This window comes from Bradyrhizobium sp. PSBB068 (assembly GCA_016839165.1).
Classification (GTDB): domain Bacteria; phylum Pseudomonadota; class Alphaproteobacteria; order Rhizobiales; family Xanthobacteraceae; genus Bradyrhizobium.
In genome coordinates, this window is sequence record CP069300.1 from 7,186,364 (window position 1) to 7,300,816 (window position 114,453).

Genomic DNA, 114,453 nt, shown 5'->3' on the forward strand with positions numbered 1-114,453 from the left:
GAGTCGCAGAAGGCCGGCGTCGCGCCGCAGGATGCGGATACCTTCATCGCGGCGTGCCGCGAAAAGTATGATTTGCCGATCTCGGGACTGATGTGCATTCCGCCGGTCGACCAGGCGCCGGCTCCGCATTTCGCGCTCTGCGCCAAGATCGCTGCGCGCAATGGCTTGAAGAATCTCTCGATGGGCATGAGCGCGGATTTCCCCGTGGCAATCGCGATGGGCGCCACCCACGTGCGGGTGGGTTCGGCGATCTTCGGCACGCGGACGAAGCCGCATAACTAATTGTCGTCCCGGCGAAGGCCGGGACCCATAACCACCGAAGTCAGTTGCAGGCTCCATATCTAGCCGCATGCCTCTTCCTGAGGCCGCGGCGTATGGTCCTGGCTTTCGCCAGGACGACGATGCGGATTGTCTGTACGCCGTCAGTAAACCCGTCATCCTGACAGCTTGTGAAGCTTTCGGGTTTTGCCTTTTACGTCTGTAGGTCGGGTGGGTTTGGTTTTTTGCGCAGCTGCGGCCGGGTGGCCGATGTGGTGTTTAAGCGCTGTAGAGCCGATGCCCTTGTAAGACGTTGTTGGTGAGGGCGAACCAGAGCGCGACGGCACGGACCTTTTCAAGGCCGCGTACGGTGAGTTGCCGCAGGCCCCAGTTGCGCCATCGAGCGTGGATGCACTCGCAGATCGATCGGAGCTTGTACTGGGCCTTGCCCGGCTCGCTTGCCATCCGTGCCCGCCAAGCCAACACGCCCGGGCCGTCGCCGCGCCGCGGCAGGTAGGGATCGGTACCGTGCTTGGATTGCGTGGGCGGACAATAGACCTCAACCCCTTGATCATGCGCCCACTCGATGTCCTCGGCACTGCCAAAGCCGCCATCAACGAGATGGCGGCCCGGAAGGCGGCCGGTCCGCGCGCGCAAGCGATCTAGCATTGGCTGCATGAGGCCGCGATCGGAACCAATATTGGTCACGTCGAGCCCGGCCACGATCTGCTCGCCGGCCGCGCTCGCCACCTGCACATTGTATCCTGGCCGGAAGCCGCCGTCGGCCATCTTCATGACGCGGGCGTCGGGGTCCGTCGTAGAGGCGCGCGGCTCCTTCGGCGTCTTGCCGTTGTTGCGCTTGTCTTCGCGCGCCTGGCGCTGCCGCTTGATCTCGGCGAGCGCGGCCTGCGCTGCCTTCAGGCGTTCGGTGCGCTCACGCGCCGCTCGCTCCTTGGCCGCCTTGATGCGCTGGTTGCTGGCATCGGAGCGCGCCTCGACCTCGCGTTTGAGCTCCGCCACGATCGTCTGCGCGGTCTCCAAATGGTGATCGAGTGTCTGTTCTCGCCGGAACGAGGCGGCCCCGGCGCTCGCCCGGATCCGCACGCCGTCCTGCGCCAGCTTGCTGAGGTCGACCAGGCCCACCTCCGCCAAGGCCGCAAGATGTTCGGCGAGCAGCCGATCGAGCAGATCGGCGCATCCGACCCGGAAGTCCGCCAGCGTATGGTAGTTCACCGAGACCCCGCCACACAGCCAGCGATAGACATCGTGGCTCTCGCACAGCCGCTCCAGGGCGCGAGCGCTTCCTACCCCGTCGCTGGTCGCATAGAGCCACAGTGCCAGCAAAAGCCGTGGCGACGTCGCCGGATGACCCGGCCTCTCGCCCCGCGCCTTGATCCGATCTTCAAGCTCGCGCAGCTCGAGCCCGTCGACATAGCACCAGATCACCCGCGCCGGATGATCTTCCCCGATCAGGCTATCGATATCCACCGCCCGCAGTTCAATCTGATCGCGCTGCGGCTCGCGCAGACGCGGCAAACCCGCTGGCGCCGCATCAGTTTGCGGCTTCGGCTGCTCCGGCAGTTCTCCAAACAGCTGGTCTTCAGCCATCTCCCGCTCTCCCGCAATTCAGCGATTGCAGGGAATCACATCCCCCATCCCTCCCGCTACATCTTTCGCCCAAGCCACAAAAATTCACACGCTCTGAGGAGCGCGTCTCGAAGGGGCGACGGCCCTGCTGATGGCCGTGCATCCTTCGAGACGCCGCTTCGCGGCTCCTCAAGATGACGGGTTAGACACGCCGCGCCGCTTCGCTCGACGGCACAGGTGAATTCCATTCATCTCCGTTGAAGACAAACCTTTTGTCGCCGCACCTGCCTCCCGGCACTCTCCGTCCAAAGCGGAGAGCACGCGATGCGGCAATTGACTTATGTCGGCGGCAACAAGGTCGAATGGTGGGACGTTCCCGAGCCCCATCTGCAAGATGATCGCGACGCGCTGGTGCAGCCGCTCGCGGTGACGCGCTGCGATCTCGATCTTGCGATCGTCCACGGCCGATCGCGGCTGCCCGGTCCGTTTGCGCTCGGGCACGAGACCGCCGGCCGCATCACCGCCGTCGGCGATCAGGTGAAGAATTTCGCGCCCGGCGATCTCGTCATCGTTCCGTTCCAGATCAGTTGCGGCGCCTGCGACCGCTGCCGGCGCGGCCACACCAATGCCTGCGCGGCGGTGCCGTTCCGGTCGTCTTACGGATTGAAGCCGGTCTGCGGCGTCGAATATGGCGGCGGACTGTCCGACCTGATCCGCGTTCCGTTCGCCGATCACATGCTGGTCCGCCAGCCCGAAGGCCATCCCCTCTCGCAAACCGCCGGGTTGGCCGACGGCGCGACCGACGGCTTCAGCGCGGTGACACGCTGGCTCGAGCAGCGGCCCGGCGCGGATGTGCTGGTGATCGGCGGCTTCGCGCAATCGCTCGCGATGTTCGCGGTGCAGGCGGCGGTGGCGCATGGCGCGGGCCGCGTCGTCTATCTCGACGATCATGCGCCGCGCCTCGCAAAGGCGAAGTCGCTCGGCGCCGACGTCGTCGAAGCGCCGGCCGGCCTCATGATGGAGCCGCCCGGCCTGTTTCCGATCGTGATCGATGCGGCTGCGACCGACGCCAGCATCCTGCTGGCATTCCGCGCGACGGAACCGAACGGCGTCTGCCAGCGCATGTATGGCGACTTCGCCGAGACCACGCCGGTGCCGCTCCGGCACATGTACGGCGTCGGCATCACCTTGAGGGTCTCGCGTGTCAATGTCCGCGCCGATTTGCCCGATTGCGTCGCCCATGTTGCGGCAGGTCATTACCATCCCGAGCATGTGATCACGCGCCGCGTCCGTTTCGACGACGCGCATGAGGCGATCGGCGACCCGACCATTCGCGTCGCCTTCGTTCGCGATGGCATTGCCTGAGAGGGACCGTTAGGCTCGCTCCAACCAACAAGCCAGGGAGCGACCCATGTCCGATGCAGATACCGTGCTCGTCGAGCGCGATGGTCCCGTCACCATCATCTCAATCAACCGCCCGCACAACCGCAACGCGGTCGACGGCGCGACAGCACGCAAGCTGTATGACGCATTCCTCGCCTTCGACGCCGACGCCAGCGCATCGGTCGCGGTGTTCACCGGCACCGGCGGCTATTTCTGCGCCGGCGCCGATTTGAAAGCGGTGGCGGCGGGCGATCCCGAGAAGAAGCGCGAGGTCGGCGGCCACAACACGATCGCGCCGATGGGGCCGAGCCGGCTGCGGCTCTCGAAGCCAGTCATTGCCGCGATCGAGGGCTTTGCGGTCGCCGGCGGCATGGAGCTTGCGCTGTGGGCCGACATGCGCGTGGTCGCGGAGGACGCGACCTTCGGCGTGTTCTGCCGCCGCTTCGGCGTGCCGCTGATCGATCTCGGCACCATCCGCCTGCCGCGATTGATCGGCCATTCGCAGGCGATCGATCTGATCCTCACCGGACGCCCGGTCGGTGGCCCCGAGGCGCATCGCATGGGACTTGCCAACCGGCTGGTGCCGAAGGGCGAGACGCGCGCGCACGCCGTCGCGCTTGCCAAGGACATCGCGAAATTCCCGCAGACCTGCATGCGGGCCGACCGGCTGTCGGCACTGCGGCAATGGGACCTCGACGAGGAAGAGGCGATCAGGAACGAAATGCGCGGCGGGCTCGACGTGATCGCCTCAGGCGAGACGCTGTCGGGGGCGACGCGCTTTGCCTCGGGCATCGGCCGTCACGGCGCGTTCGGCACCGAGGACGGGAACGGGTAGCCCGGCTCGACCAACCCGGCGCGCATCGAGCCGCGGACGGGAAGGCACTGCAGGCCATGCTTCCCTGCCATCACCGTCGGCGACATCGTCGCGACCCAGCGTGCGCTGCTCGACGAGCCCGGCATCGAGCAGCGCGTTGCGATCGTCGGCCCACAAGCAGGGCGACGCTGAAAATGCGCGCATTGAGAAGCGGTTGTCACAAAAATCCTGTTGTCGTCCTGCGCCGGGCTCGTCTACCACTGGCGTCGGAAGTTCAGGACATTTTTCAACGTGATTGGTCGATCGCTTTATTTCGGTTCGCGAGCGCGGCGGGCCATGCATGACATTCTCGGCGGCAGCGCGGCCAGTGTGCTCGGCATCACCTTCGGCCTGTCCTACGCGTTGCTGATCTTCGCCGGACCGTTGGCGCCCTATCTGTCATACGGCATCGCGGCGACATTCATCTCGTCGGCGGTGCTTGCGACCTTGATCGCGCTCGGCAGCTCGCTGCCGTTCGCAGTCGCCGGCCCTGACAGCTCCACCGCGGCGGTGACCGGCATCCTGATGGCCTCGCTGGTCGAGCGCATCGGCGCCGCCAACCCGACTGCGCCGCTGCTCACACCAGTGCTGATCACGCTGGGGCTCTCGACCATCGTCACCGGCATCGTGTTGTGCTGCCTCGGGCTGACGCGGTTCGGCCGCGCCATCCGCTACGTGCCTTACCCCGTGGTCGGCGGATTCCTCGGCGCGACCGGCCTGTTGATCGTGCTCGGCGCAATCAGGGTGATCACCGGTTACCCCGTGCAGCTCGGCACCCTCATCCACTTCACCAATATCATCACGATCTCCGAGCTCAGCGCCGCCTGCGCGATGGCGCTGGTGCTGTATCTGACCTGGCATCGATCGCGCACCCCGTTTGGGCTGCCGATCATCCTGGTCGGCGGGGTGATCGTGGCGCATCTGGTGTTCTGGATCATCGGCATCACGCCAGAGGAAGCTCACCTGACCGGCTGGACCTTCGAGCCGCCGCCGGCATCGACCTTCATGCTGCCGTGGCACGCGGCGGAGATTGCGCATTATCCGTGGTCGGCGGTGCCGGATCTGCTCGGCAACCTGATCGCCGTGGTCTTCGTCACGGCGGCGAGCACGCTGTTCAACACCACCGGCATCGAGGTCGCGGTGCATCGCGAGGCCAATCTCGAGCGCGAGCTCAACATCACCGGCTTCGCCAATATCCTGACCGGCGCGCTGGCCGGCTATGCCGGCTGCATCTCGGTCAGCCGCTCGATCCTCAATTTCTCCAGCGGCGGGCGTGGCCCGCTGTCGGGACTGACGGTCGCCGCGATCTCGCTGCTGATGCTGGCGGTGGCGCCGCAGCTGCCCGGCTACATGCCGAAATTCGTGCTCGGCGGGCTGCTGATCTATCTCGGCGCCGACCAGCTGCACAAATGGATGATCGAATCGCGCAAGCGGCTGTCGAAGACCGAGTATGTCTCGCTGCTCGCGATCATCGTCATCATCGTGGCCTGGGGCTTCGTGCCCGGCATCCTGATCGGCGTCATCATCGGCTGCGCCACCTTTGCGCTCAGCGCAGCGCGGGTCGAGGCGATCAAATACGGTTTCGACGGCTCGGAGTACCGCAGCTCGCTGGATCGCTCGCGCGACGACCGGAACGTGCTGCAGGCGCACGGCGGCAAGATCCAGGGGCTGACCTTGCAGAGCTACCTGTTCTTCGGCTCCGCCAACCGGCTGTACCAGCACGTCAAGGCGCTGCTGCGCGAGCGGGCGGAGTGCCGCTACCTGCTGTTCGACTTCAAGCTCGTCACCGGCGTCGATTCATCGGCGGCCTACAGCTTTGCGCAGATCAAGCGCAGCGCGCATGAGGTCGGCGTCGAGCTGGTGCTGGTGCATCTGTCGGCCAAGGCCGAACAGGTGCTGCGCGCCAGCGATTTCATTACCGAGGGCGTCTCCGTGATCGACGAGCTCGATCATGCGCTGGAATGGTGCGAGAACCAGATCATCGCACAGCACCAGGACCTCGCGCAGGAAGAGGCCGATCTGCGCGGCTGGTTCACCGGGCTGCTCGACAATGAAGGCGATGCCGATACGTTGATCCGGCGCTGCCAGCGGATCGAGGTCGACGCCGGCGAGGTCATCGTGCACGCCGGCGACGCCGCCGATTCCATGCACTTCATCCTCGACGGCCGCGTCGGCATCATGGTGCCCGCCGACGACGGCCGCACCACGCGCGTGCGCAGCCTCGGCCGCTACACCACGATCGGCGAGATGGGCCTCGTCGCGAACACTCCACGCAGCGCCACAATCCAGGCCGAGATGCCGAGCGTGCTCTATGTGCTGAACACCCGCCAGTTCGCGGCGATCCGCGACGAGGACCCCGAGCTCAGCCACAAGCTGCTGACCTATTTCGTGTCGGTCATGGCGGAGCGGCTGACTTTCGCGAACCGCACCATCGCGGTGCTGCGGCGCTAAAGTAGTCCCCGGCTTTCGCTCGCCGCGAGCTGATCCATCAGCGCCTTGTCGTCATAGCGCGCGAGCGAGAGGCTGCGGGCGAAGGCGGGCACCGGCGCGCCGACCACGGCACAGGCGCAGAGATCGCCTGTAGCGCAGGCGCCCATTGTGCCGTAGCCGGACAGCGCAGTGGCGAGGAACACGCCTGGCGTCTTCGCGGCGCCGATCAGCGGCCAGTTTTCCTTCGTCATCGGATAGTAGCCGCCGTAGTGCACCCGGTCGCGCGGCAACGCAGCGAGATACTGCGCAAGGCGCGGCTGCAGCCGGCTCGCCGCCCGCAGCACGACTTCGGGGAAATAGGAATTCAGCTCCGGCTCGCGGACCGGCGCGGTGATCTGCTCTTCGTTGAAGGCCCAGCCGAGCTTGATCCACTCGCCGTGATCGCCGCCGTCGGGCCGACAATGGATGCTGCCCGGCATCGGCGCCAGCAGGCGCGCGAATTCCGGCGCCGCCGCGAGCTCCGCGCGCTCGTCGTCGGACCATGCCAACGTCTGGCCGTCGAGATCGATCGCAAACGGCATCTTGCGATCGACCGCGCGGTTACGGTCGGCGAACGCGATCTTCTGCTGCAGCACATTGACGATCGGAAGCCGCTCGCCATGCATTGCCGCGACCTGCGCGGCGAACGGGCCCGCGGCATTGACGATGATATCGGCCCTGATGGTCTGTCGCACGCCATCGGCCAGCACCTCGACGGCGAAGCGATCGGCCTTCGCAAGGCCGACCACTTTGGCCTGCTGGAATTGCGCGCCCAACGGCCGCATGGTTTCCAGCATGTACTGGCCAAGCTGCTGACCGCTGATGTCACCCGCCCTGCGGATATGCAGCGCGGTCGAGACCTCCTTGTCGAAGGTCGGGTAGTGCGGCTGAATCAGGTCGCGGCCGAGCAGCACGTCGACGCCGTCAGGCGCGGTCTGCCAGTCCGCCGAATGCGGCGGCACATAGCCGCGGCTTGCGCCTTCATGCAGGCGGATCAGCTTGGCGGCCTGTGCGCCATAGCCGGCGTAGAGCTGCTGCAACAGCTCGTCGGACTTCGTCTCACGCGTGACCAGGAGATAGCCGCGCCGCGTCATGTGGATGCGGTTGTCGCTGCGGCGCGCGATCTCCTCCATCAGATCGGTGGAGTGATTGGTAAAGTCCGCCATCGTCGGATGCGGCCACCAATTGCGGTAGTTCTCGCCCGACTGCGCCGAGGTCAGCGCCATCGGCTGTCCCTCATCGACGATCAACAGGCGCGAACGCTTGTGCTGGACGGCGAGGTAGTAGGCCGTGGCGATGCCGACAATGCCCGCACCGATCACCAGGATTTCGACGTCATTGGTCTTCACACGCATTCTCCGATCGGCCCGCGGCGGCGCCGGCAATAGTTCATTGGGTCCTGATGTCGATCAGACCGGAGCAGCATCGCGCAACGCCTGGCGCTGCGCCGAGCGCAACGTCTTCTGCGTCTCCTCGATATGATCGCGCAGCAGCCGGACGGCCTTCTTGACCTCGCCGTCGCGGCAGAATTCAAGCAGCCTGTAGTGCTCGCGCTGCGGACGCTCCTTGCCGGTCGCCTGCGACACCAGTGCCCGGGTAAAGCGGCCGACATGACCGTAATTCGCCTCGATCATGGAGAGCAGGCGCGGACGATTGCACGGCGCATAGAGCGTGGCGTGGAATTTCCAGTTGAAGGCGCCCCATTGCGCGGGATCGGGCTCGGCGTCGTAGGCACGAAGTATCTTCGTTGCCTCCTCGAGATCGATCACGCCCATCGCGGGGATCGCCAAGCGCAAGGCATGGCACTCGAGCGCGATACGGATCTCAAGCAGCTCGATCACCTCGTCGATCGACAGGTCAGAAACGACAGCGCCGCGATTCGGCAGGAAGGTGACAAAACCTTCGGCCTCGAGCTGGCGCAACGCCTCGCGCACCGGGATGCGGCTGGTTCCGAACCGCGCGGCGAGCTCGTCCTGGCGCAGCTGCAATCCGGGCGCCAGCTCGCCGGAGCTGATCGCAACCCGCAGCGCCTCGCGCACGGTGTCCGGCGCGGAACCGTGGGGCCCGGCTCCTCGATGGCTTGCGGCGGTTACAGGTTCCATGCGGCGTCTCGCTGGTGAGCTCGGACTGAGATATCCGACTGAGCCAGGATTGTATAAAATCTGTTTGGTGATTATGCAATGCTGTGTATAAAATCTTGACCGATCGTATCCAGAACTATCGAGATCTGCGAGCGCCTGATGAATCGACCCGTCAAGACATTGATTTATACAGCATTTCTTTCAGCGGCGGTCTCCGCTCCGGCGCAGGCGCAGTCCCCCAACGGCACGCTGGCCAAGATCCGCGACACCGGAGAAATCCGGCTCGGGCACCGCGACGTCTCGGTACCGTTCTCCTATCTCGACGACAACCAGAAGCCGGTTGGCTTCGCGATGGACCTCTGCGCGCGGATCGTCGATGCGGTGAAGGGCGAGCTGAAGCTGCCCGCGCTGCAGACCAGGCTGCAGCCGATCCAGCTCTCCACCCAGATACCGCTGATCGAGAACGGGACCATCGATATCGTCTGCGGACCCGCGACCAACACGCTGGAGCGGCAGAAGGTCGTCGCCTTCAGTGACACGATCTTCGTGTCGAGCATCCGCGCTGTCGTGCGGAAGGACGCGCCGATCAGGGCCTTCGAGGACCTCGGCGGCCGGCCGGTCTCGCTGACCTCGGGCTCGACCTCGATCGGGCTGTTGAGTGCGCGCGCCCAAGCGAACAACTTTCAGACCAAGAACATCCTGACGCCGGACCATGCCGCGTCGTTCCTCGCGCTGACCACCGGGCGCAGCGAGGCCTTCGTGATGGACGACATTTTGCTGGCGAGCCTGATCGCCGGCAGCCCCACCCCGTCGGACTGGCGCATCATCGACGACAGCCTGCGCACCGAGCCCTACGGACTGATCCTTCGCAAGGGCGATCCGGAGTTCAAGGCGCTGGTCGACAAGACGCTGGCCGCGATGATGAAGAGCGGCGAATTCCAGGAGCTCTACGCCAAATGGTTCACGCGGCCGATTCCGCCGAAGAACGTGAACCTGAATTTCCCGATGACGGCGCCGCTGAAGGACGCGGTGGCCAACCCGAACGACAAGGGCGTGTGACCGGCCATCGCACGGTCGCGTGCGATGGTCACAGGCATTTCTCCTAGAAATCGACCGTCATCGACAGCCACAACGTGCGCGGCATGCCGCTGATCACATAGCCGGTCGGATTGCCGATCCAGTAATGCTTGTCGAACAGGTTGGTCAGCTGCGCCCTGAACGTGGTCGGACGCCCCGCGAGCGTCGTCGCATAGCGCGCACCGATGTCGAAGGTCGCCCAGTCGGGGACGCTCTGGGTGTTGTCGGCGCTGACATAGGCCCGTCTGGTGTAGATCGCGCGCGCCGTCGCGGTGAGGCCGGGCACGAAGGGCGTATCCCATTCGACGCCGAGATTGCCCTGCAGGCCGGGCGCGCCGATCGCATGATTGCCGTCGTAGAGATGGCCTTGGGTCTGGGTCAGCCGGGCATCGAGCCAGGTCACGCCGCCGAGGACGCGCACGCCCGGCGCGACCTCGCCAAAGGTATTGAGCTCGATGCCGCGATTTCTCTGCTGACCGTCGAGGCTGTAGATCTTGGTGAGCGGGTCGATCACGCCGCTCGGTTGGCTGATCTGGAACGCCGCAAGGCTCGCACCGAAGCCGCCGAAATCGAGCTTGGTGCCGACCTCGACCTGCCGAGTCTTGAAGGGCGCAAACACCGCGCTGGTGTTGACCGCGCCGGAGGGCGGCGTCGGCCCGGGCGACAGGCCTTCGATGTAGTTCGCATAAAGCGACAGCTGCTTGACAGGCCTGACCACGAGGGCGATCGACGGTGACGTCGCGCTCTGGTCGTAATGCGTTGTCTCCAGCCCGCTGACCGGCGCGTAGCTGTTTGCGATCACCTGCTGCTGGCGTGCGCCGACGATCAGTTGCAGCATCCCGCCCATCGTCGTGAGCGTATCGGCGACGCCGACGCTGCGCAGCCCGAGGAAGCCGGACTTGCCCTCGGGGAATGTCGATACCGGCGTGCCCGCGGTCGCCAGCAGGGTCGGACTGTAGATGTTGGTGAGATAGGTCCCGTAGTTGGTCTGGCCAAGCCAATCGGTCCGGTTCTGCGCGCTGCCGCTGACCACCACCTCATGGCCGATCGGGCCGGTATCGAAACGCGCGCGCACGCCGGCCTCACCGGAGATCGACTCGGACTTGCCGGTCTGGAAGCGGGATGTGCCCAACGCATCGCCCGCTGTGTTGAGGATCGTCGCGCCCGGATCTTCCCGCTTGTCGTAGCGGAATTCGTTGCCGCCGATCGCACCGAACACGGTGACATTGTTGCTCAGATCGTATTCCGCACGGGTCAGTCCGGTCAGGCTGCGCGACCGCGCGTAGTCGAATGGCTGCGCCAGATTGATGCGCGGATCGGGTGCGTTCGGAAGGGCTATGCCGGACACCGGCGTATAGCCGCGCTGCGCCGCCTTCATCCAGTCGTCCTGGGAGATGATGTCCGCGGACCAGCGGAATCGCTCTCCGTGATAGTCTACGCCAAGCGAGCCGAAGCCGTTGCGCGCGGATTGCCGGTCGATGGTGGTGTTGCCGCCGTCGATTCCTCCGTTGAAGCGAACGCCCCACTCCTTCTGTTCGCCGTAGCGGCGCGCGAGGTCGAGCTCCGTTCCGAATCGTCCATCCGAGATGTAGCCGGCGGTCAGGCGCGTGAGGTCTTCCGCTGCCCGCTTGGTCACGACATTGACCGTGCCGCCGATGCTCCCCTGCGGGGCCATGCCGTTGAGGAAGGCAGCCGGTCCCTTGAGCAGCTCGATACGCTCGAGCGGCGCCGGGTTGACGCGATAGGCCGGCACCAGACCGTAGAGCCCGTTCAAGGCGATTTCGCTGTTCTCGATCCGGAAACCGCGGATGGTCAACGCATCGTAGCGGTTGCTGCTGCCGATCGCTGCGCGCACCGACGGATCGGAATTCGTCAGCACTTCCGCGACGCTGGTCGCCTGCTGATCGCGGATCGTCTTCTCCGTGTAGCTCGTCTGGCTGTACGGCGTGTCCATATAGTCCTTGTTGCCGAGCAGGCCGAGTTGCCCGCCGCGCGCGACCTGGCCGCCGATATAGGGCACCGGCAACGCCGCCTGCTGCGCACCGGCGGTCGGTGTGGCCGCTGGTGTCGGCGCGTGCTCACGCCTGCTCGCCTGATGCGATGCCGACGAGCGCGCCGACCGCGACGATGACGGCCTGCGAACCGGCGTGCTTCGATGCTGTGGCGCGGCCACGACGACCGGCGGAAGGGACGTGGCACCGCTTGCGGGTGGCTGCTCCAGCGTCTGCGCGAGCGAAGGAATTGCAGTCAGCAGCAGAGATGCGCATGCCAGTCGGAATGCGCATGGAACGTTTGAGGTGACGAGCATGAAGTCCCCAGAGTCTTCTTCTTGGTTTCGCGTCGAACATCGTCAGAGTTCGAGCGCGACCCACCGGGGCATAAACAGCATGCGCTGTGACGCCAACTAGAACGCATCTAAGAGAGGGGACGAAGCTTGGCCGCACGCTGCGACATCGATGTGGAAGATTCCACGCTTGGATCATTGTTTCGTTGAAGGCTGCGCGCTTATGCGGCCTTCAGACAACCATTTCGAGATTAGAGAGATTCTCGATGCGATCGCCGTCGCGGTCGAACGCGGTGAATTGTCGCAGCCTCTGAATGTCGGCAAACGATCGACAAGAGCGTGTGATCAAACAAAAGCCCGGCCCTGATTCAATCAGAGCCGGGCTTGAGCGAGCACACGATGACGGCGATCAGACGCCGGCCATCATCACGTATTTGATCTCGACATATTCATCCATGCCGTGGCGCGAGCCTTCGCGGCCGAGGCCACTTTCCTTGACGCCGCCGAACGGGGCGACCTCGGTCGTGATCAGGCCGGAGTTGACGCCGACCATGCCCGATTCCAGCGCTTCCGCGACGCGCCAGACCCGGCCGATGTCGCGCGAATAGAAGTAGGAGGCGAGACCGAACGGCGAGGCGTTGCACATCGCGATCACGTCGGCCTCGTCCTTGAAGCGGATCACAGGCGCGAGCGGGCCGAAGGTCTCCTCCTGCGCCACCAGCGCGTCGGGCCGCACGTCCGACAGCACCGTCGGCTCGAAGAAACTGCGGCCGAGCGCGGAGCGCTTGCCGCCGGTCACGATCTTGGCGCCGCCCTTCACGGCGTCGGCAATGTGACGCTCGACCTTCTCGATCGCCTTCATGTTGATCAGCGGCCCCTGGGTCACGCCGGCCTCCGTGCCGTCGCCGATCTTCATCTCGGCGACCTTCTTCGACAGCTTCGAGACGAACTGGTCGTAGATCTTGTCCTGGGCATAGAGACGGTTGGCGCAGACGCAGGTCTGGCCCATGTTGCGGTACTTCGAGACGATGGCGCCTTCGACCGCGGCGTCGATGTCGGCATCGTCGAACACCACGAACGGCGCGTTGCCGCCGAGCTCGAGGCCGAGCTTCTTCACGCCGACCGCGGCCTGCCGATACAGGATCTTGCCGACATTGGTCGAGCCGGTGAAGCCGACGAAGCGCACCGCCGGATGCTCACACAGCACCTGCCCGATCGGAGGCGCATCGCCGGTGATGATGTTGAGCACGCCCTTCGGCACGCCGGCCTTCTCGGCCAGCACCGCGAGCGCGAGCGCCGACAGCGGCGTCTCGTTGGCGGGCTTCAGCACCACCGTGCAGCCGGCCGCCAGCGCCGGCGACACCTTGCGGGTGATCATCGAGTTCGGAAAGTTCCACGGCGTGATGGCGCCGCAGACACCGATCGGCTGCCGGATCGCAAGCAGGCGCGCGTCGGCACGCTGGGTCGGAATGGTCTCGCCATAGACGCGGCGCGCCTCCTCGGCGAAGAATTCGACATAGGCGGCGCCGATGTCGACCTCGCCGAGCGCTTCCGCGAGCGGCTTGCCCTGCTCGGAAGTCAGGATCAGCGCGAGATCCTCGCGGTTGGCGATGATCAGGTCGAACCATTTACGCAGGATGTTGGACCGCTGCTTGGCGGTCAGCTTGGCCCAGGCCGGAAACGCGCGCTGCGCAGCCTCGACGGCCTTGGTTGCATCGTCGGCGCCCAGCTGCGCGATCTTGATCAGTTCGACGCCGGTGGCCGGATTGTTGACGGCGAATTCGGGGGTGCCGACCCAGGCGCCGTCGATATAGCAGCGGTCGCGCAGCAGTGACGGATCCTTCAGGCGGTCGTGCAGGGAAGCGGCGGATTGCGTGGCGCGTACGGCAGCGGGCGGGGTCATGGCGTTACTCCTGGAATGTCTTTGGAGGGTATTGGCCGCCTATATAGGCGGAAAGCCGCTGCGATGCACTGGCCGCCGGCGCGACCCTGCTTGGACTCAAACGCGACACCGTTGCGAGCTGTTGTTCCCCGGCGATGCAGGGCATCCAACCGCAGCTGCGCAATTTGCGCACTGGGGAATGTCGTCAGATCGCGCCGCCGGACATGTAGGTTTCACGACGGCCGATCATGCGCTCGGCCGCAGCCTTGGCATCCGCCTTGGTCGAGGTCGCGCAGGTCCGATACTCGAGATCGGCCTCGGCCCGCGCATCGCGACGGCCGAACCACGACCTGGTTCCGGTCTGCAGCAGCGCCAGCGCCTGTGCGACATTGTCGACTGCCTCGAACGAGTGCAGCGCGCCGGTACCTGCGTAGCGCACCTCATAGAGGCCCGGGCTGATCGGCGCCTCGATGTTCTCGCCGCGGCCCGGCCGCGGATAGCGCTTCCATTCACTCCATGTCGAAATCATTGCTGCGTCCCCGCAAGGGCCGAAAATGACGAGCCTTTTCGTCAAATCAGGCCCAATCCGCCGCGCCGTTTGTGCAGCGATCTGAATGCGTTAATGCAAAAAATCAGGTCCGAAAATCAGTCTGCCGATCACGTTACCGTGGCCACCCCTGCGGGTCACCGGGACTTGCGCGGAGTCCACCGCAAAATCTGCGCTCGTGGTGAACGTCTTCGTTCCCGCGACCCGGGCTTTCACGACATCGCGACACAATCGCATCGCTTGCCCGCCTTGCGAGACCCGACGAGCGGGAGGATGATCCGCCCACTTCAAAACAAATAAACCCACCGGAGGAAGCCCAATGCAGAGCAAGGCTCAGATCGATCAGGTTTTGCGTCAGAAGAGCGAGGCAAAGGAGATTCCCGGCGTGGTCGCGGTCGCGGCCACCGGCAAGGACGTGATCTACGAGGGCGCTTTCGGCAAGCGCGACCTCTCCAAGAGCGATCCGATGACCGCCGACAGCGTGTTCTGGATCGCATCGATGACCAAGGCGGTGACCTCAGCTGGCGCGATGCAGCTGGTCGAGCAGGGCAAGCTGTCGCTCGATGAGCCGATCGGCAAGCTGCTGCCCGATCTCGCCGCACCGCAGGTGCTCGAGGGCTTCGACGCCAAGGGCGAGCCGAAGCTGCGGCCGGCGAAGGCGCCGATCACGCTGCGCAAGCTCATGACCCACACCGCCGGCTTCTGCTACGACCTGTGGAACGCCGACATGGGGAAATACATGGAGAAGACCGGCACGCCCGGGATCATCTCCTGCCTGAATGCCGCACTGAAGACGCCGCTCGCGAGCGATCCGGGCACCCGCTGGGAATACGGCATCAATATCGACTTCGTCGGCAAGGCCGTCGAAGCCGCATCCGGCAAGAAGCTCGATGCCTATCTGCGTGACAACATGTTCGCGCCGCTCGGCATGAGCGACACGGGCTTCAAGATCTCCGACGACATGCGCAAGCGGCTGGTCGGCATGCACGCGCGGGGCGAGGACGGAGCGCTGGCGGCGATGCCGTTCGAGCTCGAGCAGAATCCGGAATTCCACATGGGCGGCGGCGGGCTGTATTCGACCGCGGCCGACTACATCAAGTTCTGCCGGATGATCCTCAACAAGGGCAAAGGCAACGGCAACCAGCTGCTGAGGCCCGAGACCGTCGCGGCGATGGGGCAGAACCAGATGGGCGATCTCAGCGTCAGCAAGATGACGACGGCGGCGCCGCCTTACACCAACGATGTCGACCTCTATCCGGACCAGGTGAAGAAGTGGGGGCTGAGCTTCCTTATCAACACCGCCAAGACGCCGGAAGGCCGCAGCCCCGGCAGCCTCGCCTGGGCTGGCCTTGCCAACACCTATTACTGGATCGATCCGTCGCGCGATGTCTGCGGCGTGATCCTGACCCAGCTGCTGCCGTTCGCCGACAAGCACAGCCTGGAAGCCTTCGCAGGCTTCGAGAAGGGCATCTATGCCGGGCTCGATGCCGGCAGCGAGCAGCGAGCGGCGTAAGGTTCCAGCCAAGCAACGCGAAATCCCTCCTCTCGCGGGGAGGGATTTTTCATACCCGCCATAGGTCGGGCCTGTCCCGTCGGCGCCAAACGACTAAGATCGCGCAAAAAGTGCGACGACACGAACATGACCGTGAGGAGGACGAATTTGGCACCCACCCCCAAGGGAGACAGCAAGGCAGACAGCTATGTTTGCGGCATTTCCGATACGCCGCTGCTCGGCGAAACCATCGGCCGCAGCCTCGACCGCGCCCGCGCGCGCTGGGGCGATCGGGAGGCGCTGGTCTCGCCCAGCCACAATGTCCGCTGGACCTGGAACGAATTCGCCGAACGGGTCGAGGCGGTCGCCGCAGGTTTCCTCGCGCTCGGACTGCAACGCGGCGAGCGGATCGGCATCTGGTCGCTGAACCGGCCGGAATGGACGCTGACGCAATTCGCCGCCGCGAAGGCCGGGCTGATCCTCGTCACCATCAATCCGGCGTATCGCTTGAGCGAGCTCGAATTCGCCCTCGGCAAGGTCGGCTGCGCCGCGATCGTGACGGCGACCGCGTTCAAGACCTCGGCCTATATGGAGATGCTGAACACGCTGCTGCCCGAGCTTGCGAGCGCGGAGCCCGGCCAGCTGCGCTCGGCGCGGCTGCCGCAATTGCGCGCCGTGATCCAGATCGGCGGACCGGCGGCGCCGGGCACGATTCCGTTCGAGCAGGTCGCGCAGATGGGCGGGGAACGCCACCGCGAGCAGCTTGTCGCGCTCGGCGCGAGCCTGCAATTCGACGACCCCGTCAACATCCAGTTCACCAGCGGCACCACCGGCTCGCCCAAGGGCGTGACGCTGACCCACCACAACATCCTCAACAACGGCTACTTCACCGGCCGCGCCATGCGCCTGACCGAGCAGGATCGCATCTGCATCCCGGTGCCGCTCTATCATTGCTTCGGCATGGTGATGGGCAATCTCGCCTCGGTCACGCTCGGCACCACCATGGTCTATCCCGGCGAGGGCTTCGATCCGCTCGCGACATTGACGACGATCGCGCAGGAGAAATGCACCACGCTCTACGGCGTGCCGACCATGTTCATCGCCGAGCTCGACCATCCGGAGTTCTCTCGCTTCGATCTGTCCTCGCTGCGCACCGGCATCATGGCCGGCGCGCCCTGCCCGATCGAGGTGATGAAGCGCGTCAACACCGAGATGAACATGCGCGAGGTGACGATCGCCTACGGCATGACCGAGACCAGCCCGGTGAGCTTCCAGAGCGCGACCGACGATCCCTTGGAGCGCCGCGTCTCTACGGTCGGCCGCATCCATCCGCATGTCGAGGTCAAGGTGGTCGATCTCGACGGCAAGGTGGTGCCGCGCGGCGAACGCGGCGAACTGTGCACCCGCGGCTACAGCGTCATGCTCGGCTATTGGGACGAGAAGGAGAAGACCGGCGATGTGCTCGACGCCAATGGCTGGATGCACACCGGCGATCTCGCGGTGATCGACGACGAGGGCTATTGCAACATCGTCGGCCGCATCAAGGACCTGGTGATCCGTGGCGGCGAGAATCTCTATCCCCGAGAGATCGAGGAGTTCCTCTACCGCCATCCGAAGATCCAGGACGTGCAGATCTTCGGCGTCGCCGATCAGCGCTATGGCGAGGAGCTGTGCGCCTGGGTTCGCGTGCGGTCAGGCGAAACGCTCACGGCAGACGAGGTGCGCGCCTTCTGCCAGGGCCAGATCGCCCACAACAAGATCCCGCGCTATGTCGAGTTCGTCGAGGAATTCCCGATGACGGTGACCGGCAAGATCCAGAAATTCGTGATGCGCGACGCCGTGGAGCAGCGGCTGGGATTGAAGGCCGCGAAGACGGCTTGATGCTCGCTTCTCCCTCTCTCGCTTGCCGCGCCGTCATTCCGGGGCTCGCGAAGCGAGAACCCGGAATCCATTGCTCCACGCGTGATGCGGCCCGATGGATTCCGGGCTCTCGCCTTCGGCGAGCCCCGGAATGACGAGGGTGGAGCGACGTTTCTATCGCTATCCCTCCACCGCAGGGGAGGTTGAAGGACAGGGCCGCCTAAACCAGCAGCCCCTTCGCCTTCGCCAGCTCCTTCAGCGACACCAGCGGCCGGGCGCCGATGTGCTGGATCACTTCGGCGGCGGCGAGCGCGCCGAGACGGCCGGCGTTCTCATGACCGACATTGCGGACGAGACCGACCAGGAAGCCGGCGGCGAACAGGTCGCCGGCGCCGGTGGTGTCGACGAGCTTGTCGATCGGATAGGCCGGCGCCGAGACGACGCCGTCGCCTGAGATCACGACGCAGCCCTTCTCGCTGCGGGTGACGACGCCGAGCTTGGTGTCCTTGCCGAACTGCTTCAGCGCGGTGTCGAAATCGGCGGTCTGGTACAGCGAGTGCAGCTCGGACTCGTTTGAGAACACCAGATCCACGATGCCCTTGCGCATCAGGTCGAGGAATTCGTCGCGGTAGCGGTCGACGCAGAACGAATCCGACAGCGTGAGCGCGACCTGGCGACCGGCGCCATGCGCAATCGTCGCGGCCTTCACGAAGGCGTCCTTGGCGTTCTTCGGATCCCAGAGATAGCCTTCGAGATAGATGATGCCGGCGGCGGCGATCTGAGCCGGATCGATGTCGTCGGGCGTCAGGTCCTGCGCGGCGCCGAGATAGGTGTTCATGGTGCGCTCGCCGTCCGGCGTCACCAGGATGTAGGAGCAGCCGGTGGCCGGGCCGGTCTTGGCCGGCGCGGTGTCGAAGGTGACGCCGGCGGCGCGGATGTCGTGGGTGTAGAGCTTGCCGATCTGGTCGTCCTTGACCTTGCCGACATAGGCGGCGCGAGCGCCGAGATTGCCGACGCCGACGATCGTGTTGGCGGCAGAGCCGCCCGACATCTCGGTGGCGACCCCCATGTCAGTGTAGATCGCGGTGGCGCGCGCCTCGTCGATCAGCTGCATCGAGCCCTTGGTCATGCCGTGACGGGCAAGGAATGCCTCATCCGTTTGCACCAGCACGTCGAAGATCGCATTGCCTATCCCGAGAACGTCATATTTTGCGTCAGCCATCAACTTGCCCTGTGTGAACGCCACCAACAAGAGCGCGGCCTATCACGTTACGGCTAGCGCCAGCAAGGGAAGCGGCTGCTATACAGGCCCGATGTTCCGCTCCTTCCTCACCGTCTCCTCGGGAACGCTGGCTTCACGACTGCTCGGTTTCGTGCGCGATTCCGTGATCGCGGCGCTGCTGGGCGCGGGGCCGGTGGCGGATGCGTTCCTGGCGGCGTTTCAGCTCGTGAACGTTGTGCGGCGGCTGCTGGCCGAGGGCGGTTTGAACGCCGCTTTGGTGCCCGCATGGCTGAAGGCGCGCGATGCGCACGGCATGGACGCGGCAACAGCGTTTGCCGGCCGCGTGCTCGGCACCGTCAGCGCCGCCGTGATCGCAGCCGCACTCGTGATCGGCGTCGTGATGCCGCTGGTGATCACGGCGATCGCGCCCGGCTTCGTCGGCCGCTACACGCTGCAATTCGCCGTCGACGATGCACGGCTGATGCTGCCCTATCTCGCCTTCGCCGGCCCGGTCACCGTGATGATGGCGCTGCTCAACGCGCAGGGCCGCTTTGTCCTGACGGCGTTCTCACCGCTGCTGTTCAACATCGCGCTGATCGCGGTCATGGCGGTGCTGCTGGTGCGGCAGCAGGACCCGGTGCAGGCCGCGCTCGTCATGGCCGCGACGATCGGCGTCGCCGGCTTCCTGCAACTGTCGATGCTGGCGCTGCGCGGGGCAAAGCTCGCCGCACCGCTGCGCGTCTCCTTCGATCCCGAGATGCGCGGCTTTCTCGGCCGCGCGGTCCCCGGCATGGTCGCGAGCGGCGCGCCGCAATGGCTCATGGTGGCGGGCGCGGTGATCGCCTCCACCTCGCCATCGGCGGTGTCCTGGCTCTATTTCGCCAACCGGCTGCTCGAGCTGCCGCTCGGCATCGTCGGCGTCGCCATGGGCACCGTGCTGATCCCGGAGATGACCCGCGCCGTGCGTGGCGGCGAGCAGTCGGCCATCGCGCATGCGGAATCACGCGCCCTGGAGCTCGCGGCCGGGCTGGCGCTGCCGGCGACGCTCGGCCTGATGGTGCTGAGCGGACCGATCGTGCGGATGTTGTTCGAGCACGGCGCTTTCACCGCCGAGGATAGCGCGGCCACCGCACAGGCGCTGACCTGGCTGACGCTGGCGCTGCCGGCGCACGTGCTGGTGAAGGCGCTGTCGCCGGCGTTCTTTGCGCGCGAGGACACGCTGACGCCGCTGTTTGCGACGCTGAAGGCCATCGTGGTCGCGATTGCGGCGGCCTTCCTGCTCGGCCATATCTTCGGCGCCAGCGGAATTGCCGCCGGCATTGCGTTCGGCGCCTGGAGCAATGCGCTGGCGCTGATCCGCAAGGGGGCCACAACATTCGGCTTTTCAATCGATGCCGCGGCGCGCCGCCGGCTGCCCCGCATCCTGGCCGCGGCGCTCGCAATGGGCGCCCTGCTGTGGCTCGCGGAGACGGCCCTGCCGGCGGCGGGCGCACACGGTTTCGTGCAGGCGGCGTCGCTCGTTGTGCTGATCGCGGCCGGCATCGCCGGTTATGGGCTCCTGTTGCAGCTTTTCGGCGTCGCCGGCTGGCGCGAGGCGGTTAACGCCGTCAGGCAAAGGCGCCCCGCCTGACTTGCGCAGGCAGGGCTTAAATGGCAAACGACGCTGCAAAAGCAGCCCCATTTCCGGGAATCGAGACCATGGCGTTCGTTGAACGGGTTTTCTCAGGCGTCCAGCCGACGGGCAATCTGCACCTCGGCAACTATCTCGGCGCCATCGTCAACTTCGTGAAGATGCAGCAGACCCATAACTGCATCTATTGCGTCGTCGACATGCACGCGATCACGCAAGGAGCGGACGTCTGGGGCGGCCCGGCCGAGCTCGCGCGCAACACCCGCGAGGTGACCGCGGCCTTCATCGCCGCCGGCATCGATCCGAACAAGCACATCGTGTTCAACCAGAGCCAGGTCGCCGGCCATGCCGAGCTGACATGGATCTTCAACTGCGTCGCCCGTGTCGGCTGGCTCAGCCGGATGACCCAGTTCAAGGAGAAGGCGGGCAAGGATCGCGAGAACGCTTCGGTCGGTCTCTACGACTATCCCGTGCTGATGGCGGCCGACATCCTGCTGTACCGCGCCACCCACGTGCCGGTCGGCGAGGACCAGAAGCAGCATCTCGAACTGTCCCGTGACATCGCGCAGAAGTTCAACAACGATTTCGGCGATTCGATCCGCAGCCGCGGCTTCAACGAAGGCCTCTATTTCCCGCAGCCGGAGCCGTTCATCACGGGTCCGGCGACACGGGTGATGAGCCTGCGCGACGGCACCAAGAAGATGTCGAAGTCGGATGCGTCGGACAATTCGCGCATCAACCTCACCGACGACGCCGAGACCATCGCGCAGAAAATTCGCCGGGCGAAGACCGATCCGGAGCCGCTGCCGTCGGAGGAAAAGGGCCTCGAGGCGCGTCCCGAGGCTGACAATCTGGTCGGCATCTACGCGGCGCTCGCCGAAATCACCAAACAGGAGGTGCTCAACCAGTTCGGCGGCGGCCAGTTCTCCACCTTCAAAAACGCGCTGGTCGAGCTTTGCGTCGCGAAACTGGCGCCGATCGCCGGTGAGATGAAGCGGCTGGTTGCCGATCCCGGCCATGTCGATTCGATCCTGGCCCACGGCGCCGACCGCGCACGGGTCATCGCCGACGAGACCATGCGGATGACCAAGGACATCGTCGGCTTCATCCGAGCGCGCTGACATCACCGGCAGATCTGCGCGCTCCCTCTCCCAAACGGCGAGGGAGTGTGGCAGCATGGGTTGGCTTGGTTCAGCACCGGGACATGCATGACCACCCAGCGACGCAGCTACGAAACAGGTCACAAGCCGAAATGCCTCGTCATCGTCGATGACACGGCGGAATGGGACCGCGCGGTGTATTACGCCAGCCGCTGGGCGATCCGGGTCGGCGGCGGCGTCGTGATGCTGCGGGTGATCGAGACCGAGGACCAGAACCAGCAATGGCTCGGGGTCGCCGACATCATGCGCGCCGAGGCCGAGGAAGCCGCCAACGAGGCGCTCGACCGCGCCGCCGGCCGCGCCAACGGGATCGCCGCGATCACCCCGGAGCGGGTGATTCGCGAGGGCGACCCGACCGAGCAGATCCTCGACGTGATCGACCAGGACGTCGATATCGCGATGCTGGTGCTGGCCGCCAATCCGGGCGCCGAGGGCCCCGGGCCGATCATCACCACCATGGCCAATGCCATGGGCGCGTTCCCGATCCCCGTGACCATCGTGCCGGGCGGGCTGACCGACGCCGAGATCGACGCCCTGTCGTAAGGTTTTCGACCTGAAACCCCTCCCAGGGCATGGATCGCGGGCCGGAACCGCGGTTTTGCGGCTTGATCGACGGCTTTTTAGTTGCCATTTGGTAGGGGAACCCAACGCGCCGGCCTTGAACCGGCGACGCCGGAGACAGCAAATGTTCATTCAGACCGAAGCCACCCCCAATCCCGCCACCCTGAAATTCATTCCGGGCCGCACGGTGCTCGACACCGGCACCATGGAATTCTCGTCGGCCGAATCCGCCGCGCGCTCGCCGCTCGCCGAACGGCTGTTCGCCGTATCAGGCGTCACCAGCGTGTTCTACGGCGCCGACTTCGTCACCGTGACGAAGGCGGACGGCGACTGGCAACACCTCAAGCCCGCGATCCTCGGCGCCATCATGGAGCACTATATGTCCGGCGCGCCGCTGCTCGCCGACGGCACCATTGGCAACGACGATGCGCGTGATGAGGAAGACGAGTTCTTCGACGAGGCCGACGCCGAGACGGTCGAGCAGATCAAGGACCTGATCGAGACCCGGGTGCGTCCGGCGGTCGCCAATGACGGCGGCGACATCACCTTCCGCGGCTTCAAGGACGGCATCGTCTATCTCAACATGAAGGGATCCTGCGCCGGCTGCCCGTCATCGACCGCCACCCTGCAGCACGGCATCCAGAACCTGCTTCGGCACTTCGTGCCCGACGTGCAGGAAGTCCGGCCGATGTGATGGAGGCGAATGGTGGGTAGCGAATGGCGAATAGGGGTCCACCCTGATAGTCCTTTCGCTATTCGCCACTCGCCATTCGCCCTCCCATGATGATTCTCGCTATCGATACCGCGCTCGACGCCTGCTCCGCTGCGGTGCTCGACACCACCTCCGGCAATACCATCGCCATTGAATCGCAGGCGATGCAGCGCGGCCATGCCGAGGCGCTGATGCCGCTGATCGCGCGGGTGATGAAGGCGAGCGGCATCGGCTTTGCCGCGCTAGACCGCATCGCCGTCACCACCGGTCCCGGCAGTTTCACCGGATTGCGCGTCGGCCTCTCGGCGGCGCGCGGCATCGCGCTGGCAGCCGCGAAACCGGTGGTCGGGCTGTCGACGCTCACCGCCTACGCTGCGCCCGTGGTTGCCGAGAATGGCGTACCCGCGATCCTGTCGGCGATCGATGCGCGGCATGATCACGTCTATTTCCAGCTGGTGGCCGGCGACGGTGGCCCGATCCTCAAGCCGAAGGTTGCGCCGATCGCGGAAGCGCTCGCGGCCTCTCAATACGGCGCGCTGCATCTGGTCGGCAACGCCGCCAATATTCTCGCCGAGCGCTGGCCTGCGGATACACCGCCGCCGGTCATGGTCGACCGGCAGCCGGCGCCCGACATCATCTGGGTCGCCTGGGTCGGCGCGGCGATCGATCCCGACACCGCGCCGCCGCGTCCGTTCTATCTGCGCGCACCCGATGCGAAGCCGCCGAAGGATCGCCTCGTCATCAGCGCGCCGCCTTCGACATGATCGGCTTTCTGTCGCGATGGTGGGGCGGCGCTACGCCCGCGGTCGAGCCCGCATCCCTGCGTGATGCGGCGCGACTCGCCCAACTGCACGGCGCGTCGTTTCATCGCGGCTGGGGCGAAGGCGAATTCGAGGCGATGCTGACCGAGCGCAACACGCTGGTGCACCGGCTGCGGCAGGGCCGCAAGGTGATCGGCTTTGCGGTGTCGCGGATGGCGGCGGACGAAGCCGAAATCCTGTCGATCGCGATCGATTCCAATCAGCGCGGGCGCGGCCTGTCGCGCGACCTGCTGTTGACCCATCTCGGCCATCTTGCCGGCCGCGGCATCCGCACCATCTTCCTCGAAGTGGAAGAGAACAATGCGCCGGCGCGACGGCTCTATGAAAGGGCCGGATTCGGCGTGATCGGCCGCCGCGAACGCTATTACAAGCAGCCCGGCGGGGAACATTTGAACGCGCTTCTGATGCGGCGCGACTTGTCGTAACATCGGCGCGATGGCAGAACAGCGCCCTGCTCTGCTGCCCAAGGTTTGAAGAATACGGCCTGAGACCCATGACCACGGTGAAAATCCCGCCTGCGCCGAAGAATACCGGCATCGAGGCGCGCTGCGCCGCGACCGGCATGCGCATGACCGAACAGCGCCGCGTGATCGCGCGGGTGCTGGCGGAAGCGATGGATCATCCCGACGTCGAGGAGCTCTACCGCCGCTGCGTGGCGGTCGACGACAAGATCTCGATCTCGACGGTCTATCGCACCGTCAAGCTGTTCGAGGATGCAGGGATCATCGAGCGTCACGATTTCCGCGAAGGCCGCGCGCGCTACGAGCAGATGCCCGAGAGCCATCACGACCATCTGATCAATCTGCGCGACGGCAAGGTGATCGAGTTCACCTCCGAGGAGATCGAGAAGCTGCAGGCCGAGATCGCGCGCAAGCTCGGCTACAAGCTGGTCGATCACCGGCTCGAGCTGTATTGCGTGCCGCTCGACGACGACAGCAAGTCGTAGGCGCGTGCCACACGTCGCCACACCATGAGCTTCGATCTCGTCATCTTCGATTGCGACGGCGTGCTTGTCGACAGCGAGGTGATCTCCTGTCGCGCGCATGCGGACACGCTGACGCGGCACGGTTTTCCGATCACGCCGGACGGCGTGCTGAAGCGCTTCCTCGGCGTGTCCGATCGCGAGGCCCGGCGGATCGTCGAAAGCGAAATCGGTCGCGCGTTGCCCGATACGTTCGAGGCCGAGGTCAAGCACGCGACACTGAGCTTGTACGCCGACGATCTCAACGCGATCGCGAATGTCGGCGATGCGATCACAGCGCTCGGCTTGCCGAAATGCGTGGCCTCCAGCGGCACGCCGGAGAAGATCCATCACGGCCTGACCTGCGCCGGGCTCTACGACCAGCTCGCGCCGCACATTTTCTCCGCCACCCAGGTCACGCGCGGCAAGCCGGCGCCCGATCTGTTCCTGTTTGCGGCCGAACAGATGGGCGCACGGCCGGAACGCTGCGTCGTGATCGAGGACAGCGTGGCCGGCGTCACCGGCGCCTGCGCCGCCGGCATGACCGTGCTCGGTTTCCACGGCGGCAGCCATTGCACGGCGGAACATGAGGCCACGCTGCGCCAGGCCGGCGCGGCCTTCACCTTCTCCGATATGCGCCAATTGCCCGATTTGATCGCCAAAGCCGGCCAAAAACACGGCTCGATCGCTGGATTTTCGCCGGTTTAGGCTATATTTCAGCACCGGCGCGCGGATGGCGCCGTTTCCTTATCGTATTCAGGGTTCCATGACGACGCCGCGCAAGCTGCACATCAAGTCCTATGGCTGCCAGATGAATGTCTACGATGCGCAGCGCATGGTGGACACGCTGGCCGGCGAAGGCTTTGTCGAGACCGCGAGTGCTGAGGACGCCGACCTCGTGATCCTCAACACCTGTCACATCCGCGAGAAGGCATCCGAAAAGGTTTATTCCGAACTCGGACGGCTCCGCGTCGCCAAGGACGAGGCCGCACGGGCAGGCCGCGAGATGAAGATCGCGGTCGCCGGCTGCGTCGCGCAGGCAGAAGGCGCCGAGATCATCCACCGCGCCCCGACCGTAGACATCGTGGTCGGACCGCAGAGCTATCATCATCTGCCTGAACTGCTGAAGCGCGCAAAGGAAAACGGCCGCGCGGTCGAGACCGAATTCCCGGTCGAGGACAAGTTCGGCTTCCTGCCGCAGCCGAAGCCGGATGCGATCCGCGCCCGCGGCATCTCCGCCTTCGTCACGGTGCAGGAAGGTTGCGACAAGTTCTGCACCTTCTGCGTGGTGCCCTATACGCGCGGCGCGGAAGTCTCGCGTCCGGTCGCCAGGATCATCGACGACGTGAAGCAGCTCGCCGACAACGGCGTACGCGAATTCACGCTGATCGGACAGAACGTCAACGCCTATCACGGCGAAGGCCCCGACGGCGGCGTCTGGCCGCTCGGCAGATTACTGCAGCGGCTCGCGGAGATTCCGGGCGTCACACGGCTGCGCTATTCCACCAGTCATCCGCGCGACGTCGACGATTCGCTGATCGCGGCGCATCGCGATTTGCCCCAGCTGATGCCGTTCGTGCACCTGCCGGTGCAATCGGGGGCGGACCGGATCCTTGCCGCCATGAACCGCAAGCATACCGCCGATGACTACTGCCGTGTCATCGACCGGTTCCGGGCTGCCCGGCAAGACATTGCTTTTTCATCGGATTTTATCGTGGGCTTCCCCGGCGAGACCAGAGAAGAATTTTCCGCCACCCTCGCGCTTGTCACGCAAATCGGGTACGCTGCGGCGTATTCATTCAAGTATTCGCCACGGCCAGGCACGCCGGCGGCGGAGATGCGGGAGACGGTGTCAGCAGCCGAGATGGACGAGCGCTTGGGGCGGCTTCAGGAATTGATCGACAGCCAGCAATCGGCCTTCAACCGTGCTGCGATCGGCACAACAGTCGATGTGCTGTTCGAGCGCGCCGCGCGCAATCCTGGCCAGATCGTCGGCCGCACTGCCTATCTGCAGCCCGCCCATGTGATGGCTTCGCCCGACATCATCGGCCAGGTCCGCTCCGTGCGGATCGACAGCCTCGAGCGCTACAGCCTGATCGGCGAACTCGCAACGCAACCCGCACCCGGCCTCATTTCGCAGACCATTGGAGCCTGAAATCCTTGCCCAAAAGCGCATCGGATTCGCCTTCGCTTGCTCCCAGCCGCAAACCTGACCGCGACATGCAAATGCCTCCTGAGACTCAGGTCGTCATCGATTTCGACGACAACCGTGCCGCATCCGCGCTGGTCGGCCCCTACGGACAGAATCTGGCGCTGATCGAGCGGCGGCTCGGCGTCGTGGTCGATTCCCGCGGCAACCACGTCACCATCGCGGGCTCCCGCGACGGCTGCGACGCTGCCCGTCGCGTGCTGGAAACGCTCTATGCCCAGGCCGTCGCGGGCCATGACCTCGATCAGGGCGAAGTCGAAGGCGCGATCCGCGCCGTGATCGCGCAGGGCTCGCTGTTCGAATTCGACAACAAGACCGCCAAGCCGACCTTCGAGACCATCAACCTGCGCAAGCGTCCGGTGCGCGCCCGCACCGCGGCGCAAGACTCTTACATCCGCGCGCTGAAGCGGCATGAGCTGGTGTTCGGCATCGGCCCGGCCGGCACCGGCAAGACCTGGCTCGCAGTCGCCCATGCCGCGCAGCTGTTCGAGCGCAAGGAGGTCGACCGCATCATCCTGACGCGGCCCGCGGTCGAGGCCGGCGAGCGGCTCGGCTTCCTGCCCGGCGACCTCAAGGAGAAGGTCGATCCGTATCTGCGCCCGATCTATGATGCGCTGTACGACCTGATGGACGCCCGCGTCGTCGAGCGTGCATTGCAGGGCAACGAGATCGAGATCGCGCCGCTCGCCTTCATGCGCGGCCGCACCCTGACCAATGCCGCCATCATCCTCGACGAGGCGCAGAACACCACCTCGATGCAGATGAAGATGTTCCTGACGCGTCTCGGTGAGAACAGCCGGATGATCGTCACCGGCGACCCCTCGCAGATCGACCTGCCGAACGGCCAGACCTCCGGCCTTGCCGAGGCCGTCAAGCTGCTCGACGGCGTCGAAGGCATCGCGCAGGTGCATTTCAAGGCCGAGGACGTCATCCGCCATGAATTGGTGGCGCGCATTGTGGCCGCCTATGAGGGATTGCCGCAAAAGCCGGCAAACGCCAGATCTTGAGCCCAATAGCTTCGGCTGCGAGCCCGCACGATGCGGGTTCCGGCCATAACGCGGATTTTGAAACCAACGTGTCCGCTTTTCCTGCCACCGAGGTTCTGGTCACCGCCGAATGCTGGCAGGCCGAGCCCAATGCCGACGCGGTGATTCATCGCGCCATCGAGGCTGCCGCCGAAATCGCCGACGCCGATGTCGCCGGCGCCGAGCTTGCGGTGATGCTGACCGACGATTCCGGCATCCGCACGCTCAATGCCAACTGGCGAAGTATCGACAAGCCGACCAACGTGCTGTCGTTTCCGGCACTGCAGCCGGAAGGCGGCGGCGGACCCGACGATGCCCCGCGCATGCTCGGCGACATCGCGATCGCCTATGAAACGACGCGGCGGGAGGCCGATGACGAACAGAAACCGTTCGACCATCATTTGAGCCATCTCGCGGTGCATGGCTTCCTGCATCTGATCGGCTACGACCACGAGAACGACGACGATGCCGAGGACATGGAGTCGCTCGAGCGCGAGATCCTGTCCTCCCTCGGCATTCCCGACCCCTATGCGGATCGGAACGCCTGACATGCCGGATTCCGAACCGACCCACGACAATCCGCGCAACGTGAGCAACCTGCCCGCCGTGGTGCATGAGGGCGAGGTGCAGCGCCCGGCAGCCGAAGGCTGGCTGGTACGCGCGATCCGCACGCTGTTCGGCTGGAAGGCCGGCTCGGTGCGCGACGATCTGCAGGTGGTGCTCGACGCCTCGACGCCCGACGACGTCGGCTTCTCGGCAATCGAGCGCACCATGCTGCGCAACATACTCTCGCTCAACGAGCGGCGGATCGCCGACGTCATGATTCACCGCGCCGACATCGTTGCGGTCAAACGCGACATTCCGCTCGGCGAATTGATGAGCCTGTTCGAGAGCGCGGCGCATTCGCGGCTCGTCGTCTACAACGAAACCCTCGACGACCCCGAGGGCATGGTGCACATCCGCGACCTGCTCGCCTTCATGACCGCGAAGGCGCGCGTCACCGATGCGACCAAGACGAAGCGCAAGAAGCCGTTTCCGGCCGGACTCGACCTGCGCAGCGTCGATCTCGCGCTGCCGCTGGCCGAGGCCCATATCATCCGCAAGCTGCTCTATATCCCGCCGTCGATGCGCGCGATCGACCTGCTGGCGCAGATGCAGGCCTCGCGGATCCATCTCGCGCTGGTGGTCGACGAATATGGCGGCACCGACGGGCTGGTGTCGATCGAGGACATCGTCGAGCAGATCGTCGGCGAGATCGACGACGAGCACGATTCCGACGAGCCGCCGTCCATCGTTCGCCAGCCGGACAACTCCTTCATCGCCGACGCGCGCGCGAGCCTCGACGATGTCCGTTCGGTGATCGGCGAAGACTTCGTGACCGGCGAGGCCGGCGAGGAGGTCGAGACGCTGGGCGGCTATCTGGTGTCGTTCGTCGGCCGCCTGCCGGTGCGCGGCGAGGTGATTTCCGGTCCCGGCAATTACGAGGTCGAGGTGCTCGATGCTGATCCGCGGCGGGTCAAGCGGGTGCGGATCACGACGCGCAAGGAACGGCCGGCGCCGCGCAAGGAACGCGAGCGGCGCCGCGAGCAGGCACCGGACTCCGGAAACCCGCAGGCCAATGACAACATGCCGCCGCCCGGCGAGGGAGCCGGTCCGCAGTGAGGCTGTCAGACAAACTCCGCTCGGTCGGGCTTGCGATCATTTTGACCTGGGGATGGAAGCGCGCGGTGCTCGCGCTCGCAGCCGGCGCGTTGTCCGCGCTGGCGATGGCGCCGTTCAACGCTTGGCCGGTGCTGTTCCTGACCTTTTCCATCGCGGTCTGGCTGATTGACGGCGCTGCTGCCGGACGCTGGCGCGGCGTGCCCGCCGCAGCGTTGTCCGGCTTCTGGTTCGGCCTCGGCTATTTCGTGCCGGGGCTGTACTGGATCGGCTACGCTTTCTTCGTCGATGCCGACACCTTCGCCTGGCTGACGCCGTTCGCGGTGCTCGGCCTCCCCGCCTATCTCGCTTTGTTCACCGCCTTCGGCTTCGCGCTGGCACGGCTGATCTGGCCGCGCGACGCCTCGCGCGTGCTGGCGCTTGCGGTCGGCTTGACCATTTCAGAGTGGTTGCGCGGCCATCTGCTCAGCGGTTTTCCGTGGAATGCGTTCGGCTACGCGCTGACCGAGCCGCTGGCGCTCGCGCAGGCCGCGTCGCTGATCGGACTGTGGGGCATGACGTTCCTGGCCGTCGCGATCTTCGCAAGCCCGGCCGTGCTGATCGACGGCGCCTCACGCGGCCGCAAGCCGTGGCGTGCGCCGGTGGCAGCGGTGCTGGTCCTCGCCGCGATGCTGGCATTCGGCGCAGTCCGCCTCTCGCAGCAGCCGACCAGCATGGTCGCCGGGGTCAAGCTGCGCATCATGCAGCCCGATTTGCAGCAGGATGCCAAGTTCAACTACTCCGCCAAGGCGGCGGTGATGCAGAAATATCTCACTCTGTCGGATCGCGCCTCCGGACCGCATTCGACCGGCGTGAGCGACTCCACCATCCTGATCTGGCCGGAATCCGCGTTTCCGTTCTTCCTGACCAAGGAAGCCGACGCGATGGCGCAGATCGCCGATCTCCTGCCGAAGGGAACCGTGCTGATCACCGGCTCGGTGCGCGCGCCCGATCTGCCGCCGAACGTCCGCATCACCCGCGCCTATAATTCGATCTATGTCATCGACCATGACGGCAGCGTGCTCGCGGTCTACGACAAGCTGCACCTCGTCCCATTCGGAGAATATCTGCCGTTCCAGGACTGGATGGAGAAGCTCGGCCTCGTGCAGCTCACCAAGGTGCAGGGCGGCTACATTCCCGGCACGATCCGCCGCACGCTCGACATTCCGAATGCGCCGCGCGCGCTGCCCTTGATCTGCTACGAGGCGATCTTCCCAGGCAATGTCGTGAGCCGCGACGAGCGTCCCGGCTGGATCGTCAACGTCACCAATGACGGCTGGTTCGGGATTTCGACCGGCCCCTATCAGCATCTGCAACAGGCCCGGCTGCGCTCGATCGAGGAAGGCCTGCCGCTGGTGCGTGCCGCAAACACGGGCGTCTCGGCCGTCATCGACCCGCTCGGGCGGATCGTCGCGCAACTCGGGCTCGGCGTCGAAGGCGTGCTCGATGCCGGCCTGCCGGCGGCGATCGCGCCGACGATCTATGCGCGTGCCGGGAACATCCCGGCCGCCGTGATTGTGTTGGTTGCCCTCGCAATCGTATTGCGGAGACGTTTTGTCAGGCGAAAAGCCTGATCCTGCATATCGCCGGTTGTCGCGAACCCGAAAAAACGTCGAAATTTACCTCAGCGCGATTCCACCAGTTGACAGATCGACCGTGCACTTCGCATTGTACGGGTCCACGCGAAATCACAAGCCAAGTCAGCCCCTTTGCGCAAATTGTCCGCATTTCGTCCCGATCCTCCTTGCAGGATTTGACGGCACCGGCGCCTGAGGCATACTCCACGTCCAACTTGCCTCACCCCCGGGCGCGCAATCCCTTAGGAGAGTTGGAGATGTCCACCAAAGCGCCCAATCCTGTTGACAAATATGTCGGCAGCCGCGTCCGTATGCGACGCATCATGCTCGGCATGAGCCAGGAGAAACTGGGCGAGGCGTTAGGCCTGACGTTCCAGCAGGTGCAGAAATACGAGAAGGGCACCAACCGTGTCGGCGCCAGCCGGCTGCAGCAGATCTCCGAGATCCTGCAGGTGCCGGTCTCTTTCCTGTTCGACGGCGGCCCGAGCGGCGTCAAGACCGCCGACGGCTTCAGCGAGGGCTCCTCGCCGGCCTATGTGTCCGATTTTCTGGCAACCGCCGAAGGCCTGGCCCTGACCCGCGCGTTCACGCGGATCGCGGACGCCAAGCTCCGCCGCAGCATCGTCGAACTGGTCGAGCAGATCGCGGCGCGCGAGGCTGCCGAACAGGTCTGATTCAGCCTTATCCGTTTGAGAGATCATCAAATCTGGAATATGTCATTCCGGCGCACGCCGAGGCGTGCGCTGAATGACAAAGCAATTCGCAGGCGACGACAACAGCATGTCCAGCAACCCGTTCGAAACCGCTGCTATCCTCGACGGCATTCGCCGCTGGGTCGAGATCGAATCGCCGACGGAGCGGCCGGATCAGGTCAACAGATTGGCTGATCTCGTCGCCGCGGGCTATCGCGACCTGCCGGCCACCGTCGACCGCGTTGCGGGACGCGACGGCTGCGGCGATCATCTCGTCGCGCGCTCGTCCTGGGGGCAGGACGCCCCGGGCATCCTGGTGTTGAGCCATCTCGACACAGTTCATCCGATGGGATTCATCGAACGGTTACCATTCAAGATCGACGGCGACGTCGCGTTCGGCCCGGGCATCTACGACATGAAGGGCGGCGCCTATCTCGCCTACCATGCGTTCCGGCGGATCTGCGCCGATGACGCGCGCCCGCCGCTCGGCATCACCCAGCTCTACGTGTCGGACGAGGAAATCGGCAGCCCGACCTCGCGCGCGCTGATCGAGGCCGAGGGCCGCAAGGCGAAATACGTGCTGGTGACCGAGCCGGCGCGCGACGGCGGCAAGATCGTCACCGGGCGCAAGGGCGTCGCGCGGTTCGACGTCTCCATCAAGGGCGCGCCTGCGCATGCCGGCACCCGCCCCGAAGACGGCCGCAGCGCGATCCGGGAACTCGGCAATGTGATCCAGACGCTGGAGGCGATGAACGATCTCAAACGCGGCGTCACCGTCAATGTCGGCGTGGTCCGCGGCGGCACCAAGCCGAATGTGATCGCCGAAGAGGCCTATGCCGAAGTCGACATGCGCGTGCCGACCATGGCCGACGCCGACGAGCTGGTGCCGAAGATCCTCGGCATCACCTCGCGCACCGAGGGCGTCAGCGTGAAGGTGACCGGGGAACTAAACCGTCCGCCCTATGAGAAGAGCAATGCCGGCGCAGCGCTCTACGAACACGCCCGGGAGCTTGCGACCGAACTCGGCTTCGAGCTGCTCGATGTGTTCACCGGCGGCGGCTCCGACGGCAATTTCACCGCACCGCATACTGCAACCCTCGACGGCCTCGGCGTCGACGGCAAGGGCGCACACACCCATTACGAGCAGCTCTACATCTCCTCGATCGAGCCCCGCGCGCGCCTGCTCTACCGGCTCTATCAGACGCTGCGATGACACCGGCTCCGAACGACACCAACGATCGCGATTGCCCGGAGGACGGCGCGATGGCCCATTCGCGCGGCTCGTTCTTCGGGCGGCGCAAGGGCCACAAGCTGCGTTCGCACCAGGCCGACCTGATCGACAATCTGCTGCCGCATCTTTCGATCGACATTTCGGCGCCCGCGCCCGCGGCGCTGACCGAATTGTTCGATGACGGCATCGAGAATGTCAGGCTAGAGATCGGCTTCGGCGGCGGCGAGCATCTGATCGCGGAAGCGCAGGCCTTTCCGAACATGGGCTTCATCGGCTGCGAGCCCTATGTCAACGGGATGGCGAAGATCCTGACCCAGATCGAGGCACAGAATATCGGCAACATCCGCCTGTTCGCCGGCGATGCGGCGGAACTGCTGGCCTGGGCCCCTCCGCGCTCGCTCACGCGCATTGACCTCATTCATCCCGATCCCTGGCCGAGGCGGCGGCACTGGAAGCGGCGCTTCGTGCAGGATGCGACGGTCGCCGCGATGACGCGGCTGCTGCCGCCCGGCAGTGAGTTCCGCTTCGTCAGCGACATCGACGATTACTGCGCCTGGACGCTCGCGCACCTGATGCGCTCGCCCGACTTCGCCTGGCTCGCCGAGCGCGCGATCGACTGGCTCGAGCCGTGGCCGAACTACACGATGACGCGCTACGGCGCCAAGGCCGAGCGCGAAGGGCGCAAGGCGGCGTATCTGAGGTTTCGGCGATTGGGCTAATCGTCATTCCGGGGCGCGACGAAGTCGCGAGCCCGGAATCCATTGCGCCACATGCGCCGACGGAGAAATGGATTCCGGGCTCGCGCCAAAAGGCGCGCCCCGGAATGACGAGATTATCCCTGCCCCGCCATCCGCGCCTTCCTGACGTCGGTCGCCTCCCACACCATGCGCTTGCCGCGCTCGCGACCGAGCAGTTCGATCGGATCGTGATTGTCGATGTGGCCGAACTGGCCCTTGTAGACGCTGTAGCCGCACAACTCTTGCAAGCGGCGCGGGAAGCGCGCCGCGGTCTCGCGCGGAATGCCGAGCTGCAAATTCTCCTGCTGCCGCATCCAGCCCCAGCAATAGGCGCAGGAGAATGCGAAGCGCCTGGTGTCGCTGGTGTTGGCACCGCCACCATGCCACAGCGCAGAGTCGAACAGCATCACGCTGCCGGCCGGCATGGTCGCGGTGACCGCGTCGTAGTGCTTGCCATATTCCGGCGACGAATCGAATTTGTGGCTGCCAGGGACGATCCGCGTCGCGCCGTTGTCGTCGCGGAAATCGGACAGCGCCCAGATCGCGTTGATCGTGATCGGGATGTGCGGCCGCGGGAGCGGAATCAATTGGGTGTCTTCATGAATCGGCTGCGCCACCTCACCGGGGCCGAGCACCAGCGAGCAGAACGACGACAGCAGGCATTCCTTGTCCAGCACGCGTTCGACCACCGGCAGCACGTTCTCATGCAGCGGCACCTCCCAGAACAGATCGTCATAGGCCAGGAGGTTGTTGATGCGCAGCGTCTTGAAGCCCTCGAACGAGGTCCGGGCAAGGCCGAGATTGTGCTCGCGCTCGATCCGCAGGACCGCCGCCTTCAATCCCTCGACCAGCTCCGGCGAGGCGGCGCGCTCGATCACGGTGTATCCGTCGTCGCGGATCCGTGCGGCGTGCGATTGAATGTCGGCGTCCGTCAGCATGGCGATCTCCCGTTGGCGCTGTGTCGCGCCTTGCGGAAAGCATAGCTGTCGGCATGGAGGCTTGGAAAGCGCCTTGACGGCAGCAATCCATTTGTCGCCGCGCGGAAAATGAATTGCGACGCGAACGATTTATCGCGACTTCCAGAAATCCACGACGCGCTGCGCAGTGGATGGCATCAGGCGGACGAAGTTCACCCGCGCACCTTCGATATCGGCCGGCGACGGCACGCGGTTGGGCCCGAGCCGCATCAGGATCAGGGCGCGCACGGTCGGCCATTCGAAGCCGATCGTCTTGCTGGCGATCAGGATCGGGTCGTAGCGGTCGCCGGCGATCAGGCGATCGAGCGTGACGATCTTCACGGCGGTCATCGCGGCGAGCGCGGCCACGCATTCCTCATATTTGAAGGCCTTTGCGAAGCCTGCCACCGCGGCCTCGTTCAATTCGCCGGCGCGATGCAGCGCCAGGATCGTGCGCTGCGCGGCGGCGAAGTCGCGGCCCTCGACCTGCGCGACGACGCCCTCGATCTCGCTCATCGCCAGCTTGATCTCGGCCTGCCGCTCCGGCTTGGCGACGACTTGCAGCCGCCGGCGGATCACGTCGATCGAACCGGCCAGCAGGCTCTTCAGATGTTCGGGCGGAAGATCGTCGCGGCGGCCGATCCGCAGCGTCAGCACGCCATCCTGGCCGGCGCGCCGCACCAGCGTCGTAAAGGACGCGTCCGAGAACGCGGCCCCTTCATTGCCGGCCGCACATCGGATCACATCGCGATCGCCGCGGCGGACGATGACATCGGTCAGCGCGGTCGAAAGCCGGGATCGTTCGGCCATCGCCAGCAGATGACCCTGGCCCTTGGCATTGGCGATCTCGACCAGCACCTTGTCGTCAATCACCGGCGATTTGCGCAGCACCGGCCCCGCGATCGCGACCTCGTCCTCGCGGGCGAGTTGCCCGACCAGGTGGCGCGGCGCGTTGGTAAGCGGCGCGAGCCGTTCGGCGAGATCGATCCGCGCCGCCAGCTCTGCGTGCGGCACCAGACTGGTCAGCACCCCGTCGAACAGGTCGATGTGGTCGGGACGGAAGCTCGCAGCGCCCTGCAGGAACAATTCGCCGAGCCGCCGCGCGGCCTCGGCGCGGCGCTTGGGGTCGCCACGGCGAACGATGTCGTCGAGTTCCGGGATCAGCGCGGGCGCTGTCGTCATGAGCCTTGTCCAACCGGCGACTTCTGCCGATTTTCGGCAATCTATGGTCCCGTTCGTAAACGGAGGGTTAGGTCGAACCTGCACCCGGGGAGGGGCAAAATCGCCTTCCGCCCGGTCCGGAGGCCTTGCCGGACCCCGGCAAAAGGGCTATATCCAGCGCAACTTATGGTATCTCATACGATCGCGTAGGAGAGTGGGCCCCCCGGGACCCGCTCTTTTTTATTACCTGACGGGACCCAGCGAGGCCGGATCCAGTTTGGGTAGCGTTAGCGGCCCCTTAAGGCCACCTGAACAACACAACAGACCTCAGACAAACCTGTAGACCTAGACAGCCTTTGACACTGGATATGACCGATCCGACCGCCACGTCCGTGGACACCGAACTGCTCGCCGAGCCGAGGCTCGTCGTCGAGCCCGGGGTCGCGGCGCGCGTCGCCGCGGTCGCAGTCCCGGTGCTGCAGGGCATGGGCTATCGCCTGGTGCGCATCAAGGTCTCGGGCGACGCCGGCTGCACCGTGCAGATCATGGCCGAACGGCCCGACGGCTCGATGCAGCTCGAGGATTGCGAGGCGATCTCGCGCGCGCTGTCGCCGGTGCTCGATGTCGCCGACCCGATCGAGCGCGCCTACCGGCTGGAAATCTCGTCGCCCGGCATCGACCGCCCGCTGGTGCGCCGCTCCGACTTCGAGCGCTACACCGGGCATCTCGTCAAGATCGAGATGGCGGTGCCGCACCAGGGCCGCAAGCGGTTTCGCGGCCTGCTCGCCGGCGTCGAGGGCAATGCAGTACGCGTCAAGCGCGACGATCCGCGTCCGACCGAGGACGCTGAAGTCCTGCTGGTGATGGAAGACATTTCAGACGCGCGGTTGGTGCTGACCGACGAGCTGATCGAGGAATCGATGCGCCGCGGCAAGGCCGCCGAGCGCGAGCTGCGCCGCGAGCTCGGCCTCGCGCCGCCGCAGCCGGCCCACGCCAAGAAGAGCGATCCGGCGAAGAGCCAGAAGCCGAAACCCAAGCCCGATCAAAAGCCTGGTCACAAGCCCGACAAGAAGCCGGCCCCGACCAATACCAAAAAGCACCGCCTGGCCGCCGAGCGCGCGCGCCGTGGCGAGATCGATCCATTCGAAGGAGACTAAGCCATGGCAGTCAGCGCCAACAAACTCGAACTGCTGCAGATCGCAGACGCAGTTGCGCGCGAAAAGTCGATCGACCGCTCCATCGTGATCGCGGCGATGGAAGACGCCATCGCCAAGGCCGCCCGCGCTCGCTACGGCAGCGAGACCGACGTCCATGCCGAGATCGACGCCAAGAAGGGCGAATTGCGGCTGACCCGCCACATGCTGGTGGTGGACGTCGTCGAGAACTCCTCCAACCAGATTTCGCTGTTCGACGCGCAGCGCGCCAATCCGGGCGCCCAGGTCGGTGACACCATCGCCGACACGCTGCCGCCGCTGGAATATGGCCGCATCGCGGCGCAGTCCGCCAAGCAGGTGATCGTGCAGAAGGTGCGCGAGGCCGAGCGCGACCGGCAGTACCAGGAATTCAAGGACCGCATCGGCGACATCGTCAACGGCATCGTCAAGCGCGTCGAATATGGCAGCGTGATCGTCGACCTCGGCCGTGGCGAAGCGATCGTACGCCGCGACGAGATGCTGCCGCGCGAAGTGTTCCGCAACGGCGACCGCGTCCGCGCCTTTATCTTCGACGTCCGCCGCGAGACCCGCGGTCCGCAGATCTTCCTGTCGCGCACCCATCCGCAGTTCATGGCGAAGCTGTTCGCGCAGGAAGTGCCGGAAATCTATGACGGCATCGTCGAGATCAAGGCGGTCGCCCGCGATCCCGGCTCGCGCGCCAAGATCGGCGTGATCTCGCGCGATTCCTCGGTCGACCCGGTCGGCGCCTGCGTCGGCATGCGCGGCTCGCGCGTGCAGGCCGTGGTGAACGAGCTGCAGGGCGAGAAGATCGACATCATTCCGTGGTCGCCCGACATCGCGACCTTCGTCGTCAACGCGCTGGCGCCGGCCGAAGTCGCCAAGGTCGTGATCGACGAAGACCGCGAGCGCATCGAGGTCGTGGTTCCCGACACCAACAACCAGCTGTCGCTGGCGATCGGCCGCCGCGGCCAGAACGTCCGCCTCGCCTCGCAGCTGACCGGCTGGGACATCGACATCCTGACCGAGCAGGAGGAGTCGGAGCGCCGCCAGGCCGACTTCGAGAACTCGACCCGCGTATTTATGGAAGCGCTCAATGTCGACGAGGTGGTCGGCCAGCTGCTCGCCTCCGAAGGCTTCACCTCGGTCGAGGAACTGGCGATGGTCGACGTCAAGGAACTGGCCGGTATCGAAGGTTTCGACGAGGAGACCGCCACCGAGCTGCAGACCCGCGCCCGCGAATATCTGGAGCAGCTCGAGGCCGAACTGGAAGCCAAGCGCAAGGAACTCGGCGTCGAGGACGCCATGAAGGACGTCCCCGGCATCACCGGCAAGATGCTGGTGAAGCTCGGCGAGAACGACGTGAAGACCGTCGAGGATCTCGCCGGCTGCGCCACCGACGATCTGGTCGGCTGGACCGAGCGCAAGGAAGGCGGCGAGCCGACCAAGCATGCCGGGTTCCTCGATGGCATCGAGATTTCGCGCGACGAGGCCGAGTCGTTGATCATGCAGGCCCGCCTCAAGGCCGGCTGGATCACCGAGGCCGACCTCGCCAAGCCTGCCGAGGAGGCCGACGCCGCCGAAGCAGAAACGGCGTCGTAAGGAGATGACCTACGGATGCTCGCTCAGGCTGACCCCGATCTCGACGATGGGCCGCGGACACAGAAGTCCGCGACCACGCGGATGTGCGCGGTCAGCCGCGAGGTGCGTCCGATCGACGAGCTGATCCGGTTCGTCGTCGCGCCCACGGGCGAGGTGATCCCGGATCTGAAGCGCAAGCTGCCCGGCCGCGGATTATGGATTTCCGCGTCGCGGCGCAGCGTTGCGGAAGCGGTCCGCCGTCACCAATTTAGCAAGGGATTCAAGCGCGATGTCCGTGTCGCGCCGACCCTTCCCACCGACACCGAGGCACTGCTGGTGCGCAGCGTCACTGAGGCCCTGGCGATGGCCGCCAAGGCCGGTCAGGTCGTCGCGGGCTTCGGCAAGGTCGAGGACGCACTCAACCGGAACGAAACTGCAGCCCTGATCCACGCTTCCGACGGCGCAGCGGACGGAATCCGCAAATTGGACGCGATCGTCAGGCAAAGGGGCGAAAAACGTGGTGAATCGCCGGTAATGGCCGTCGTCAATGTTTTGACGTCGGAAGAATTGGATTTGGCACTTGGGCGGTCAAATGTGATACATGCTGCGCTGCTCGCGGGCCCAGCGAGCAAGACGTTCCTGTCGCGCTGCCAGATGCTGGTCCGATACCGGATGGCCGACGACGACAAGACCGCCGAAGCGGCCAGAAATTCCAGAGCGTGATCCAGGAAGGCGGACGCCGTCTTTCCGACCGGACCATGCTCAGCAAACGACGACACGTTGAAGGATTTGTGCGGCAAACGCACAGCGAAACGAGATTAGGACTGCTGAATGGTTGATACCAAGACCCCTGGCGACAAGACTTTGAGTGTCCCGAGCAAGACGTTGTCGCTGAAGCCGCGCGTCGAGACGGGCACCGTGCGCCAGAGCTTCAGCCACGGAAGGACCAAGCAGGTCGTGGTCGAGAAGCGCGGCAAGCGCCGCGTCGGTGGCGATGGTCCCGGCGAGGCGCATGCGCCCGAGCCCGTGGTTGCAAAGCCGGTGGCTCCGGCCCCCCGGCCGCCGCAGGGCCGCCCCTCCGGCCCGCCTCCCGGCCAGCAACAGCGCAACACCCGCTCCGGCGTGGTGCTGCCGACCCTGACTGAAGACGAGCGTTCCGCGCGTGCCAGCGCGCTGGCCGATGCCCGCCAGCGCGACATCGAGGAGCGCCGCCAGGCTGAAGAGGAGGCCAAGCGCCGTGCCGTCCGCGAAGCTGCGGAGAAGGCAGAGCGCGAGGCCGCCGAGGTCCGCCGCAAGGCGGAAGAAGAACGTCATCGCCACGAGGAAGAGGCCAAGCGCAAGGCCGAGGTCGAGGCCAAGCGCCGCTTCGGCGAAGGCGAGGCGAAGCCCGGCGCGGCGCCCGCCGCTGCACCGGCCAGACCCGCGACATCAGCACCTGCTGCATCTGCTCCGGCCGCCCGTGCGCCCGCAGCACGCCCGACGACCACCACAACCGCCCGCACACCGGCCTCTGCGCCGAGGCCGGCGGCGGTTGCGGCCGGGCCCGACGAAGACGAAGGTCCGCGCATGGTGCGCCGCCCCGGCGGCGCCGTGCGCCCCGTCGCGGCTCCGAAGACCACCCACAAGCCCGGCCCGCAGAAAGAGCGCGGCCGCCTCACCCTGACCACTGCGCTCAACGCCGACGACGTCCGCGAGCGTTCGATCGCCTCGTTCCGCCGCCGCACCCAGCGCCTGAAGGGCCATGCGTCGAACGAACCCAAGGAAAAGCTGATCCGCGAAGTCACCATCCCGGAAGCGATCACGATCCAGGAACTCGCGAACCGCATGTCGGAGCGCGCGGTCGACGTCATCCGCATGCTGATGAAGCAGGGCGCGATGCACAAGATCACCGACGTGATCGATGCCGACACCGCGCAGCTGATCGCCGAAGAGCTCGGCCACAGCGTCAAGCGCGTCGCCGCGTCCGACGTGGAAGAAGGCCTGTTCGACGTCGTCGACAATTCCACCGATACCGAGCCGCGGTCGCCTGTCGTCACCGTCATGGGTCACGTCGACCACGGCAAGACCTCGCTGCTCGACGCGCTGCGCCACGCCAACGTGGTGTCGGGCGAAGCCGGCGGCATTACCCAGCATATCGGCGCCTATCAGGTGACCTCGCCGGAGACCGGCACCAAGATCACCTTCATCGACACGCCCGGCCACGCCGCATTCACCGCGATGCGCGCCCGCGGCGCCAAGGTCACCGACATCGTCGTGCTGGTGGTCGCGGCCGATGACGGCGTGATGCCGCAGACGATCGAAGCGATCAACCACGCCAAGGCGGCCAAGGTGCCGATGATCGTGGCGATCAACAAGATCGACAAGCCCGATGCGCGGCCGGAGCGCGTGCGCACCGAATTGCTGCAGTACGAGGTGCAGGTCGAATCGCTCGGCGGCGACGTCGTCGACGTCGAGGTCTCGGCCAAGAACAAGACCAATCTCGACAAGCTGCTCGAGATGATCGCGCTGCAGGCCGAAATCCTCGACCTCAAGACCAATTCGGAGCGTCCGGCGGAAGGCACCGTGATCGAAGCCAAGCTCGATCGCGGCCGCGGTCCGGTCGCGACCGTGCTGGTGCAGCGCGGCACGCTGCGCGTCGGCGACATCATCGTGGCCGGCGCCGAGATGGGCCGCGTCCGCGCGCTGATCTCCGACCAGGGCGAGAATCTCGAAGAGGCCGGTCCGTCCGTGCCGGTCGAGGTGCTCGGCTTCAACGGTCCGCCGGAAGCCGGCGATCGTCTCGCCGTGGTCGAGAACGAAGCCCGCGCCCGCCAGGTCACGAGCTATCGCGCGCACCAGAAGCGCGAGAATGCGGCTGCCTCGATCTCCGGCATGCGCGGCTCGCTCGAGCAGATGATGTCGCAGCTCAAGACCGCGGGCCGCAAGGAGTTCCCGCTGATCGTCAAGGCCGACGTGCAGGGCTCGCTGGAAGCGATCCTGGGCTCGCTGGAGAAGCTCGGCACCGACGAAGTCGCCGCCCGCATCCTGCATGCCGGCGTCGGCGGCATCTCGGAGTCCGACGTCACGCTGGCGGAAGGCTTCAACGCCGCGATCATCGGCTTCTCGGTCCGAGCCAACAAGGAAGCCGCGGCCGCCGCCAAGCGCAACGGCATCGAAATCCGCTACTACAACATCATCTACGACCTCGTGGATGACATCAAAAAGGCGATGTCCGGCCTGCTCGCGCCCACGCTGCGCGAAACCATGCTGGGCAACGCGCAGATCCTGGAAGTGTTCAACATTTCCAAGGTCGGCAAGGTCGCGGGTTGCCGCGTCACCGACGGCACCGTGGAACGCGGCGCCAACGTTCGCCTGATCCGCGACAACGTCGTGGTGCACGAAGGCAAGTTGTCGACGCTGAAGCGCTTCAAGGATGAAGTGAAGGAAGTGCAGTCCGGCCAGGAGTGCGGCATGGCCTTCGAGAACTACGGCGACATGCGCGTCGGCGACGTGATCGAGTGTTACCGTATCGAGACGATCCAACGCTCTCTGTAAGTCCAAATCTTACGAAGCTCAGCGTTGGGTCCATTTAACTGAAATGCGCCGACGTGGCCGGACTCTGGTCCGGCCACCAGCGCATTGCCCGATTGAAAGCAAAGTCAGGACATTGATGCCCGCGGCCACGGCCTGCGGGCGCGACGGTTTTGGAAGAAGGTCATGCCCCGTCAAAAGAAGAGTTCCAGCCCCGGCGGCTCACAACGTCAGCTGCGCGTCGGCGAAACCGTTCGCCATGCAGTTGCCGAGATTCTGTCGCAGGGTGAGGTCCACGATCCCGATCTCGAAGGCCACATCATCACCGTTCCCGAGGTGCGTATGTCGCCGGACCTGAAGCTCGCGACGATCTACGTGATGCCGCTCGGCGGCCGCGACACCGACACGGTGATCACAGCGCTCGAGCGCAACAAGAAGTTCCTTCGCGGCGAGATCGCGCACCGCGTCAACCTGAAATTTGCACCCGACATTCGCTTCCGCGTCGACGAGCGGTTCGACGAGGCGGCGCGCATCGAGAAACTACTGCGGACACCTGCGGTGCAGCGAGACCTTGCACCCGATTCGGACGACGAGGAATGACTGTGATGACGACCAACAGCGTTATCGACGCGAAGGATGCCGACGCGCGCGACGCTGAGCGGGATGCCTTTGCCGGGCAGCGCAGCGACGATGCGCGCCGCACCAACAACGACCCGCGCCAGAAGCAGGGCCGGCAGAACCAGCAACCGCGCCGCGACAAGCGCGACGTCCATGGCTGGGTGGTGCTCGACAAGCCGATCGGCATGACCTCGACGCAGGCGGTTGCCGTGCTCAAGCGCCTGTTCCAGGCCAAGCGCGCCGGCCATGCCGGCACCCTCGATCCGCTCGCCTCGGGCGGCCTGCCGATCGCGCTCGGCGAGGCCACCAAGACGGTGCCGTTCGTGATGGACGGCCGCAAGCGCTACCGCTTCACGGTGTGCTGGGGCGAGGAGCGCGACACCGACGACACCGAGGGGCGGCCGGTCCGGACCAGCGAGAGCCGGCCGACTGCCGATTCGATCCGCGAGCTGCTGCCGCGCTTCACCGGGGTGATCGAGCAGATCCCGCCGCAATATTCGGCGATCAAGGTGCAGGGCGAGCGGGCCTACGATCTGGCACGCGACGGCGAGACCGTGGAACTAAAGCCCCGCCCGGTCGAGATTCACGAATTAGCCCTTGTGGAACATGGAGATAACGGACAATCCGTGTTCGAGGCCGAGTGCGGCAAGGGAACCTATGTCCGAGCGCTGGCCCGCGATATGGGCCGGATTCTGGGCTGTTTCGGCCATATCTGCGCCCTGCGGCGGACCCTGGTCGGTCCGTTTACCGAAGCGGACATGATTCCGCTGGAACATTTGGAGGCTTTATGCAATAGAGCCGCGTCTGGCGAGGGCAGCCTCGCCGACGCGCTTATGCCCGTTGAGACCGCGCTGGACGACATCCCGGCACTGGCCGTCACACGGGCTGATGCGGCAAGGCTCCACCGGGGCCAAGCCGTTTTGTTGCGCGGACGGGATGCGCCCAATACCAGCGGCACAGTCTATGTCACGGTGGCAGGCCGACTTCTCGCGCTTGCCGAAATTGGCAATGGCGAACTCATCCCCAAGCGCGTGTTCAACCTGAACGGACTGACTGCCGGTCCGGCTCGCAACAATGAAAGTAACTGACGATGTCGATTACCGCAGAACGCAAAGCGGAAGTCATCAAGACGAATGCCAACAAGGCCGGCGACACCGGCTCGCCCGAGGTTCAGGTCGCGATCCTGTCGGAACGCATCAATAACCTCACCGAGCACTTCAAGAGCCATGTGAAGGACAACCATTCACGCCGCGGCCTCCTGAAGCTCGTGTCGACGCGCCGCTCCCTGCTCGACTACATCAAGCGCAAGGACGAGGCGCGCTACAAGGCGCTGCTCGAAAAGCACAACATCCGTCGTTGATTTGAGAAGCACGCGCGCGAAGGTTCGCGCGCGTTTTCGCATGGTCGTCCGTGAACCCGGGCTTTCGAATTGTCGAAAGATGATCATGCGCAGCATGGCAGTCGCGCCATGCCAACTAGCGTCCAGCAGCAATCCGGCCGCTGGACCGGGCAAGATGCCCAAATGACCGAAAGGATGGACGCCATCCGAAATCCAGGGACCATGGCAGGATCGCCGGATGCTGACCGCAGCAGCGCGTCAGTGTCTCGCCGTCTTGGCATGGTCTTTGTGTTCCAGGGCGCCGTGCTTTCGTGAAACCATGAAAGAAACCGAAATGTTCAATTCGCATTCCGTCGAGATCGACTGGGGTGGACGTCCCCTCAAACTTGAAACCGGCAAGATCGCCCGCCAGGCCGACGGCGCCGTGATGGCGACCTACGGCGAGACCGTGGTGCTTGCCACCGTCGTCGCGGCGAAGACGCCGCGCGAAGGCGTCGACTTCCTGCCGCTGACGGTCGACTACCAGGAGAAGACCTACGCCGCGGGCCGCATTCCCGGCGGCTATTTCAAGCGCGAAGGTCGTCCGACCGAGAAGGAGACGCTGGTCTCCCGCCTGATCGACCGTCCGATCCGTCCGCTGTTCGTCGACGGCTGGCGCAACGAGACCCAGGTGATCGTCACCGTTCTCTCGCACGACATGGAGAACGATCCGGACATCGTGTCGCTGGTCGCCGCCTCCGCCGCACTGACGCTGTCGGGCGCCCCGTTCAAGGGCCCGATCGGCGCCGCCCGCGTCGGCTTCGCCAATGACGAGTTCATCCTCAACCCGACGCTGGACGAGATGACCGAGACCCAGCTCGACCTCGTCGTCGCCGGCACTGCCGACGCCGTGCTGATGGTCGAGTCGGAAGCCAAGGAGCTCAACGAAGATGTGATGCTCGGCGCGGTCATGTTCGGCCACCGCCACTTCCAGCCTGTCATCAACGCGATCATCGAGCTCGCCGAGAAGGCCGCCAAGGAACCGCGCGAAGTCACCACGATCGACAATTCGGAGATCGAGAAGGAAATGCTCGGCCTTGCCGAGCAGGAGCTGCGCAAGGCCTACGCGATCCCGGTCAAGCAGGAACGCTATGCCGCGGTCGGCGCCGTCAAGGAGAAGGTGCTCGCGCACTTCTTCCCGGAAGGCCAGGAGCCGAAATACGACAAGCTCCGCGTTGCCGCGGTGTTCAAGGAACTGGAAGCCAAGATCGTTCGCTGGAACATCCTCGACACCGGCAAGCGCATCGACGGCCGCGACGTCAAGACCGTGCGCAACATCATCGCCGAAGCCGGCGTGCTGCCGCGCGCTCACGGCTCGGCGCTGTTCACCCGCGGTGAGACCCAGGCGATGGTGGTGACCACGCTCGGTACCGGCGAGGACGAGCAGTACATCGACGCGCTGTCGGGGACGTACAAGGAAACGTTCCTGCTGCACTACAACTTCCCGCCCTACTCGGTCGGTGAAACCGGTCGGCTCGGCGGCACCAAGCGCCGCGAGATCGGCCACGGCAAGCTCGCCTGGCGCGCGATCCACCCGGTGCTGCCGCCGCATCACGAGTTCCCGTACACGATCCGCGTGGTCTCCGAGATCACCGAGTCGAACGGCTCGTCCTCGATGGCTTCGGTCTGCGGCGCTTCGCTGTCGCTGATGGACGCCGGCGTGCCGCTGAAGCGGCCGACCGCCGGTATCGCCATGGGCCTGATCCTCGAGGGTCAGCGCTTCGCGGTGCTGTCGGACATCCTCGGCGACGAGGATCATCTCGGCGACATGGACTTCAAGGTCGCCGGCACCGACCAGGGCATCACCTCGCTCCAGATGGACATCAAGATCGAGGGCATCACCGAGGAGATCATGAAGGTTGCGCTTGGCCAGGCCAAGGAAGGGCGCATCCACATCCTGGGTGAAATGTCCAAGGCCCTGACCGCGGCGCGCGCCGAGCTCGGCGAATATGCTCCGCGCATCGAGACCTTCAAGATCGCCACCGACAAGATCCGCGAAGTGATCGGCACCGGCGGCAAGGTGATCCGCGAGATCGTCGAGAAGACCGGCGCCAAGGTCAACATCGAGGACGACGGCACCGTGAAGGTCGCCTCCAACGACGGCGAGGCGATGAAGGCTGCGATCAAGTGGATCAAGTCGATCGCCTCCGATCCGGAGATCGGCCAGATCTACGAGGGCACCGTCGTCAAGGTGATGGAGTTCGGCGCGTTCGTGAATTTCTTCGGCGCCAAGGACGGCCTCGTCCACATCAGCCAGCTCGCCGCCAGCCGCGTGCAGAAGACCTCCGACGTCGTCAAGGAAGGCGACAAGGTCAAGGTCAAGCTGCTCGGCTTCGACGATCGCGGCAAGACCCGCCTGTCGATGAAGGCGGTCGACCAGGAGACCGGCGAGGACCTCGAGGCCAAGCAGAAGAGCGACGCTCCGGCGCCGCGCGAAGCCGCCGGCGAGTAAGCCTGCCTGAAACGAAACGACGAAGGGCGGCCGAAAGGCCGCCCTTTTTGCTTTGTCCGATGCTTCGACGCACGCGGCCTCTGCCGGGACAATGCGAGATTCCGACGCAGCGTCACAATGACCGTCTTTGAAACGCCTTAAGGTTGCTTGCACGTATCTCGCCATGCGCTGTCGTAGACGACGATAGCGCTTCAGGTCAGGAGGAATCGATGTCACCCATATCCCGCCGCCATCTTGTGCTTGCGGCAACCACGGCTGCCGCGGTCGCAGCCGCGCCACGCTTCGTTTTCGCCCAGGCCACGGCGCAGGCCCCAGCCGGGCCATTCAAGATCGATCCGCTGACCTATCCCACCAATGCGCTGGAGCCGCATATCGACGCCAGGACGATGGAAATCCATCACGACCGGCATCATCAGGCCTACGTCACCAACCTCAATAATTTCGCCAAGGACAATCCGCAGATCGCGGAGAAGCCGATCACCGACGTGCTCGCCAATCTCGGCAGCGTGCCGGAGACGATCCGCACCGGCGTGCGCAACAACATGGGCGGCCACGCCAACCACACGATGTTCTGGCAGATCATGGGACCCGGCGGCGGCAAGCCCGATGGCGAGGTGCTGACCGCGATCGATCGCGACCTCGGCGGCATCGAGAAACTGCAGACCGATTTCAACGCCGCAGGCGGCCGCGTGTTCGGCTCCGGCTGGGTGTTCGTCACCGTGACCACGGACGGCAAGCTCGCGATCGAGACCCGGCCGAACCAGGACAATCCGATCATGGACGGCAAGCGTGCGCTGCTCGGCAACGACGTCTGGGAGCACGCCTATTACCTGACCTACCAGAATCGCCGGGCGGATTATCTCAAGGCGTGGTGGAATGCGGTGAACTGGAAAGCCGTGGCCGAGCGTTATGCGGCGGCGAAGGCCGGGACGCTCGGGGTATGAGCCGGTAAGGCCGTTCATTACGCATAGCTGCGCTAGAATTGAAGACCCCGCGAAGCACCGCGAGGCTTTACGCACGGTGGCGAGCACCAAGGCAACGACGATGACATGGCCAATTTGCCATCTCGCGTAGCGCAATCGCGGGGTCACTCTTAACATCCCCTCGAAAAGGGGGAGGTCGCTTTGCTCGCCAGAGCAAAGCGGGTGGGGATCTGCTCTCTCTGCTCGCAGCATCGCCTGCGGCTAACCCCCATCCCGACCTTCCCCCTTTCAGGGGAAGGAAAAGACAGGTCCGTGGCTACTCGTGTGATTTTCCGAACGGCCTAGCCCGGGACGACGCGCGGGTCGACGTCCTGGGTGTAGTCGACACCGTCGATGCCGAAGCCGAACAGGCGCAGGAACTGGCTCTTGTACTCGCCGAGATCAGCCAATTCGCCGAGCGTCTCGGTGGTGAGCAGCGGCCAGCGCCGCGACACTTCCGTCTGCACCTCGGGTGACAGCTCCCAATCGTCGACCCGGATGCGCTGCGCATCGTCGAGCGCGACGTCCTTGCCGAGCCGGGTGCGGAACAGGCGATCGATCTGCTCGATGCAGCCCTCATGCAGCCCGAGCTGCTTCATGACCTTGAACAGCACGGTGCCGTAGAGCGGCACCACCGGAATGGCCGAGCTCGCCTGGGTCACCACGGCCTTCAGCGCCACGACGCGAGCGGCGTCCGCGCCGAGCCGGCCGCGGATCGCTTGCGCCTTGCTGTCGAGGTCGACCTTGGCGCGGCCGAGCGTGCCGTTCCAGTAGATCGGCCAGGTCAGCTCGCTGCCGATATAGGTGTAGTTGAGCGTCCGGAAGCCCGGCGCCAGCACGCCGGCGTCCGCAAGCTGGTTGATCCAGCGCTTCCAGTCGTCGCCGCCCATCACGGCGACGGTCGCCGCGGTCTGCTCTTCGTTCGCCGGCTCGAGCGTGGTCTGGAACACCTCGCCGGTCTCGGTGTCGAGCGTCTTGATCTCGACCGGCGCGCCGAGCGGCTTGATGACCGAGCGATAGGTCTTGCCGGTGTCGGGATCGGTGCGGACCGGCGCGGCCATGCTGTAGACCAGCAAATCGAGCTGCCCGAACTTCTCGCGCACGCGCTCGATGAAGTCCTTCTTCATCTCGTCGGAGAAGGCATCGCCTTCCAGCGTGAGCGGAGACCGTCCGATCTTCTCGGCCTCGATCTCGAAGGCGCGGTTGTTGTACCAGCCGGCGCTGGCGCTTCTCTTTTCCGAAGGCTCGCGCTCCAGCGACACGCCGATCGTATCGGCGCCGCCGGCGAAGGTCGCGACGATGCGGCTGGCGAGGCCGTAGCCGGTCGAGCAGCCGAGCACGGCGACGCGCTTGGGGCAGTCCGCGATCGGGCCCTGCTTCAGAACGTAAGCGATCTGCTCACGGACATTCGTGGCGCAGCCGACGGGATGCGCCGTCGTGCAGATGAAGCCTCGCACGCGCGGTTCAATAATCATTCCCACCCCATTCCGGATCGTTGCAATATCCCCATGCGCCGGCTGCGGACCTCCCTCAGCAGGCGAAGAGAGGCGAAATCAGGCGTCAAGCCGCCTGAACACCAGCGTGGCATTGGTGCCGCCGAAGCCGAACGAGTTCGACAGCACGGTCGTGAGCTTGGCGTTGTCGATCCGCTTGCGCACGATCGGCATGTCGGCGAACACGGGATCGAGCTCGGTGATATGCGCGCTCTCGCAGACGAAGCCGTTGTTCAGCATCAAGAGCGAGTAGATCGCTTCCTGCACGCCGGTGGCGCCGAGCGAATGGCCGGTCAGCGCCTTGGTCGCCGAGATCGGCGGGCACTTGTCGCCGGTGCCGAACACCTTGCGGATCGCCTCGATCTCCGGCGGATCGCCGGCCGGCGTCGAGGTGGCGTGCGGGTTGATGTAGTCGACCGGCGTGTCCACCGTCGACATCGCCATGCGCATGCAGCGCTCGGCACCCTCGCCCGACGGCGCCACCATGTCGTATCCATCCGAGGTCGCACCGTAGCCGACGACCTCGCCGTAGATCCGCGCGCCGCGCGCCTTGGCGTGCTCGAGCTCTTCCAGCACCACGACGCCGGCGCCGCCGGCGATCACGAAGCCGTCGCGGCTGATATCGTAGGGACGTGAGGCGGTGGCCGGCGTGTCGTTGTATTTCGAGGACATCGCGCCCATGGCGTCGAACAGCACCGACAGCGTCCAGTCGAGCTCCTCGCAGCCGCCGGCGAAGATGACGTCCTGCTTGCCGATCTGGATCGTCTCATAGGCGTTGCCGATGCAGTGGTTCGACGTCGCGCAGGCCGAGGAGATCGAGTAGTTCACGCCCTTGATCTTGAACCAGGTCGCGAGCGTCGCCGATGCGGTCGAGGACATGCCCTTCGGCACCGCAAACGGACCAACGCGCTTCGGGCCCTTGGCGCGCGCGATGTCGGCGGCCTCGACCAGCGTGCGCGTCGACGGTCCGCCGGATCCCATGATGATGCCGGTGCGGATGTTGGAGACCTCGTTCTCCTCGAGGCCGGAATCACGGATCGCCTGCTCCATCGCGACGTGATTCCAGGCAGCACCTTCTGCAAGGAATCGCATCGCACGGCGATCGATCACCTCGGCGGGATTGAGTGTCGGCGCACCGTGCACTTGCGACCGGAAGCCAAGCTCGGCGGCCTTCTCTGCGCGTGAAATGCCCGACTTCGCCTCATAGAGGCTCGCAAGCACTTCCTGGGTGTTGTTACCGATGGACGAGACGATACCCATCCCCGTGATGACAACCCGCCTCATGTTCGCCTCGCCCTGCCTTTATGTTGCCGCATGATGATCCTGCTCAAGACGGCGCCGTGCCCTGCTTGAACAAACCGACCTTCAAGTCCTTGGCGCGATAGATAATCTCGTCGTCCATGGAAAGCCACCCGTCGGCAATTCCGAGCACGAGCTTTGACCGCATCACGCGCTTGATATCGATGTTGTACACAACCTTGCGCGCGTGCGGCAGCACCTGTCCGGAGAACTTCAGCTCGCCGAGGCCGAGCGCGCGGCCACGACCTTCGCCACCGATCCAGCCAAGGTAAAAGCCGACCATTTGCCACATGGCATCGAGGCCGAGACAGCCCGGCATCACCGGATCGTTCTTGAAATGGCAGCCGAAGAACCAGAGATCCGGCTTCACTTCGAGCTCGGCGCGCACCAGCCCCTTGCCGAACTCGCCGCCGTTCTCCGAGATATCGCTGATGCGATCGAACATCAGCATCGGCGGCAGCGGCAACTGGGCATTGCCGGGACCAAACAGCTCGCCCCGCCCGCAAGCCAGCAAATCCTCGTATTCGTAACCGCCGCGCCGATCCAGCATCCTCTATCCACCTCTGATATCCCGATGAAGCGCTTTTGCTTGGTCGGACCTTAATCTACCCACGGGAACCGGAATAACCTGTCCCGCATCTTGGCGCTACCTGGGTACGCTACCGGCCTGTTATCTCTGCCGAAAGCGCATATGTGGTCCGCGCGCTCTCTAACATAGGGCTAACTGGGCGGCAAAGCGGCATTCCGATGACAAATGGCCGTCATCCAATAGGTTTCTACCGCTGCTTGGATTTGTTCTAGTTGCGAAAAACTTGCATCTGACAGGCATCCTTTTTATATTTATGAGGAATATTGCCTGAGTTGGGTGCATAGAGTGGATATGAACGAGGAAGTACCGGCTGTGAACGATGATGTCGTGCACCCGACCGTCCGTGGCGGCGGGCACCACCCTGCCCTGACCGGCTGTCCGTGGCATGACGTCAACGAGATGTTGCAGTCGGCCGGCCTGCGGCCGACCCGCCAGCGCATGGCGTTGGGTTGGCTGCTGTTCGGCAAGGGCGCGCGCCACCTGACCGCCGAGATGCTGTACGAGGAAGCCACGCTGGCCAAGGTTCCGGTGTCGCTGGCGACCGTGTACAACACGCTCAACCAGCTGACCGATGCCGGCCTGCTGCGCCAGGTCAGTGTCGACGGCACCAAGACCTATTTCGACACCAACGTGTCGACGCATCACCACTTCTATCTCGAGCATAACCACGAGCTGGTCGACATTCCCGACCCGAACCTCGTGCTGTCGAAGATGCCCGACGTGCCGGAAGGCTACGAGATTTCCCGCGTCGACATGGTGGTGCGGCTGCGCAAGAAGCGCTGACCCGATCTATTACGGATTAAGACGTGATGGCCGGGCTCGTCCCGGCCATTGTCGTTTCAGGACTGCCTCAGTCCACTTTCTCATCGGCGTAGACGCCCCACAGGCGCTGCTGCTCAATCCAGCCGTCGAACCCGCTGCCGGTGACCCGGCACCAGTTGTTGGCGCATTTCTTGACCTGCGCGACGACGCCGGCCTGCAGGCGCGCCGCGATGGCGCTGGTGGCATCGGGACGATCGTACAGCGAGGCCAGGTCGTCCTTGTTCTTCATTGTGACGACCGCGGTGCGGCGGCCGGACAGCAGCGAGTGATAGACCCAGCCTTCCGCTCCTTCCGAATCGCGCACCCGGCGCCAGTTCTCGAACTCGGCGGTGATTTCGACCGGCAGCCCCGAACGCGTGTAGACCCAGGCGACGTCGTTGTCCTTGGTCGGGCCGGCGCGGACGTTCACGTGATCGGATTTCAGGCTGACATAGCGCGGGATCGGCAGGCCGCTGGTGGTCGGGCTCAAATCCTTGGCGGAATGTCCGGGGCTGACCGACGCACTCAGCACGCTCCCGACCAGCGCCACCAATGAACCGAAACGCCACACCATCAACTCGTCTCCTGCCGAGATGCCCAACCCGCATTCGGCGAGCTGCAACTCAAATCCAGACCCGCGCCCGCAGGCCCTGCGCCATTCGTTCCGGCATTCGAGGATCCGAGGGGTTCTTGTCTTGGCCCGGCCTTCTGCTAGAGAGGACGGAACGCCAAAGCGCCAGAACACCCGAATTTCCCCCGACGAAAGCTGGGGCAAGTATCGGGGAACCCTAGGAAACGCGAAGGAAACGCCGGGACTGCGCGGCTATCAGCAGTGTCGAACAACCGGGTTAATGAGGCCTCAACGGCTCGGTTTTTGGCGAGCCGTGCGCCTCATGAAAGCAGGACATGTCGGTGAAGAAAAAGCCACTCGTCGTCGTCACCCGCAAGCTGCCGGACTCGATCGAGACCCGGATGCGCGAGCTGTTCGACGCCAGACTGAATCTCGACGACACGCCGATGACGCCGGAACAGATCGCGGAAGCGGCAAGGACCGCCGACGTGCTGGTGCCGACCGTGACCGACATGATCCGCGAGGACGTGATCAACCAGCCCGACTGCAGGCTGAAGATGATCGCCAATTTCGGCAATGGCGTCGACAATATCGACGTCGCGGCCGCGCATGCCCGCGGCATCACCGTGACCAACACGCCGAAGGTGCTGACCGAGGACACCGCCGACATGACGATGGCGCTGATCCTCGCGGTGCCGCGACGGATGATCGAGGGTGCCTCGATCCTGACCGAGGGCAAGCAGCACTGGGCCGGCTGGTCGCCGACCTGGATGCTCGGCCACCGCATCGGGGGAAAAAGGCTCGGCATCATCGGCATGGGCCGCATCGGCCAGGCGGTGGCGCGCCGCGCCCGTGCCTTCGGCCTGCAGATCCACTATCACAACCGCCGCCCGGTGGCGCCCATGATCGCCGACGAGCTCGGGGCGACCTATTGGGAAAGCCTCGACCAGATGCTGGCGCGGATGGACATCATCTCGGTGAACTGCCCGCACACGCCGGCGACTTATCATCTGCTCTCGGCGCGGCGGCTCAAGCTGATCCGCAAAGAGGCCTATATCGTCAACACCGCGCGCGGCGAGGTGATCGACGAGGACACGCTGATCAAGCTGATCGAAGCCGGCGATGTCGGCGGCGCCGGCCTCGACGTCTACGAGCACGAGCCCGCGGTGAACCCGAAGCTGGTGCGGCTCGCCAGGGCCGGCAAGGTGACCCTGCTGCCGCACATGGGCTCGGCCACCATCGAAGGCCGCGTCGAGATGGGCGAAAAGGTGATCATCAACATCCGGACCTTCCTCGACGCCCACAAGCCGCCGGACCGCGTGCTGCCCAGCATGCTGTAGGGGAACCTGCAGCCGGGATGGAGCTGCCAGCAAAATATCGAAAACAACCCCATGCAAAGCAGCCGGTGCGGCCGGCCAGGCAACTCGGCACGCCCGGCAAAGGTAGCGGGTGAAGTCACGGCGACTGCCGGGCACGCTGGAATCACGCATTCAGTGTCGTCCCGGCCTAGTGCGCAATTGCGCACGGGGGCCGGGACGACGGTGTGGATCTAGCTCGACTTCCTCGTCTTCCGCCTCGCCTGCTTACGCCAGTCGGCGACGAACGACACGAAGGCGGCGAGCGCGGGCCGCGGCTGGCGGCGGCTCGGATAATAGAGGAACGGGCCGTCGAACGGCGGGCACCAGTCGTCGAGCACGCTGACCAGCGCGCCGGACTTGACGCCGTAGCGGACATAGCCCTCGAATGTCGCCCAATAGCCGACGCCGTCATGGACCGCACGCAGCGCGAGGCCGAGATGGGTCGCGATCAGCTTGGCCGGCGGCGAAATCTTCACCACGCGACCGTTCTTCTCGAACTCCCAATCGAATATCACGCCGTTGCTGAAGCGGGTGCGGATGCAGGCATGCGCCAGCAGATCCTTCGGATGCATCGGCCGGCCATGCTTTGCCACATAGTCACGCGACGCCACGACCGCGTAGCGCTGCGGCGCGCCGAGCGGGACCGCGACCATATCCTGCGCCAGATGCTCGCCATAGCGCACGCCTGCGTCGAAGCCCTGCGCGACGATGTCGACGAACGCGCTCTCGGCCACGAGGTCAAGGTCGACCTTCGGATATCTGGCGAGGAACGGCGCGATCATCGGCGCCAGCACGAGATCGACCGCAGGCGGCGGCGCGTTGATGCGCAGGCGCCCGGACGGCTCCGCGCGCAAGCCACGCACCTCCGTGATCGCATCGCCAACATCGGCGATCGCCGGCGCGACACGGGCGAGCAACAGTTCGCCGGCCTCGGTCAGCGCGACGCTGCGGGTGGTGCGGTTCATCAGGCGGACGCCGAGCCGCTCCTCCATGTCGCGCAGCCGCTGGCTGAGGCTCGAGACCGAGACGCGGCTCTCCAGCGCGGCGCGCCGGAAGTTGCGGGTGCGTGCCACCGCCACGAAGGCGTCGAGGTCGCGAAGATCGAAATCCTGCATTGTTCGGTATAGTGAACAACCCATTCTTGATTGTCCAGAGCATCCCGAACAGCTCGGCCTCGGCTGCATGGGCGTGTCGGACTTCTACGACCCCGCCGACCGCAGCGAGAGCATCGCCACCATCCATGCCGCGCTCGCCGACGCATTTCCGCCCGGCGCCGCCGCCGGCGGACGCTATCCGGAGGAGCATCTGCGGCACATGGACAGCGAGAAGTCCGCGACAGCGTCCTGATGAACTCTACCGATGCCCGCTCAGGTCGGTGATGCCAGGCGCATCACCATTGAGCGGGTTCTGCGGGTCGCGCGCGTAGCGCAGGGTCTCGAACCGCATCGCGCGCGCATCCACCATCAGCAGGCGGCCGACCAGGCCCTCGCCGAAGCCGACGATCTCGCGGATCGCTTCCAGCGCCATCATCGAGCCCATGAGCCCGGCCAGCGCGCCCATCACGCCGGCCTCGGCGCAGGCCGGCACCGTGCCGGGCGGCGGCGCCTCCGGGAACAGGCAGCGATAGGTCGGATTGAATACGCCGTCCGCATTCTTCTCGTGGGCGCGGATCGTGGTCAGCGAGCCGTCGAACTGGCCCAGCGCCGCTGTTATCAGCGGCCGCTTCGCCAGGAAGCAGGCATCGGCGACGAGATAGCGGGTCTCGAAATTATCGGAGCCTTCGAGCACGAGATCGTAGTTTGAAATCAGCGCCATCGCATTGTAGGCGGTGAGCCGCATCGGATGCGCCTCGAACGTCACGTGCGGATTGAGCGCGTGAATCTGCGCCGCCGCGCTGTCGACCTTGCGCTTGCCGATGTCGGACGTCGTATGGATGATCTGGCGCTGCAAATTGGATAGCGACACGACATCGTCGTCGATCACGCCGAGACGGCCGACGCCGGCGGCGGCGAGATACATCAGCACCGGCGCGCCGAGGCCGCCGGCGCCGATCACCAGCACAGAGGCCTGCTTCAGCGCATTCTGGCCGGGGCCACCCACCTCCCGCAGCACGATGTGGCGGGCATAGCGTTCGAGCTCGTCGGCACTCAGCATCTTGATGTCCTGCGCGCTGTTCCCTGAACCGGAGCGCGGTTGTTGCCGACCAAGCAGATGTGCTTAATTGCGTCGACGTCAATGGTATCAGTCATTTCCCCCGGATTTGTCATGAGATCGGTGCTTTCGGCAACGTTGATGTTCGCAACCATCGGTGCGGCGCACGCCCAGATGACGCCGCCGTCGACCGCGGGGGCCAAGCCGAAGATCGTGACGACGGTGCCGGTTCGCCCCGCGTTGCAGAAGCCGGAGGATACCGCGGGCGCGATGGCGCAGGCCGAGCGGCTGGCGCTGCAATCCGACCTTGCCTGGGTCGGCGAATATAACGGCGCGATTACCGGCGACGTCAGCGAGCGCATGGTCAATGCGATCAAGGAATTCCAGAAGAACCGCGGCGGCAAGCCGACCGGCGTGCTGAACCCGCAGGAGCGCGGCGTGCTCGCCGACACCGCGCGGCGGAAGCAGGAGAGCGTCGGCTGGCGGATCGTCACCGAGCCCGCCACCGGGGCGCGGCTCGGCATTCCGACAAAACTGGTGCCGCAGCTCACCAGCGATGCCTCCGGCGCCAAATGGACCTCGCCGACCGGCACCGTCCAGGTGCTGCTGACCCGGCGCAAGGAAGCCAGTCCGACGACCGCCAAGCTTGCCGAGCAGGAAAAGAAGGAGCCGGCCGGCCGCACCATCGACTACACCGTGGTGAAGCCGGATTTCTTCGTGCTGTCGGGCATGCAGGGGCTGAAGAAGTTCTATTTGCGCGGCACCTTGAAGGGCGACGAGGTCCGCATCCTCACCATCCTCTATGACCAGGCGACGCAGACCACGGTCGAACCGGTGGTGATCGCGATGTCGAGCGCCTTCAACGCGTTTCCGTCCACCGTGCAGGCCGGCCCGCCGCCGCGCAAGACCGTGGAATACAGCACCGGCGTCGTGGTCAGCGACGACGGCACCATTGTCGCCGATCGCGTGGCGACCGGCGATTGCCTCGCGCTGACGATCCCGGGTTACGGCAATGCCGACCGGGTCGCAGAAGACAAGGACCACGAGCTCGCATTGCTGCGGATCTACGGCGCGCGCGGGCTGAAGCCGCTCAACATCGCGGGCCAGGCGACGCAGACCGCGCTCGACATCACCGGCATCGTCGATCCGCAGAGCCAGGGCGGCGGCGCCGCGGCGAGCAGCGTCAAGGCTGCGGTGGCGCAACTCGGCGGCGGCGATGCCACGCTGTCGCCGGCACCTGCGATCGGGTTCTCCGGCGCCGCGGCGCAGGACGGTGGCGGCAAGTTCGCCGGCATCGCATTGCTGAAACCTGTCATCGTTGCCGGCCCGGCAAACGCAGCGCCGCCGGCGCAGGCCACGCTGGTGCCGGCCGACACGGTACGCAATTTCCTGAAGGCGCACGGCATCAACGCGGCGGGGGAATCGGCGGACGCCAAGGCCGCCGTGGTGCGTGTGATCTGCGTCAGGAAGTAATTCATCGCGCGCGCATGCGGGTGATCGGATATTGCAAGGCTCCTTTGATTCAGCCACGGCTCTTCCCACACGTCGTCCTGGCGAAAGCCAGGACCCATAGCCACCGCACTCGGCGATGAAACCGGATCGCGGCCCCAGCGCGGCACAACATTGAGGTTTGGGGTAATGGGTCCCGGCCTTCGCCGGGACGACGTTGAGGATGGCGCTCGCTTCAATCTGCCAAACAGCCTAGTCGGCGTTACCGCAGCATGAACCGCACGCCTGCGCGGGCAAGACCACCGGCGATGCCGACCGGCGTGCCGTCGGCGCGCCAGCAGGCTGCACCCGACATGGTGCCGTCGGCGTGGAACTGGATCGCGTTCATGCCGCCGGCAACGGTCGGCACGACTTGCACCTTGTGGCCTTTCGCCGATAGCGCCGTACGCACGGCCTCCGGCACTGCCTGCTCGACTTCCAGCGCATTGCCCTCGGTCCAGACCCGCGGCGCCTCGACCGCTTCCTGCAGGCTCATGCCGTGGTCGATCAGATTGATCAGCGCCTGCATCGCGCTCGGGAAGATGCGCTTTCCGCCGGGCAGGCCGAGCGCGTAAACCAGTTTGTTGTCGCGCAGCGCCATCATCGGCGACATCGACGTGGTGACGCGCTTGCCTGCCGCGAGCGACAGCGCGTGCCCCGGCCGCGGATCGAACAGGTTCATGTAATTGTTCGGCACGGTGCCGAGGCCCGGGATCAGGATCTTGGCCCCAAACAGATTGTTGATGGTCTGGGTGGTCGCGACCACATTGCCAAACGCATCCGCCGCGGTCATGTGCGTGGTGTGCGCGCTTTCAAGCTGCGTGACGCCGGCACCCCACGCCTGTGCGCGGTCCGGATCGATGGCGCGGCGGCGCTCCTCGGCATAGGCCTTCGAGGTCAGCTGCTCCACCGGGACGTTGATATAGGCGGGATCGCCGCTCGCGGCTTCACGATCGGCAAAAGCGATCTTCAGCACTTCGGCGAGATAATGGATCGTCTCCGTCGTGCCAAAGCCGAGGCGGGCGATGTCGTAGCCTTCGAGGATGTTGAGCATCTCCGTGATATGCACGCCTGACGCTGCCGGCGGCGGCGGCCCGAGGATTTCCCAGCCGCGATAGTCGCAGCGGATCGGCTGCCGCTCGACGGTCTTGTAGGTCGCGAGATCCTCCTGCGCGATGAAGCCGCCATTCTTCTTCATGTAGTCGACCAGGATGTCGCCGAGCGGCCCCTGGTAGAGCGCGTTGTCGCCGTGATCGGCGATGTATTTCAGCGTCTCGGCATATTCCGCCTGCACCACGCGCTCGCCAGGCTTCAGCGGCGTGCCGTTGGGCAGATAGATCGCCGAGATCGGCTTGTCCTTCAGCATCTCCGCGGCGCCGTCGGTGATGCATTCGTGCAGATAAGGCGTCGCCGCATAGCCGCGCGCGGCATGCTTGATCGCCGGCTGCATCACGTCGGCGAGACTCATGGTGCCGAACCGGCGCAGCGTTTCGCACCACGCCTTCAGCGAGCCCGGCACCGCGACCGCCTTCGGCCCGTTCAGATTCTCGTTGCCGACCGTGTCGAACACGTCATGCGCCGAACCGGGCTTCGAGGTGTAGGTATCCGGCTTTACCGCCTGCGGCACCGTGCTCTGGCCGTCGATGAAGCGATGGCTGCCGTCGGCGAGGCGGATATGCGCCATGCCGCCGCCGATGATGCCGACCATCATCGGCTCGACCACGGTCAGCGTGAACAGAGTGGCGATCGCCGCATCGATCGCATTGCCGCCGGCCGCCAGCATCTCGGCGCCGGCGCTCGATGCCAGCGGGTGATTGCTCACCACCATGCCGCGGCTGGAGGTCGCCGGCTGCTTCTCGCACTGGAAGGTGGTCGCGGCGCGATCGCGCCAATTGCCGTTCATCATCCGCACTCCCTTGTTGTTATTTTTGGCACTTCGGGCACCAGAACGTCGAACGGCCGTTCTGGGTGAAGCGCCGGACGATGCCCTCGCAGCCCGAGGTGCGGCAGGTCTCGCCCTCGCGGTCGTAGACCTGAAACGAATGCTGGAAATAACCGAGATCGCCGTTGGTCAGGCGATGGTCGCTGATCGAGGAGCCGCCGGCCTTGATCGCCTGGTTGAGCACCGAATGGATCGCGTCGACCAGCCGCTTGGCATGATCGGTGGGCTCGGCCTTTTTGGTCGCGAGCGTGGCGGCCAATCGCCGCGGCGACAGATGCGAGCGAAACAGCGCCTCGCAGACATAGATGTTGCCAAGTCCCGCCACCACGCGCTGATCGAGCAGCGCGACCTTCAGGCTGGTCTTCTTGTTGTGGCAGGAACGCGCCAGCATCGCGGCGTCGAATTCGTTGCCGAGCGGCTCGGGCCCGAGCCCCTTCAGCAGCGGTTCATCCTCGATGGCGTTGCGGGCGATGATCTTCATGTAGCCGAAGCGCCTGGGATCATTGAACACGACGGCCGCGCCCGAGGACATGTGGAACACGACATGATCATGCGCACGGTCGTCGCTGCGCGGATGATGGAATTGCCCCGGCGTCGCCGCGCCTTCCTGCTTCAGCACGCGGAATGAGCCCGACATGCCCAGATGCATCAGCAGCACGTCGCCGGAGTTGAGGTCCGCCATCAGATATTTGGCGCGGCGGCCGAGCCCGGTGATGGTCTGGCCCTCGAGCCGGGCGATAAAGTCTTTTTGAAACGGAAACCGCAGATCCTTGCGGCGGGCCTCGGCCTTGAGGATTTTGGAGCCTTCCATGGCCGGTTGCAGGCCGCGGCGGACGGTCTCGACTTCGGGTAATTCCGGCATGGCAGGCATTCACCTTTTGGGACTGACGTGATAGCGCCATTGCGGCCGCCGCGCTATGGTTTGGCTGGAGCGATTTCGAGCGAAGCGGGCACCGGTTCGCGTGAAGAAAACGCGACCGAAAAGGTAAGAGTTCTGAGTGATGGATCGGCCGGAGCAGACCACCCATTTCGGCTTCAGGGACGTGCCCCTGGGCGAGAAACAGACGCTGGTGAACGAGGTGTTTCACAGCGTCGCGTCGCGCTATGACCTGATGAACGATCTGATGTCGGGCGGCCTGCACCGGGCCTGGAAGGACGTCATGATCACGACGCTCGATCCGCCGAAGGGCGACCGGCCGTTCGCGCTGCTCGACGTCGCCGGCGGTACCGGCGACATCTCGTTCCGGGCCGCCAAGGCCGCGGGCACCGGCTTCCATGCCACCGTCTGCGACATCAACACCGAGATGCTCGCGGTCGGCCGCGAGCGCGCCGCCAGGCAGCACCTCGACGACCGCGTGTCGTTCGTCGAGGGCAATGCCGAGACATTGGCTTTCGCCGACCGTTCGTTCGACGCCTACACCATCGCGTTCGGCATCCGCAACGTGCCGCAGATCGAGCTGGCGCTGCGCGAGGCCTATCGGGTGCTCAAGCCGGGCAGCCGCTTCCTGTGCCTGGAATTCTCCACCGTCGACGTGCCCGGTCTCGACAAGATCTACGACCTGTTTTCCTTCAAGGTGATCCCGCCGCTCGGCCGCGCCGTCACCGGCGATGCCGAGTCCTATCAATATCTCGTCGAGTCGATCCGCAAATTCCCGCGGCCGAACGCCTTCGCCGAGATGATCAGCGCCGCCGGCTTTGCCCGCGTGAAATGGCAGAGCCTCTCCGGCGGCATCGTGGCGCTGCATTCGGGCTGGCGTTTGTGATCTCTGCACTGACCCACATCGCGCGCCTCGCCCGCGCCGGTTTCGTATTTGCGCGCGAAGGCGTGTTCGGCGTCGTCGATCCCGTGCTGGTGCCGCCGCCGGGACAGCTCGCGCTGAAAATGGCGCGACTGATCGAGCGCCGCTCGGCCAAGTCAGGCCCGCGGCTGTCGCGCGCGCTGACCCGGCTCGGGCCCGCCTATCTCAAGCTCGGGCAATTCCTCGCGACCCGTCCCGACGTGGTCGGCGTCGCGATGGCGCGCGATCTCGAAAGCCTGCAGGACCGGCTGCCGCCGTTCGCACAGCAGGAAGCCGAAGCCGTCATCGCGCAATCGCTGGAACGGCCGCTGGCGCAAGCCTTCGTGCACCTCGGTCCCGCGGTTGCCGCGGCCTCGATCGCGCAGGTGCATCGCGCCGAGGTCGAGCGCGACGGCAGGCGGCAGCAGGTAGCGGTCAAGGTGCTCCGGCCCAACGTCGCCGCGCGCTTCCGCCGCGACCTCAGCGACTTCTTCTTCGTCGCACACAAGGCCGAGGCGCATTCCGCCGAAGCGCGGCGCTTAAGGCTGATCGAAGTCATCAACACGATGTCGCGCTCGGTCGCGATGGAAATGGACCTGCGGTTAGAGGCGGCCGCGCTGTCCGAGATGGCCGAGAACACGCGCGACGATCCGGATTTCCGCGTGCCCACGGTGGATTGGGATCGCACCGCGCACAGCGTGCTGACGATGGAATGGATCGACGGCATCGCGCTGAACGATCACGCCCGCCTGGCGCAGGCCCAGGTCGACCTGCCCGATCTCGGCCGCAAGGTGATCCAGAGCTTCCTGCGCCACGCGCTGCGCGACGGCTTCTTCCATGCCGACATGCATCCGGGCAATCTGTTCCTCGACGACGCCGGCCGCCTCGTTGCGGTGGATTTCGGCATCATGGGACGGCTCGGGCTGAAGGAGCGGCGCTTCCTGGCCGAGATCCTGCTCGGCTTCATCACCCGCGACTATCGCCGCGTCGCCGAGGTGCATTTCGAGGCCGGCTATGTGCCGGGCCACCATTCGGTGGAGAATTTCGCGCAAGCGATCCGCGCCATCGGCGAGCCGATCCACAACCGCACCGCCGAGGAAATCTCGATGGCGAAGCTGCTTTCGCTTCTGCTCGAGGTCACCGGCCTGTTCGACATGCAGACGCGGCCCGAACTGATCCTGCTGCAGAAGACCATGGTGGTGGTCGAGGGTGTGGCGCGCGGCTTCGACCCCAAGCTCGACATCTGGAAGATCGCCGACCCCGTGGTGCGCGAATGGATCACGCACAATCTCGGCCCGGCCGGCCGGATCCAGGGCGCGCTCTCGGGCGCGGGCGAGCTCGGCCGCGTGCTCGCCAATTTGCCGTCGATCGCCAGCCGCGCCGTGACGGTGCTGGAGCAGCTCGAGACCATGACCCGGGAGGGCCACATGCTGTCATCGGACTCGATCGACGAAATGGCCCGCGCCGAGGCCAAGAAGGCACGCATCCAGACCGTCGGCCTCTGGGTCATTGCCGCAGCGCTGATCGGAATCTTCTTCGCCATCCGCGCGCATTGATTGCAATGCATGCATCGTGTGATAGCATCGCTATCATTGCTTGAGCATGATGCCCGGGGCACGCCATGGCCAGCCTGACCATCCGTAAACTCGACGACACGCTGAAGGCCTATCTGCGGCTGCGCTCCGCCAAGAACGGGCGCTCGGTCGAGGAGGAGGTCCGGGTGATCCTCCGGGAACTCGCAGAAGGCGGTGCGGAGCCCGCCGGGGCGCCCAGTGCCGGTTCCCAGACGCCTGCAGCTCAGGCACCACGGGCCGCCAGCGTGGCCGGCGAGCCCAGGGTGACCCTGATCATCGGCGGCGGAATCGCGGCCTACAAGGCGCTGGATCTGATCCGGCGGCTCAAGGAGCGGCACATCCAGGTCCGCTGCGTGCTGACCAAGGCGGCCCAGCAGTTCGTGACCCCGCTGGCCGCCAGCGCGCTGTCGCATGAGCGCGTCTACACCGACCTGTTCGACGCCGAGAGCGAGTTCGACGCCGGCCATATCCGGCTGGCGCGCGACTGCGACCTGATCGTGGTGGCGCCGGCCACCGCCGATTTGATGGCCAAGATGGCGCAGGGCCACGCCGACGATCTCGCCACCGCGACCCTGCTGGCGGCCAACCGGCCGATCCTGCTGGCGCCGGCGATGAACCCGCTGATGTGGAACAACCCCGCCACCCGCCGCAACGTGCTGCAGCTCCGCCGCGACGGCGTTCATACGATCGGCCCCAATGCCGGCGAGATGGCGGAGGCCGGCGAGGCCGGGGTCGGGCGGATGGCCGAGCCTGTCGAGATCGCCGCCGCCGCCGACCGCATGCTGCGCCCGCCGCAGCCGCGCCCGCTCGCCGGCAAGCGCGTACTGATCACCGCCGGGCCGACCCATGAGGCGATCGACCCGGTCCGCTACATCGCCAACCGTTCGTCCGGCAAGCAGGGCTTTGCGATCGCCGCCGCGGCGCGTGCCGCGGGCGCCGAGGTCGTGCTGGTGACCGGTCCGGTCGAGCTCGACGACCCGCAGGGTATCGCCGTGATGCGCGTGGAATCCGCGCGCGACATGCTGCACCGGGTCGAGGCCGCGCTGCCGGTCGACGTCGCGATCTTCGCCGCCGCGGTCGCCGACTGGCGGGTCGCCAGCGAAGGCAGCCAGAAGCTGAAGAAGACCGCGGCCGGCATGCCGCCGCTGCAGCTGGTCGAGAACCCCGACATCCTCGCGACGATTGCGAAGCTGAAGGAGAAGCGGCCGCCGCTGGTGATCGGCTTTGCCGCCGAGACCGAGCACCTGATCGAGAACGCCAAGGCCAAATTCGCGCGCAAGGGCTGCGACTGGATCGTCGCCAACGACGTCTCGCCGGCGACCGGTGTGATGGGCGGCGACCGCAACACCGTCCACCTGCTGTCGCGCGAGGGCAAGGAGGTCACCGTCGACTCCTGGCCGGTGATGACCAAGGAAGAAGTCGCGACCGCGCTGGTGTCGCGGATCGCAAGAGAAGTAGGAACCGGATCGTGAGCGCCACCATCAAGGTCGAAGTCCACCAATTGCCGCACGGCGCGGACCTCCTGCTGCCGATCTATCAGACCGACGGCGCAGCCGGGCTCGACCTCCTGGCCGCGGTGCCGCGGTCGGCGCCGCTGCTGCTGCTGCCGGGCCGCTACGAGATGGTTCCGACCGGGCTGACGATCGCGCTGCCCCCGGGCTATGAGGCGCAAATCCGGCCGCGCTCCGGCCTTGCCGCCAAATACGGCGTCACGGTGCTGAATTCGCCCGGCACGGTCGACGCCGATTATCGTGGCGAGATCAACGTGCTGCTGATCAATCACGGCGAGCAGGTGTTTTCGATCCGGCGCGGCGAGCGCATCGCGCAGATGGTGATCGCGCCGGTGACGAGGGCCGAGCTGGTTCCGGTCGACGTGCTGTCGTCGACCGAGCGCGGCAGCGGCGGCTTCGGCTCGACCGGCCGTTAAGCACGCGAACTGTGCGGAGATCACGCTTCGCGCGCGCTCCCCGCACGATTACGGAGTCAATTCGCGTAAAAATCCACACCAGCCGGCCGCATTTTTTCACAGCGGATTCTGCGTTCACGGTCTGGACTCTTACTCGCCGAGTCCCGTTGGGATTATTCTGCTTTGATTCGAGCACGACGGGGGGTCTTCGTCGGGCTGTCTGATCTTGCTTGGGCATGATCCCCGGACAAACGCGAAACGTTTGCCGTAGGGGAACACCGGTCTCCTCGTTTCCGGATCATGCCTTAAGGTTTGTGCGTTCTGGGGCAACATATGTCGGGCGTAGTCGCGGCAATGCGTCGAACCCTGCTGTCATGCACCTCACTGGCGCGCGACGGCATGCTTGGGCTCGCCATGTCGGCATTGCTGCCGGCCCGCAGCTCGTTCGCCGCCGAGGGCCTGGTGGCCCAGGCGATGTCGGAGCATTTCGGTTTCAACCATCAGGAGGTTGCGGTTCTCGCGACCTCGTTCGCGCTGGTCGGCTTCTCCGTCGTCGCCGCGATCCTGTTGATGCGCACCCGCCTGCGCGCGACCCGCAACGAGCAGCAGCTGCAATCCGAGATCACGGACCTGCAGGCGCAATCCGACCGGCTGCGCGCATTGCTGTTCGTCGAGCCGCAGGTCCTGATCTCCTGGGCCGCCGGCGACAACCGGCCGCAGATCTCGGGCGATATCTCGCTGGTGATGTCGCAGGAGGGCTCGCCGCAACGCATCCTCGCCTTCGGAACCTGGCTGCCGCCGGAGCCGGCGCTGCAGATGGACCACGCGGTCGACGCGTTGCGCGACAAGGGCGAGGCGTTCCTGCTCAACCTCTCGACCTCGGCCGGCCGCGCCATCGAGGCGATGGGCCGCGCGATCGGCGGCCAGGCCATCGTGCGGATCCGCGAGCTCGGCGGCCTGCGCCGCGAGCTTGCCGAATCCAACCTGCGCTACAAGACGCTGCAGGAGGAGACCGAGCTGCTGCGCGATTTCGCCGCCGCCGCGCCGTGGCCGATCTGGGCCAAGAGCCTCGAGGGCAATCTGCGCTATGCCAACGCCGCCTATGTCCGCGCGACCGAGGGCAAGAGCGTGTCGGACGCGTTGCAGCGCAATCTCGAGCTGCTCGAAAGCGACCAGCGCAGCGAACTGACGCGCGCGCTCAATGACAATGCGAGCTATGCCGCGCGGCTGCCGATCGTGGTCAGCGGCGAGCGGCGGATCTACGACGTCCAGGCGCTGAAGCTCTCCGGCGGCAGCGCCGGGATCGCGATCGACGCCAGCGAGGCGGCGGCGTTGCGCGCGGCGATCGCGCGGATGGTCGAAGCGCACCGCCGCACCCTCGACCAATTGTCCTCCGGCGTCGCGGTGTTCGATGCCGACCGGCGGCTCACTTTCTACAACGAATCCTATCGGCGGCTGTGGGGCCTCGACCAGGCCTTCCTCGACAGCAACCCCGACGATTCCAGTGTCCTCGATCGCCTGCGCGCCAACCGCAAGCTGCCCGAGCAGCCGGACTTCCGGGCCTGGAAGGCCAAGCTGCACGAGGCCTATCGCGCGGTCGAATCCGAGACCTACACCTGGTTCCTGCCCGACGGCCGCGCCATCAGCGTCGTCACCACGCCGAACCTCGAAGGCGGCGTCACCTACCTGTTCGACAACGTCACCGAGAGCCTCGACCTCGCGCGCCGCTACGACCGCCTGACGAGGGTGCAGCGCGAGACCCTCGACAATCTCGGCGAAGCGGTCGCGGTGTTCGGCAGCAACGGCCGCGCCGAATTGTTCAATCCGCCGTTCGCCAAGATGTGGAAGCTGCCGGCCGATGCGCTGCAGGGCGAACCGCATATCGAGCAGGTGGAAGCGCTGTGCCGGCCGCTGTTCGACGACGCCCTGACCTGGCGGACGCTGCGCGAGCAGATCACCGCGATCGAGAACCGCGCCCAGGTCGCGCTGAAGCTCGAGCGCAAGGATGGCAGCGTGCTGAACTGCATGACCATCCCGCTGCCCGACGGCAAGACCCTGCTCGCCTTCCAGGACATCACCGACACCGAGAATGTCGAGCGGGCGCTGCGCGAACGCAACGAGGCGCTGGAAACCGCCGACCAGATGAAGGTGGATTTCGTCCACCACGTCTCCTACGAGCTGCGCGCGCCGCTCACCACGATCATCGGCTTCGCGCATTTCCTCAGCGATCCCTCGACCGGACCGCTGACGCCGAAGCAGGCCGAGTATCTCGACTACGTCACCAAATCGACCAACGCGCTACTGGCGCTGACCAACAACATCCTCGATCTCGCCACCATCGACGCCGGCGCGATGAAGCTCGAGCTCGGCCCGGTCAATATCGGCCAGGCGATCGAGGCCGCCGCCGAAGGCATCCAGGATCGCCTCGCCACCGACCGCATCACGCTGAAGGTCGATATCGAGCCCAACATCGGCGCCTTCGTCGGCGACGAGCGGCGCGTGGTGCAGGTGCTGTACAATCTGCTCGCCAACGCCGTCGGCTTCTCGCCGCATGACGCCACCGTCACCATCAGCGCGCACCGCACCGCGCACAGCGTAGTGTTCGCGGTGACCGACGCCGGTCCCGGCATTCCAGCCGAGATGCGCGACAAGGTGTTCAACTGGTTCGAGAGCCATTCGCACGGCTCGCGGCATCGTGGCGCCGGGCTCGGCCTGTCGCTGGTCCGCTCCTTCGTCGAGCTGCATGGCGGCAGGGTCCGCGTCGATTCGACCGTCGGCCGCGGCACGACCGTGACCTGCGACTTCCCGATCGACCAGACCGCACATCGCAACGCCGCGGAATGACGGCGACCTCGACATTCTCGGTGGCGCTCGCGAACGAAACCGCGACGGCCGAGTTGATGGCGGACCTCGCGCTCCTGATCGGCGCCGGCGACGTCATCACGCTGTCGGGCGACCTCGGCGCCGGCAAGACCGCGGCCGCCCGCGCCCTGATCCGCTACCTCGCCGCCGACGATACGCTGGAAGTGCCGAGCCCGACCTTCACGCTGGCGCAGAGCTACGAGCTGCCGTCGTTCCCACTGGTTCATGCCGATCTCTACCGCATCAATGATGCGAGCGAGCTCGAGGAGATCGGGCTGGCGCCGCTGCCCGACGACATCGTGGTGCTGATCGAGTGGCCGGAGCGCGCGCCGGACGCGATGCCCGCTGATCGCATCGACATCGCACTCAGCCACCGCCCGGCGCTCGGATCGGCCGCGCGCGCCGCCGAGATCACCGGCTACGGCAAGGCCGCGGCCAAGGTCGCGCGGCTCAATGAGCTGCGCCGATTCCTCGAGCGCGCAGGCTTCCTCAGCGCGCGGCGCGAGCGCATGCCGGGCGACGCCTCGACGCGCTCCTACGCGCGGCTGCGCAACGACGACGGCAGCGTCATCCTGATGAACTCGCCGCGCCGCCCCGACGGCCCGGCGATCTACAACGGCCGGCCCTACAGTGCAGCGGTGCATCTCGCCGAAGACGTCCGGCCGTTCGTTGCGATCGGCAACGGCCTGCGCAAGCACGGCTTCTCCGCGCCTGCGATCCGGCACGCCGATCTGGAATCCGGCTTTCTGATCACCGAGGATCTCGGCGGCGAAGGCGTGATCGAGGGCGATCCGCCGCGCCCGATCGCCGAGCGCTACGAGGCCGCCGTCGACATGCTGGCCGCGTTGCACCGCGAGGCGCTGCCGCGGCAGCTGCCGGTGACACCGGACGAGAGCTACGACATCCCGGTGTTCGACATCGACGCCTGGCTGATCGAGATCGGGCTGATGCTGGAATGGTATCTGCCCGACCGCGGCGTGCAGCCGAGCGAGGAGCTGCGCACCGATTTCCTCGGGATGTGGCGTGGCCTGCTGGAAAAGCCCGCCGCGGCGCCGCGGACCTGGGTGATCCGCGACTTCCATTCGCCGAACATCATCTGGCTGGCCGAGCGCACCGGCATCCTGCGCGTCGGCATCATCGACTTCCAGGACGCGCTGCTCGGCCCCGCGGCCTATGACGTGGTGTCGCTGCTGCAGGATGCGCGGATCGACGTGCCCGAGCAGCTCGAACTGTCGCTGTTGACCCGCTACATCAAGGCACGGCGCGCCACCGACGAGAGCTTCGATCCGGCCGGTTTCGCCGAGCTCTATGCGATCATGTCGGCGCAGCGCAACACCCGCCTGCTCGGCACCTTCGCGCGGCTCAACCGCCGCGACGGCAAACCGCAGTATCTCAAGCATCAGCCGCGGATCTGGACCTATCTGGAGCGCTCGCTCGCCCATCCGGCGCTGACGACCTTCCGCATCTGGTACACCGCCAACGTCCCTCCCCCAGTACCTTAGTTTACGGCTTGTTAGCCTTGGGTCCCCTAAGATTGTCGAGGCCGCACCTCATGGCGTGGCCGGATCGGGAGCGGGACCACACGATGGGGACGGAACGTCGCAGGGGCGATCGTGTCACGTTTGAGCGCGGCATAGCCGCGCACATGATGGGCATTGACGGCACCTGGCGGCGCGACTGCACCATGGAAGACGTATCCGAGACGGGCGCCAAGCTGACCGTCGAGGGTTCGGTCGAGGGCCTCGCCCTGAAGGAGTTTTTTCTGCTGCTGTCGTCCACAGGATTGGCCTATCGCCGCTGCGAACTGGCCTGGGTCAACGGCGACCAGATTGGAGTCAACTTCCTCAAACAAGGCGACAAGAAGAAGAAAACTGCCAGACGCGGTGCGCAAGCCGACGTCTAGAGCATGATCCGGAAAATTGGAGACGGCTTTCCGGCAAGATCATGCTCCAACAAAGGCTCGTCGTTAATGCCGTCTTACGGCCGTCATGTCCTATGACTATGGCGTCTGGTTGATGTGCTTGCCGAATCGCCGTGATAGGATCGGCGCCGAGAGATGATGACCGAGAATATCCGGAAAATGCCTGTCACTCCCCACAAGGCTATGGTGCTAGCTGCGGGCCTCGGCGTGCGCATGCGCCCCTTGACCCTCACGATGCCGAAGCCGCTGGTCAGCGTCGCCGGCCAGCCGCTGCTCGACCATGTGCTCGACAAGCTCGCCGGCGCCGGCGTCAGCGAAGCGGTCGTCAACGTGCATTACCTGCCCGACCAGATCATCGAGCACGTCAAGACCCGTAGCCGCCCGCACGTGATCATCTCCGACGAGCGCGACCAGGTGCTCGGCACCGGCGGCGCGGTCGTCAAGGCGCTGCCGCTGCTCGGCGATGCGCCGTTCTTCCATCTCAATGCCGACACGATGTGGATCGACGGCGTGCGCTCCAATCTGGCGCGGCTGGCCGAAACCTTCGATCCGGCGCGGATGGATATCCTGCTGCTGATGGCGCCGACCGCCTCGAGCATCGGCTACAGCGGACGCGGCGACTATTCGATGCTGCCCGATGGCGCGCTGCGCAAGCGGCGGGAAAACCAGGTGGTGCCGTTCGTCTATGCCGGCGCCGCGATCATGTCGCCGGCGCTGTTCGCCGACGCTCCGGCCGGCGAGTTCTCGCTGACCCGGATGTTCGATCGCGCCAACGAGCAGGAGCGCCTGTTCGGCCTCCGCCTCGACGGCGTCTGGATGCATGTCGGGACCCCCGACGCGATCCAGGCCGCGGAAGAAGCCTTCCTGGAAAGCGTCGCTTAGAGTCTGATGAGATTAGCTTGAGCTAGAACGACGTCGCGAGCTCACCTCTCCCCGATGGGGAGAGGTGAACCGAGACCATGCCAAGCCGATCGACCGAAACTCATCCCGCTTTAAGCAAAGTTGTCGTTAGCCATCTGCATCGATCGCGAGGACTGCAAAACTCGCGAGCCAGTGTTCGCCCATATAGTCGCCGGCGATATGCGGCAGGCCGGCATCGAGATGGTGTCGCGCGGCTTCCATCAGAACCGGGCGACGGGCATCGCCCTCCGGCAATGCACCGGCCAGCGCACGCCAGCACCAGGCACGGCTGAGATTGAGTCCATCGAGATGCGCAAGCTTGCCGTCGCTGCGATCGGTCACCTTGGCCGGCCGGAACAGGGTTGCCGGCTCGCGCTGCGCGAGGTGCGGCAGGAAGCGGTCGAACCAGGGCAGGAAGTCACGAGGCGCCAGCAGCCGGCGCATGCATTCCGCTTCGATCAGCGCGGACGATTGAAAATCGTCGCCGCTCGGCTCGCCCCAGGCAGGACAATCCTGGTCGGCGCCGTACCAGCGCAGCGCCGTGTCGCGCAGCAGCGCGCTGAACGCATCGTCCTGCGTCGCCGCGGCGTAGTCGGCGGCCATGCGCAGCCCGAACGCGGTGTTGAAATGGGTGCCGACCCGCACCGGATAGGTCGCGAGCGGCAGGAAATCGCGAAAGCGCTGCGCGAAGATTTCGGCGAGTGGAGCAATTTGCTCGCGCCACCGCGTATCCTCGAGCCGCCAGAGTTCGGCCGCGAGCTTCAACAGCCAGCCCCATCCATAGGGCCGCTTGAAGCCGCGCGCGGTCGGGGCTGCGAGATAGGCGCACTCGGCAGCGATCTTTTCCACGACGAACTGTTCGTCGAACAAAGCGCGGATCGCATCTGCCGCATCGGAGGCCGGATAACGGCGCAGCAGCCGGGCAAGCATCCAGTAGCTGTGGACGCAGGAGTGCCAGTCGTAACTGCCGAAGAACACCGGATGCAATTCGCGCGGCGTGCGCGCATCCTGCGGCCCTGCCAACACGTGATCCGGCTTGTTCGGATATTCGCGGCCGACATGGCCGAGCGCGATGCGCGCGAAGCGGACGGCGAGTTGTTCGGTCAGAATGATCTCGCTCATGGTGAGGCTTCCTCTTTTCGCCCGCGCCGAACCAGCATCTCGATCAGGCGCGGCGTCATGTAGATCGGAAACTGGGTCGCCGCGAAGAACAGCGCCGTCATCGGCGACACCGCCGCACCCATCGCCGACCACACCAGTCCGACGTTGCGGTTGCCGAGAACGAGGCCCGTGGTCAACCGCTCGGCCAGCGGACCCGGCGTCAGCAGCGCGCCAAGCCCTTGCAAGGCAAGATTGCAGGCGAAGGCAAGCCCGACGCAAGTCGCCGCGGCGATCGGCTGGGCCGCGATCTGCGCGCGCACCCCGGCCATGGTGGCAATTGCGAACAGTAAAAGCGAGGCGAGCACGAGGGCGTCGATGGTGCCCGAATGCCGCGCCAAATGTGCCGCCGCCTGACGGCGCAGCAGCAACGCCAGTGCGCCGGCACCACCGACCAGCAGCGCCAGCCGCGCACCAAGCGCCAGCGGATCGAGCGCAAGGCCGGCAAATGCCGCGGCGATCAGCGGCACGGTGACCGGGGCCAGCGCCATCGACAGCAGCGTCACGGCGAGCGGAACGGTGGCATCGAAGCCGAGCATGCGTGCGACCGCCGCGGTGCCGCTCGACGGCGGCGCACAGACCGACAGCAGCAGCGCGACGATCAGCTCTGGCGCAAATCCGGCGCCGCGCGCCGCGAAACCGACCGCCAGCGGACACACCACCATCGCGAGCGCCGGCAACAGCAGCCAGACCCGTGGACGCAGCAACGCACGGCGGAACGCCGCGCCATCGACCTGGAGGAAGGTGCCGAGCACCAGCACGAAGATCGCGACCGTCATCAGCGGGCGCACGCCCTGCGCCAGGGCCGGGAAGGCCAGCCCGGCCAGCACGCCGATGATCAGCAAGGTCGGCCCGCGCGGCATCAGTCTCGCAAATGATTGTCCCAAATCTTCCGGCCTCGTCGTCATGCCCGCTACACCCTAGGCTTAGCCAGATCATTGTTGAAATCGATTATTATTATGTCCATTATTGCTGTGATGAATTTAGCCACTGTCGATCTCAACCTGCTGGTCGCCTTCGAGGCGCTGATGGAGGAGCGCCACGTCACCCGCGCGGCCGAACGCATCGGCCTCGCCCAACCGTCCATGAGCAGCGCGTTGCGGAGGCTGCGCGCGCTGTTTGCGGACGAATTGTTCCTGCGCGCCGGGGCCGGCATGCAGCCGACCGAGAGGGCGCTGGCACTGGCGGGCCCGATCGGCGAGGCACTGCGGCAGATCCGGGGCGCGCTGGCGCCTGACCGGGGCTTTGATCCGGCCACCGCGCGGCGGCGCATCACGATCGCTGCGACCGATTACGGCGATCTCGTCCTGGTGCCGGAACTGACCCGTCTGTTGCGCATGGAAGCACCAGGCATCGATCTTGCCGTGCGTCCGCTCACCGATCCGACCGTGGCGCTGGCCAAGCTGGAGCGCGGTGAACTCGATGCGGTGATCGGCGGCCATCTGCCGGAGACGCCGCGCTGTATCCGGCACCGGCTGTTCGAGGAACGCTTTGTCTGCATCCGCGACGGCGCGCGCGCGAGCCGATCGGAACGCCTGAGCCTGGAAGACTATGCCGGCCTCCCGCACGCGCTGTTCTCGGCGGCGGGCGGCGACGGCCTGCCGAGCGTGATCGATGCGCTGCTGGCGCGCCACGGGCTGAAGCGGCGGCTGGCCGTGACGCTTGCGCATGTGGTGGCCGTTCCGTTCGCCGTGGCCGGCACCGATCTCATAGCCACGCTGTCCGAACGCGTCGCCCGGCGCTTCACGCATCTCGCCGACATCGCCGTCGTCGCGCCGCCGATCGAGATTCCCGCCTTCGCGATCGACCTGATCCATACCAGCCGTGCCGCTGACGATCCGGCGCTGCGCTGGTTCCTGGATGCCGTCGATCGCTGCGCCGGCCGGCTGCGACATTGAGCTGTCATGGCTGACCGGCAGGGGTGGCTAACGACCGTCGCCACTTCCTATATTGGCGCCTGATTCGAACAAGGCAGCCCATGCGCGTTTTCAGCGTTCCCGTTTCCGCGCCGTTCCTGCGCACCGTCATCGCGGCGCTGGTCGACGGCCGCCTGGTGGCGGGATTCGAGGCGCGCAACGATCCCGCCAAGCTCGCCAACGCCACACTGTATCTGCCGACCCGCCGCGCCGGACGGCTGGCGCGCGAAATCTTCCTCGACGTGCTCGATTCCGACGCCGCTGTGCTGCCGCGCATCATAGCGCTCGGCGAGATCGACGAGGACGAGCTCGCCTTCGCCGACCAGGGCGACGAGGTCGGCGGCGCCGCGCCGCTGGAGATTCCGCCCCGGCTCGGCGAGCTGGAGCGACGGCTGACCCTGGCGCATCTGGTCGCGGCCTGGGCGAAGACGCCGGTGTCAGCGCCGCTGGTGGTCGGCGGCCCGGCCTCGACCTTGCAGCTCGCCGGCGACCTGGCGCGGCTGATGGACGACATGGTGACGCGCGGCGTCGACTGGCGCGCGCTCGACCGCCTGGTGCCGGACCAGCTCGACAAATACTGGCAGCATTCGCTCGACTTCCTGCGCATCGCGCGCGACGCCTGGCCGAATTATCTGAAGGAGATCGGCCGGATCGAACCCGCGGCACGGCGCGATCTCCTGATCGAGGCGGAAGCGGCGCGGCTGACCGCGCATCCCACGGGCCCGGTGATCGCCGCCGGTTCGACCGGCTCGATGCCGGCCACGGCGAAATTCCTGCACGCGGTGGCGAAGCTGCCGAACGGCGCCGTGGTGCTGCCCGGGCTTGACACCGATCTCGACGAAGAGTCCTGGGATACGATCGGCGGCGAGCGCGGCGACGACGGTCGCTTCACCCTGCCGCCGTCGTCGAACCATCCGCAGTTCGCGATGCACGCCCTGCTCGATCGCTTCGGCATCAAGCGCCGCGACGTCGAGAGCCTCGCCGAGCCGGCACCGCAGGGGCGCGAGGTGCTGGTGTCGGAGACGATGCGTCCGTCGACCGCCACGGCACAATGGCATGACCGGCTGGAGCGGCCCGAGATCGTGGCGCGGATTTCCGCCGGGATGACCAATCTCACCGTGGTCGAGGCGCCCAATCCGGAAATGGAGGCGCTGGCAATCGCGGTCGCGATGCGCGAGGCGCGGCATCTCGGCAAATCGGCCGCGCTGGTGACGCCGGATCGCGCGCTGGCACGCCGCGTGATGGCCTCGCTGACCCGCTGGAAGCTGGAGTTCGATGATTCCGGCGGCGACGCTCTGATGGAAACGCCGGCCGGCGTGTTCGCCCGCCTCACCGCGGAGGCCGCCGCCAAGGGGCTGGAGCCGCCGACGCTGCTCGCGCTGCTCAAGCATCCGCTGTTCCGGCTCGGCGGCTCGCATGGCGCGCTGAAGCGCGCGATCGAGGTGCTGGAGATCGCGCTGCTGCGCGGCACGCGGCCGCAACCAGGGACCGGCGGGCTTGCGCGCGACTTCGCCCGCTTCCGCGCCGAGCTGGTCAAGCTGCACGGCGGCGAGACCTCGTCGCTGCATGCCATGGAGCCGCGCGCCCGGCTGCGCGACAACGAGCTCAATCAGGCCGAGGGCCTGATAACCCGATTGCAGGCGGCGCTGGCGCCGCTGGAAGGCATGGCCGCGTCAAAGCCGTATGATTTTGCCGAGCTGGCGGCGCGCCACCGCGAGGCGCTGATCGCGCTGTCGGCCGATCAGAACGACGTCGCCATCGTGTTCGAGGAACGCGCCGGTGCGTCGCTGGCGTCTGCCTTCGACGAGCTGCTCGCCAGGCAGCAGCCGAGCGGGCTGATGACGCCGCTGTCGGATTATCCCGAGGTGTTCCAGACCGCGTTCGCCGACCGCATGGTGCGGCGGCCGGAATCGGCGCGCGCGCAGCTCAACATCTTCGGCCAGCTCGAGGCGCGTCTGACCGAATCCGATCGCGTGATCCTCGGCGGCCTGGTCGAGGGTGTCTGGCCGCCGGCGCCGCGGATCGATCCGTGGCTGAGCCGGCCGATGCGGCACGAGCTCGGGCTCGATCTTCCCGAGCGACGCATCGGCCTGTCCGCACACGACTTCGCGCAGCTGCTCGGCCATGACGAGGTGATCCTCACCCATGCCGCCAAGGTCGGCGGCGCGCCGGCGGTCGCCTCGCGCTTCCTGCACCGGCTCGAAGCAGTCGCGGGCGAAGCGCGCTGGAAGGCCGCTACATCGGCCGGCGAGACTTATGTGAAATATGCCGCCGAGCTCGACCAGCCCGACAAGGTCGAGCCGATGCCGCAGCCGGAGCCGCGGCCGCCGCGCGAGGCGCGGCCGCTGAAGATGTCGGTCACCGCGATCGAGGACTGGTTGCGCGATCCCTACACGATCTACGCGCGCTACATCCTCAGGCTCGATCCGCTCGACCCGGTCGACATGCCGCTGTCGGCGGCCGATCGCGGCTCGGCAATCCACGAATCGCTCGGCGAGTTCACGCAAACCTATGCCGACGCGCTGCCCGACGACATCAAGAGCGCGCTGCGCGATATCGGAGCCAAGCATTTCAAGCCGCTGATGGAACGGCCCGAAGCGCGCGCGCTGTGGTGGCCGCGCTTCCAGCGCATCGCGGCGTGGTTTGCCGAATGGGAACAGGCGCGGCGCGGCAGCATCGACGCCATCAAGGCCGAGATCCGCGGCGAGATCGGCATTCCGCTCGACGACGCCAGGACATTCGTGCTCTCCGCGCGCGCCGATCGCATCGAGCGGCGCGACGACGGCAGCTTTGCGATCCTCGACTACAAGACCGGCCAGCCGCCGACCGGCAAGCAGGTGCGCATGGGCCTGTCGCCGCAGCTGACGCTGGAGGCCGCGATCCTGCGCGAGGGCGGCTTCGCCGGGATTCCGGCGGACGCCTCGGTCGGCGACCTCGTCTATGTCAGGCTGAGCGGCAACAATCCGCCGGGCGAGCAGCGTTCGCTGGAATTGAAGATCAAGACCAGCGACACGCCGCAGCCGCCCGACGAAGCCGCCGACACTGCGCGGCGCAAGCTCGAAGCGCTGATCCGCGCCTTCGACGACGAGCAGCAGCCCTACACCTCGCTGAACCTCTCGATGTGGGCGAACCGCTACGGCGCCTATGACGACCTTGCGCGGATCAAGGAATGGTCCGCTGCAGGCGGATTGGGGATCGAGGAATGGTGAAGGCCCCACGTCCGATCCCGCCGGCCGTGCGCGATGCGCAGGCACGCGCGTCCGATCCGAAGGCATCGACCTTCGTGTCGGCCAATGCCGGCTCGGGCAAGACCCATGTGCTGGTGCAGCGCGTGATCCGCCTTTTGCTGTCAGGCGTGCCCCCGGAGAAGATCCTCTGCATCACCTTCACCAAGGCCGCCGCGGCCAACATGGCGGAGCGCGTGTTCACGACGCTCGGCCATTGGGTGACGCTCGATGACGCCGGGCTCGATGCCGCGATCCGCGAGGCCGGCATCGCGCATCCATCCGCTTCGCTGCGGCGCGAGGCGCGAAAACTGTTTGCCTGCGCGCTGGAGACGCCCGGCGGTCTGAAGGTGCAGACCATCCACGCGTTGTGCACCCGTCTGCTGCAACAGTTCCCGTTCGAGGCCAACGTGCCGGCGCGCTTCGCCGTGCTCGACGACCGCGACCAGAACGAGATGATGGAACGCGCCAATCTAGCGGTGTTCCTGGAGGCGTCGCGGATTCCCGACAGTCCGATCGGCCGCGCGCTGCGGACCGCGATGGCGAATGCCGCCGACGTCACCTTCAAGGAGGTGGTCCGAGAGGCCTGCCTCAGCCGCGACCATTTCATGGCCTGGACCGATGCCGCCGGCAACGCCACCGCCGCCGCCGCGCAGATGTCGGCCGCGCTCGGCGTCTCCGCTGATGATCGCATCGAGGATGTCGAACGCGAGATCGTCGACGGGCCGAACCTGCCGCGGTCGAGCTGGAAGGAGATGGCAACGCTGCTCGACACCAGCAGCAAGGCGGATCAGAAGCAGGCCGAGCGGCTGCGGGCGGCGCTGACCTTCACCGGTGCAGCTCAAGTGGACGAATATCTCGGCGTGTTCCTGACCGATGACCGCGCGCCGCGCGCCTCCGTCATCACCAACAGTTTCATCAAGAAGAATCCGGTCGCAGGCAACAGGTTCGATGCAGAGATCGACCGGCTCGGTCCGCTGATCGAACGCCGACGCGCCGTGGTGGCGCGCGACCGCACCGAGGCGCTGATCCACATCGCCACGGCAGCGGCTGCGCACTACCGGCGCGAGAAGCTGGAACGCGGCCTGCTCGACTATGACGATCTGATCGACAAGACGCTTGCGATGCTCGACCGGGTCTCCTCCGGCTGGGTGCACTACAAGCTCGACCGCGGCGTCGATCACGTGCTGATCGACGAGGCGCAGGACACCAGCCCGCGGCAGTGGGACATCGTCGCCCACATCATCTCGGAATTCACCTCCGGCGCCGGCGCGCGCGACGGCCTGGTGCGCACGGTGTTCGCGGTTGGTGACGAGAAGCAGTCGATCTTCTCGTTCCAGGGCGCGGCGCCCCGTGAGTTCGATCTGCGCCGCCGCGAGCTGAGGCGGCGGTTCGAGGAGGCCGGGCTGAAATTCGATCCGGTGTCGTTCACCTATTCGTTCCGCTCGGGACCGGTGATCCTGCATTCGGTCGACCATGTGTTCCGCGAGCAAGAGATCTTCCGCAGCATCCATGCGGTCGAGAACGGTTATCCGATCCACAATGCGATGACTGACGCCGGCCCCAGCCTGATCGAGCTGTGGGATCTCGCGGTTGCCGACGACCGCCAGGACATCGAGGGCTGGCGCGCGCCGTTCGACGGCGTCGCGGTGACCAGCCCCGAGGTGAAGCTGGCACGGCGCATCCAGGCCGAGATCAAGCGCTTGGTCACCAGCGGCACCATGACCGGGAGCGCCGGTGGACGACGGCCATTGCGTTACGGCGACATGCTGATCCTGGTGCGGCGGCGCGGCAACGCCTTCGACGCGGTGATCCAGGCGCTGAAGCACGCGGGCATTCCGGTCGCCGGCGCCGACCGGCTGAAGCTGACCGAGCACATCGCGATCATCGACCTGATGAACCTTGCCGACGCGCTGCTGCTGCCGCAGGACGACCTCGCGCTCGCGGTGGCGCTGAAGAGCCCGCTGTTCGGGCTCGACGACGACGATCTGTTCAAGCTCGCTTATCAGCGCCGCGGCTCGCTGCGCGAAGCACTGACCGCGCAGGCGCCGACCGACGAGCGTTTTTCGGCGGCGCTGCAGCGCCTGGAAGAGTGCGAGCGCCGCTTCACCCAGGAGACGCCGTTCGCGTTCTACGCCTGGCTGCTCGGCGGCGACGGCGGGCGGGCGCGCATGCTGCGCCGGCTCGGCCACGAGGCCAATGACGCGCTCGACGAATTCCTCGAACTGGCGCTGGGCTATGAGCGCAAGGCGCCGGCCTCGCTGCAGGGCTTCGTCGCCTGGCTGCGCGCCGCCGACACCGAGGTGAAGCGCGACATGGAGATCTCGCGCGACGAGGTGCGCGTGATGACCGTGCACGGCGCCAAGGGCCTCGAGGCATCGGTGGTGTTCCTGGTCGACACCACGACCTCGCCGTCGGACACCCAGCGGCTGCGGCTGATCCATCTGCCGCAGGGCAATGCCGCGCCGAACGCGCCCGGCGTCGTGGTGTGGGCCGGCAAGAAGGCCGAGGATCCGCCCGCCGTCGCCGATGCGCGCAAGGCGATGCTCGGCGACACCGAGGACGAATATCGCCGCCTGCTCTATGTCGCGATGACCCGTGCCGCCGACCGGCTGATCGTCGGCGGCTGCATGCCCGGCAACATGAGCACGGTGCGGAAATCCTCCTGGTACGATCTGATCACCAGGGGGCTCGCCAATGCCGGGCTCAAGCTCGAGGAAGAGGAGACGCCGGCCGGCAAGGTGATGCGCTATTCACGGCCGGATGACATCGCGGATCTCTCGGGCCCGGCCGCGCCAACGGAAGCGGCCCCGGTCGCGCTGCCGTCCTGGCTTCGTGAAGCGGCCGCACCCGAAGCCTCAGCCGCGGGCGTGCTGCGCCCGTCCGATCCGTCCGACGGCGACAGCCATCCGATACGATCCGGCGAATCGGTGCAGCTGCGCGCCCGCGCCCTGCAACGCGGCACGCTGGTGCATCGCCTGCTGCAATCGCTGCCCGAAATCGCGCTGGAACGGCGGCTCGGCGCGGCGCTCGGTTATCTTGCGCGCAACGCCGATGGCTGGAGCGAAGACGAACGCGCGGCGCTGGCCCGGCAGGTGGTCGCCCTGACCGTCGACCTGCGCTTCGCGCCGGTATTTGCCCCCGGCAGCCGTGCCGAAGTGTCGATCGTCGGCCGGCTGGAGCGGCCGGGCCTGCCGAAGGCGCTGGTCTCCGGCCAGATCGACCGGCTGGTGGTGACGCCGAACGAGGTCCTGATCGTCGATTTCAAGACCAACAACGCCCCGCCAAGGACCGCCGCCGACGCCCCCAAGGGTTATATCCGGCAGCTCGCGCTGTACCGCGCGGTGCTGGCGAAACTTTATCCCCAAAGGATCATCCACGCCGCCCTGCTCTGGACCGAAACCCCTGAAATGATGGAGATTTCCGCCTCCGCGCTGGACGCCGGGCTGGCATAAGTTCATGTCGGCGTGAGCGAGCTTGACCCGGCAAGGGGGCGTTCATACGTTTGCCGCATGCTCCCGGGCGCGATTCTCCACCGCGCCCTTTTGTCTCAACTGAACGAGGTACTCACATGGCCGTTGGCAAGGTTTCTGACGCCGATTTCGAAGCCGAAGTGCTCAAGGCGACCGGGCCGGTGGTCGTCGACTTCTGGGCCGAATGGTGCGGCCCCTGCCGCATGATCGCGCCCGCTCTCGATGAGATTTCCGGCGCGATGGGCGACAAGGTCAAGATCGTCAAGCTCAACGTCGACGAGAGCCCGAAGACCGCGTCGAAGTATGGCGTGATGTCGATCCCCACCCTGATGATCTTCAAGGGCGGCGAGATGGCGTCGCGTCAGGTCGGCGCCGCGCCGAAGGCCAAGCTGCAGCAGTGGATCACCGCTGCGGTCTGATCCGCTTTGAATTAGCTGATTTGCGACACGGCCGGCGAAAGCCGGCCGTTTTGTTTTACCTGATCCATCCGGTCGCGAGCGCCGAGGCGAGCTCGGCCTCGCCATTGCGCCGCGCCAGCGCCGCCATCGCTTCGTGGTCGTAGGGGATGTGGCGGAAGGTGACATCCCAGTCGCCACCAACCCTTTCGAGGATCGCGTAGCGCGCGTCGGGTGAGCCGGCTTCGACCACATGCGGATACGGATGGACGTCGCGATAGCCGGGCGAGCCGACGCTGCCGGGATTCACGATCAGCCTCCCGTCGCGAAGCCGCACGGCGCGCGCGGTATGCGTATGGGCGCAAAGGATCAGCGACTGCGCAATGCCTGCGGCCCTCGCCTCGATTGATCCGGGCGAAGAGATGCACACCTCGCCGCCCGGCAGCACCGTGTCGAGCCAATAGGTCTCGTCATCCTGCGGCGTTGCGTGACAGAGGAACACCGCGTCGCGATAGACCGCATTGGCCGGCAGCGTGCGCAGCCAGTCGAAATGCCGCTGCTCGAGCTGGGTATGGACCAGCCGCTCCCATGCGCCCATTTTCTCATGCGGGCGGTCGATCAGATAGCGGTCGTGATTGCCGAGCAGATGGACCGCATCGAGCGCCATCAGCATATCGATGGTCGGCTGCGCGTCGAGCGGTCCGCTGACCATGTCGCCGAGATCGACGATGTCGGAAATCCCTTGGGCGCGGATGTCCGACAGTACGGCTTCGAGCGCGAGATGATTGCCGTGGATGTCGGCGATCGCAGCAAAACGCATGTGTCTCGTCCTCCCTCATGCGTACCGCAGCAGGGACGCGAGGCCTGTTATGCAGGAGGCGTGCCGTTGGCCGCAAGCACCGGGCCGGCGAGGTACAGCGAGCCGGTGATCAGGATGCGCGGCGGCACCTCATAGGCCAGCGTAGCGAGCCGTCGCAGCGCGGCGTCGACGCCGGTCGCGATCTCGACGCGCATGCCGAGCGCACGCGCGGCGTCGGCAAGCTTGTCCGGCGCCATGCCGTTGTCGCGGCCGGGCACCGGGACCGCGATGATGTGGCGCGTCAATCCGGCGAAATTGGCGAGGAATGCGCTGGCATCCTTGTTGGCCATCATGCCTGCGATCACGACCAGCGGCCGCGACACGCGCTCCTCGAGATCGCCGAGCGCGGCGGCCGCAACCCGGCCTCCCTCGGCATTGTGGCCGCCATCGAGCCAGACCTCGGAGCCCTGCGGTCCCTGGCAAACGAGCGTGCCGGAGACCAGCCGCTGCATCCGCGCCGGCCATTCCGCACTGACGATGCCGGTCTCGAAGGCGGCGAGGTTGAGCTTGAACGCGTCGATCGCGCGCAACGTCGCGATCGCAAGGCCGGCATTGTCGAACTGGTGGCGACCGAACAGTTTTGGCGCAGCGAGATCCATCAGGCCGCGCTCGTCCTGATAGACCAGGCGGCCACGCTCGACGCCGACATGCCATTGCTGGCCGGCGGCGTGCAGCGGCGCCCGCATGCGGTGCGCCTCCGCCTCGATCACCGCCATCGCATCGGGCGCCTGCTCGGCGCACACTACCGGCACCTTGCGCTTGATGATCGCGGCCTTCTCGCTGGCGATCAGGGCCAGCGTGTCGCCGAGGAATTCCATATGGTCCATGCTGACCGGCGTGATCACCGAAGCCAGCGGCATCTCGACCACATTGGTCGAATCCAGCCGGCCGCCGAGGCCGACCTCGAGCAACGCAACGTCGGCCGGATGCTTCGCGAACAGGCAGAACGCGACCGCCGTTTCCATCTCGAAGATGGTGATGGGATTGCCGGCATTGGCACGCTCGCAATGCTCGAACGTCGCGTGCAGCTCATCGTCGCCGACCAGCTTGCCGCCGCCGACGGCGCCGAGCCGGTAGCATTCGTTGAGCCGCACCAGATAGGGCGAGGTGAAGACGTGCACCCGCAGGCCCGATGCTTCGAGGATCGCGCGCAGATATGCGACCGTCGAGCCCTTGCCGTTGGTGCCGGCGACATGGATCACCGGCGGCAGCTTGCGCTCGGGATGATCGAGCCGCTCCATCAGGCCGCGCATGCGATCGAGGCTGAGATCGATGCGCTTGGGATGCAGCGCCGATATCCGCGCGATCAGCGCCTCGAACGAGGCCTGCGATGGGGCGGCGCTTGCGGTCACGCGTGCGGCGCGGCCGGCACCGTCTCCGGGGCCGTCACGATCTGGGCCGGCTCGGTGACCGGAGTTGCGGGCTTCGATGCGGTTTCAAGCGCCGGCGCCTTGGTCAGCAGCCGGCACAGCCGCGCCAGCGTGGCCTTCATCTCATGGCGATGCACGACCATGTCGACCATGCCGTGCTCGCGCAGGTATTCGGCGCGCTGAAAACCTTCGGGCAGCTTCTCGCGGATGGTCTGCTCGATCACGCGCGCGCCGGCAAAGCCGATCAGTGCGCCGGGCTCGGCGATGTGGATGTCGCCGAGCATCGCATAGGAGGCGGTGACGCCGCCGGTGGTCGGATTGGTCAGCACGACGATGTAGGGCTGGCGCGCCTCGCGCAGCATCTGCACGCCGACCGTGGTGCGCGGCATCTGCATCAGCGACAGAATGCCTTCCTGCATCCGCGCGCCGCCGGAGGCGGCGAACACGATGAACGGCGACTTCTTCTCGACCGCGAGCTCGAGCCCGCGCACCATCGCTTCACCGGCCGCCATGCCGAGCGAGCCGCCCATGAAATCGAAATCCTGCACCGCGACCACGACGCCGGCTCCCTCTAACTTGCCGTAGCCGACCTTGATCGCGTCGTTCAGTCCGGTCTTGGCGCGCGCGTCCTTGATGCGGTCGACATACTTGCGCTCGTCGCGGAACTTGAGCGGATCGGCCGCGACGTCAGGCAGCGCGACGTCGAACCAGGTCTCATTGTCGAAGATCGACTTGAGCCGGGCCACCGCGCCCATGCGCATGTGGTAGTTCGAGCCGGGGATCACGAACTGGTTGGCCTCGACGTCCTTGTAGAACACGAGCTGCCCGGAATCCGGGCACTTGATCCAGAGATTCTCCGGCGTCTCGCGGCGCAGGATGTTGCGGATCTTCGGCCGGACGACGTTGGTGAGCCAGTTCATGGTTCGCTCCGAAATGCGGGTCGGTCCCGCACCAGCTGGATATATGGCGGGCCGGGCGAACCCGGCAAGCCGCCGTCTGCGGCCTTGTTGCCGCAAAATGTGGCTTATTCAGCGGCCTGCTTGGCGCCCCGGACCCCCTGCGCCAGCGCGGACACCAGGTCCGCCACCGCACTCACGGTCTTCGGCGTGGCGCGGCCCTCGGCATCGAGGTTGGCACGCACCGCATCGACGATTGCGGTGCCGACCACGGCGCCGTTGGCACTCTCGGCGATCGCGCGCGCCGTCTCAGGGGTGCGGATGCCGAAGCCGACGCAGACCGGCAGCTTGGTGTGCCGCTTGATGCGCGCGACCGCTTCCGCAACCGCGTTGGAGTCGGCCGCAGCGCTGCCGGTGATGCCGGTGATCGAGACGTAATAGACAAAGCCCGACGTGTTGGCGAGCACCGCCGGCAGGCGCTTGTCGTCAGTGGTCGGCGTCGCCAGCCGGATGAAGTTCAACCCGGCCTTCATCGCCGGGATGCAGAGCTCGGTGTCTTCCTCCGGCGGCAGGTCGACGATGATCAGGCCATCGACGCCGGCGGTCTTGGCGTCAGTCAGGAAGCCGTCGACGCCGTAGATGTAGATCGGATTGTAGTAGCCCATCAGCACGATCGGCGTGGCGTTGTCCTCCTTGCGGAAGTCGCGGACCATCGCCAGCGTCTTGCGCAAGGTCATGCCGCCCTTGAGCGCACGCAGGCCGGCGGCCTGGATCGACGGGCCGTCGGCCATCGGATCGGTGAAGGGCATGCCGATCTCGATGACGTCGGCGCCGGCCTTCGGCAGCGCCTTGAGGATATCGAGCGAGGTCTTGGCGTCGGGGTCGCCCGCCATCACGAAGGTGACGAAGGCGGAGCGGCCCTGCTGCTTCAGCTCGGCGAAACGTGCGTCGATACGGGTAGTCATGGTTGGACAGTCGCTGTGCTATACCTCTCCCCTCCGGGGAGAGGTCGGCTGCGTAGCAGCCGGGTGAGGGGGATGGAGCAGTTCAAAGCAAGAGCGCGAAGCCTCCGCGCGTCACAGACAAACGCCGAGGCGAAGCTTTGGCAGGCGCTGCGCAATCGCAGGCTAGCGCGATGGAAATTCCGTCGCCAGCACCCGATTGACCGATACGTCGTCGATTTCGTCACGCTCGACGGCAAACTGATCGTGGAAGTCGACGGCGTAACACATTCCACGTCATCAGAACTGAAACGCGACGAAGCCAGGACCAAAGTCCTCGAAGCTTGCGGCTTTCTCGTCGTGCGGGTTACCAAGACCGATGTGTATGAGAATCGCGAGGGTGTGCTCGAGATGATCGAAACATCGCTGCGGTTCGAATGAGTGGAGAGACCCCTCACCCGGCTGCTGCGCAGCCGACCTCTCCCCAACGGGGAGAGGTAAGGAAGGAGCGCCCAGCCCATCACTTCTGCCTCGCCTTCAAGATGTCGCCGACCTGCGGAACGTCCTTGTCGCCGCGGCCCGAGAGGTTGACCACCATCAGGTGATCCTTCGGCCGCTGCGGCGCGAGTTCGGACAATTTCGCGATCGCATGCGCGGATTCCAGCGCGGGGATGATGCCTTCGAGCCGCGACAGCAGCTGGAATGCGGCCAGCGCCTCCTCGTCGGTCGCCGAGAGATATGTCACGCGGCCGGTCTCGTGCAGCCAGGCGTGCTCGGGGCCGATGCCGGGATAGTCGAGGCCGGCCGAGATCGAATGCGCTTCCTCGATCTGGCCGTCGGCGTCCATCAAAAGATAGGTGCGGTTGCCGTGCAGCACGCCGGGGCGGCCGCCGGCAAGCGAGGCCGCATGCAGCTGCGTCAGCCCGTGGCCGGCTGCCTCGACGCCGAAGATCTCGACCGAGGGATCGTCGAGGAACGGATGGAACAGGCCCATCGCGTTGGAACCGCCGCCGATGCAGGCGATCAGCGAGTCCGGCAGGCGGCCCTCGGCCTCCTGCATCTGCTTGCGCGTCTCGTGGCCGATGATCGACTGGAAGTCGCGCACCATCATTGGATAGGGGTGCGGACCCGCCACCGTGCCGATGCAATAGAAGGTGTTGTGCACGTTGGTGACCCAATCGCGCAGCGCATCGTTCATCGCGTCCTTCAGCGTGCGCGCGCCCGACTGCACCGGGACGACCTTGGCGCCGAGCATCTCCATGCGGATCACGTTCGGCTGCTGCCGCTCGACGTCGACCGCGCCCATATAGACCACGCATTCGAGCCCGAAGCGCGCGCACAGCGTCGCCGTCGCCACGCCATGCTGGCCGGCGCCGGTCTCGGCGATGATGCGCTTCTTGCCCATGCGGCGCGCGACCATGATCTGGCCGAGCACGTTGTTGACCTTGTGCGAACCGGTGTGGTTGAGCTCCTCGCGCTTCAAATAGATTTTCGCGCCGCCGAGATGCTCGGTGAGCCGTTCGGCGAAATACAGCGGCGACGGCCGGCCGACATAGTCCTTCAGATAGACATTCATCTCGGCCTGGAACGCCGGATCGGCCTTGGCGTCGGCATAGGCCTTTTCGAGATCGAGGATCAGCGGCATCAGCGTTTCGGCGACGAAGCGTCCGCCGAAAATGCCGAAATGCCCGCGCTCGTCGGGGCCGCTGCGGAAGGAATTGGGCAGGTTTTGATTCATCGAACCATCAGTTCTTGGGTAGTACTTTGGGTTGCGCGTGCGGCGCGGATGAAGGCGCGGATCAGCTCGGGATCCTTGACGCCGGGCGTGCGCTCGACACCCGAGGAGACGTCGACGCCGCCGGCGCGGGTAACGCGGACGGCTTCAGCGACGTTCTCGGCGTTGAGCCCGCCGGAGACCATGTAGGGCAGCGCGAGGTCGAGATTTTCCAGCACGTGCCAATCGAACGGCGCGCCGAGACCGCCTGGCCGCGTCGCATCCTTTGGCGCGCGGGCATCGAACAGGATACTGTCGGCGACGCCGGCATAACCCGGCAGCGGCGCGAGGTCGGCCGCGGTCTCGACCGGCAGCGCCTTCATCAGCGGCAGGCCGAATTTCTGCTTGAGATCACGCAGCCGCGCGGTGGTCTCCTTGCCGTGCAGCTGCAGGATATCCGGCCGCAGCGTCTCGATGATGTTCTCGATGGTCGCGTCGTCGGCATCGACCGTCAGCGCGACCTTCACGGCGCGGCCCTTGGCCTGTTTGCCGAGCTCGCGCGCGGTCTCTAGGCTGATATGGCGCGGCGACGGCGGAAAGAACACGAACCCCACCATGTCGGCGCCGCTCTCCAGCGCGACGTCGAGCGTCTCGCGCGTTGACAGGCCGCAGATTTTGACGAGCAGGGGCATGGTCTCGAAACGGGTCTCAAAACAGGTTTTCGGGCGGCCGGAACCGGGGTGAACCCTGGTCGGACGGGGCGGGTTCTACAACGTCGCGCCCTGCTTGTCTCGCCCATTGGGCCCGTAAAAGCCGAGCTGGGCCGCGGCCGGGCGGCGCTGCGCGTCGTCCCGGGAGGCCGCGGCCCTGAGGTCGGCGAGCTCGGCGCGGATGTGGCGGGCGTCGGCCTCGTGCTGCCGGGCGGCGCGGCGCCAGCGCCCCTGCTTGAACCAGGTCGCCATGCCGCCCGCGATCACGCCCAGGATCGCGGAAGCGATGATGACCACGAACAGCGGCAGTGTGACCGCAACCGTCGGCGTCACAGAATTGAACGGGTCAAACGACACCGTCACCCAGTGACGGTTGGCGACGGCGAAGATGATGAAGATCAGTCCGAGCGGAATGACGACCACTGCCGTGAAGAACTTTCGCATGACCATCTCTCGCAGCGATGGAGAAAGTGCGGGCCCTTCGCCCGCAGCACGACAACGCCGGAGGCGGCGCTCAGGCCTCAGCCTTAAGCATCAGCCTTGGGCGCGTCGATCTTGGCGGCTCCCGCCTCGGCCTCGTCGCGATTGAGGCGCTCGCGCATTTCCTTGCCGGTCTTGAAGAACGGCACGCTCTTCTGGTCGACCGGCACATGCTCGCCGGTACGCGGATTGCGGCCGGCACGCGCCGGGCGATGCTTCACCGAGAATGCGCCGAAACCGCGCAGCTCGACGCGGTCGCCACGCGCCAGCGCCGCGACGATTTCATCGAGAATCGCATTCACAATGTTCTCGACGTCCCGCTGATAGAGGTGCGGGTTGTGCTCGGCGATACGCTGAACAAGTTCGGATTTGATCATCGAAAATGGGATCCGGGCTCTTGCGGAAACCCATTTCCGTGAAAATGCCGTGCACTGTCAAGACGCTAAATCGATTTAGGACGCCGTGAAATCGCGTGACAAATAGCCCAATTGGGGCATGCGGCGATTCCCGCAGAGCGGGAATACCTTGATCATCACGCGTTTCGCACCCGACTAGTCGGCTCCTCCCGGCGCCCACAGCGCCAGCATGCCGTCGAGCCCAAACCGGTCGACGGCCTGGGCCACGCCACCCTGCTCGATCCGCCGCGCGATGGCGCCAAGGCCGAACGCATCGAGCGTCATCGACGCCGCGGTGCGCAGGAAGGTCAGGTCGCTGAATCGCGGATTAAGCGTGTAATTGCGCACCGGCAGGTCGCTTTTGACCTTCTTCTCCGCAACCAGCCAGGCGATCGCGGTCTTTTCATCTCCCAGCTGATCGATCAGCTTGAGATCGACCGCCTGCCGGCCGGTGAAGACGCGTCCATCCGCGACCTTCTCCAACAGCGCATCGTCCATGCCGCGCCGCTCCTTCACCAATCCACGGAACCAGGCATAGGAGTCCTTGACCAGCCCCTCGATCGCGGCACGGGCTTCGGGGCTGGTCGGCTCCATGCCATTGGGCGCCGCTTTCAACGGTGAGGACTTGATCTCCTCCATCTTCACGCCGACGGTCTTGAGCAATTCGGAAACGTTGGGGAACTGGAAGAGCACGCCGATCGAGCCGACCAGCGAGGTCTGCTGGGCGACGATATGGTCGGAGGCGATCGCGGTGATGTAGCCGCCCGATGCGGCCAATCCCTCGACCACGACGACGAGCGGCTTCTTCGCCTTCAACTGCATCAGCGAGTCGTAGAGCTGCTCGGAGCCCGCGGTGGTGCCGCCGGGCGAATTGATGTGCACGACAACCGCCGCATAGCTCGACTTTCCGAGCCGCTCCAGCGCCTCGACGCGCTGCTGGTCGCTGCGGATCAATCCGTCGATATTGATCCGCGCGATCGCGTTCGACGTCGACAAGCCGCCGCGTCCGCCGGCGGCGATCACGCCCACGCCGACGATGGCCGCGATCGCAATGACCGCAGCGGCGACGCGCCAGAATGTCAGCTTGCGCCTGATACGGCGACGGTCGACGATCACGTCCGAATCCAGCGACATCGGTCTCTCCAGAAATGGTCAGCGCGAAGGTCCGCGCGTTTTGCCGTCGCAGCGTCACTATCAGCTTAGCCAAATACATCAATTGCGACGCAATATGAAGAAAACAAGGCCCGCAATCCGGCAAACAAAAGGGCCCCGGCTTGCGCCGGGGCCCCGATTGTTCGCGAGAATGGTGCGAACGCTTACTTGTCGGTGCCGCGGTTCTTCAACGCGGTGCCGAGGATGTCGCCAAGCGTCGCTCCCGAATCGGAGGAGCCGTACTGCGCGATGGCTTCCTTCTCTTCGGCAACTTCCAGCGCCTTGATCGAGACCTGCACCTTGCGGGCCTTCTTGTCGAACTGGATGACGCGGGCATCGACCTTCTCGCCGACGGCGAAGCGCTCGGCGCGCTGGTCGTTGCGATCGCGGGCCAGTTCGGACCGCTTGATGAAGGTGGTGAACTCGGTGCCCGAGATCCGGACCTCGATGCCGCTTTCCTTCACTTCGAGCACTTCGCAGGTCACGACCGCGCCCTTCTTGACGTCGCCCGGCTCGGCGAAGGGGTCGCCTTCGAGCTGCTTGACGCCGAGCGAGATACGCTCCTTCTCGACATCGACATCGAGCACCACGGCCTTGACCATGTCGCCCTTCTTGAAGTTGTCGATGACCTGCTCGCCCGGAAGCTTCCAGTCGAGGTCGGAGAGATGGACCATGCCGTCGACGTCGCCCTCGAGACCCAGGAACAGACCGAACTCGGTCTTGTTCTTGACTTCGCCCTCGACCACCGAACCGACCGGGAACTTCTCGACGAACACTTCCCAGGGATTGCGCATGGTCTGCTTGAGACCGAGCGAGATGCGTCGCTTGACCGAATCCACTTCCAGGACCTGCACTTCGACTTCCTGCGAGGTCGAAACGATCTTGCCGGGGTGCATGTTCTTCTTGGTCCACGACATCTCGGAGACGTGGATCAGGCCTTCGATGCCCGGCTCGAGCTCGACGAACGCGCCGTAGTCGGTGATGTTGGTGACGCGGCCGGTGAAGCGGGCACCCAGCGGGTACTTGGCTTCGATGCCCTGCCACGGATCATCCAGCAGCTGCTTCATACCGAGCGAGATGCGGTGGGTCTCGTGGTTGATCTTGATGATCTTGACCTTCACGGTCTGGCCGATGGTCAGCACCTCGGTCGGGTGGTTGACGCGGCGCCAGGCGATATCGGTCACGTGCAGCAGGCCGTCGATGCCGCCGAGATCAACGAACGCACCGTAATCGGTGATGTTCTTGACCACGCCGTCGATCACCTGACCTTCTTCGAGGTTCTGCACCAGCTCCTGGCGCTGCTCGGCGCGGGTCTCTTCGAGAACCGTGCGGCGCGACACCACGATGTTGCCGCGGCGGCGGTCCATCTTGAGGATCTGGAACGGCTGCGAGTTGTTCATCAGCGGCGCAACGTCGCGGATCGGACGAATGTCGACCTGCGAGCGCGGCAGGAAGGCCACTGCACCGTCGAGGTCGACCGTGAAGCCGCCCTTGACCTGGTTGAAGATGACGCCGTTGACCTTTTCGTTGTTCTGGAACGCCTTCTCGAGCTTGCCCCAGCTTTCCTCGCGGCGCGCCTTGTCGCGCGACAGCACGGCTTCGCCGAGCGCATTCTCGATACGGTCGAGGAACACCTCGACTTCGTCGCCGACCTTCAGGTCGCTCTCACGGCCGGGGCCGGCGAATTCGCGCAGCGCGACGCGGCCCTCGGTCTTCAGGCCGACGTCGATGACGGCCATGTCTTTCTCGATCGCAACAACCTTGCCCTTGATGACCGAGCTTTCCTGCAGATTGCCGCCGGCAAAGGACTCATCAAGCATCGCCGCGAAATCGTCGCGGGTCGGGGAATAGGAAGACGCAGAATTCGAAACCATTGGTTCTCCAGATGCGGGATCTCGCCGGCCGTTCGGGTTGTTGGGCGCACCGCGCGTGAAGTGTCAGGGTTCCGCAAACCCTGACGACCGCTCGTTGCAGGAGGAGCAACAGCGGGCCGGCAGCAAGACTGCACGTTCGGTACGTTTGATAGTCCGGAGCCCGAAGCGAAAATATCGACTGCAAGACCTGGGAGCGGGCGTTCCTCCAGATGCGGCGAGGGCTCAAACCCAGCACCGGCCCGCTCAGACACGGCCTCGACATGGTCGATGGTGGCGCCGAACGGCGCTGATATAGCCCTGAGCCCTGCTTTCGGCAAGCAGGAAATGCCCCATTTTGCTGGGTTTTCGAGCCGAAAGGGCGCTTCGATGCCGCTGATTCTAGAGCATGATCCGGAAAAGTGCGAAGCGGTTTTCCGAAAAGATCATGCTCAAACAAAGAGCTAAAGCGCGATGACGATTCAACCAAATATCATCGCGCTTTAGCGTTTGGCGCGCGCTGCCTCGACGATGGCGATGGCGGCGCGCACGCCGGCCTCGATGTCGAGGTTGGAATTGTCCAGCGTGTGGGCGTCCGGGGCCGGCCGCAGCGGCGCAATCGCCCGATTCTGGTCCCGCTCGTCGCGCTTGAGGATGTCCGCGAGCACCGCCGCCTCGTCGGCGTCCTCGCCGCGGGCCCGGGCCTCCAGCGTGCGCCTGCGCGCCCGCACCTGCGGATCGGCGACCACGAAGATCTTCACGTCGGCATCGGGGCAGATCACGGTGCCGATGTCGCGCCCATCCAGCACCGCACCGGGCGGATCGGCGGCGAACTGGCGCTGGAAGCTGACCAGCGCCTCGCGCACCTTGGGAAAGGCCGAGACGACGGATGCCCCCTCGCCGACCTTCTGGGTCTTCAGGATCGGATTGCCGAATTTCTCGGGGTCGAGCTCCAGCGCCACGGCCACCGCCAGCGCCTCATCATTGAGGTCGGCGCCCTGCGCCATCATCGCATAGGCCACCGCGCGGTAGATCACGCCGGTGTCGAGATGGCGGTAGCCGTAGTGGTGGGCGAGCCGCTTGCCGAGCGTGCCCTTGCCGGAGGCGGCGGGTCCGTCGATGGCGATGATCATGCGAAATCAGCTCCGAGCGCGCGCATCATCGGAATGAAGTCCGGAAAACTTGTGGCGATGAAGGCAGTGTCGTCGATCTTCACCGGCCGATCCGACGCGCAGCCCATCACCAGCGCCGACATCGCGATGCGGTGATCCATGTGGGTGGCGACAAGACCGCCGCCCGGGACATGGCCGCGGCCCTCGACGATCAGATCGTCGCCGGAGACCTCGACCTTGACGCCGTTGACGCGCAGCATGTCCGCGGTGGCTTCGAGCCGATCGGACTCCTTGACGCGCAGCTCCTGCAAGCCGCGCATGATCGTGGTGCCCTCGGCAAACGCAGCCGCAACCGCCAGCACCAGATATTCGTCGATCATCGACGGCGCGCGCTCCGGCGGCACCTCGACGCCCTTCAGTTTCGAGGCGCGCACGCGCAATTGCGCCATCGGCTCGCCGGCATCGCCGCGCACCTCGCTCTCCTCGATCGAGGCACCCATTTCACGCAGCGTGGTGAACAGGCCGGTGCGCAGCGGATTGGTCATCACGTCGGAGAACACGACGTCGGAGCCTTCGACGATCAGCGCTGCAACGATCGGGAACGATGCCGAGGACGGGTCGGCGGGCACCACGACCTCGGCGCCGTGCAGCTCGGGCTCGCCGTTCAGCGTGATTCTGCGGCCGTGGCTGCCTTCCTTCTCCGAGGAGATCTCGGCGCCAAAATGCTTCAGCATCAGCTCGGTGTGGTCGCGGCTCGCCTCCTGCTCGATGACGGTGGTGATGCCGGGCGCGGACAGGCCCGCCAGCAGCACCGCCGACTTGATCTGGGCCGAGGCGACCGGCGTCTTGTAGACGATCGGCACCGGATAGCGGGCACCGTGGAGGGTGAGCGGCAGCCGGCCGCCCTCCCGGATATCGCTGACCCGGGCGCCCATCAGCTCGAGCGGATCGAGGATGCGGCGCATCGGCCGCGACCGCAGCGAGGCATCGCCGTCGAAGACGGCCGCGATCGGACAGCCTGCAACCGCGCCCATCACCAGCCGGCAGCCGGTGCCCGAATTGCCGAAATCGAGCGGCGCTGCGGGCTGGGCGAAGCCGCCGACCCCGACGCCGGATACCGACCAGGCAAACGGCGCCGTCCGCTCCACTTTTGCGCCCAGCGCGCGCATGGATTGGGCGGTATTGAGGACGTCCTCGCCCTCCAGGAGGCCGGAAATCCGGGTTTCGCCAACCGAAAGCGCCCCCAGGATCAGGGCACGGTGGGAAATCGACTTGTCGCCGGGAACGCGGACCTTGCCAGCCAGGGGGCCGCAAGCGCGGGATTCCAGCGGGGTCGGGGTGTCAGAATGGGCCAAGATTGTGTCCTCTCGCGCCGCGGCAGGTATCACATAGGCAACACCGCGTCACGCGCCCGTCACTTGCGCGCAAACCGCTATTGACAGCGGCTGCTCAACTAGCCAAGTGAAGCACCGTTTTTCAGCAAAATTCTGGGATGACCACGTTGGCCAAGTCCGAGCTCGGAACCAAGCGCATTTGCCCGACCACGGGCAAGAAGTTCTACGACCTCAACAAGAATCCGGTGATTTCGCCCTACACCGGCGAGGTCGTGCCGATTGCGCCCGTCGCGCCGGCGCGGGGCCGTGGCGCGCCCGTGAACTCGCCGGCAACCGCAGCCGAGCCCGAGGCGGCCGAAGCCGAGGAATTGGTCTCGCTCGAGGAGGCCGATGCCGAGGAGAACACCGGCAAGGTCAAGGCCGTGGTTCCGGAATCCGAGGACGATATCGAGGTCGATGAGACCATCGACGACGATGATGACGACGATTCGACCTTCATCGCCGACGAGGAAGAGGGCGATGAGGACGTCACCGACATCATTGGTGACGTCGGAGGCGACGAAGAGACTTGAGATCGGCGCAGATCTGTGATCAACGGTGCTGCCGCGCGAGTCGTCTAGGCCGCGCGGGCAGGGACTGATCCCCCAGGATCGTCCCACGGGATAAGGGGCCATAGCTCAGCTGGGAGAGCGCTTGCATGGCATGCAAGAGGTCGGCGGTTCGATCCCGCCTGGCTCCACCACGCTTCGCCCTTCGGGCTACGCGTGGCGCAGCTACGGGTTGCCTGAAGGGCGAAGCGTGGTGTCCGGCGTAGCCCGAAGGGCGAAGACGGACTGGTTCAACCGCCACTTTCTAAGTCCGCTCCCGATCGATAGGCTAAGCTGTCCCTGCTAGGCGTCCGTACTCCGGCTATTCGTAGATGCGAATGTGGTACGTCTATATCATCCGCAGCATCGACTTCCCTGATCAGGAATATGTTGGCGCCACCGAGGATCTGAAACGACGGATTCCCGAGCACAACGCCGGCAAGTCCGCCCACACTTCAAAATTCAAACCCTGGCAACTCGTCTGGTACTGCGCCTTCGCCAAGAAGCGCCTCTAACCGCGGCCACGCCGTCCGCCTACTCCCCCAGCACCGCATTCAACCGGTCGCGCAGCGCGACGATCTCGTCCTTCATCGTCAGCAATTCGCCAACCGAGCAGTCCGACGCGGCGAGGATCGACTGCGGGACGGCTTTGGCCTTTTCGCGCAGCGCGTGGCCTTGCTGCGTCAGCGCGATCAGCACCACGCGCTCGTCCTCGGTGCTGCGGGTCCGCCTGATCAGCTCGGCCGCTTCCAGCCGCTTCAGCAGCGGCGTCAGCGTGCCGGAATCCAGGAACAGCCGCTCGCCGATATCCTTGACCGGCACGTCGTCGCGCTCCCACAGCGCCAGCATCACGAGATACTGCGGATAGGTCAGCCCGAGCCGGTCGAGCAGCGGCTTGTAGACGCGGTTGAAGGCGTGCGCGGTCGAATAGACCGCAAAGCAGATCTGGTTATCGAGCCGCAGCGCCTGATCCGCCGCCGTCTGTTTCCTGACCATGATTCCCATCGAATCCATCTCGTTTGCGGGTCATTTTGGGCTCACGGGACCGCCAATTCAATTGCGAACAATTAAATGTGAGGCCGCGCAATTTATATTGCGCACAATTCAATTGAATGCAATACATGCGGCCGTTGATTTCAAACCCACTCGAAACCAGCAAGCCAAACCAAGGGAGACCACGATGTCTGTGAACGTGCTCTACAAGACCAGCGCCAAGGCAACCGGCGGCCGCGACGGCCATGCGGCAACGCTCGACGGCGCGCTCGACGTCAAGCTCACCACCCCGAAGGAGCTCGGTGGCGGCGGTGGCGCCGGCAACAATCCTGAGCAGCTGTTCGCGGCCGGCTATGCCGCCTGCTTCATCGGCGCGATGAAGTTCGTGGCCTCGCAGGGCGGCCCCAAGGTTCCCGCCGACGCCGCGGTGACCTCGACCGTCGGGATCGGCCCGCGCTCGGAAGGCGGCTTCGGCCTCGCCGTCGAGCTCGCCGTCTCGCTGCCCGGCCTGTCGCGCGCGGACGCCGAAGCACTGGTCGAGAAGGCGCACCAGGTGTGCCCCTATTCCAACGCCACCCGCGGCAATGTCGACGTCAAGCTGACCGTCGTCTAATTCCACATCACGCAATGGTCCGCCACGCGACAACGTGGCGGACCATTACTTTTGGTGCGTGGCGAACGCACGCGCTGCCCGCTGCATGGGCCAGCGCCGATCAAAGCATTGCTGCCTCGCCTGAAGACCGTTAGCTCTGGGACCCTCGTTATCCCAACTGAGCGAAGGTTGTTTCCATGAATACCCCAGCGGCCACGGGCGCGATGACAGGACTGCGCGTGATCGATCTGACGCGCGTGCTCGGCGGCCCGTATTGCACCCAGATCCTCGCCGACCACGGCGCCGACGTGATCAAGGTCGAGCCGCCCGCCGGCGACGAGGTGCGTGACTGGGGCCCTCCCTTCCACGAGGAAGACGCGGCCTATTTCGTCGGCATCAACCGCAACAAGCGCTCGATCGGACTCGACCTCGCCTCCGAGGGCGGCCGCGTGGTGCTGATGAAGATGCTCGAGACCGCCGACGTGCTGATCGAGAATTTCAAGCCCGGCACGCTCGACAAATGGGGCATCGGCAACGACGTGCTGCGCGCGAAATTTCCGCGCCTGGTGCATTGCCGGATCTCGGGCTTCGGCGCCGACGGCCCGCGCGGCGGCAATCCCGGCTATGATGCGATCATCCAGGCGATGACCGGCATGATCGCGGCCACCGGCTCGCCGGAGAGCGGCCCGATGCGCATCGGCGTGCCGCTGGTCGACATCACCACCGGGCTCTATGCCGCGATCGGCATCCTGATGGCGCTGTCGGAGCGGCAGCGCTCGGGGCTCGGCCAGTTCCTCGAGACCACGCTGTACGAGACCGGGCTTGCGATCATGCATCCGCACACCGCGAACTATTTCATGCACGGCAAGCCGCCACAGCTGACCGGCAACGAGCATCCGAACCTCGTGCCTTATGCGATCTTCCCGACCAAGACCGACAACATCTTCATCGGCGTCGGCAATGACGGCACCTTCCGCAAGCTCGCCAAGGAGATCGGCAAGCCCGAGCTCGGCACCGATCCGCGCTTTGCCCGCAACAAGGACCGGATCGCCAACCGCGATGCGCTGCGGGCCGAGCTGGCCGCCGTGTTCAGCCAGCACGAGGCCGAGCCGCTGTGCAACCGGCTGCTCGCCGCCGGCCTGCCGGCCGGCCCGGTGCAGAAGATCGACCAGGCGCTGACCAACCCGCACACGATCCATCGCGGCGACGTCATCGAGAAGGATTGGTACAAGGGCGTCGCCTCGCCGATCCGCCTCGAACGCACCAAGCCGAACCTGCGCCGCACACCGCCGAAATTCAGCCAGCACGCTGCGGAGGTGCTCGGCGAGTTCGGCTACTCCAGCGACGAGATCAACGGCCTGGTCGACAAGGGCGTGGTCTGCGGTCCCCAGCGCAAGCGCTGACACAACCATCCGTCAGCCCCGCGGTGCAGCGTCGCGTCCGGCGTTGCACCGCAGGGCGGCGGCTGCGATCTCCGCCTTTTTTACCGCTTCCCTTTGTCGCGGCTTCCCCCCTACGATGGCTTTCGTTTATACGGTCATTTGAACGTCATCCGGCGCTGATAACGCGCGCAACGAAAGATGACGTTCCAACCGGGAGGGGCTTTGATGATTTTCCGACGATTAGGCGCTGCTGCGGTAGCCGCTGCTACGCTTGCATTCGCGTCGCCTGCATTTGCGGTGACCGAGATCCAGTGGTGGCACGCGATGACCGGCGCCAACAACGACGTCATCGTCAAGCTGGCCACCGACTTCAACGCCTCGCAGTCCGACTACAAGGTGATCCCGACCTACAAGGGCGGTTACGCCGACACCATGAATGCCGGCATCGCGGCGTTCCGCGCCGGCAACGCGCCGCACATCATGCAGGTGTTCGAGGTCGGCACCGCGACGATGATGGCCGCCACCGGCGCCGTCAAACCGGTCTACAAGCTGATGGCCGACGCCGGCGAGAAGTTCGATCCGAGCGTCTATCTGCCCGCGATCACCGGCTATTACTCGACCTCGAAGGGCGAGATGCTGTCGTTCCCGTTCAACTCGTCGTCGACCGTGATGTGGGTCAACCTCGACGCGCTGAAGAAGGCCAACATCGCCGAGATCCCGAAGACCTGGCCGCAAGTGTTCGAGGACGCCAAGAAGCTGAAGGCGGCCGGCTACACCACCTGCGGCTTCTCCGGCTCGTGGGTCACCTGGGTCAATCTCGAGCAGCTGTCGGCCTGGCACAACGTGCCGCTCGCCAGCAAGGCCAACGGCCTCGACGGCTTCGACACCGTGCTCGAATTCAACGGCCCGCTGCAGGTCAAGCATCTCGAGAACCTGGTCGAGCTGCAGAAGGACAAGACCTACGACTACGCCGGCCGCACCAACACCGGTGAAGGCCGCTTCACCTCGGGTGAATGCCCGATCTACCTGACCTCGTCGGCCTTCTTCGGCAACGTCAAGGCGCAGGCCAAGTTCAACTTCACCGCGGCGCCGATGCCGTATTATCCCGACGTCAAGGGCGCGCCGCAGAACTCGATCATCGGCGGTGCCTCGCTCTGGATCATGGGCGGCAAGTCGGCGGAGGAATACAAGGGCATCGCCAAGTTCCTGACCTTCCTCTCGGACACCGACCGCCAGGTCTGGATCCACAAGGCCTCGGGCTATCTGCCGATCACCAAGGCGGCCTACGCCAAGGCCAAGGAAGAGGGCTTCTACAAGGACCAGCCCTATCTCGAGACCCCGCTGCTCGAGCTCACCAACAAGGAGCCGACCGAGAATTCCCGCGGCCTGCGCCTCGGCAACATGGTGCAGCTGCGCGACATGTGGTCGGAGGAGATCGAGCAGGCGCTGGCCGGCAAGAAGACCGCCAAGCAGGCGCTGGACTCGGCCGTCGAACGCGGCAATCAGATGCTGCGGCAGTTTGAAAAGACCGCCGTCCACTGACATGATGCCTTGAGACCATCCGGCAGGCCGCAAGCGCGGCCTGCCAATTCTTCCGAGATCATGCAAAAGCAAGCCATTTTTCAATCAAAGCTGTTGCCTTACGCGCTGGTTGCCCCGCAACTCGCGATCGTCCTGATCTTTTTCTACTGGCCGGCCGCGCAGGCGGTGATCCAGTCCTTCCTGCTGCAGGACGCCTTCGGCCTGTCCACCAGCTTCGTCTGGTTCGAGAACTATCTCGAGCTGTTCAAGGACCCGGCCTATTTCGCCGCGATTATCAGGACCTTCGCGTTCTCGCTCGCGATCGCGGTGTCCTCGCTGTCGTTCGCGCTGCTGCTCGCCGTGATGGCCGACAAGCCGCTGCGCGGTTCGACGCTCTACCGCACGCTCCTGATCTGGCCCTATGCGGTGGCGCCGCCGGTCGTCGGCGTGCTCTGGGTGTTCATGCTGCATCCCTCGCTCGGCGTGCTGTCGCGCTATCTGCGCGGCATGGGCATTGACTGGAATCCGCTGCTCAACGGCGACCAGGCCGCCGCCCTGGTCATCCTCGCCGCGGCCTGGAAGCAGATCTCCTACAATTTCCTGTTCTTCCTCGCAGGCCTCCAGAGCATCCCGAAGAGCGTGATCGAGGCCGCCGCGATCGACGGCGCGCGTCCGATGCGGCGGTTCTGGACCGTGATCTTCCCGCTGCTGTCGCCGACCATCTTCTTCCTCCTGGTCATCAACATCGTCTACGCCTTCTTCGACACCTTCGGCATCATCGACACGATGACCCGCGGCGGCCCCGGCAAGGCGACCGAGACGCTCGTCTACAAGGTCTATTCGGACGGCCTGCTCGGCGGCAATCTCGGCTCGTCGGCGGCGCAGTCGGTCATCCTGATGGTCATCGTGATCGTGCTCACCGGAATCCAGTTCCGCTTCGTCGAGCGCAAGGTGACTTACTGATGGTCGAGGAACAGGGCTTCCAGCGCTATCTGGCTCACGTCATCCTGTGGATCGGGATCGCGATCGTCGCTTTCCCGGTCTATCTCGCGATCGTCGCCTCGACCCAGGACAACGCCGTCATCGCCAATGGCCAGATGTCGCTGCTGCCCGGCGGCCATTTCCTCGAGACCTACTACCAGACGCTGTTTGTCGGCACGAGCGGCTCGACCCGCGAGCCCGTCCTCAACATGATGCTGAACTCGCTGGTCATGGCGCTGCTGATCGCGGTCGGCAAGATCGCGATCTCGATCATCTCGGCCTACGCGATCGTCTATTTCCGGTTTCCGTTCCGGATGGCGATCTTCTGGATCATCTTCATCACATTGATGCTGCCGGTCGAGGTGCGCATCTATCCGACCTACAAGATCGTCGCCGACCTGCATCTGCTCGACAGCTACGCCGGCTTGTCGCTGCCGCTGATCGCGTCCGCCACCGCGACACTCTTGTTCCGGCAGTTTTTCATGACGGTGCCGGATGAATTGCTGGAGGCCTCGCGCATCGACGGCGCAGGACCGTTCCGCTTCTTCTGGGATACGCTGTTGCCGCTGTCGCGCACCAACATGGCCGCGCTGTTCGTGATCCTGTTCATCCTCGGCTGGAATCAGTATCTCTGGCCGCTGTTGATCACGACGCGCGATGACATGCAGACCATCCAGGTCGGCATCCGCAAGATGATCACCACAACCGACGCGCTGACCGAATGGCCTGTCGTGATGGCGACCGCGCTGCTCGCGATGCTGCCGCCGGTGTTCGTCGTCGTCGTGATGCAGAAACTGTTCGTGCGCGGATTGGTGGAGACGGAAAAGTAATGGCCAACGTCACGCTGCGCAGCGTCCGCAAGACCTATCCCGGCGGCTTCGAGGCCATCAAGGGCGTCGATGTCGACGTCGGCGACGGCCAGTTCTGCGTGCTGGTCGGCCCCTCCGGCTGCGGCAAGTCCACGCTGCTGCGGATGGTCGCCGGGCTCGAGACCATCACCGGCGGAGAGATCGACATCGGCGGCCGTGTCGTCAACCAGGTCGAGCCCGCCGATCGCGACATCGCGATGGTGTTCCAGAATTACGCGCTCTATCCGCATATGAGCGTCTACAACAACATGGCCTACGGCCTGCGCAACCGCGGCATGGCCGAGGCCGAGATCAAGACCCGGGTCGAGGAAGCCGCGCGCGTGCTTGAGCTCTCGCCAATGCTGGAGCGCAAGCCGCGCCAGCTCTCCGGCGGCCAGCGCCAGCGCGTCGCGATGGGCCGCGCCATCGTGCGCCAGCCGAAGGTGTTCCTGTTCGACGAGCCGTTGTCGAACCTCGACGCCAAGCTGCGCATCGCGATGCGGGTCGAGATCCGCAAGCTGCAGCGCCGGCTCAACACCACCTCGATCTACGTCACCCACGACCAGCTCGAGGCGATGACGCTGGCCGACATCCTCGTCGTCATGAATGGCGGCCAGGTCGAGCAGATCGGCAATCCGCTCCAGATCTACCAGAAGCCGGCAACCACCTTCGTCGCGTCCTTCATCGGCGCCCCGCCGATGAACCTGATGCCGCTGCGCTCGGAGGAGCTGACGTCCCAGATCGCGGGCGTCGACGGCGCCGGCATTGTCGGGATCCGGCCGGAGGATTTCGTGATCTCCAATGAGACCGCACCGGGCGGCGTCGCGCTCGGCCTGACCGTCGAGGCAATCGAGCATGTCGGCGCCGAGACCTTCGTCTATGGCAGCCGCCAGCGCGCGGAACAGGGCGTTGCCGCCAATCCGGGCGAGCTGCCGCCCGGCGAGGTGATCGTCCGGGTTCCCGGCGCCACCGGCCCTGGGATCGGCGAGCGGATCCTGGCGGTCGCCCCGCGCGACAAACTGCATCTTTTTACCGCTGACGGCCGGAAGCGGGTCGTGGGGTAACCGATCGAGAAGAATTTGCCCTCATGTTGCGGGCGTTTAGGCTGGTTTCTGGGCTGCTTGAACGCTATCCAGATCGCCCCCATATCCCTCACTAACCGGAGGCCAGACGGCCCGCCGGTTGCATGGGGCGCCGCAAGGGCCCCTCAAAGTCGCTTCGAGAGGACTTTGTAATGTCTCGTGTTCCATCGTTGTCCAGTCCGTTCCTTCTGGGATTCGACGAGATCGAGCGTGCGCTCGACCGCGTCGTGAAGGGCGCTGACGGCTATCCTCCCTACAACATCGAGCGGTGCGACCGCACCAACGGGCAGCCCGAGCGGCTGCGCATCACGTTGGCGGTGGCGGGCTTCACCCGCGACCAACTCGATGTAACTATTGAGGAAAATCAGCTCGTCATCCGCGGCCGCCAGCAGGACGACAAGGCTCGGCAATACATCCATCGCGGCATCGCCGCGCGCCACTTCCAGCGCACCTTCGTGCTGGCAGAGGGGATGCAGGTGCTGGGCGCGGATCTGAAGAACGGGTTGTTGTCGATTGATCTGGCCAGGCCGGAACCTGAACGGGTCATTAAGACAATCGCTATCAATGAGCACGAATAATAGAAACAAGGAGCGGACTCGACCGCTTGTCTGACTGAGGAGTCGAGACCATGAGTGAAGCAAGCATCATCTTCCAATCCGACAGCGTCACGCCGGAAGCGCTGGCCCATCTGGGCGAGGGTCATATCGCCTATGTGAAGCAGGTCCGTTCCGAGGACGTGCCCGATCTGTTTCCGCAGGCGCCGAAGATCGCGCCGGGCCTCAAGCTGTTCGCGCTGCACGCCGCCGACGGCACGCCGATCATGCTGACCGACAGCCGCGAAGCCGCGATCGCGAACGCCTGGAGCAACGAGCTGCAAGCCGTCAGCGTCCACTGACGCGCTGCTGACACGACATCCGCGAGTTCAGATGCGCGGGCATGCCTCGACACCGACCGAGGCGGCCCGCGCATTTTTTATTGGGATCAGGTCGACGTGGCGGGTAGCGGACCCATGCTGAGCTGCACCTCGCCGGGAACATTGTAGTCGCGCATCAGCATGCGGTTATTGCGCAGCCCGCAAGCTTCCCGCTGCACCACGAACATCCAGAGCGCGTGGCCGGCTTGCCGGACCAGCATGCGCCGCGCCTGCTGTGCAGGCGCCGGTGCTTCAGCGCGCGGATGAGCGGCATCGAACTCGCGCAATTTGGCGAGGGCCTGTTCCAGCGCCCGGCCCATGCGCCCGAGCGCGCTGGCCCTTTCCTCGGCGAGTTCGTAAGCGAGAACGTCGACAGGAACGCGATCAAGGCGAAAATCGCGGGACATCAGTCATCCCTTGGTACGCACGCGCCATGTTGCGCCGATCCGTCTTCTGGCGTCACAAAGCGCTTGTCAATAGGCGCGGACCGCAGCGGCTCCATTTCGTTCGGCACCGTTCCGTGCTGTTATCAGTTCGCGTGACGAACGGTCCGCGCAGTCCCGAGCCTTTCAGACGGCCGCACGACAAGAGGACTTCCACCAGGACTTATTCGCCGCCAAATCATTGGAGGAGATGCGACCATGCAGAAGAGCACGCTGATCAATCTCGTTGCTCCGGTATCGATTTCCATCCTCGCGACCGGTGTCGCGATTTCCGCGCAGGACAAGTACAGTTTGCAGGTGCAGAACGGGCTCGCGTTCTCCGAGTTCAGGGGATACGAGGACTGGGCGGTGATCGCGATCAGCGAGAATGAAGGCGTCATCGCCGTGATCCTGGGCAATCCCGCGATGATCGGCGCCTATCGCGACGGCGTACCCGGCAATGGCAAGCCGTTCCCGGATGGCGCCAAGATGGCGAAGATTCACTGGATCCCGAAGAAGCAAGAGGCATATCCCGGTCAACCAACCGTGCCAGGCGCCCAGCACGACGTCGACTTCATGGTCAAGGACAGCAAGAGGTTCGCGGATAGCGGCGGCTGGGGATACGGCGCGTTCGAGTACGACGCGGCGACCGATGTGTTCAGGCCCGCCAACACGACGGATAATCCGCCGCAGGAAAACGACGCAAAATGTGGTTATGCCTGCCACACGGTGGTGCAGAACCGCGACTATGTGTTCACCGAGTATGGCAAGAGGTAGATGCCTCGGATCGCGCGGGCTAGCGAGTTAGCCGCGCGCGGATGTCTGGCTTCAGCACTTTGCCGACCTTGGAGCGCGGCAGATCGTCCCAGACCTCGATCTGCTTCGGTGTCTTGATGCTGCCGATCTGCTGCTTGACGAACGCCGCCAGCGCGGTCGCATCGACGGTGTGGCCGGCGCGCGGCTGCACCACAGCAACGATGCGCTCGCCCCATTTGTCGTCGGGCATCCCGATCACCGCACAATCCTGCACCGCCTCATGGGCCCGCAACGCGTTCTCGACCTCGATCGAATAGACGTTGAAGCCGCCGGTGATGATCATGTCCTTGGCGCGGTCGACGATGTAGAGATAGCCGTCGCCGTCGATGTAGCCGATGTCTCCGGTGTGATGCCAGCCATGCACTGATGCTTCGCGCGTGGCCTCCGGGTTCTTGTAGTAGCCGTCCATGACAAGCGAGCCGCGCACCACGATCTCGCCGCGCGATCCCGCCGGCAACAGCTTGCCGTCGCCGTCCATGATGCCGGCCTGCACCAGCGGACCGATCCGTCCCGCCGACGACAGCCGCTCCATCGCGATCGTGCCGTCTGCATGATAGTGATCGGCAGGCGGCATCATCGAGATCATCATCGGCGCCTCGGTCTGCCCGAACAGCTGCGCCATCGGCCCGATCCGCTGCAACGCCTCGGCAAGCCGCGTCGCCGAGATCGGCGCCGCGCCATACCAGAAACATTGCAGCGAGGAGCGATCCGCCGCGTCGAGCTCGGGATGATCGAGCAGCATGTAGATCACGGTCGGCGGCAGGAAGGTGTGGGTGACGCGATAGCGCGCGATCAGCGCCAGGAACTCGCCTATATCAGGGTGATGCATGATCACGACGCGGCCGCCGAGCGTCATGATCGGAAAGCACAGCACGCCGGCGGCGTGCGTCAGCGGCGCCAGCGCGAGATAGACCGGACGGCCCTTGAACGGGTAACCCATCAGGGTCAGCGCGGTCATCGCCTCAATGTTGCGTCCCGAGAGCATCACGCCCTTGGGCTTGCCGGTGGTGCCGCCGGTGCCCGGGATCATCGCGAGATCGTCGATCGTGTCGCGCTGATGGTGATCGTCGGCAAGCCCGGACAGCCAGCGGTCGAATGACGGCGCGAACGGCAGTTCCTGATCGAGGCAGACCAGCGCGCGCAGCTTGGGCAGGTCCTGCCGCACGGCCTCGACCATCGGCGCAAAGCTCGAATGAAACAGCAGCAGGCTGCAATCGAACTGATCGAGGATGAACTTGTTCTCGGCCGCTTCGTTGCGCGGATTGATCGGGCACCACACCGCGGCCGCGCGGGAGATGCCGAACACGCAGGCGAACGCCAGCGGATCGTTGCCTGAGAGGATCGCGACCTTCTCGCCCGGCGCGATGCCGGAGCGCTCGAGCCCGCGCGCGATCCGGTAGCTCAGCCGCTGTACATCGCCATAGCTGAGGTCGCGGCCATCCATGGTGAGGCACGGCGCATCGGCGCCGAGCGAGGCACCCTTGTCGAGATAATCGATGAAGCGCATGGCGAGCCTCGCGAGAGGGCGCGGGTGACGCGCGACTGCGTCACCCGCGGATAGACGTTTTCGAACAAGGCGGATACCAGTCCGCTTGACGAAAACGCTTCAGGGAACGGAGTGTTGAGCCCCGATCCGATCGGGGCTCAAGCTTAATCGTGCACGGTCAGCACCGGCTTGCCGACCAGACCGAAGCTGCGCAATTGCCCGAGCAGCTCGTGATGGCCGAACGCCTGGCAGCCGGAGGCGAAGCCGACGCGCTTGGGCGGTTGCTGCACCAGATGCGCGGCGGCATAGGCCTGCAGCAGGCCGGTCTGCTTGTAATTGCTGTTGCCGTTGATGACGCAGTGCGCGCGCCCGAGCGGGCCGGAGGCATACACCGAATCCAGCGACTTGTTGACGCGCGGGTTCTCGCGCGGCGGCATGGTGTTCATCACGCCGGCCGCAGTCTGCGCCAGCGCGGCGTAGCGCTCGTCGGGCTTCATGTCCTTGGTCGCCTCCAGCGCGGCAGCAACGATCTGCGGCACGCCCAGCATGAGCGCACGATTGAACACGCCACCCAGCACCTTGACGTTGGCGACGCGCGGATCACGCTTGAACCAGACCGGATGCGAGGTGCCTCCCCAGGGCAGCGCCAGCGCCAGTTCGTGCTGGCCGGGGATGACGAGGTTGGTGAGGCCGGCATCGGGCTGATGCTCGACATACTTGTTCTGCTCGAGGTAGTAGGCCTTGGCCATCGCGGCGTTGACCAGGATGGTTTGCGTCGAGGCGATGGTCGGGCTGCCGCCCCAGAACACGGCGATATCGAGCGTGTCGAGGCCGGGCGTCTCCAGGCACAGCTGCGCGGCGATCTCGCCGGTGGTGTACATCTGCGCAATGCCCGGCGCCAGCAGCAGGCCGGCATTGCCGAACTTGGTGCCGAACTCCTGCTCGAGCGTGATCAGCCAGTCCTGCTCGCCGGTCGTGTCGGTGTAGTGGCACTTCGCCGCAAGGCAGGCCTGCACCACCTCGATGCCGAACTTGGCGAATGGGCCTACGGTGTTGAGCACCACCGAGGCACCCTTGAACAGCTCGGTCAGCGCAGCGGCGGTGTGCGGCACCGTCACCACCTCATAGTCGGCGGTCTCGATGCCGGCGACGTTCGACTTCATCGCGGCGTTGAGCTTGTCGGCGCTGCGGCCGGCGGCGATGAAGGGAATGTTGTACTCGCGCAGATATTCGCAAACCAGCCGGCCGGTGTAGCCGGACGCGCCATAGACGATGACGGGCTTCTTCTCGCTCATTGCGTTCCTCCGAAATGCTTGTTGTCAGCTTCGTTGCTACATGCCCATGCCGCCGTCGACCGGCAGGCCGATGCCGGTGATGAAGCGGGCATCGTTCGAGCACAGGAACACCGCGGCGTCGGCGATGTCGGAGACCTCAGCGAGCTTGCCGAGCGGCGTCTGCTCCACCACCGAACCGACGGCGGCGTTGACGTCGGGCGCAAGGCCGATCTTCACGATGTCATTGGCGAGCTGCAGGCCCATGTCGGTCGGGATCAGGCCGGGATAGATGCAGTTGACGCGCACGCCATAGCCGAGCTTGCCGGCTTCCATCGCACCGACGCGGGTCATGCGATCGACCGCGGATTTGGTGCCGGAATAGACGGCGATGCTCGGGAAGGCGATCGTCGCCGCGACGGACGCGATATTGACCACCGCACCGCCCTTGCCGGCGGCGCCGCCCGGCCGCATCGCGCGGAAGGCGTGCTTCATGCCGAGCACGGTGCCGACGACGTTGACGTCGCACATGCGGCGCGCGTCTTCGGCCTTGATGTCGGCGACCAGCGAGGTGATCTCGATGCCGGCATTGTTGATCAGGATATCGAAGCCGCCGAGGGTTTCGACCGTCGCTGCGGCGGCCCGCTCCCACTGCGCGTCGTCGGTGACGTCGAGCTTGACGAAGCCGGTCTTCACGCCGGCCTTGGCGATCTCGGCGGCGCTGGCCTTGCCGGTATCGTCGAGAATATCGCCGATCATCACAGCCGCGCCGGAGCGCGCCAGTGCCTGCGCAATCGCCGCGCCAATCCCCCGGGCGCCGCCGGTGACCAGGGCTTTCCTGCCTTCAAGGCTCTTCCCACTCATGACGTAGTCCTCCCTTTGCTTGGTGATCTTGATCAGTGCTGCGGACTGGGGGCTGCGCGGGCCGGACGTTGCGCATTTGGAGCGCATTGGTGATCGCGGCCGACGTCGGCGGGGCGCAGCGTGGCGCGCCCCGGCGGTGCATTTCCTCCTGTTTTGTCGATTGGTCAGCCGTCTTGACGGTTGTCCAAATTATTGCGCCAACCCTCGTCCAGGAACTTGACACTTGTCAAGTCTGAATTTGACAAGTGTCAAAGAGGATGATTGTGAAGGGATGGAGCACACTGCGGTCGCCGCGGTATAGTTGCTCGCGGGAAGAGACAGAGGAAAGGCACCGGATGGCGCGGCATGCGACAGGAGCGGCCCAACGCGTGGCGGTGGCGACCGAGACGCTGCGCGACGAGAAGTTCAACGCACGGCGCGTCGAGCTTGCGGAGGCTGCGCTGGAGACGCTCGGCGAGCTCGGCTTCGCGCGCACCAGCCTGCGCGAGATCGCGCAGAACTCCGCATTCACGCACGGCGTGTTTCACTACTACTTCAGCGACAAGCTCGACCTGATCTGCTGCTGCGTCCGTCACTACAAGGCGAAATGCGTGACGCGCTATGACGAGGTGGTGACGACGGCGCGCAGCCGCGACGAATTGACCGAAGGCTTCCTCGCCAAACTCGCGGCGACGTTGCGGGACGAAGCCCGCATGCACCGGCTCTGGTACGATCTGCGCTCGCAGGCGATGTTCGAGCCGGCGTTTCGCAAGGACGTGCTCGAGATCGACAAGAGCCTGGAAGCGATGATCTGGCGCATCGCCACGCGCTACGCCGAGCTCGGCAACAAGAAGCCGGCATCGTCTCCGGCCGCGCTCTACGCGCTGTTCGACGGCCTGTTCCAGAGCGCGCTGCTCAGGCATCTTGCTGACGACGAGCAGGCCGTCCCGGATCTGCTCGATGAAGTCCGCCGCCTGCTGCCGACGATCTGCTGAAATTTTCCAATGCTTCGAAGCCCGGATGAAGCGCAGCGAAATCCGGGATTCGCGCCGACTGCGAGATTTTCCCCGGATTGCGCTGCGCTTCATCCAGGCTGCAGGCTCAACGAGCCTGACAACGCGTCGGGCATGCGCCATCGCCTGACGAACAGACTACACGCCGATGACAGTTGCGCGAATGAGCGCTGAGTGATTAGGCCGCGCTGGCCGGCGGCAGCGCGAGCACTGAGTAGATCGCCTGCGCGTCGCGCGATGCGCGCAGCTTCTTGGCGACGTCCTGGTCACGCAGCAGGCGGGCGATGCGCGCCAGCGCCTTGAGGTGATCGGCGCCGGCGCCTTCGGGCGCCAGCAGCAGGAAGATCAGGTCGACCGGCTGGCCGTCCATCGCCTCGAAATCGATCGGCCGCTCGAGACGGGCGAAGAAGCCGAACAGCTTCTCCAGCTTCGGCAGCTTGCCGTGCGGGATGGCGACGCCATAGCCGACCGCCGTGGTGCCGAGCTTCTCGCGCTGCAGCAGCACTTCGAAGATCGCGCGCTCGTTCTGCCCGGTCAAAGCGGAGGCACGCGCCGCAAGTTCCTGCAGCGCCTGCTTCTTGCTGATGACTTTCAAAGCAGGGAGTATCGCCTCGGGTGCGACCAGGTCGGTAATCGGCATTGGGACGTTCCGAGGTGAATGACCGTCAGGTTGCGAAATAGGCTTTACAGCGGCGGCGTCAAGAAGATGAGGTGGGATGCGGGCTTAGCCCGGGTCCATTTGGCAGGGCTTCTACTCCAACGTATCGGCGGTGCCAACACCTGCGAACCCTGTTCCGCCCCCCTTATTCCTGGAGGCGGCGGACCATAAGCAGGGCTGGCTTCGAACGTCAATGCCATCTGCCAACTATCCTCAGGGGCTCACCGCGGGCGGGTCGACCCAGCCGACATTGCCGTCCGTACGGCGGTATATGATGTTCAACCGGCCACTGCCGCCATGCTGGAACACCAGGCAGGAGGCGCCGGTCAGGTCGAGCTCCATCACCGCCTCGCTGACCGACAGCCGCTTCAGCGCGGTGGTTGCCTCGGCAATGATGACAGGGCTGTATTCGGTGACCTCGTCCTCGTTCTCGGGCGCCTCGATGATGTAGCTCGGCGCGTCGAGGCCTGCGCCGTTCAATTCGGCGAGCGCGGCGTTCGCGGCATAGGCCTTGCGGGCGGAGCGGTCCTTGAGCCGGCTCTTGTAGCGGCGCAGGCGCTTCTCGATCATCAGCAGCGCGGCATCCGCGCTGGCATAGGCATCGGCGGCGTTGGATTCGGCTTCCAGCGTGATGCCGGAATCCAGATGCAGCGCGCAGTCGGTTCGAAAGCCGAAGCCATCCTTGCTCAGCGTGATGTGACCGGAATAGTTGCCATCAAAATACTTTCGCAGGACCTCGTCGGTGCGCTCGCTGACGCGCGCGCGAAGCGCCTCGCCGATGCTGATGCTCTTTCCCGAGATTCGAAGGGTCATTTGATGCCTCGATTGCTGGATGCCTCGATCGGTCTTGCAGGAGCACGATGCTTGCTGGGCTTCCGGGTACCTCCCTCGGTGGACGACGCTTCACCAGGAAAGATTGAGACTATCGCGATTTGACGCGAACGCAACGAGCGCTTGGACCGGTCCGTACTCGGACGGGGTCATGCTCAAGAAGTAACCTAAACGGGCGCTGTATCACGCGACCGGTCGGACGAGGAGGCAGGAGCCGAAAGGGCATTACCGAGCATGCTCTGTTTGTCACGGCGGCGCTGCACCGAGGATGGTATCCGCATCGCCTCGCGATACTTCGCGACGGTGCGGCGGGCGATATCAATGCCCGAAGCGCGCAAACGTTCCACGATCGTGTCGTCGGACAGGATCGCCGACGGCGCTTCGCCGTCGATCAACTGCTTGATGTGGTGACGCACCGCTTCGGCCGAATGCGCCTCGCCGCCGTCGGCGGACGCGATCGACGCGGTGAAAAAATACTTCAATTCAAAACTGCCGCGATTGGTCGCCATGTATTTGTTGGCGGTGACGCGCGACACCGTCGATTCATGCATCTGGATCGCGTCCGCGACCGCCTTCAGATTCAGCGGCCGCAGATGCGCGACGCCATAGGTGAAGAAGCCGTCCTGCTGGCGGACGATCTCGGTGGCGACCTTCAGGATGGTGCGGGCGCGCTGATCGAGCGCGCGCACCAGCCAGGTCGCGTTCTGCAGGCAGTCGGTGAAGTACGACTTGTCACCGTCCTTGCGGATCGTCTTCGACAGCTCAGAGTAATAGGTCTGGTTGACCAGTACGCGCGGCAGAGTGTCGCTGTTGAGCTCGACATGCCAGCCGCCGTCGGGACCCGGACGGACATAGACGTCAGGCACCATGGTCTGGGTCCGCGAGGTGCCGAACTTCAGTCCAGGCTTCGGATCGAGCCGCCGGATCTCGGCGATCATGTCGGTGATGTCTTCGTCGTCGACGCCGCACAGCTTGCGCAGGCCTGCGATGTCGCGCTTGGCCAGCAGATCGAGATGCTCGACCAGCGCCTGCATCGCCGGGTCGTAGCGATCGAGCTCGCGCAGCTGGATCGCCAGGCACTCGCTCAGGTTTCGGGCGCAGACGCCCGGCGGATCGAATTTCTGCAACACCGCGACGACCTCGTCGACCGCCTGCTGCGACGCACCGAGCCGCTCGGCGGCCTGGCCGAGATCGGCCGGCAGATAGCCGGCATCGTCGACCAGGTCGATCAGGTACTGTCCGATCATGCGCTGCGCCGGCGCCGAGAACGCCACCGCGAGCTGTTCGGCGAGATGGTCGGCGAGCGTCAGCTCGGCGGCCACGAACGCTTCGAGATTGTATTCGTCATCGCTGGAGGCGCCGCCGCCCCATTCGGTATAGACAGACGGCGGTGCATCCTGCGCGGCGCGCGCAGCGGCCTCCGCCGGCTCCTCGGAGAACACGTTGTCGAGACCGGTGTCTAGCGTCTGCTCGATCTCGGCGCGGGTGCCGAGGTCGCGATTCAGCCACTCCTCCTGGCCGGGCTCGAAAGCGGCCTCGCCGCTCGAACCAGAGGCCATGTCGGAGCGGTCACCATCGTCACCGTAGCTTGAGGAACCGTCGGAATCGCCGTAGTCGGACCGCTCCATGGCCGGCTCGCCCGCCACCGGCGGCTCTGGCCCGTCGGCCGCGCGCTCGAGCAGCGGATTGCGTTCCAGCTCTTCCTCGACGAAGGCCGACAGATCCAGGTTCGACAGTTGCAGCAGCTTGATCGCCTGCATCAGCTGCGGCGTCATCACCAGCGACTGCGACTGGCGGAACTCTAGTCTTTGCGTCAGCGCCATGGAGGCAAGATCGACCTTAAAAGTTGGCTCGATTCTTGCTTATCTTAGTCCGTGAAGCTTGTACACGGCTTGACGGATGCAAAATTTGGGCTAGAGCCGGAATTCCTCGCCAAGGTAAAGCCGGCGTACATCGGGATCATTAACGATCTCCTCCGGACTGCCTTCAGTCAAGATCTCACCGGCATAGACGATGTAGGCGCGGTCGGTCAGGCCGAGCGTCTCGCGGACATTGTGGTCGGTGATGAGCACGCCGATGCCGCGGTTAGTGAGATGGCGGACGAGGTCCTGGATGTCGCCGACCGCGATCGGGTCGATGCCGGCGAAAGGCTCGTCGAGCAGCATATAATTCGGGCGCGTCGCCAGCGCGCGGGCGATCTCGACGCGACGCCGCTCGCCGCCGGACAGCGCGATCGACGGGCTCTTGCGCAGCCGCGTGATGTTGAACTCGTCGAGCAGCGAATCCAGCTCGTGCTCGCGCTTCTTCTTCGAGGGCTCGACGACCTCCAGCACGGCGCGGATGTTCTGCTCGACCGACAGGCCGCGGAAGATCGAGGCTTCCTGCGGCAGATAGCCGATGCCGAGACGCGCACGCTGATACATCGGCAGCCTGGTGACGTCGTGGCCGTCGAGCTCGATCGCACCGCGATCGGCCTTGATCAGGCCGGTGATCATGTAGAACACGGTGGTCTTGCCGGCGCCGTTCGGCCCGAGCAGACCGACCGCCTCGCCGCGGCGCACATAGATGCTTACGCCGCGCACGACCTGGCGACTGCCAAAACTCTTTTCCACGCTGTGCACAGCCAGGTAGCCCGGCCGCTTGATCAGCTGCGGCGCCGCCGGGGCGCTGTTCCTGGCTGGCCTTGCCCGGGCCGGAGCGGGCGCTGCTGCGGGCTGGGATCGCGGCAGCTCGGCGGCGGGAACCGAGGCGGCACGCGCCATCGGCGGCGCGTCACGCACCGGCGACGTCAGCATCTCGCCGAACTGGTCGCCGAGCGCCGTGATGTCGTCATGCGCACGCGCAAATCCGGTGCTGCGTTTCGCAGAGCGCCGCCGGAACATGCCGAATAAATCCACCATCCCCGCTTCGCTTCAGCCTTTCACGGTGATCCCGCGACTTTGCCTGCGGACCAATCGATTCGCACGCCAACCTGCCAACATGAAAACCGGATTCCGGCCTTCCCGCGCGACAAGCGCGGACGCGTTTGCGCGGATCATGCTCAAATAATACGACAAAGCGCGGTGACCCGCGCCTTGGATGAGTGGATGCCCCTGCCCAGCCAACAAGATTCCCCCTCGAGGCGCATCTTCGGCCGAACCGCAGCAGTAAATACAGTCTCGCCCCTCGCGCTTCAACCTCGCGGCTGCAAAATATTATCTAACCAATTGATTCTGCTGGACCTTACGCGAAGCTTACTTGGCTCCCTATTTCGACTTGCTGCCCGGCAGGAGCTGAAGCGGTGACGGTGCCGCCGGGGCCGTCCCGGGGGCGGCCGGCGTTCCGCAGCCACCCTTGCCGCTCTGTCCGCCCTGCGACTGGATGAACAGGCCCTGCACCTTGCCGCTCTCGGATTCCACCCGCGAGACGCCGGTGGTCATGTCGACCAGCAGGCGGTCGCCGCGCAGCACGTTCTGGCACTGGGTCAGCACCACCTGACCGCCACCACCGCCGAGCATGGTGATCAGATTGGTCTTGGTGTCGAAGATCGCGGTCTCGCCGGTGACCACCTGGTCCTTCTGGGTCACGACGACATTGCCCTTCGCTTCAAGCCGCTTGATCGAGGATGCCCCGCCGGGGCCCGGGGTCGCCGATTGCATCGGCGCAGTGCCCTTGGCGGCGGCACCCTTGGTGCCGGCCGGCGCGGGCGCGGGCGTCTGGGTCGATTTGTCCTCGTAGAACACCACCAGGATCTTCGAGGTCATGGTGGTGTCGCCCTGCACGACCTTCACATTGCCGGAGAAGGTCGCCTCCTTCTTCTTGTCGCGCATTTCGAGCGCGGCGGCCTCGATCTGGATCGGCTGGTCACGGTTCTGCGAGAAGCCCTGCATGGCATTGGGGACGCCGCTCATCGAGCCCTGCGCGGACGCGGAATTCACTGCGAACAGCGCGAGCAGGAAGGCCGCAATTGCGATGCCGTGCGGAAAACGTCTCATCATCAAAATCATTTCGTGTTGGCGGATTTGCGCGCCTTCGGCGGCGCCGGAGGAGGAGGTAGCGGTGCGGCCTCGGCGGGCGGGCTCGCATTGTTGTCGCCGAGCTTGTCGAGGTACATCACAACATTGCCTTCGAACCGCACCAGCTCGCCACTGTTGTAGATTCTGAGTCGGTCCGATGTCAGGGTGCCCTGCAGCAGCTTGACGTCGACATGTTCGTCCGACGACACGTTGCCCTTGTTGATGTCGACCAAGGCTTGCGTCAGCCTGGCTTCATAGCCGGTGGACGATTGCAGGAAGATATCCTGGCGCAGGTCGAGCAGCTGCTTCTTGTTGTCGAAGAAGCCGGTGCGCGCGTCCATCGTCACGGTCGACTCGTCCTGTTGCGAGACCTTGGCGCGGATCGTCTTCAGCTCGACATGGTCGGGATCGGTGACGTCCTGGATCGCCGCCTTGGCCCACATTTCATAGGGCCGGCCGTCGGCGGAGAAGCCGGCGATATGCGGCGATTCCATCGTGATCTTGGTGCCCGACACCACGAGGTTATCCATCTCGACCGGCAGCCTGGGGATGATTTCGCGGAAGGGATTGTAGACCGAGACGAAGATGATCGAAGCCATCGACAGTCCAACCACCGCGGGCACCGCGACGCGCAGGATCCGCACCATGCGGCTGTGCCGCGCGGCAGCGGCAAAGCGCGCCTCGAGGCCCGTCACATAGGCTGGATTCTGAACCGAATTCACCTGAGCTCCAGAGGCGCGAAATGCCCCTATCCTAGCCGGAGCCGCCCAAATATGCAGCCCGGACCTCGCGTCGCGCCCCCGCAGGG

General features: G+C 65.5%; 102 protein-coding genes, 1 tRNA gene and 1 pseudogene (1 of these 104 running past the window's edge). 62 read left to right on the top strand and 42 right to left on the bottom strand.

Annotated features, from left to right (window positions below):
* On the top strand, positions 1-282 hold the final stretch of the coding sequence (locus JQ507_33330; protein QRI69675.1) for a YggS family pyridoxal phosphate-dependent enzyme. Its footprint begins 423 nt before the window's first position; only the last 282 of its 705 coding nucleotides appear in the window; its start codon lies beyond the left edge, outside the window; the stop codon is at positions 280-282.
* 255 nt (positions 283-537) lie between these two features.
* On the opposite strand, the gene JQ507_33335 is transcribed toward JQ507_33330, so the two are convergent.
* A complete protein-coding gene (locus tag JQ507_33335; GenBank protein QRI69676.1) occupies positions 538-1,866 on the bottom strand; it encodes an IS1182 family transposase in 1,329 nt (442 codons plus the stop codon).
* 303 nt (positions 1,867-2,169) lie between these two features.
* Between JQ507_33335 and JQ507_33340 the strand changes: the two genes are divergently transcribed.
* From JQ507_33340 to JQ507_33350, 3 genes are all read left to right on the top strand, one after another.
* Positions 2,170-3,210 (top strand): alcohol dehydrogenase catalytic domain-containing protein, encoded by a 1,041-nt coding sequence (locus JQ507_33340; GenBank protein ID QRI69677.1) that lies wholly within the window; start codon positions 2,170-2,172, stop codon positions 3,208-3,210.
* A 46-nt stretch (positions 3,211-3,256) separates the two neighbouring features.
* Positions 3,257-4,063, top strand: a complete 807-nt coding sequence (locus JQ507_33345) for a crotonase/enoyl-CoA hydratase family protein (GenBank protein QRI69678.1) — start codon at positions 3,257-3,259, stop codon at positions 4,061-4,063.
* A gap of 315 nt (positions 4,064-4,378) precedes the next feature.
* Positions 4,379-6,532 carry an SLC26A/SulP transporter family protein gene (locus JQ507_33350; protein ID QRI69679.1) on the top strand — a complete coding sequence of 718 codons (2,154 nt, stop codon included), beginning with the start codon at positions 4,379-4,381 and terminating at the stop codon, positions 6,530-6,532.
* On the opposite strand, the gene JQ507_33355 is transcribed toward JQ507_33350, so the two are convergent.
* A complete protein-coding gene (locus JQ507_33355; GenBank protein ID QRI69680.1) occupies positions 6,529-7,905 on the bottom strand; it encodes an FAD-binding oxidoreductase in 1,377 nt (458 codons plus the stop codon). The genes JQ507_33350 and JQ507_33355 overlap by 4 nt on opposite strands.
* Positions 7,906-7,959: 54 nt before the next feature.
* Positions 7,960-8,652, bottom strand: a complete 693-nt coding sequence (locus JQ507_33360; protein ID QRI69681.1) for a GntR family transcriptional regulator — start codon at positions 8,650-8,652, stop codon at positions 7,960-7,962.
* 138 nt (positions 8,653-8,790) lie between these two features.
* On the opposite strand from JQ507_33360, the gene JQ507_33365 reads away from it, so the two are divergent.
* On the top strand, positions 8,791-9,690 hold the full coding sequence (locus tag JQ507_33365) for an amino acid ABC transporter substrate-binding protein (GenBank protein ID QRI69682.1): 900 nt from the start codon (positions 8,791-8,793) through the stop codon (positions 9,688-9,690).
* A 43-nt stretch (positions 9,691-9,733) separates the two neighbouring features.
* Here the strand turns inward: JQ507_33365 and JQ507_33370 are convergent, their stop codons facing one another.
* The 3 genes from JQ507_33370 to JQ507_33380 form a co-directional block, all read right to left on the bottom strand.
* Positions 9,734-11,734 carry a TonB-dependent siderophore receptor gene (locus tag JQ507_33370; GenBank protein ID QRI69683.1) on the bottom strand — a complete coding sequence of 667 codons (2,001 nt, stop codon included), beginning with the start codon at positions 11,732-11,734 and terminating at the stop codon, positions 9,734-9,736.
* A 667-nt stretch (positions 11,735-12,401) separates the two neighbouring features.
* Entirely contained in the window at positions 12,402-13,895 is a 1,494-nt protein-coding gene (locus JQ507_33375) for an NAD-dependent succinate-semialdehyde dehydrogenase (GenBank protein ID QRI69684.1), read from the bottom strand.
* A 184-nt stretch (positions 13,896-14,079) separates the two neighbouring features.
* A complete protein-coding gene (locus JQ507_33380; protein ID QRI69685.1) occupies positions 14,080-14,403 on the bottom strand; it encodes a hypothetical protein in 324 nt (107 codons plus the stop codon).
* A 337-nt stretch (positions 14,404-14,740) separates the two neighbouring features.
* Here JQ507_33380 and JQ507_33385 point away from each other — a divergent pair, with 337 nt between their 5' ends.
* Positions 14,741-15,934 (top strand): beta-lactamase family protein, encoded by a 1,194-nt coding sequence (locus JQ507_33385; GenBank protein QRI69686.1) that lies wholly within the window; start codon positions 14,741-14,743, stop codon positions 15,932-15,934.
* A gap of 126 nt (positions 15,935-16,060) precedes the next feature.
* Positions 16,061-17,794 (top strand): AMP-binding protein, encoded by a 1,734-nt coding sequence (locus JQ507_33390; GenBank protein ID QRI69687.1) that lies wholly within the window; start codon positions 16,061-16,063, stop codon positions 17,792-17,794.
* Positions 17,795-17,993: 199 nt separating this feature from the next.
* On the opposite strand, the gene JQ507_33395 is transcribed toward JQ507_33390, so the two are convergent.
* Positions 17,994-18,995: an adenosine kinase gene (locus JQ507_33395; GenBank protein QRI69688.1), complete on the bottom strand. Its 1,002-nt coding sequence runs from the start codon at positions 18,993-18,995 to the stop codon at positions 17,994-17,996.
* A gap of 91 nt (positions 18,996-19,086) precedes the next feature.
* Here JQ507_33395 and murJ point away from each other — a divergent pair, with 91 nt between their 5' ends.
* From murJ to trmB, 16 genes are all read left to right on the top strand, one after another.
* Entirely contained in the window at positions 19,087-20,625 is a 1,539-nt protein-coding gene (murJ, locus tag JQ507_33400; protein QRI73620.1) for a murein biosynthesis integral membrane protein MurJ, read from the top strand.
* Positions 20,626-20,693: 68 nt separating this feature from the next.
* On the top strand, positions 20,694-21,746 hold the full coding sequence (gene trpS, locus JQ507_33405; protein QRI69689.1) for a tryptophan--tRNA ligase: 1,053 nt from the start codon (positions 20,694-20,696) through the stop codon (positions 21,744-21,746).
* 87 nt (positions 21,747-21,833) lie between these two features.
* Entirely contained in the window at positions 21,834-22,328 is a 495-nt protein-coding gene (locus tag JQ507_33410; protein ID QRI69690.1) for a universal stress protein, read from the top strand.
* 142 nt (positions 22,329-22,470) lie between these two features.
* Positions 22,471-23,040, top strand: a complete 570-nt coding sequence (locus JQ507_33415; GenBank protein QRI69691.1) for a NifU family protein — start codon at positions 22,471-22,473, stop codon at positions 23,038-23,040.
* A gap of 86 nt (positions 23,041-23,126) precedes the next feature.
* On the top strand, positions 23,127-23,822 hold the full coding sequence (tsaB, locus tag JQ507_33420) for a tRNA (adenosine(37)-N6)-threonylcarbamoyltransferase complex dimerization subunit type 1 TsaB (protein ID QRI69692.1): 696 nt from the start codon (positions 23,127-23,129) through the stop codon (positions 23,820-23,822).
* Positions 23,819-24,304 (top strand): ribosomal protein S18-alanine N-acetyltransferase, encoded by a 486-nt coding sequence (rimI, locus tag JQ507_33425; protein ID QRI69693.1) that lies wholly within the window; start codon positions 23,819-23,821, stop codon positions 24,302-24,304. The genes tsaB and rimI overlap by 4 nt, the downstream gene beginning before the upstream one ends.
* A 68-nt stretch (positions 24,305-24,372) precedes the next feature.
* Positions 24,373-24,825, top strand: a complete 453-nt coding sequence (locus JQ507_33430) for a transcriptional repressor (protein ID QRI69694.1) — start codon at positions 24,373-24,375, stop codon at positions 24,823-24,825.
* A gap of 24 nt (positions 24,826-24,849) precedes the next feature.
* The gene (locus JQ507_33435) at positions 24,850-25,548 is read left to right on the top strand and encodes an HAD family hydrolase (GenBank protein ID QRI69695.1); all 699 of its coding nucleotides are present in this window, start codon (positions 24,850-24,852) and stop codon (positions 25,546-25,548) included.
* Positions 25,549-25,606: 58 nt separating this feature from the next.
* A complete protein-coding gene (miaB, locus tag JQ507_33440; GenBank protein QRI69696.1) occupies positions 25,607-26,995 on the top strand; it encodes a tRNA (N6-isopentenyl adenosine(37)-C2)-methylthiotransferase MiaB in 1,389 nt (462 codons plus the stop codon).
* A 65-nt stretch (positions 26,996-27,060) separates the two neighbouring features.
* Entirely contained in the window at positions 27,061-28,056 is a 996-nt protein-coding gene (locus JQ507_33445; protein QRI69697.1) for a PhoH family protein, read from the top strand.
* A 68-nt stretch (positions 28,057-28,124) separates the two neighbouring features.
* Positions 28,125-28,622, top strand: coding sequence for an rRNA maturation RNase YbeY (gene ybeY, locus JQ507_33450; GenBank protein QRI69698.1), 498 nt, complete (start codon positions 28,125-28,127; stop codon positions 28,620-28,622).
* Position 28,623: 1 nt separating this feature from the next.
* Positions 28,624-29,736, top strand: a complete 1,113-nt coding sequence (locus JQ507_33455) for an HlyC/CorC family transporter (protein ID QRI69699.1) — start codon at positions 28,624-28,626, stop codon at positions 29,734-29,736.
* Positions 29,733-31,346 carry an apolipoprotein N-acyltransferase gene (gene lnt / locus JQ507_33460; GenBank protein QRI69700.1) on the top strand — a complete coding sequence of 538 codons (1,614 nt, stop codon included), beginning with the start codon at positions 29,733-29,735 and terminating at the stop codon, positions 31,344-31,346. The genes JQ507_33455 and lnt overlap by 4 nt, the downstream gene beginning before the upstream one ends.
* 260 nt (positions 31,347-31,606) lie before the next feature.
* A complete protein-coding gene (locus JQ507_33465) occupies positions 31,607-32,023 on the top strand; it encodes a helix-turn-helix transcriptional regulator (protein QRI69701.1) in 417 nt (138 codons plus the stop codon).
* 73 nt (positions 32,024-32,096) lie between these two features.
* Entirely contained in the window at positions 32,097-33,254 is a 1,158-nt protein-coding gene (locus tag JQ507_33470; GenBank protein QRI69702.1) for a M20 family metallopeptidase, read from the top strand.
* Positions 33,251-33,991 (top strand): tRNA (guanosine(46)-N7)-methyltransferase TrmB, encoded by a 741-nt coding sequence (gene trmB / locus JQ507_33475; GenBank protein QRI69703.1) that lies wholly within the window; start codon positions 33,251-33,253, stop codon positions 33,989-33,991. The genes JQ507_33470 and trmB overlap by 4 nt, the downstream gene beginning before the upstream one ends.
* A 113-nt stretch (positions 33,992-34,104) precedes the next feature.
* On the opposite strand, the gene JQ507_33480 is transcribed toward trmB, so the two are convergent.
* Together JQ507_33480 and JQ507_33485 are read right to left on the bottom strand one after the other, a co-directional pair.
* On the bottom strand, positions 34,105-34,947 hold the full coding sequence (locus JQ507_33480; protein QRI69704.1) for a phytanoyl-CoA dioxygenase family protein: 843 nt from the start codon (positions 34,945-34,947) through the stop codon (positions 34,105-34,107).
* 129 nt (positions 34,948-35,076) lie between these two features.
* Positions 35,077-36,147 (bottom strand): DUF2336 domain-containing protein, encoded by a 1,071-nt coding sequence (locus JQ507_33485; GenBank protein ID QRI69705.1) that lies wholly within the window; start codon positions 36,145-36,147, stop codon positions 35,077-35,079.
* A 347-nt stretch (positions 36,148-36,494) separates the two neighbouring features.
* Between JQ507_33485 and rimP the strand changes: the two genes are divergently transcribed.
* The 9 genes from rimP (at position 36,495) to JQ507_33530 (ending at position 47,781) form a co-directional block, all read left to right on the top strand.
* Positions 36,495-37,283: a ribosome maturation factor RimP gene (gene rimP, locus JQ507_33490; GenBank protein ID QRI69706.1), complete on the top strand. Its 789-nt coding sequence runs from the start codon at positions 36,495-36,497 to the stop codon at positions 37,281-37,283.
* Positions 37,284-37,286: 3 nt separating this feature from the next.
* Positions 37,287-38,900: a transcription termination/antitermination protein NusA gene (nusA, locus tag JQ507_33495; GenBank protein ID QRI69707.1), complete on the top strand. Its 1,614-nt coding sequence runs from the start codon at positions 37,287-37,289 to the stop codon at positions 38,898-38,900.
* 15 nt (positions 38,901-38,915) lie between these two features.
* Complete coding sequence (locus JQ507_33500; GenBank protein QRI69708.1) at positions 38,916-39,602, top strand: RNA-binding protein; 687 nt, start codon at positions 38,916-38,918, stop codon at positions 39,600-39,602.
* A gap of 108 nt (positions 39,603-39,710) precedes the next feature.
* Positions 39,711-42,413, top strand: coding sequence for a translation initiation factor IF-2 (infB, locus tag JQ507_33505; protein ID QRI69709.1), 2,703 nt, complete (start codon positions 39,711-39,713; stop codon positions 42,411-42,413).
* A gap of 162 nt (positions 42,414-42,575) precedes the next feature.
* Positions 42,576-42,989 (top strand): 30S ribosome-binding factor RbfA, encoded by a 414-nt coding sequence (gene rbfA / locus JQ507_33510; protein ID QRI69710.1) that lies wholly within the window; start codon positions 42,576-42,578, stop codon positions 42,987-42,989.
* On the top strand, positions 42,986-44,095 hold the full coding sequence (truB, locus tag JQ507_33515; protein QRI69711.1) for a tRNA pseudouridine(55) synthase TruB: 1,110 nt from the start codon (positions 42,986-42,988) through the stop codon (positions 44,093-44,095). The genes rbfA and truB overlap by 4 nt, the downstream gene beginning before the upstream one ends.
* A gap of 2 nt (positions 44,096-44,097) precedes the next feature.
* A complete protein-coding gene (gene rpsO / locus JQ507_33520; GenBank protein QRI69712.1) occupies positions 44,098-44,367 on the top strand; it encodes a 30S ribosomal protein S15 in 270 nt (89 codons plus the stop codon).
* 313 nt (positions 44,368-44,680) lie between these two features.
* Complete coding sequence (gene pnp, locus JQ507_33525; GenBank protein QRI73621.1) at positions 44,681-46,837, top strand: polyribonucleotide nucleotidyltransferase; 2,157 nt, start codon at positions 44,681-44,683, stop codon at positions 46,835-46,837.
* Between the two features lie 209 nt (positions 46,838-47,046).
* Positions 47,047-47,781, top strand: coding sequence for a superoxide dismutase (locus JQ507_33530; protein QRI69713.1), 735 nt, complete (start codon positions 47,047-47,049; stop codon positions 47,779-47,781).
* 320 nt (positions 47,782-48,101) lie between these two features.
* Here the strand turns inward: JQ507_33530 and JQ507_33535 are convergent, their stop codons facing one another.
* The 3 genes from JQ507_33535 to fabA all read right to left on the bottom strand — a co-directional run bounded on the left by JQ507_33535 (position 48,102) and on the right by fabA (position 51,141).
* On the bottom strand, positions 48,102-49,274 hold the full coding sequence (locus JQ507_33535; GenBank protein QRI69714.1) for a trans-2-enoyl-CoA reductase family protein: 1,173 nt from the start codon (positions 49,272-49,274) through the stop codon (positions 48,102-48,104).
* A gap of 78 nt (positions 49,275-49,352) precedes the next feature.
* Positions 49,353-50,576 (bottom strand): beta-ketoacyl-ACP synthase I, encoded by a 1,224-nt coding sequence (fabB, locus tag JQ507_33540; GenBank protein ID QRI69715.1) that lies wholly within the window; start codon positions 50,574-50,576, stop codon positions 49,353-49,355.
* 43 nt (positions 50,577-50,619) lie between these two features.
* Entirely contained in the window at positions 50,620-51,141 is a 522-nt protein-coding gene (fabA, locus tag JQ507_33545) for a 3-hydroxyacyl-[acyl-carrier-protein] dehydratase FabA (protein QRI69716.1), read from the bottom strand.
* A gap of 438 nt (positions 51,142-51,579) precedes the next feature.
* On the opposite strand from fabA, the gene JQ507_33550 reads away from it, so the two are divergent.
* Positions 51,580-51,963 (top strand): transcriptional repressor, encoded by a 384-nt coding sequence (locus JQ507_33550; GenBank protein QRI73622.1) that lies wholly within the window; start codon positions 51,580-51,582, stop codon positions 51,961-51,963.
* 67 nt (positions 51,964-52,030) lie between these two features.
* Here the strand turns inward: JQ507_33550 and JQ507_33555 are convergent, their stop codons facing one another.
* Entirely contained in the window at positions 52,031-52,558 is a 528-nt protein-coding gene (locus tag JQ507_33555; protein ID QRI73623.1) for an aspartyl-trna synthetase, read from the bottom strand.
* Between the two features lie 329 nt (positions 52,559-52,887).
* Here JQ507_33555 and JQ507_33560 point away from each other — a divergent pair, with 329 nt between their 5' ends.
* Complete coding sequence (locus JQ507_33560) at positions 52,888-53,892, top strand: D-glycerate dehydrogenase (GenBank protein QRI69717.1); 1,005 nt, start codon at positions 52,888-52,890, stop codon at positions 53,890-53,892.
* Positions 53,893-54,101: 209 nt separating this feature from the next.
* Here the strand turns inward: JQ507_33560 and JQ507_33565 are convergent, their stop codons facing one another.
* The gene (locus JQ507_33565) at positions 54,102-55,025 is read right to left on the bottom strand and encodes a LysR family transcriptional regulator (protein QRI69718.1); all 924 of its coding nucleotides are present in this window, start codon (positions 55,023-55,025) and stop codon (positions 54,102-54,104) included.
* A 67-nt stretch (positions 55,026-55,092) separates the two neighbouring features.
* On the opposite strand from JQ507_33565, the gene JQ507_33570 reads away from it, so the two are divergent.
* A complete protein-coding gene (locus JQ507_33570) occupies positions 55,093-55,257 on the top strand; it encodes a hypothetical protein (protein ID QRI73651.1) in 165 nt (54 codons plus the stop codon).
* Positions 55,258-55,263: 6 nt separating this feature from the next.
* On the opposite strand, the gene moeB is transcribed toward JQ507_33570, so the two are convergent.
* Positions 55,264-56,064, bottom strand: coding sequence for a molybdopterin-synthase adenylyltransferase MoeB (gene moeB / locus JQ507_33575; protein ID QRI69719.1), 801 nt, complete (start codon positions 56,062-56,064; stop codon positions 55,264-55,266).
* A gap of 111 nt (positions 56,065-56,175) precedes the next feature.
* Here moeB and JQ507_33580 point away from each other — a divergent pair, with 111 nt between their 5' ends.
* Positions 56,176-57,534 carry a peptidoglycan-binding protein gene (locus JQ507_33580; GenBank protein QRI69720.1) on the top strand — a complete coding sequence of 453 codons (1,359 nt, stop codon included), beginning with the start codon at positions 56,176-56,178 and terminating at the stop codon, positions 57,532-57,534.
* A gap of 238 nt (positions 57,535-57,772) precedes the next feature.
* On the opposite strand, the gene ggt is transcribed toward JQ507_33580, so the two are convergent.
* Both ggt and mutM read right to left on the bottom strand, forming a co-directional pair.
* The gene (gene ggt / locus JQ507_33585) at positions 57,773-59,452 is read right to left on the bottom strand and encodes a gamma-glutamyltransferase (protein ID QRI69721.1); all 1,680 of its coding nucleotides are present in this window, start codon (positions 59,450-59,452) and stop codon (positions 57,773-57,775) included.
* Between the two features lie 19 nt (positions 59,453-59,471).
* Complete coding sequence (gene mutM / locus JQ507_33590; protein ID QRI69722.1) at positions 59,472-60,353, bottom strand: bifunctional DNA-formamidopyrimidine glycosylase/DNA-(apurinic or apyrimidinic site) lyase; 882 nt, start codon at positions 60,351-60,353, stop codon at positions 59,472-59,474.
* Positions 60,354-60,492: 139 nt separating this feature from the next.
* On the opposite strand from mutM, the gene ubiE reads away from it, so the two are divergent.
* From ubiE to JQ507_33630, 8 genes are all read left to right on the top strand, one after another.
* Positions 60,493-61,254, top strand: a complete 762-nt coding sequence (ubiE, locus tag JQ507_33595) for a bifunctional demethylmenaquinone methyltransferase/2-methoxy-6-polyprenyl-1,4-benzoquinol methylase UbiE (protein QRI73624.1) — start codon at positions 60,493-60,495, stop codon at positions 61,252-61,254.
* Positions 61,251-62,825, top strand: a complete 1,575-nt coding sequence (ubiB, locus tag JQ507_33600; protein ID QRI69723.1) for a 2-polyprenylphenol 6-hydroxylase — start codon at positions 61,251-61,253, stop codon at positions 62,823-62,825. Before ubiE ends, ubiB begins: the two co-directional genes overlap by 4 nt.
* 65 nt (positions 62,826-62,890) lie before the next feature.
* Positions 62,891-64,315 (top strand): bifunctional phosphopantothenoylcysteine decarboxylase/phosphopantothenate--cysteine ligase CoaBC, encoded by a 1,425-nt coding sequence (gene coaBC, locus JQ507_33605; protein QRI69724.1) that lies wholly within the window; start codon positions 62,891-62,893, stop codon positions 64,313-64,315.
* Positions 64,312-64,770 (top strand): dUTP diphosphatase, encoded by a 459-nt coding sequence (dut, locus tag JQ507_33610; protein ID QRI69725.1) that lies wholly within the window; start codon positions 64,312-64,314, stop codon positions 64,768-64,770. Before coaBC ends, dut begins: the two co-directional genes overlap by 4 nt.
* Positions 64,771-65,082: 312 nt before the next feature.
* Positions 65,083-67,593 (top strand): PAS-domain containing protein, encoded by a 2,511-nt coding sequence (locus JQ507_33615; protein ID QRI69726.1) that lies wholly within the window; start codon positions 65,083-65,085, stop codon positions 67,591-67,593.
* The gene (gene tsaE / locus JQ507_33620; protein QRI69727.1) at positions 67,590-69,113 is read left to right on the top strand and encodes a tRNA (adenosine(37)-N6)-threonylcarbamoyltransferase complex ATPase subunit type 1 TsaE; all 1,524 of its coding nucleotides are present in this window, start codon (positions 67,590-67,592) and stop codon (positions 69,111-69,113) included. Before JQ507_33615 ends, tsaE begins: the two co-directional genes overlap by 4 nt.
* Before the next feature lie 83 nt (positions 69,114-69,196).
* Complete coding sequence (locus JQ507_33625; GenBank protein ID QRI69728.1) at positions 69,197-69,514, top strand: PilZ domain-containing protein; 318 nt, start codon at positions 69,197-69,199, stop codon at positions 69,512-69,514.
* 177 nt (positions 69,515-69,691) lie between these two features.
* Positions 69,692-70,414: a nucleotidyltransferase family protein gene (locus JQ507_33630; GenBank protein ID QRI69729.1), complete on the top strand. Its 723-nt coding sequence runs from the start codon at positions 69,692-69,694 to the stop codon at positions 70,412-70,414.
* 126 nt (positions 70,415-70,540) lie between these two features.
* Here the strand turns inward: JQ507_33630 and JQ507_33635 are convergent, their stop codons facing one another.
* Positions 70,541-71,554, bottom strand: coding sequence for a DUF2891 domain-containing protein (locus JQ507_33635; GenBank protein ID QRI69730.1), 1,014 nt, complete (start codon positions 71,552-71,554; stop codon positions 70,541-70,543).
* Positions 71,551-72,453 (bottom strand): hypothetical protein, encoded by a 903-nt coding sequence (locus JQ507_33640; protein ID QRI73625.1) that lies wholly within the window; start codon positions 72,451-72,453, stop codon positions 71,551-71,553. The genes JQ507_33635 and JQ507_33640 overlap by 4 nt, the downstream gene beginning before the upstream one ends.
* A gap of 114 nt (positions 72,454-72,567) precedes the next feature.
* On the opposite strand from JQ507_33640, the gene JQ507_33645 reads away from it, so the two are divergent.
* From JQ507_33645 to trxA, 4 genes are all read left to right on the top strand, one after another.
* Positions 72,568-73,488, top strand: a complete 921-nt coding sequence (locus JQ507_33645) for a LysR family transcriptional regulator (protein ID QRI73626.1) — start codon at positions 72,568-72,570, stop codon at positions 73,486-73,488.
* A gap of 80 nt (positions 73,489-73,568) precedes the next feature.
* Complete coding sequence (gene addB, locus JQ507_33650) at positions 73,569-76,715, top strand: double-strand break repair protein AddB (protein ID QRI69731.1); 3,147 nt, start codon at positions 73,569-73,571, stop codon at positions 76,713-76,715.
* Complete coding sequence (addA, locus tag JQ507_33655) at positions 76,709-80,185, top strand: double-strand break repair helicase AddA (protein ID QRI69732.1); 3,477 nt, start codon at positions 76,709-76,711, stop codon at positions 80,183-80,185. Before addB ends, addA begins: the two co-directional genes overlap by 7 nt.
* A gap of 116 nt (positions 80,186-80,301) precedes the next feature.
* Positions 80,302-80,622 carry a thioredoxin gene (gene trxA, locus JQ507_33660; protein ID QRI69733.1) on the top strand — a complete coding sequence of 107 codons (321 nt, stop codon included), beginning with the start codon at positions 80,302-80,304 and terminating at the stop codon, positions 80,620-80,622.
* A gap of 55 nt (positions 80,623-80,677) precedes the next feature.
* On the opposite strand, the gene JQ507_33665 is transcribed toward trxA, so the two are convergent.
* The 4 genes from JQ507_33665 to JQ507_33680 all read right to left on the bottom strand — a co-directional run bounded on the left by JQ507_33665 (position 80,678) and on the right by JQ507_33680 (position 84,688).
* A complete protein-coding gene (locus JQ507_33665) occupies positions 80,678-81,418 on the bottom strand; it encodes a metallophosphoesterase family protein (protein QRI69734.1) in 741 nt (246 codons plus the stop codon).
* Between the two features lie 47 nt (positions 81,419-81,465).
* Entirely contained in the window at positions 81,466-82,809 is a 1,344-nt protein-coding gene (locus JQ507_33670) for a bifunctional folylpolyglutamate synthase/dihydrofolate synthase (protein ID QRI69735.1), read from the bottom strand.
* A complete protein-coding gene (locus JQ507_33675; GenBank protein ID QRI69736.1) occupies positions 82,806-83,747 on the bottom strand; it encodes an acetyl-CoA carboxylase carboxyltransferase subunit beta in 942 nt (313 codons plus the stop codon). The genes JQ507_33670 and JQ507_33675 overlap by 4 nt, the downstream gene beginning before the upstream one ends.
* Positions 83,748-83,851: 104 nt before the next feature.
* Entirely contained in the window at positions 83,852-84,688 is an 837-nt protein-coding gene (locus JQ507_33680; GenBank protein QRI69737.1) for a tryptophan synthase subunit alpha, read from the bottom strand.
* A 72-nt stretch (positions 84,689-84,760) separates the two neighbouring features.
* On the opposite strand from JQ507_33680, the gene JQ507_33685 reads away from it, so the two are divergent.
* Positions 84,761-85,105: an endonuclease domain-containing protein gene (locus JQ507_33685; protein ID QRI69738.1), complete on the top strand. Its 345-nt coding sequence runs from the start codon at positions 84,761-84,763 to the stop codon at positions 85,103-85,105.
* A gap of 79 nt (positions 85,106-85,184) precedes the next feature.
* On the opposite strand, the gene trpB is transcribed toward JQ507_33685, so the two are convergent.
* From trpB to aroA, 8 genes are all read right to left on the bottom strand, one after another.
* Complete coding sequence (gene trpB, locus JQ507_33690) at positions 85,185-86,402, bottom strand: tryptophan synthase subunit beta (GenBank protein ID QRI69739.1); 1,218 nt, start codon at positions 86,400-86,402, stop codon at positions 85,185-85,187.
* A complete protein-coding gene (locus JQ507_33695; GenBank protein ID QRI69740.1) occupies positions 86,399-87,070 on the bottom strand; it encodes a phosphoribosylanthranilate isomerase in 672 nt (223 codons plus the stop codon). Before JQ507_33695 ends, trpB begins: the two co-directional genes overlap by 4 nt.
* Before the next feature lie 75 nt (positions 87,071-87,145).
* On the bottom strand, positions 87,146-87,532 hold the full coding sequence (locus JQ507_33700; GenBank protein QRI69741.1) for a LapA family protein: 387 nt from the start codon (positions 87,530-87,532) through the stop codon (positions 87,146-87,148).
* Positions 87,533-87,615: 83 nt separating this feature from the next.
* A complete protein-coding gene (locus tag JQ507_33705) occupies positions 87,616-87,945 on the bottom strand; it encodes an integration host factor subunit beta (GenBank protein ID QRI69742.1) in 330 nt (109 codons plus the stop codon).
* A gap of 174 nt (positions 87,946-88,119) precedes the next feature.
* Positions 88,120-89,097, bottom strand: a complete 978-nt coding sequence (gene sppA / locus JQ507_33710; GenBank protein ID QRI69743.1) for a signal peptide peptidase SppA — start codon at positions 89,095-89,097, stop codon at positions 88,120-88,122.
* 182 nt (positions 89,098-89,279) lie between these two features.
* Positions 89,280-90,989 carry a 30S ribosomal protein S1 gene (gene rpsA, locus JQ507_33715; protein ID QRI69744.1) on the bottom strand — a complete coding sequence of 570 codons (1,710 nt, stop codon included), beginning with the start codon at positions 90,987-90,989 and terminating at the stop codon, positions 89,280-89,282.
* A 479-nt stretch (positions 90,990-91,468) separates the two neighbouring features.
* A complete protein-coding gene (locus JQ507_33720) occupies positions 91,469-92,098 on the bottom strand; it encodes a (d)CMP kinase (GenBank protein QRI69745.1) in 630 nt (209 codons plus the stop codon).
* The gene (aroA, locus tag JQ507_33725; protein ID QRI69746.1) at positions 92,095-93,432 is read right to left on the bottom strand and encodes a 3-phosphoshikimate 1-carboxyvinyltransferase; all 1,338 of its coding nucleotides are present in this window, start codon (positions 93,430-93,432) and stop codon (positions 92,095-92,097) included. Before aroA ends, JQ507_33720 begins: the two co-directional genes overlap by 4 nt.
* A 146-nt stretch (positions 93,433-93,578) precedes the next feature.
* On the opposite strand from aroA, the gene JQ507_33730 reads away from it, so the two are divergent.
* The 3 genes and pseudogenes from JQ507_33730 (at position 93,579) to JQ507_33740 (ending at position 94,507) form a co-directional block, all read left to right on the top strand.
* Positions 93,579-93,983: a TIGR02300 family protein gene (locus JQ507_33730; protein QRI73627.1), complete on the top strand. Its 405-nt coding sequence runs from the start codon at positions 93,579-93,581 to the stop codon at positions 93,981-93,983.
* A 94-nt stretch (positions 93,984-94,077) separates the two neighbouring features.
* Positions 94,078-94,153: transfer RNA gene (locus JQ507_33735), tRNA-Ala, on the top strand.
* Positions 94,154-94,336: 183 nt separating this feature from the next.
* Positions 94,337-94,507, top strand: a pseudogene (locus JQ507_33740) (GIY-YIG nuclease family protein).
* 25 nt (positions 94,508-94,532) lie between these two features.
* On the opposite strand, the gene JQ507_33745 reads toward JQ507_33740, so the two are convergent.
* Positions 94,533-94,994, bottom strand: coding sequence for a MarR family transcriptional regulator (locus JQ507_33745; GenBank protein QRI69747.1), 462 nt, complete (start codon positions 94,992-94,994; stop codon positions 94,533-94,535).
* A gap of 184 nt (positions 94,995-95,178) precedes the next feature.
* Between JQ507_33745 and JQ507_33750 the strand changes: the two genes are divergently transcribed.
* The 8 genes from JQ507_33750 to JQ507_33785 all read left to right on the top strand — a co-directional run bounded on the left by JQ507_33750 (position 95,179) and on the right by JQ507_33785 (position 102,292).
* On the top strand, positions 95,179-95,604 hold the full coding sequence (locus JQ507_33750; GenBank protein ID QRI69748.1) for an organic hydroperoxide resistance protein: 426 nt from the start codon (positions 95,179-95,181) through the stop codon (positions 95,602-95,604).
* Between the two features lie 203 nt (positions 95,605-95,807).
* The gene (locus tag JQ507_33755) at positions 95,808-96,986 is read left to right on the top strand and encodes a CoA transferase (protein QRI73628.1); all 1,179 of its coding nucleotides are present in this window, start codon (positions 95,808-95,810) and stop codon (positions 96,984-96,986) included.
* 204 nt (positions 96,987-97,190) lie between these two features.
* On the top strand, positions 97,191-98,507 hold the full coding sequence (gene ugpB / locus JQ507_33760; protein ID QRI69749.1) for a sn-glycerol-3-phosphate ABC transporter substrate-binding protein UgpB: 1,317 nt from the start codon (positions 97,191-97,193) through the stop codon (positions 98,505-98,507).
* A 60-nt stretch (positions 98,508-98,567) separates the two neighbouring features.
* A complete protein-coding gene (gene ugpA / locus JQ507_33765; GenBank protein QRI69750.1) occupies positions 98,568-99,449 on the top strand; it encodes a sn-glycerol-3-phosphate ABC transporter permease UgpA in 882 nt (293 codons plus the stop codon).
* Entirely contained in the window at positions 99,449-100,297 is an 849-nt protein-coding gene (gene ugpE, locus JQ507_33770; protein QRI69751.1) for a sn-glycerol-3-phosphate ABC transporter permease UgpE, read from the top strand. The genes ugpA and ugpE overlap by 1 nt, the downstream gene beginning before the upstream one ends.
* Positions 100,297-101,379 carry a sn-glycerol-3-phosphate import ATP-binding protein UgpC gene (locus JQ507_33775; protein ID QRI69752.1) on the top strand — a complete coding sequence of 361 codons (1,083 nt, stop codon included), beginning with the start codon at positions 100,297-100,299 and terminating at the stop codon, positions 101,377-101,379. The genes ugpE and JQ507_33775 overlap by 1 nt, the downstream gene beginning before the upstream one ends.
* Positions 101,380-101,549: 170 nt before the next feature.
* Entirely contained in the window at positions 101,550-101,975 is a 426-nt protein-coding gene (locus JQ507_33780) for an Hsp20 family protein (protein ID QRI69753.1), read from the top strand.
* Positions 101,976-102,025: 50 nt separating this feature from the next.
* Positions 102,026-102,292 (top strand): DUF1150 domain-containing protein, encoded by a 267-nt coding sequence (locus JQ507_33785; protein ID QRI69754.1) that lies wholly within the window; start codon positions 102,026-102,028, stop codon positions 102,290-102,292.
* 86 nt (positions 102,293-102,378) lie between these two features.
* Here the strand turns inward: JQ507_33785 and JQ507_33790 are convergent, their stop codons facing one another.
* Positions 102,379-102,717, bottom strand: coding sequence for a hypothetical protein (locus JQ507_33790; protein QRI69755.1), 339 nt, complete (start codon positions 102,715-102,717; stop codon positions 102,379-102,381).
* Positions 102,718-102,951: 234 nt separating this feature from the next.
* Between JQ507_33790 and JQ507_33795 the strand changes: the two genes are divergently transcribed.
* On the top strand, positions 102,952-103,509 hold the full coding sequence (locus JQ507_33795; GenBank protein ID QRI69756.1) for a cytochrome P460 family protein: 558 nt from the start codon (positions 102,952-102,954) through the stop codon (positions 103,507-103,509).
* 19 nt (positions 103,510-103,528) lie between these two features.
* On the opposite strand, the gene JQ507_33800 is transcribed toward JQ507_33795, so the two are convergent.
* The 3 genes from JQ507_33800 to JQ507_33810 form a co-directional block, all read right to left on the bottom strand.
* Positions 103,529-105,055, bottom strand: coding sequence for an AMP-binding protein (locus JQ507_33800; protein ID QRI69757.1), 1,527 nt, complete (start codon positions 105,053-105,055; stop codon positions 103,529-103,531).
* A 143-nt stretch (positions 105,056-105,198) separates the two neighbouring features.
* The gene (locus tag JQ507_33805; protein ID QRI69758.1) at positions 105,199-106,329 is read right to left on the bottom strand and encodes a saccharopine dehydrogenase NADP-binding domain-containing protein; all 1,131 of its coding nucleotides are present in this window, start codon (positions 106,327-106,329) and stop codon (positions 105,199-105,201) included.
* Between the two features lie 36 nt (positions 106,330-106,365).
* Positions 106,366-107,169: an SDR family oxidoreductase gene (locus JQ507_33810; protein ID QRI69759.1), complete on the bottom strand. Its 804-nt coding sequence runs from the start codon at positions 107,167-107,169 to the stop codon at positions 106,366-106,368.
* A gap of 335 nt (positions 107,170-107,504) precedes the next feature.
* Between JQ507_33810 and JQ507_33815 the strand changes: the two genes are divergently transcribed.
* Entirely contained in the window at positions 107,505-108,143 is a 639-nt protein-coding gene (locus JQ507_33815; GenBank protein ID QRI69760.1) for a TetR family transcriptional regulator, read from the top strand.
* Between the two features lie 196 nt (positions 108,144-108,339).
* Here the strand turns inward: JQ507_33815 and ptsN are convergent, their stop codons facing one another.
* The 6 genes from ptsN to lptC all read right to left on the bottom strand — a co-directional run bounded on the left by ptsN (position 108,340) and on the right by lptC (position 114,367).
* On the bottom strand, positions 108,340-108,801 hold the full coding sequence (ptsN, locus tag JQ507_33820) for a PTS IIA-like nitrogen regulatory protein PtsN (GenBank protein QRI69761.1): 462 nt from the start codon (positions 108,799-108,801) through the stop codon (positions 108,340-108,342).
* A 231-nt stretch (positions 108,802-109,032) separates the two neighbouring features.
* Complete coding sequence (gene raiA / locus JQ507_33825) at positions 109,033-109,632, bottom strand: ribosome-associated translation inhibitor RaiA (GenBank protein ID QRI69762.1); 600 nt, start codon at positions 109,630-109,632, stop codon at positions 109,033-109,035.
* Positions 109,633-109,817: 185 nt separating this feature from the next.
* Positions 109,818-111,473: an RNA polymerase factor sigma-54 gene (gene rpoN / locus JQ507_33830; protein QRI69763.1), complete on the bottom strand. Its 1,656-nt coding sequence runs from the start codon at positions 111,471-111,473 to the stop codon at positions 109,818-109,820.
* 90 nt (positions 111,474-111,563) lie between these two features.
* Positions 111,564-112,550, bottom strand: coding sequence for an LPS export ABC transporter ATP-binding protein (gene lptB / locus JQ507_33835; protein ID QRI69764.1), 987 nt, complete (start codon positions 112,548-112,550; stop codon positions 111,564-111,566).
* Positions 112,551-112,895: 345 nt separating this feature from the next.
* Positions 112,896-113,627: an LPS ABC transporter substrate-binding protein LptA gene (locus JQ507_33840; protein QRI69765.1), complete on the bottom strand. Its 732-nt coding sequence runs from the start codon at positions 113,625-113,627 to the stop codon at positions 112,896-112,898.
* Positions 113,628-113,632: 5 nt separating this feature from the next.
* Positions 113,633-114,367 (bottom strand): LPS export ABC transporter periplasmic protein LptC, encoded by a 735-nt coding sequence (gene lptC / locus JQ507_33845; GenBank protein QRI69766.1) that lies wholly within the window; start codon positions 114,365-114,367, stop codon positions 113,633-113,635.
* Positions 114,368-114,453 lie beyond the last annotated feature (86 nt).

Bases quoted from the DNA above. Each gene is read 5' to 3' on its own strand.
- trmB (QRI69703.1), top strand. From the start codon at position 33,251: ATGACACCGGCTCCGAACGACACCAACGATCGCGATTGCCCGGAGGAC.
- JQ507_33530 (QRI69713.1), top strand. From the start codon at position 47,047: ATGTCACCCATATCCCGCCGCCATCTTGTGCTTGCGGCAACCACGGCT.
- rbfA (QRI69710.1), top strand. From the start codon at position 42,576: ATGCCCCGTCAAAAGAAGAGTTCCAGCCCCGGCGGCTCACAACGTCAG.
- JQ507_33535 (QRI69714.1), bottom strand. From the start codon at position 49,274: ATGATTATTGAACCGCGCGTGCGAGGCTTCATCTGCACGACGGCGCAT.
- JQ507_33455 (QRI69699.1), top strand. From the start codon at position 28,624: ATGCCGGATTCCGAACCGACCCACGACAATCCGCGCAACGTGAGCAAC.
- JQ507_33415 (QRI69691.1), top strand. From the start codon at position 22,471: ATGTTCATTCAGACCGAAGCCACCCCCAATCCCGCCACCCTGAAATTC.
- JQ507_33560 (QRI69717.1), top strand. From the start codon at position 52,888: ATGTCGGTGAAGAAAAAGCCACTCGTCGTCGTCACCCGCAAGCTGCCG.
- fabB (QRI69715.1), bottom strand. From the start codon at position 50,576: ATGAGGCGGGTTGTCATCACGGGGATGGGTATCGTCTCGTCCATCGGT.
- JQ507_33435 (QRI69695.1), top strand. From the start codon at position 24,850: ATGAGCTTCGATCTCGTCATCTTCGATTGCGACGGCGTGCTTGTCGAC.
- miaB (QRI69696.1), top strand. From the start codon at position 25,607: ATGACGACGCCGCGCAAGCTGCACATCAAGTCCTATGGCTGCCAGATG.
- JQ507_33570 (QRI73651.1), top strand. From the start codon at position 55,093: ATGGGCGTGTCGGACTTCTACGACCCCGCCGACCGCAGCGAGAGCATC.
- tsaB (QRI69692.1), top strand. From the start codon at position 23,127: ATGATGATTCTCGCTATCGATACCGCGCTCGACGCCTGCTCCGCTGCG.
- JQ507_33360 (QRI69681.1), bottom strand. From the start codon at position 8,652: ATGGAACCTGTAACCGCCGCAAGCCATCGAGGAGCCGGGCCCCACGGT.
- raiA (QRI69762.1), bottom strand. From the start codon at position 109,632: ATGACCCTTCGAATCTCGGGAAAGAGCATCAGCATCGGCGAGGCGCTT.
- JQ507_33380 (QRI69685.1), bottom strand. From the start codon at position 14,403: ATGATTTCGACATGGAGTGAATGGAAGCGCTATCCGCGGCCGGGCCGC.
- rpoN (QRI69763.1), bottom strand. From the start codon at position 111,473: ATGGCGCTGACGCAAAGACTAGAGTTCCGCCAGTCGCAGTCGCTGGTG.
- JQ507_33550 (QRI73622.1), top strand. From the start codon at position 51,580: ATGTTGCAGTCGGCCGGCCTGCGGCCGACCCGCCAGCGCATGGCGTTG.
- JQ507_33785 (QRI69754.1), top strand. From the start codon at position 102,026: ATGAGTGAAGCAAGCATCATCTTCCAATCCGACAGCGTCACGCCGGAA.
- murJ (QRI73620.1), top strand. From the start codon at position 19,087: ATGTTCCGCTCCTTCCTCACCGTCTCCTCGGGAACGCTGGCTTCACGA.
- JQ507_33480 (QRI69704.1), bottom strand. From the start codon at position 34,947: ATGCTGACGGACGCCGACATTCAATCGCACGCCGCACGGATCCGCGAC.
- JQ507_33815 (QRI69760.1), top strand. From the start codon at position 107,505: ATGGCGCGGCATGCGACAGGAGCGGCCCAACGCGTGGCGGTGGCGACC.
- JQ507_33345 (QRI69678.1), top strand. From the start codon at position 3,257: ATGTCCGATGCAGATACCGTGCTCGTCGAGCGCGATGGTCCCGTCACC.
- sppA (QRI69743.1), bottom strand. From the start codon at position 89,097: ATGTCGCTGGATTCGGACGTGATCGTCGACCGTCGCCGTATCAGGCGC.
- infB (QRI69709.1), top strand. From the start codon at position 39,711: ATGGTTGATACCAAGACCCCTGGCGACAAGACTTTGAGTGTCCCGAGC.
- JQ507_33625 (QRI69728.1), top strand. From the start codon at position 69,197: ATGGGGACGGAACGTCGCAGGGGCGATCGTGTCACGTTTGAGCGCGGC.
- addA (QRI69732.1), top strand. From the start codon at position 76,709: ATGGTGAAGGCCCCACGTCCGATCCCGCCGGCCGTGCGCGATGCGCAG.
- JQ507_33685 (QRI69738.1), top strand. From the start codon at position 84,761: ATGGAGCAGTTCAAAGCAAGAGCGCGAAGCCTCCGCGCGTCACAGACA.
- rpsO (QRI69712.1), top strand. From the start codon at position 44,098: ATGTCGATTACCGCAGAACGCAAAGCGGAAGTCATCAAGACGAATGCC.
- trpB (QRI69739.1), bottom strand. From the start codon at position 86,402: ATGAATCAAAACCTGCCCAATTCCTTCCGCAGCGGCCCCGACGAGCGC.
- rimP (QRI69706.1), top strand. From the start codon at position 36,495: ATGACCGATCCGACCGCCACGTCCGTGGACACCGAACTGCTCGCCGAG.
- pnp (QRI73621.1), top strand. From the start codon at position 44,681: ATGTTCAATTCGCATTCCGTCGAGATCGACTGGGGTGGACGTCCCCTC.
- ugpB (QRI69749.1), top strand. From the start codon at position 97,191: ATGATTTTCCGACGATTAGGCGCTGCTGCGGTAGCCGCTGCTACGCTT.
- ugpE (QRI69751.1), top strand. From the start codon at position 99,449: ATGGTCGAGGAACAGGGCTTCCAGCGCTATCTGGCTCACGTCATCCTG.
- trpS (QRI69689.1), top strand. From the start codon at position 20,694: ATGGCGTTCGTTGAACGGGTTTTCTCAGGCGTCCAGCCGACGGGCAAT.
- JQ507_33775 (QRI69752.1), top strand. From the start codon at position 100,297: ATGGCCAACGTCACGCTGCGCAGCGTCCGCAAGACCTATCCCGGCGGC.
- JQ507_33395 (QRI69688.1), bottom strand. From the start codon at position 18,995: ATGGCTGACGCAAAATATGACGTTCTCGGGATAGGCAATGCGATCTTC.
- JQ507_33640 (QRI73625.1), bottom strand. From the start codon at position 72,453: ATGCCGCGCGGGCCGACCTTGCTGATCATCGGCGTGCTGGCCGGGCTG.
- rpsA (QRI69744.1), bottom strand. From the start codon at position 90,989: ATGGTTTCGAATTCTGCGTCTTCCTATTCCCCGACCCGCGACGATTTC.
- trxA (QRI69733.1), top strand. From the start codon at position 80,302: ATGGCCGTTGGCAAGGTTTCTGACGCCGATTTCGAAGCCGAAGTGCTC.
- JQ507_33335 (QRI69676.1), bottom strand. From the start codon at position 1,866: ATGGCTGAAGACCAGCTGTTTGGAGAACTGCCGGAGCAGCCGAAGCCG.
- JQ507_33800 (QRI69757.1), bottom strand. From the start codon at position 105,055: ATGCGCTTCATCGATTATCTCGACAAGGGTGCCTCGCTCGGCGCCGAT.
- nusA (QRI69707.1), top strand. From the start codon at position 37,287: ATGGCAGTCAGCGCCAACAAACTCGAACTGCTGCAGATCGCAGACGCA.
- JQ507_33720 (QRI69745.1), bottom strand. From the start codon at position 92,098: ATGATCATCGCCATCGACGGACCCGCCGCCTCCGGCAAGGGCACGCTC.
- JQ507_33375 (QRI69684.1), bottom strand. From the start codon at position 13,895: ATGACCCCGCCCGCTGCCGTACGCGCCACGCAATCCGCCGCTTCCCTG.
- ptsN (QRI69761.1), bottom strand. From the start codon at position 108,801: ATGCCGATTACCGACCTGGTCGCACCCGAGGCGATACTCCCTGCTTTG.
- coaBC (QRI69724.1), top strand. From the start codon at position 62,891: ATGGCCAGCCTGACCATCCGTAAACTCGACGACACGCTGAAGGCCTAT.
- moeB (QRI69719.1), bottom strand. From the start codon at position 56,064: ATGCTGAGTGCCGACGAGCTCGAACGCTATGCCCGCCACATCGTGCTG.
- ugpA (QRI69750.1), top strand. From the start codon at position 98,568: ATGCAAAAGCAAGCCATTTTTCAATCAAAGCTGTTGCCTTACGCGCTG.
- JQ507_33700 (QRI69741.1), bottom strand. From the start codon at position 87,532: ATGCGAAAGTTCTTCACGGCAGTGGTCGTCATTCCGCTCGGACTGATC.
- JQ507_33565 (QRI69718.1), bottom strand. From the start codon at position 55,025: ATGCAGGATTTCGATCTTCGCGACCTCGACGCCTTCGTGGCGGTGGCA.
- JQ507_33750 (QRI69748.1), top strand. From the start codon at position 95,179: ATGTCTGTGAACGTGCTCTACAAGACCAGCGCCAAGGCAACCGGCGGC.
- ggt (QRI69721.1), bottom strand. From the start codon at position 59,452: ATGAACGGCAATTGGCGCGATCGCGCCGCGACCACCTTCCAGTGCGAG.
- JQ507_33790 (QRI69755.1), bottom strand. From the start codon at position 102,717: ATGTCCCGCGATTTTCGCCTTGATCGCGTTCCTGTCGACGTTCTCGCT.
- JQ507_33350 (QRI69679.1), top strand. From the start codon at position 4,379: ATGCATGACATTCTCGGCGGCAGCGCGGCCAGTGTGCTCGGCATCACC.
- JQ507_33470 (QRI69702.1), top strand. From the start codon at position 32,097: ATGACAAAGCAATTCGCAGGCGACGACAACAGCATGTCCAGCAACCCG.
- JQ507_33645 (QRI73626.1), top strand. From the start codon at position 72,568: ATGAATTTAGCCACTGTCGATCTCAACCTGCTGGTCGCCTTCGAGGCG.
- JQ507_33680 (QRI69737.1), bottom strand. From the start codon at position 84,688: ATGACTACCCGTATCGACGCACGTTTCGCCGAGCTGAAGCAGCAGGGC.
- mutM (QRI69722.1), bottom strand. From the start codon at position 60,353: ATGCCGGAATTACCCGAAGTCGAGACCGTCCGCCGCGGCCTGCAACCG.
- JQ507_33810 (QRI69759.1), bottom strand. From the start codon at position 107,169: ATGAGTGGGAAGAGCCTTGAAGGCAGGAAAGCCCTGGTCACCGGCGGC.
- JQ507_33695 (QRI69740.1), bottom strand. From the start codon at position 87,070: ATGCCCCTGCTCGTCAAAATCTGCGGCCTGTCAACGCGCGAGACGCTC.
- JQ507_33795 (QRI69756.1), top strand. From the start codon at position 102,952: ATGCAGAAGAGCACGCTGATCAATCTCGTTGCTCCGGTATCGATTTCC.
- rimI (QRI69693.1), top strand. From the start codon at position 23,819: ATGATCGGCTTTCTGTCGCGATGGTGGGGCGGCGCTACGCCCGCGGTC.
- JQ507_33485 (QRI69705.1), bottom strand. From the start codon at position 36,147: ATGACGACAGCGCCCGCGCTGATCCCGGAACTCGACGACATCGTTCGC.
- addB (QRI69731.1), top strand. From the start codon at position 73,569: ATGCGCGTTTTCAGCGTTCCCGTTTCCGCGCCGTTCCTGCGCACCGTC.
- JQ507_33580 (QRI69720.1), top strand. From the start codon at position 56,176: ATGAGATCGGTGCTTTCGGCAACGTTGATGTTCGCAACCATCGGTGCG.
- JQ507_33465 (QRI69701.1), top strand. From the start codon at position 31,607: ATGTCCACCAAAGCGCCCAATCCTGTTGACAAATATGTCGGCAGCCGC.
- JQ507_33805 (QRI69758.1), bottom strand. From the start codon at position 106,329: ATGAGCGAGAAGAAGCCCGTCATCGTCTATGGCGCGTCCGGCTACACC.
- JQ507_33445 (QRI69697.1), top strand. From the start codon at position 27,061: ATGCAAATGCCTCCTGAGACTCAGGTCGTCATCGATTTCGACGACAAC.
- JQ507_33705 (QRI69742.1), bottom strand. From the start codon at position 87,945: ATGATCAAATCCGAACTTGTTCAGCGTATCGCCGAGCACAACCCGCAC.
- JQ507_33355 (QRI69680.1), bottom strand. From the start codon at position 7,905: ATGCGTGTGAAGACCAATGACGTCGAAATCCTGGTGATCGGTGCGGGC.
- JQ507_33340 (QRI69677.1), top strand. From the start codon at position 2,170: ATGCGGCAATTGACTTATGTCGGCGGCAACAAGGTCGAATGGTGGGAC.
- truB (QRI69711.1), top strand. From the start codon at position 42,986: ATGACTGTGATGACGACCAACAGCGTTATCGACGCGAAGGATGCCGAC.
- JQ507_33615 (QRI69726.1), top strand. From the start codon at position 65,083: ATGTCGGGCGTAGTCGCGGCAATGCGTCGAACCCTGCTGTCATGCACC.
- JQ507_33840 (QRI69765.1), bottom strand. From the start codon at position 113,627: ATGATGAGACGTTTTCCGCACGGCATCGCAATTGCGGCCTTCCTGCTC.
- JQ507_33365 (QRI69682.1), top strand. From the start codon at position 8,791: ATGAATCGACCCGTCAAGACATTGATTTATACAGCATTTCTTTCAGCG.
- JQ507_33385 (QRI69686.1), top strand. From the start codon at position 14,741: ATGCAGAGCAAGGCTCAGATCGATCAGGTTTTGCGTCAGAAGAGCGAG.
- JQ507_33755 (QRI73628.1), top strand. From the start codon at position 95,808: ATGACAGGACTGCGCGTGATCGATCTGACGCGCGTGCTCGGCGGCCCG.
- fabA (QRI69716.1), bottom strand. From the start codon at position 51,141: ATGCTGGATCGGCGCGGCGGTTACGAATACGAGGATTTGCTGGCTTGC.
- JQ507_33390 (QRI69687.1), top strand. From the start codon at position 16,061: ATGACCGTGAGGAGGACGAATTTGGCACCCACCCCCAAGGGAGACAGC.
- JQ507_33630 (QRI69729.1), top strand. From the start codon at position 69,692: ATGCCTGTCACTCCCCACAAGGCTATGGTGCTAGCTGCGGGCCTCGGC.
- JQ507_33745 (QRI69747.1), bottom strand. From the start codon at position 94,994: ATGGTCAGGAAACAGACGGCGGCGGATCAGGCGCTGCGGCTCGATAAC.
- JQ507_33410 (QRI69690.1), top strand. From the start codon at position 21,834: ATGACCACCCAGCGACGCAGCTACGAAACAGGTCACAAGCCGAAATGC.
- lptB (QRI69764.1), bottom strand. From the start codon at position 112,550: ATGGTGGATTTATTCGGCATGTTCCGGCGGCGCTCTGCGAAACGCAGC.
- ubiE (QRI73624.1), top strand. From the start codon at position 60,493: ATGGATCGGCCGGAGCAGACCACCCATTTCGGCTTCAGGGACGTGCCC.
- JQ507_33430 (QRI69694.1), top strand. From the start codon at position 24,373: ATGACCACGGTGAAAATCCCGCCTGCGCCGAAGAATACCGGCATCGAG.
- JQ507_33780 (QRI69753.1), top strand. From the start codon at position 101,550: ATGTCTCGTGTTCCATCGTTGTCCAGTCCGTTCCTTCTGGGATTCGAC.
- JQ507_33500 (QRI69708.1), top strand. From the start codon at position 38,916: ATGCTCGCTCAGGCTGACCCCGATCTCGACGATGGGCCGCGGACACAG.
- tsaE (QRI69727.1), top strand. From the start codon at position 67,590: ATGACGGCGACCTCGACATTCTCGGTGGCGCTCGCGAACGAAACCGCG.
- JQ507_33635 (QRI69730.1), bottom strand. From the start codon at position 71,554: ATGAGCGAGATCATTCTGACCGAACAACTCGCCGTCCGCTTCGCGCGC.
- JQ507_33665 (QRI69734.1), bottom strand. From the start codon at position 81,418: ATGCGTTTTGCTGCGATCGCCGACATCCACGGCAATCATCTCGCGCTC.
- JQ507_33675 (QRI69736.1), bottom strand. From the start codon at position 83,747: ATGAACTGGCTCACCAACGTCGTCCGGCCGAAGATCCGCAACATCCTG.